The organism is Pseudoalteromonas sp. GCY, assembly GCF_016695175.1.
Lineage (GTDB): Bacteria > Pseudomonadota > Gammaproteobacteria > Enterobacterales > Alteromonadaceae > Pseudoalteromonas.
This window is the reverse complement of record NZ_CP068022.1, coordinates 1,112,060-1,227,402: the sequence shown is the minus strand read 5'-3', so window position 1 is coordinate 1,227,402 and position 115,343 is coordinate 1,112,060. Positions and strand designations below refer to the sequence as shown.

The following is a 115,343-nucleotide window of genomic DNA, read 5'->3' as shown; positions in this document are numbered from 1 at the left end:
ACACCAACACATACCCGATTAAAAACGTAAAGGACAAGTTGGTTGGGCCTTGGCGCTCAAGTTCACTGAGTAGCTGGCCGAATAATGCGATAAAACCGATACCGCCGAAGAATACACCGGCGAAATCCCAGTAGGTATCTTTCGTTTGATAAAAGCCTGTCAGCCATGTTTTCATTCGCTTACTTCCTCTGATAAGTAGATGTCCTGATAGTGATTGATACGGGCAACAATATGGTCGTGGTGAATGGTGCAAAAATGGTTAACTACGACTACGTCACAGCCTGCGCTAAGTGCGGATCTTACCCCTTGATCTGAGTCTTCAAATGCAAGACAGCGAGAGGTTGCCACTCCCAATCTTTTGGCCGCCAATAAAAATGGCTCAGGGTGAGGCTTACCTTGCCCAACATCATCTGCGGTAATTAATATTTCAGGAATAGGTAAACCTGCTGTGGTGAGTCGTGCAATTGCATTGTGACGATTTGCAGAAGTTGCAACGGCCCACTTGCGTTGCTGTGCTTTTATTTCGCTTAAAAACGATTTAGCTCCAGGAATGGCTGTTACGGTATGGGCAAGGTCGGCTTCTGCTTGTTCCAACAGCTCGACTTCATGCTGGCAATCTAAATGCGGAGTAAATTGTTCTATAAAGTCTTTGAAACGTGCACCTCGGCCCGTAGTTAATACCATTTCTAAATCGACATGATGTTTCTCACACCAAGGCGCGACGGCCTGTCGTACTGCAACTTCAGAATCAACAAGTGTGCCATCCATATCGAATATCAATCCCTGATAATGGTTCAGGTTGAGTGAATTAAGTGCCATTTTTACTCCTTATGATAATGTTTCATGCATAAACAGGCGTTTGTTGATATTAAACCGGCTTTATTATGCATGTATGTGCAAATAATACGCTTGTATCTCGAACTTTTTCAAGTAAAATTACGCAAAAACATGCAGGAACATGCAATGCTATTGGCAGAACGTCATCAATTCATTCTCGATCAGCTTAATTTACAAGGGCGGATCACCTCAGTGTCCTTGGCGCAAACGCTTGATGTGAGCGAAGACACAATCCGTCGGGATTTAAACAAGCTAGCTGAACTTAAGCTACTGCGGCGTGTTCATGGTGGCGCTTTAGCGCTGCAGGATAATACTCCTGACTATATCGAGCGTTTAGATAAACCCGATACCAGTAAAATTCGTTATATTGAACCTGCTTTGGCGATGCTCGTGCCTGGACAAACGATAGTGATTGATTCTGGCGAGACGTGCCGTTATTTGGCTCAGCACTTACCTAAAAATATGCCGCTGACGGTGGTTACGGGTTGTCCACTAATCGCCAAAGAGCTGGCCTACCATTCATTAGTGGATGTGATTGTGTTAGGTGGCCCTATGTTTAAACCTGCAATGCGGGTGGTAGGCATGACGGCGATCGAAATGGTGAAACGGATCCGTTTTGATATTGTTTTTATGGGGATTTGCTCGTTCCACATTCACCATGGTTTTAGTGCAAGTTATATAGAAGAAGCGGAGATCCTCTCTGCGACCATTCGTCAAAGCGATCACACTGTGATTATGGGCCCGAGCCATAAACTAGATAAAGTCGCTACTTATCAGATTGTTACAGCTAACGAAATTGACACAATTATTACTGATGGAGAAATCAATCCAAGCTTAAAAAAGCAGATTGAGTCGCTAGAGATAGCGCTTACTTTGGTCTAGGTTAATAATGAAGCCAACAAATTAATATGGAGCTACTTAGCAGCTAGGGTAGCCGATTTACGGTTGAGCTAAGCAGCTGCATACCTAAGGCTTTAGTAAGGCAAAAATGTGATTGTTATAGAAACGCTCGTTTTTGAATATAGCGCGTTTTAACACCGCTTCTTGCTCAAAACCTGACTTCTCTAGTAGCTTCATTGATGCATGATTGTCGTCAAATACTGCGGCAAAGATCCGTTCTATATTGGTCTCGTTAAATACCTCTGACACAATATGTAAAATGGCTTTATGAGTAATTCCTTTGCGCCAATGGCTTTTTGCGAGCCAATAGCCTATTTCACCAGAGCGCTCATATTCAAACTCGCCAGGGTTAACACCTATACAGCCGATAAGCTGCTGACCATCGCAAATCGCCCGAACATAGCCGTGTTTACTGCCTTCATTTACCCACCACATGGCATCTTGCTCGGTGTAAGGTTGCGGAATTTTTGTTGATAAATACCGAACTACATCGGGATCGTTCAAAATCGCGACCATGTTGTCAACATCATTGGCTTGGAACGGTCTTAGCTTGAACATTGAGCTCTCTTTCAATAAATTTAAACGTAAATTCATCAATAAGTTACCATTCCCTTTCGAGGTATACAATGCGTGCTTTGTGTAGAGAAAAGTAAGTTGGGGTTGATTATCGTCATCGGACTTTATTTTACGTATTTTAATTTCATTGTGTCTGGAAAAAACCTTGTTGTTGAAGGACAAGAAGGCGGCGTGATGCGTGATGGTACGCACTGGCCTGATAATCAAATTTCGTCTGGCCGTTTTTGTAGTGTGTTCGAATTCTCTGATAACTTGATCACAAGAATGTATATTTATGTTGATCCAGACTTCTCAAGCCAAGATAATGCTAGAATTTCAATATTATCGCGTTAATGTTGACCGTTTTGATAAAGAAAAGGATAGCTGAATTATGGTTTTCTCTGAAAGTGAAAAAAACACCTTACTGGCCCTCAAGGGAGTCGGCCCTACGGTGATAAAGCGTTTTGAAGAAATCGGTATTTGCAGTTTGAGCGAGCTTGCGACTTATGAAGTTGAAGAAATTGCTGAGCGGGTCGCTTCTATGTTGCGAACAACCTGTTGGAAAAACAGCCCACAGGCCAAAGCTGCGATCCAAGCTGCAATCACAAAAGCGCGTGAGACGAACTAGTGTGTAAAGCCCCTTTACAATAAGGGGTTTACACAGTGAAATTTACTTGCTTTAACCCAAGCCGGTAAACATATTATCTAGGCTTATTTGACGGTTTGCTAAGCAACAGCTTCTACAAAGTTGAGATCAAAACGTCCGTCCGGATCTTCTACTTTGATAAGCTCGTTAAGCGGTTTATTTTTCAGCGCTTTATTTTCAGCAAAGATGTCTAGTAATAGTGGTTTTACTTCGTTTCCGCATAGTGCTTCGGCGAGCGCTTCATGAGATAGCTTGAGCAACAGATCCATATTCTCGTCCTCATCTTTAACGAGCTCTATATTCTCCCAGCTCTCGAAAATGTCTCTCAGTTTACTGACTTCTGGACAATCATCTTCAAAGTCAGACAAGATGATAAACTCGTCTGAAGCAACGTTTTTATGTTGTTCGAAACGGCTTTCGGGCAGGCTGTAGATATTCCAATTTACATCGTAATGCCAAAACTCAACAGATAACGACATATGAGAATAAGTACTTTGATTTACATAAAATTTTAACTCGTTGATACGCTTTTTAATGAGCGTAATTAAAACGTTTTCGTAGGCTTCTATAAGCGTATTTTTATCAAACATAATGTATCCTAACTGCAGTCTTAAACATTAAGACTACGTGCTCCTAAATTTGTTCTCAGTATTAATTCCACTCTACTATGTAAATGTGAACTTTTGTTACTGGTGTTTGCTAAAACAGATCAATTTAACCATCAGTGTAGAAAAAATACCAGCCTATGCAGAGCCTATATGGCTTTAATTTGACAGTATAGGTTTACTCAGAATAAGTTAGCTGTTTCGTTATAAAGCCACTGCAATATAGGGCCTTTGCTTTGATCTCTGCGTTGTACTATGCCCATTTCGACGACTAGAGGGTTAGGGATATGCTCGGTTGATAGCTCGAACAGTTCGCCCATGTACCACGGTGTGTTGACAACATGTTCAGGTACTAATGCCCAACCAACGCCTCTAATGACTAAACCCATGATGTAATAGTAACTGTCAATGTACCAGTGGTTTGTGGATATAGCTTGTGACTGTGTATTACCAATACGGTCGCGTATTACGAGCTGCCGATGTTGGTTTAACTCTTCAATACTCGGGGCAGAATGTTGTGCAAGCGGGTGATGAGGGGAGCAGATCAAGATTTGTTTAAAGCTGTTTATCGAAGTGAAATCCAGCGATTCTGGCAATGGTTTTTGGTGAAATAAAATGCCTATTTCTGCCCTTTTTGCGCTCACCCATTGTGCAATGTCGTCTTGGGAGCCATTAATAATGGCTAATTTTAATAGCGGAAATTGCTGAGCTAATCGTTCAAACAATGATTCAAATGCGATGATAGGCACTGCTTCATCCATGGCAACAGTGAGAGACACCTCTTCGCCACTATTAAGAGAATTGGCTCTTGATTGCAGTCGCTGGCACTGCATGAGCACCGCTTCGGCTTCTTTAAACAGATCGAGACCAGCTTGATTTAACACAGGTAGTCTGGCAGAGCGGTCAAAAAGTGCAAAGCCTAGATCGGCTTCCAGATTGGCAATTGCGGTGCTGACCCGAGATTGTGCTTTTCCCAAGTGTCTCGCCGCAGCTGAAAATGACCCCAATCTGACGGCGGTGACAAAGGCTTCAAGTTGATCGAGTGTCCAATGCATAATGATTAACCTATCCGAAATTCGGATGGATACTAACTTTGACCAATCTTAATTACAAGGATAATAACGGCTTTTCATGCTTAAGGATTTCGTCATGCTGTTAGATTCAGCGAGCAAAACCCTCACGAAAGACGCTAGTGTTACCCGCACTTTTTGGCGTTATACCATCCCTGCCGTTGTCGCAATGATGGTCAATGGATTGTACCAAATCGTCGATGGTATTTTTATTGGTCACTACCTTGGTGCTCAGGGGTTGGCCGCTGTAAACCTTGCTTGGCCCATTATAGGGAGCATTATTGGTTTTGGCGTTTTAATCGGGATGGGATCTGGCAGTTTGCTGTCGATTTATCGTGGCGCTGGCGACAATACAGGTGTGCAGCAGCTGATGAGCACCAGCTTTTGGCTCATCGCTATCTTGACTGTGGTTGCAATGACTGTCTTTGTATTTATTGCCCTTCTGGTTTGGTGTTGATGGGGTGTGGTTTGCGGTACCTATCTCAAACATCACGTTAACCGTTATTATCATCCCTCTGCTTTGGCGTGATTTATATCAGTTAAAGCATGCAGATATGGAAGCTGCGTCAGGTGATAAGCAGTGCGCTTAGCCGCATACTGTAGGCGCTTATTTTAAGCGCCTCCTTAGGGTTATCTTTGGCGTACGTAGTAATTTTTTACCACGCAATCTAAATATCTTACTGCGTGCACATGTTTAAATTTAAGCGGTTCGTTTAATTTTCCGAATAAAGGTATTCCACCACCTAAAATAGTTGGAATGGTCGTGATAATTAGCTCATCAATGAGATCTTGTTGTAGAAAGCTTTGTATGGTTTTTCCGCCATCAATGTAAAGGTTTTTAAATCCCTGCTGAGCCAGTTGTTTGACGATATCTGTCAGTTCACCTCGCACAAGCGATACCTTATCCGCAAAGACTTTTGGTACATCTTTAAGCGTATTACTTAATACAAAAACAGGTTTATTGTATGGCCATTCGCAATCAAATCCTTGGATTGTCTCAAAGGTATTACGCCCCATGATGATGGCATCTACGCGGGCCATAAAATCGGCGAACCCCAAGTCTGAACCTTCAGGGTTAGGTAATTCGTGTAGCCAGTCTAAGCGGTTATTTTTATCCGCGATAAAGCCGTCTAGGCTTGCCCCAATATAAACGATGTTTGCCATTTTATACTCCGATTGAACCCTAATCCATTTCAAGATAAAATAAATTCTACAGTGTAGAATTTATTTTATCTTAGCGAGAGTAAACAATGAGTGTCAAGGATAAGAAGCGTGGCCGACCGTTAACGGAAGGTGAAGCACTAAGTCAGGAGCGGATCATACAAGCTGCAAAATTGCAGATGAAGGAAAATAGAAAAGTACCTAGTATTCGAGCGTTGGCGAGCAACTTAAATGTCGATGCGATGGCAATTTATCACTACTTTAAAAACAAACAGGCTTTGCTCGAAGCTTTGACTTGCTCTTTAGTCGATGAAATATATGAACCTAGCTGCGATGAAAAGTGGCAAACAGAACTACAAAAGCTCAGTGCAAGTTATTTACAGCTACTCGACGACTATCCAGGATTGTTAACTGTGTTGCTGTCAATGGACTCAGTAGGTCCAGCTGAGGTATTTCAAACTCGATTTGAAGAAGTGACTCAATCGCTTAAATTAAAAGGACAGGCACAACAAGATGCGATTTGCTTACTGGTTGATTATTTACATGGGGTAGCACTTGCTATGGAGTGTAACCCAGATAGAGAAGCGTTAAATGTCTCGATGACAAGTGGTGCAATTACACTAATCTGTAAAGCGATTGAGGCTTAAGTGTCATTGCGTTGTAAAGGGGCATTACAACACATATAGGCGAAGTACCTGTTAGGGACGCTTGAGATAACGGTTTGGAGTGGTACCGATTATTTCTTTAAAATCTCTTATAAGGTGGGACTGATCGGTATAGTTCAACTGAGCAACAATGTCTGCCATTGTAGTCGCATCAGATTCAAGCAGTGTAAGCGCTTGGTGCAGGCGATACTTTCGAATTAGCCATTTGGGACTAAAACCTATGTAGTGTTGGCAGAGCCTTTGTATTTTTCGTATTGGCATGTCGCAGTGTTCTGCCAGTTGCTCAACCGTAAAAATATTGCTGTGATCTTGCAAAGTGTTGAGGATAGCTTCGGCCATAGCTGCACCTGTGCTTAAGTGGAGTGTAAACGGCATTAAAAATTGTGATAGCACCTTTACTCGCTCTACGTCATCACTTGCCATGGTTAACGAAGAAATAAGCGGTCTCGACGGTGCACCGCAAAGATGCTCCAAAGAAAAGGTTTTATCGACACACGCCAAAGGGGTGATATCAAATTGCTCTACTAGGGCACCTACCCTAAATTTAGCCCCCAAGATCTGCCCTTTTCCATGCATTGTGTAATCGTATACTTTGCTTACAGGGCCAATAATTTTTATTTCATTGGTACTTAGCAGCAAATGAAAGTTGGGATCTGGTAAGTTTCGTTGTGTATGGGTTTTATTATCCGGCAAACTCCAGTCGACAAACCAAAATTGCTCGACAAGACCTTTTAACTCTGTGCATGGGAAATACCGTCTAAGCTGGTAGTTTGGCGCGCTTTGTTGTTGGTGAAGTACGCCGTTGATTGGGCTAAGGTTAGATTTCATCGCTGCCTTGTTATGGATAGGGCTCATTGTTTGTTGTCGTGTTTTTACAATACCAATTTTAAATTGCGTGCTAGATTTAAAACAAGCTGCATGAAACTGCAGAGCAAGGTCAAACTCTTCTACTATAAAATTAAGGGAAATGCGATGCAACTAACAGGTGTGTACGAAATTATCAATTGGCAAGAAACCACAGAAAAACAATTTGATGATGGTGCTAAACTCTCCAAAGCCGTGGTGAGCCTCAGTTATGACGGAGAAATTGAAGGCAGTAGCGAAGTTTATTATCAGCTTCACTATACCGAAGAAGGAGATGTTGAATTTAATGGCTTTGAGGCTGTAACAGGGGGCTTTTCTGGGCAACAAGGCAAGGTTGTATTGATGCACGATGGTCGTTTTAAGCACGGTAAAGCACATAGTAATTTTACGGTGGTACAGAGCGATGTTGACGCGATTGCGGTGGGTGATAAAGGGTCATTTGAGTCGACTGAGGGAAAAAAGGCAAACTACCAAATAACACATAACTGATAGCTTCAATGTTATTGCGCTAGGCTAAGTAGCGGTGTCTTCTTATGTCTAGCGTGCACAGCGCATCCACTAACTCCGCAAAGTGACTAATGACGACATCTGCTTGCTCGGCGTAGTAAGGTTTGTCATTGGGGGCAAACAAGCACGACGGCATGTTGGCGTTATGTGCCGCCTCTATATCGTAGAGGTAATCGCCAACATAAACACATTGATAAGGTGGCACTTGCCACGTCTGAGCAACTTGCAGCAGCGCTGCAGGGTCTGGTTTGGCTGGCGCGTCGTCCCTCGTTAAAATCAATGGAATTGGCAATCCCGCCGTTTTAAGCTTTAATCGCGCCGCTTTTGCAAAGTTTCTAGTCACGACGGCAAGCGGGACCCCCATTCTCGAAAGTTGCGCAATAGACTCCCTAACCCCTGGAATAACTTCACAGTGCTGTGCGTCACATAATTCATGTTGGTGGACGATGTTCATAGCCTCTTCACGCATATAAGGTGAAGGCAATGTGTTGATAAAACTGAGTAAGTCTTCCCCTACCGGACAGCCAATTTGCGCCCGAATAAGTGAGAAATCGAGTTCAGATGTCACTAGTGTGCCATCTAGGTCAAAAATGATGCCTTTAACAGGTATCCTATCCATTTTTAATATCCTTTGGTTTCGCATGTGTACTGCGTAGCCCTACTTAAAGGTAGGTACGTAATTGAAGTTTGTAAAGATCAAGACGATGGAGTTTTGCTTTTGCGAGATGAGCGGCTCACTGAGGATAACTGTGAGCCACTTTTTAAGCCTTACAAGAGTTTTATGCGAGTTTGCGTAGTAGCCCTTGCGTGTTTTGTTTCATGGTGTTCGCCACCATAAAGTAACCAATCAAAGCGACGAACGTTGCGCCAGTTGCAGGCCCTAATAGCCAAATATAGGGGTGCAAGCGGCCATCCACATCGAACGTTTGGACTTGGATCACCAAAAGTGCAATGTCACTGACTACGGCAGCTACCAGTCCTGCCAATCCGCCAAGTAATAAAAATTCATAAAGCGTGGCGAGTTTTATCAAACGACCTTTGGCACCGAGCGTGCGCAAGATAACGGTTTCCTGCATGCGTTCGGCAAGGCTCGCCTGAACCTGAGAAATGAGCACCAAAGAGCCGCTGATAAGTACGATACTAAGTACAAAGCTAATCGCCAGTGAGACTTGAGAAATCATCGACTGTGCCTGTTTGAGCTGGCTCTGAATGTCGATCATGCTAATTGTTGGATACGCTTTCAAAAACTGACTAATCACCTTAGTGTCTGCTGTTTCAAGCTTGGCGGCAGTAAAGTAAGTCACTGGGAATTGGCCGGCGATTTTATCGTTAAATATCATCACAAAGTTAGGTTTCAGCGAGCCCCAATTGACACTACGTAAACTCGTCACTTTAGCTTCAATTGTTTGACTATTGATTAAGAAGCTAAGCGTGTCGCCCACTTTGATCCCTACCCGTTCAGCAAGTCCTTGAGCGACGGAAACTTGAAGCGCATCGGAATTATCAAACCACTCGCCGTCAACCACTTCATTGCCCGGTGGCAATTCATCTAGCCAGGTAAGGTTGAGCTCTCGCCCTACTCCTTCTCGTGCATCTTGGTCTTTTTCTTCACCCTCTTGCAGTGAGACTCGGCGCGCAAACTCTTCACCATTTAAGGCATTTACACGGCCCAAAAAGACGGGATAAAAATGTTCATGTTTGATGCCACTTTCGTCGAGTTTGCTTTGCATTGGCTGAATTTCTTGTTCCGTGATATTGATAAAAAACGCATTGGGTGCGTCTTCTGGAACTTGCATCTGCCAATCCGAGATCATGTCATTTTTCAGCACCACTAAAAACAACATTAATTTGATAGCCAGAGCAAAGCTAATAAGCTGTACTGCGTTTGCATTTGCACGTTTTTGGAGTGTGGCAATGGCAAGAGACCAACTTGAGCCAGGGCTCAACCCCAGTTTTCTGCCTGCTGAAAATAATAGTCGTGAGATCACGTATAGCAAGGCCATGAGTAGCAAGGTTGCGCCGAATAAAATCGCGGTGATCTTAATGTCGCGACTAAATAGCCACATTAACCCAAAAATAGTTAATACAGAGAGCGCCATATGAATTCGACTAATCGCGATGGTGTCTCCAAGGTTACGTCTTAGGACGCGCAGCGGCGGTATATCAAATAAATCTAATAGTGGTTTTAATGAAAACATCATGGCGCACACCACACCCACGGAAATGCTCAACAGCCAAGGCCTAAATCCTGCTTCAGGCAGGGCTGTATCCATAAAGTTAATCAGGTAAGCGGCCCCAACACTTTGCAGCCCGTAACCGATAGCAAGACCGGCTACAACGGAAAAAAAGGTCACTAAAGAAAGGTGTAAAAGATAAATACGGCGGATGGTTTTGCGACTACCCCCGAGAGTTTTCATCATGGCGACAGGATCATATTGGCGCTCACAATAGCGCTTTGCAGAAACCGCCATCGCTACGGCAGCGAGCATGATGCCGAACAATCCAGCAAGGAGCAAAAAGCTCTCTGAGCGAGCTAAGTTTTCACCCAAAGGTGATTGCCTGTCTTTTATTCCCTGCCAAGATTGGTTGCTCTTGAGTTGCGGCTTGAGCCAAGTGTAGTACTCTCCCAGTTGCCGTTCTGAGCCCGAAAATAGTAGGCGGTAAAATACTCGGCTCCCGGGTTGAATGGCTTTAGTCACCGCAATATCATCATAATTAATAAGGACGCGTTTGTTCCCCGCCAGCGAGAAGAAAGGGGCATCAGGCTCGTTAATGAGCACCTTACTCACGGTGAACTGCCCTGCCCCTATTTCTACCTCGTCGCCAATTTTAAGGCCAAGGGAGTAAAACAAGCCTTCGCTGAGCCATACATTGCCCTTTTTCGGGGCGGATTGAACTTGGTAATTTTCGCCATTAAGGCTGTCTCTTAAAGTAAGTTTACCTCTAAGTGGATATGTGTCTGTCACTGCTTTTAGCGAGCCAAGTATTAACTCATCGTTGGCAAATAACATCGAGTCGAAATACACTTGTTTGGCGGTATTTAAACCAAAATCTCGTGCTGTGGTTAGTACTCGGTCGTCGAAATCATGGTTGCTCGAAAGCCGCCTGTCAGCAGCGATAAAATCTGCGGATTTTTGTTCTAGATTCAAACGTATCCGCTCGGTAATGGAAGACAAGCTAAACACAGTCAATACTGCAAGCGCAATTGCAGCTAGGATGATGGTGAGCTCGCCCCGTCTAAATTCCCTAGAGAATAAAGTAAGTGCTAACTTAAACCACATTGACAGCCGCTCCTTGTTTTATTACTTCTAGTTTTCCAGCTTCAATATGAATAATGCGGTCACACTGTTGAGCGAGTTGCTCATCATGGGTAACAAGCACCAAAGTGGTGCCATTCTCTTTGTTTAGGTCAAACAGCAAACGCTCGATAAGATGGCCGTTTTTACTGTCTAAATTGGCCGATGGCTCGTCGGCGAATAGGATTTTGGGTTTGCCAACAAAGGCCCTGGCTATGGCTACCCGTTGCTGTTCGCCACCCGAAAGTTGTGAGGGATAGTGAGTTAGGCGATGAGACAAGCCAACTTTTTCTAATAACTCTGTCGCTTGATTTTTTGCACCTTTGTCCCCAGCTAATTCAGCAGGAAGCATCACATTTTCAAGCGCCGTTAAGCTTTGCACTAACATAAATGACTGAAATACGAAGCCGACTTTTTCTGCTCGCAACTGAGCTCGAGCTTCTTCATCCATTTTTTGTAATGATTCGCCATCTAAGTGAACTTCTCCTTTGGAGGCAATATCTAAGCCGGCAAGCAAACTAAGTAAGGTTGACTTACCAGAACCAGAAGCGCCAACGATAGCCACGGACTCTCCTGACTTGACAGTGAAATCGATATCACTAAGGATAGTGAGATTACCTTCGACGGTAGAGACCTGTTTAGTAAGGCCTTTTACTTGGATCATATTTAACTGAGAAAGCACTGACATGAAGTACTATTTCCTAAAGTTGTTGTTCATACTTGTTATTGTAATTACGCCATTAAGCGCAAATGCCAAGCAAAAACTCATGATAGTTGGTGATAGCTTAAGCGCCGCTTATGGCCTGAAACAAGATGATGGTTGGGTTAAATTGTTACAAAATAAATACGAAACAGAACAAAATCCGATCGAAATTATCAATGTTAGCGTTAGCGGTCAAACAACCGGTAATGCTGTGGCAAAAATAAATCAGCAATTGAAAACGATTTCGCCTACTCATGTATTAATCGAATTGGGCGGTAATGATGGCCTGCGCGGCTTCCCTGTAAAAAGGTTAAAGGCAAATCTCACACAGCTGGTGCAATCTAGTCAACAAGCAGGCGCCAACGTTGCCGTAATGGAAATCCAAATACCTCCTAACTTAGGTCCGCGCTATACCAGTATGTTTACCGAGAGCTACCAACAAGTGACAGAGCAAACCGGTAGCTATCTAATGCCCTACTTTATGTTAGAAGTGGCGGACAAACCGGAGTTAATGCAAAACGATAACCTACACCCAAACAAAGAAGCACAACCTCTAATCCGCGACTTTATGTATAAAGAAATAAATCAATGGCTGGCAAAGTAAGCATACTAAGCACGAAAAAAACCCGCTAAAAGCGCGGGTTTGGGTGTGTTTTAGTTTGAAACTTGAACGTCAAGCGATTACTTGAAGTTTGCGATGCTCGTTTTAGTCGCATCTACCGTTTTCCAAGCATATGATTGACCAACTACACCGTAAGGCACACCGCCAAGAGACCAGTTCGGATTAGCGAAGTAGTCGTACTGTGTTGCATTACCAAATACATGTGGATAAGCCATGATACTGGCGAAGTTGTCTTGTACGCCGTGGCCCATGCCATCAACGTATACACCACCGCTAGTATCACCTTGCTTGCGTGAATGCGCTAGACCTTGGTTGTGACCAAGCTCATGAACAAATGTTGTTGCACCACAATCGATACCTGTAATGCTGAACATACGGTTGCTCATGCTTGAATATAGGTTGCCATTGCTACCTTGACCTACCCAAGCTAGACCACATGTGATGTAGTTACCATTGCGCTCACCTGTACCAAGTACCGCAACCATATCTGCACGCCAAGTATTACGAAGGTTAGCTACATAGCTGCTGTTAGTCACAGAATCTAACCAAGCACTCGTTGGTGTGATGTTGTAGTTACCTAAGTTTTGCGTACCTGCAAGGCGTAGTTGCAGATCGATACCATTTTGGCTGTAAACTTGGTTTGTAAACGCAATCAACTGATTGATTTTAGTATTAATGTTTGATGTAGCAGCCGCAGACTGATCAGTATAAAGAATGCCGATATCTACAGTGACTGCTGATGCGCTTGCAGATAGAGCGAGTGCTGTTGCCAGCGATGCTGCCTTTACTGTTGTTTTCATTGTTTTTCCTTTCTTTTAGTTAACGTTACTTTTGGGTTGAAAAATATCTTCCTTCACAGAAACTGAGTTATGTTCTGTTTCGTCATGACTATCATGCGGATGTAATTCTTCTTCTTTGTGGGAGCGGTATAAGTCTCGCTTTGCTGCAATCCAGCCAAATTGGTCTTTAGATTCGAATACATAGTTGCCGCTTGGTGCTGTGAGTTGGCCATATACTGCGTCTTTGCCTACCGTCAAAACGGTGGTATGGAAACGACCATCAGCACCAGTGACCTTACCAAAGACGCTTTTATCGCCGTTTTCTGCCAAGGATATGCCGGTCACTTCTGCTACAAATGACTCTTGTGTTTGCGGAATAAGCAATTCAAAGTTATCGCCGCTTTCTAATTTTCTGAGTGTAGGTAAGTCAAACTCAATATAAGCTTCATTGTTTAAATCTTGTGGCAAAACCTTTGCGGCTGACAGCACGGTTTTTGCTTTATTCGATACCTTATTCACCGCATAAAAGTCGCTGCTTTTTTGCGTTGGTGCTGCTGTGATGATAGCTTGCTCCGGACCTCGTTTAAGCGTTTCAAGCTTTGGGATCGCCTTAGACTCATCTTCCGTGTTGTTTGAAACTTGAATTATATTTGCAGGTGAAGGCTGAGCTTCTGGCATCATTTTCCAAAAAGCAATTCCAATAAAACCAACAAGTAATGCAACAATGAGTAATCGCATAATTCACCACGAAGACGTTAATAAGTGGTGAAATACTATTCATTTTGAGGGTTTGTGATCAACTTTTAATTTACCAGTTGTTTTCATTATGATTCATTAAAATTAAATATCTTCATGATATATATGTATAAATCTCATTAACAAATCTTTACAATGTGGTGTGGTTGAATGTGTTAAGCGGTGGTGTTGTCAAACTAATGTAACTAAAGTGTGTTTTTTGAAAGTAATTGATTAGATTGACTCTATTTGTTTTCGATTAGCGGTATTGTTTATCTGTTAGTTTCTATCTAGTTGATTTATATATTTAAAGTTTTCTGCTTTAGTTGACGCTTTTATTCATAGTCCAGATGCGTGTTCAGGGTATTTTGCCATTTGTTTTGAAAACTGTTGTTTGACTTGGTGAAGTAACTGATCTGGAGTGAGCTCCGTAGTATTGTTAATAGCTGGCATAACAACAAAAGTTTTACTACGGTAGTCTATTGCCATAGGTACAATGGGGACTTCGGCGGATTGTGCGATGTAGATAAAACCTTTTTTCCATTCTGAGGTGTATTTACGAGTTCCTTCTGGGGCTAGGCCCAAAATCAATTTGTCGTTGGCATTGAAGATATCGCGAACCTGCGTGACCATACCGTGAGGTGTATCTCGCCTAACCGGAATACCGCCCCATTTGCGTAATAACCAGCCAAATGGTGGGATAAAAATGGTGTGCTTGCCTAGAAAACGAATTTCAACATCAAGTGCAAGCTTGACAGCAATGCCAATAAAGAAGTCCCAGTTTGACGTATGCGGCGCGACGGCGGCTACAAATTTGTCTTCACTTGGGAAGGTACCAGCTATCCTCCATCCCATCATCTTAAGCATCAAGTTTCCAAATTTTCGACCAATAGGGCTGTTCGAGCGTGGGATATTGGGTGGAATATTGATCAAGGTAATGGCCTTCTTTGTTTTTGTTATTTATTGGTGGTGAATTTGTCCTGACTAACAGGTTTAGATACCTATACGGTAGCAAAACGCAGGTGTGCGGCACCATCGTTTAAAACGAGCTACTAGTTATCTACAAAGAGCAATTGAAGTAGAGGGTCCTTATTCCTTATCCCAGCCTCAGGTAAATTAACCAAAGTTGATAATTCAAGTTTCAATATTCAGCCACTCTGATTAGTTGGGCGATATGCATTGGTGGATGGGTTGCCAAGTATATTTGGGGTTAAACAGGATATCCCTTGTATGGCCGCTTAAGTTTGGATTTTGTAGTTTTAACGCTTCTCTATTCTCAAACTTAGCTTTTGCAATGGCTTCACGAGTAATTGGGTGATTGAAAAACAGTTTATCAAACGAGCCGTCTTCGATTGCTTTTTTGAGGCCATAGGTGAGGCGCTTCTTGAGTCGACTATTGTTTTTATTGACGAAAAAATACATGGCGGTGGGATAACAAAACGCAAATCTGGACTCTACTACTGTACTACTCATGCTTTGTAGCTCCGTCCATGGTTCGTGAAGTGCGCGAGGGAAGAGCTCAAAGCGCTTTTCTTCTAACATCTTTGGTAACAAGGAAGCCATGCTAGTAACCACAACAAAGCCATTTTTTTCGTAGATTGAGGTATCAGGCCAATCGATGCCACTGCCAAGCGTGAAGCTCATTAATTGGGCGGGTGAGCTAAGTAGGGAGAGTCTTTCCTCAGTATCTTTGTGGATAAGAAATAAACGCGCCCCCATCATCCCTTTTAGTAACGGCACATATACCGTCGCTAAACTTTTTTCCCTTTTGATTGACGTCATGCTCCAGTGAACATCCAAAAGCTTCCCTTGCTCCAAAATTTCTAAGGTGCGTCCTTGGGGGGTGTGATCGAAAGAGTTTTCACTGAGTTGGTAAGCACCGTACTTATCGCGGCTCTTATTTAGAGCCAGTCTTAATAACGCGATGTAGTAGTCTTGTTTCGGATCGGCAAATTCTTTAGAGATGTTATAGCGCACCAAATCGCTCGCACAGACGCTATATGACGTTAGTAATATGAAGGTTAAAACCAGCTTTATTGAGGCCATCATTCCTTTTCCTCATCGCGCATTAACAATGTATGCTTTAACTTTAGCGCAGAACGTAAGTTGATAAAGTAAAAAAGGCATCGAAGTGCCTTTTTTACTTTAGCGAGTTAGATAACCTAAAACGTGACGCTTAGCCAATCATCATTACCATCAAAGTGCAACGACCTGACTTTTCCTTTGCCTTCAAAGTTTACTAAATTGACTTGATCTGACCACACATCTCTGAGTGCATTATGGCGCATTTTAAGCTCAGTTATTGGTGAGAACAGTGGGGTTTCTTGGTATACCCAAAAGAATTGGCCATCAATTTCCGCACCAACCAAGTTTAAAGGCAGCACTTTCCCTGCGCCTGTTTTTATTTCAACACGCTTACTGACATAATCCGCAAAGCTTGCTCTATCAGCGGTATTGTTAAAGATGTCTGCATTGTGACTCAGTAGGCTCTCTATCGCATGCTCAGTATCATGGAGATAGAATCTGTGCATGATTTCGATATTGCCACTGCGTTCGTTAAATAAAACAGTGGTGATCGCTGCTTTTAATTGGTGCGCCTGACAAAGCGGCGAAATCAGCACAAATAAATAGGCTAAGCGCCAGGTTTTCATTAGTTATCCTTTTTCTCTTCAAATGGTTTTAGCTCGGCTTTCACGTCTTGCATGATATCGCGATACACTTTACCTTCACGCTCTTTCTTTTTATAGAGCTCTAGGCGAGATTCTATAATGCGCCTTGGGTAATGGTTATTCTCGATATCAACGTCAGCAGTTTCCCATCGCGGATCAACGGTCACGGATGCAAGCGGCTTATCTTTATCTGTAATAATTAGCTTGCTGACGTTACGGGCATTGCGACGCCAAATCTCGGCAGGGATAGTCAGCTCTTCTTTGCTACCATCTTGGTAAGTGAGCTCAAGTAAGATTGGCATCACGAGTCCACCGACATTACTAAACTTAAGTACGTAATAGTTTTTGTCTTCTTTTACCGCGCGCTCAAGGGTACGTTTTTCCCAAGGTTTAAGCTCAGATAAAAACTCACGATACTCATTTCGTTCTTCATTGGTTACCGTAAACTGGTCATTGCTATCGTAAAAGTCTGTTACGTCTTTGTTTTTATCAATCCAAAGTGTGCGCCCTTCTTCTTGATTGCGTTTGACGAATAGCGACATTGGCTTGTTCTTTTCAAACTCACGTAGACGACCAAAGTCGATGTCTGGATTTTTGGTGTCTAACCGCAATTGATAGATTTTATCTAATGAGATATCGACATGATCTGTGCTGTAAAACCAGCCACGCCAAAACCAATCTAAATCGACCCCAGAAGCTTCCTCCATCGTTCTAAAGAAATCGGCAGGCGTTGGGCGTTTATATTTCCAGCGTAGGGCATATTCTTTAAATGCAAAATCGAATAGCTCACGACCTAAAATCACCTCGCGCAGAATATTAAGAGCCGCAGCAGGTTTAGTGTAGGCATTTGGGCCCAAGTGCAATACGCTGTCTGATTGCGTCATGATTGGAGACTGATCTTCAGATTTCATGTAGGCCGCAACATCTCTTGGCTCAACGCCCCAAGGAATGGTGGGATCCCATTCGCGACCAGCAACGCCGTCTAAAAAGCTATTGAGGCCCTCGTCCATCCATGTCCACTGACGCTCGTCTGAGTTGACTATCATGGGGAAATAGATGTGCCCTACTTCGTGAATGACAACGCCGATTAAAAAACGTTTCTCGGCCAGTGAATAGGTGCGAGAACCATCATCTTGCAATTTCGTACGAGGACCATTGAAAGTGATCATTGGATATTCCATCCCACCGACAGGACCATTTACCGATTGCGCGGTGGGATAGGGGTAATCAAACGAGAAGCGTGAATAGACTTCCATGGTATGAATAACGGCTTCGGTGGAGTACTTTTTCCACAAGTCACCACCCTCTTTGGGGAAAAATGACATGGCCATCACGAGAGGCTGCTCGTCACCACTTTGCTGATAGCCTTTAGCATCCCACATAAATTTACGTGATGAAGCCCAAGCAAAATCGCGCACATTTTTGGCCTTAAAGCGCCACGTTTTGGTGTCATCTGTGCCAGCTTTTTCGTTTTCTAACGCTTCTTCTTCAGTAACGATGAATACCGGGCGTTTTGCTGTTTTTGCTTGCGCTAGTCTGTCACGCTGGGTTTTGCTCAGAACTTGCTTTGGGTTATCTAACTCACCGGTTGCAGAAACGATATGATCGGCCGGTACCGTGATTTCAACATCGTAGTCACCAAATTCGAGCGTGAACTCACCACTGCCAAGAAACGCCTTGTTGGTCCAAGCTTCATAATCTGTATACGCCGTTAGACGAGGGAACCATTGCGCGAGCAAAAAGATATCATTACCGTCTTTTTCAAAGTGTTCATAACCCGAACGTGCACCGACAGCATCTTCTTCAACAATATTAAAGGCAAAGTCCATACTAAATTGTAGATCTTTACCTGGTTTGAGCGGTTCGTTTAGGTCAACACGCATCATGGTATCAACAATCGTGACCTTGAGTGGTTTACCGCGACCGTCCTTAACATTATTGATGACAAAACCAAGTTCTGTGTCATCCATAAACTGCTGGCGTCTGAGTTGATTTAGTGAAATTTTTGCATGTTTTGTAACCGGATTACTCTGTAATTCGTTCCCAAAAGTTGCAGTGCGCTCAGCAATTGAATCATTTTTGAAGATATTTTGGTCTAATTGTAGCCACAAATATTTGAGAGTGTGAGGAGAGTTATTTTTGTAATGTATGGTCTGCGTAGCGGTTAATCTTTTGGCTTTCTCGTCCAAGTTTACATCAATATCATAATCCACCTTTTGTTGCCAATAGCGCTCTCCGGGCTCACCGGCTGCGCTGCGGTAGATATTTGGGGTCGGTAAGGTTTCGTCTAATTGGCGAAACTTATCTTCAAAATGCCCTTTGGTTTGTGAAATGGCGCTGGCGTGTGCGACACCTGATAGCGCGAGTGCAACCAATAAAGGCATGGCTGGTGTTGTTTTTTTCATTGTTATTTCCCGTTTTATCGTGCCAAGGCATTGGCCGATAAACATTTTTATTTCAGTTTTTTGCTCGGAGTGAGTAGAGGGGATTTGCATGGTGACAAAGGAAGACAAATTAAACCTTCTACGTGTCAATAAACTGACAAATAAAAACACATAAATCAAAGTTTTGAGATAAAGTAACAAGATTTGGACACGACTGAAATGAGACTGTTTTGAGTGTTTTTTAATCGGTTGTTTTTGATAGGAAAAATACAGTGGTCTAAAAAATTAATTTGTATGCCAAAAAGGTATTTTGCTGGGTTATTGTGTACATTTTATAAATAAATAAAGAAAACAAAATTAGTTGTTGATATTGACCCAAGTTTATCTTTAAAATCGCGCACTTTACAATCTCTGGGTAAAACTGGCGCTAGTTTTGCTCTGTACTAAATACCCGTTTAGCGAATCGAATGTGGTGGGCAGTATGGATTTCTACATACTAAAAAAACAAGAGAAGTTTGTTGCAATTCCTGCAGACGAACAAAACTGTAAAGATTATTTAGATGATGGCTATTTTTATGTTGATAAAGTAGCTGCCTGTAACGAGAAATCGGCGATTAAACGCGTGCAAGATAAGCATAGTCGTGTTTTCAAGTTACCTGCTAAATTCTTTTTACTGGCATTACCTATAATCATTTTTGCTTGGTGGCAGTTGACTCACTAAGCTGTTAAAGCGTCAATATTCACAAGACGAATATTGCTCGACGATGCTATATTAGCGTTTCTATAGGAAAAGGAACGCTAAATGAAGGTTTTACACACGTCTGACTGGCACTTAGGGCAATCGTTTTACGAACATGATCGCAGTGAAGAGCATCAGCTGTTTTTAGACTGGCTATGTGATGTGCTGGTTGAAAAGCAAATCGATGTACTGTTGATCAGCGGTGATATTTTTCATACCGCAACACCGCCCGCGAGTGCTGAAAAGCAACTGTATACCTTTATCCAAAAAGCATCTCAACTGTGCCCTCAGCTGCACATTATTCTGATTGCTGGCAACCACGATTCCGCTAATCGCATTGAAACCGCAAAACCACTCTTAACCTTATTCAACACCCATGTTATTGGACGCTTTAACAAGCAAGCGCCTGAACACGTTGTTATCGATTTACCCATCGCAGCGCAGCATATGCATGTTGTGGCAATGCCATTTTTGCGCAGTGCTGATTTACCAAAACCGCTAGATGACGAGTTTGACTATCAAACCGGGGTACAATTAGCTTATCAGCATGCGCTAAGCACGATAGAAGAAGTGAAAGGTCCTATTGTGCTAATGGGGCATCTGCACGCCAAGGGCGGATCGATTTCTGAAGATTCTGAGCGTAACCTCAACATTGGCGGTTTTGATGCGGTGTCTGCAGGCGTGTTTGGCGAGCAGTTTGACTATGTTGCGCTAGGTCATTTACATAAAGCGCAAACCGTCGCTAAGCAGAGTGCTATCAGATACTGCGGCACGCCTTTGCCAATGTCATTTTCCGAACGCAATTATAAGCATCAGGTATTGCTCGCTGAATTTAATGAGCAAGGTCTGGTCGATGTAAACCCCCTTTACGTTCCCCGTTTTAAAGATGTGTTATATATCCCTGAAGATGGTGCAAAGCGCTTGACTGAATTATGCGAAGCTATCGCGGCGCAGGATTTTAGCAAGTTCGATAGCGCTCCCTATATTCGCTTAAAACTATCTGCAGCGGAAACCAATAGCCGCTTTCGAGCCGAGATTGATGAAGCGCTAAAAGGAAAGGATATTAAATTTTGTGGTATTGAGCGGGTGTCTAAAGGCGCAGCTGTCAGTGAGTGGTTATTTGAAGATTTGGGCAAAGTTGAATCGTTATCGCCCAATACCTTGTTGGATATCGCCTATCGCGAAATTGAACCTGAGCAAGAAAAGGCACCCGCGACATTGCATGAAAAGTTAGCAGAAGTGATCGCGAGCATGGAGGAGTAGGGCGATGAAACTTGAAAAAATATTAATCACCAACCTTGCCTCTATAGAAAGTGCTGAAGTCGACTTTACTGTGGCACCACTCAAAGACACCGGTCTTTATGCCATTACTGGTGATACAGGGGCAGGAAAAAGCACTTTACTGGATGCGGTTTGCCTTGCGTTTTATGGCAAAACCGCACGGTTAAAATCGGACGACAAAGAGAAAGTTGCCTTTAATGGCGATAACATTAAGTTAAACGACCCGAGAAACTTATTGCGTCGGGGCTGTGTTGCGGCATCTGCTAGCGTGGTTTTTATTGCTCAAGATAGCAAACGTTATCAAGCTATTTGGTCGGTAGAGCGCGCTAGAAAAAGCCCTAAAGGTAATTTAAAAACCGCCACTATTGAGTTGTTTAGCCTACCAGATATGACCTTAGTCTGTGAGAAGAAAAAAGAAACAGAACAAAAAATCGAACAGCTAGTCGGGCTTAACTTTGAACAGTTTACACGAGCTGTGCTGCTTGCTCAGCATGAATTCTCCGCGTTTTTGAAGGCTGGGGGTGATGAGCGGGCTCAGTTACTAGAATGTCTTACGGGTACCGAAAAGTTCAGTAATATCGGTAAAGCGGTTTTTGAAGCGCACAAACAAAAGAAAATCGAGCTGCAATCCCTGCAAGATAGGCTAGGTCAAATTGTGCTCTTGTCACCAGAGCAGCTCGCCGAACTTGAAGCACAGAAGTTGAAGTTGATTGAAACAAGAAATCGACAACAAGAGACAAGTACAAAGCTGCAAGCTCAGCTGCAATGGCTCGCGGATGTTGAGCTAAGAAAGCAAAAAATAGCTGAGGTGGAACACACGCTACAAACGCTTGAGCAGCAAATAGAAGAGGGAAAGTCGCAGCAGGAATATGCGCAGCAAGTCTTAAAAGCCAATGAGATGCGTGATAACCGTGAGCAGCATGAGCTGGCAGATAAACGCGTTGCGCAGCTATCTCAAGAGCAGCTAGCACTGCAGCAACAAGATTTTGCATCCGCTATTGCAACGCTAAAAGCAAAACAGCAGCAACTGGAACAGCAGCTCATTACGCAGCAAGCCAATTTTGTAAAGTTAGAACCAAGTTTTAACACCATTCGTATATTGGATGAAAAGCTGAGCCTACACAAAGCGCAAGAACGAGAAACAAAGCCCTATCTCGATAAGCACGCCAATCTTATTGCGCAACATGAGGCTACGATACAGAAGTATCAAGTGCAACAAGGCGAAATCGATACTGAATTACAGCAGCTAGAGCATGAGCAAGCGGACTTGCACTCAGTTAGCAACATTGCCAGACAATGGAGCGTAGTTCAGCCTCAGTTCGATGATCTGCAAAAGTACCAACAACAACGCAATGATCATGAAGTCCAGTTGCAAAAATTACCGAACGAACAGCAAGCGCTAGATACACAATTGAGCAAACATGAGGCTGAGGTACAGCAACTACAAAAGGTTTACGACACCGAAGCCAGCGCGCTCTCAGCGTTAAAAGAAGCACTCGCACCTTTGACTCAACAAGACCTAAATTTAGCATTGCAGAACTGGTCTCTATGCGTGCAAGCCTATCGTAGTATTGAAGAAGGGGATGCCTTGCTGCATCAGTTACGAGCACAACAAACTCAACATCATATTGGCTTGGAAAGGCTTGAGATGCTGATCCGAGATACCAAGCAGCAAGACGAGTTGTCTAAGCAGCGCCTAGCCCTAACTCGTGATAACTTGGAGCAAGTGCAGTTACGCGCAAGTGAGCGGATCAGCAATTTACGCTCTCAACTGCGGGCAGGGCAAGAATGCATGGTATGTGGCTCAAAAGAACATCCTTATGGTGTAGAGCACATCGATGCCCACTGGGAACAGTTACTATCGGATTTTCGGTCTCAGTATCAGGCTGCTGAGCAAGCTCGTGAGCAAGTGTTGCAGCGTTATAATCAACAAGTCGGTGAAAAAGAGCGTGAAAATGCGCTATGGCAGTCAGTCACTCAGGAAATTGCTCACTGCACTAAGCAAATAAATGAGAATCGCGCTCGACTAGATGCGTTGAGTGATGAGTATAAAGTTGGCAATGCTGAACAAGCTGAATTGCAACTCGTGAGTATTCAGTCACGGCTAAGTGAACTATCAAAGTTACGCAATAATATCGATCGCCAATGGCAGTCGGTTCAGCAGGCACAACAACACCTCGAGCAGGCTAAACATAAAGGACAGGCACTTCAGCAACAGCACCATGATTTAGGCAATCATATTGCCTTTTTGCGAACCGAATATGAGCAGCTATCACAGACAGTGGATGCCTTACGCAATCGACTTGAAGCGTTAATTTTCGATAAGTCGTGGTGGCAAGACTTTGATTCATCTCCTCAAGCTGCCATTAGCCAACTTAAAACAAGAGTGCAAACTTGGCTAAAAACCACCGAGCGTACCGATGCGTTAACGGCGAATAAAGTCCAGCTTGATCATCAATTACATCTTGTCAGTCAACAAAAACAAGATGAGGCGCAGCGGCTTGAAGAATTAGAACATACGCTTTTACAACACCAGCAAAATATTGAACACCTCAATCGCGAACGTGCTGAATACTTACCACAGCAGCACACCAGATTGGATGATTGGATTGCAGAGCTTAAGCAGCAAAAACAGCAAAGTCGAGAGCAGATCACACAAACCCAGCTGGCGCTGAGTCAAACCGAAGCACAGCGTGAAAAAGCCCAGCACAGTCTGGCGCAGCTAGAAAAGCAAATTGTCGAGCAAACATCGCGGTTGCAGCAACTCAATGAACGCTTTGAACAATGGTTGCTCGGTCAACAAGGGCAGCTAGACAAAGTAAAAATATTAGCGTTACTTGAGGTTTCGTTAGATGAAGCTCAAGCGAATCTAGAAAAGTGTGCGCAAGTTCAGCAAGCCTTTCAAAACACTAAGCTGCAGCTTAGTCATCAGCGTGAAGAACTGAGCCAACTTGAAAATACGTACCCTGATGGGGTTGATAGTGAACAAGTTAAGCAAAGTCATGCCGAGACGACGCAAGCACTTGAACAAACTCAAAGTCAGTTGCTACAAGTGCAAACTGCATTAGAGGTCGATGCTCAGAATAAACAACAATTCTCTTTACAAGCGGCAAGTCTAGCTCAGCTACAACAAGACTACGAGCAATGGCATTTGCTAGATAAGCTTTTAGGCGACGCAACAGGCAAAAAGTTGCGTAATTGGGCGCAAACGCAAACGTTAAAAATCTTATTGCAGTATGCTAACCAGCAATTGCATACGCTTTCTAGACGCTATTTGCTTACTAATATTGAACAGTCTTTAGAAATTGCGGTCATAGATAAAGACATGGCTGACGAACAACGTAGCGTCAACACTTTATCTGGAGGGGAGTCCTTCTTGGTATCTTTATCTTTAGCACTTGGACTTGCTGCGCTTTCATCAAACAAAGTGCAAATACATTCATTATTCATTGATGAAGGGTTTGGTACGTTAGACCCCGAGACGCTGGGTGTCGCGATTGATGCACTAGACGCGTTGCAATCACAAGGCCGCAAGGTTGGAGTGATCTCGCATGTTGCTCAGATGAGCGAGCGGATCGCCACCCGTATCCATGTGAATAAACAGCCGGGAGGCTACTCATCTTTAAATTTAGTACCACGAACATAAGGAAATTTGGATGCCGACTTTCACGGGCGAAGAAGCCCAAAACTATGACTCAAGGATCACAAAACTTGTGCCAGGCTATGCGTTAATTCACCAACTTACCGGGGCACAACTTTTAGCACTTTACCCAGATAGCGCAACCATTTTGGTTGTGGGTGCAGGGACAGGCAAAGAAATTGTAGAGCTTGCTCAGCTAAACCCGAGTTGGTGGTTTATAGCGCAAGATGTATCTGCTGATATGCTGGCGATTGCAGATCAGCATTTTACTAAGTTAGGCCTACAGGAGCGCGTGCAGATCCATCATGGCGCGATTTCACCACAGGCCTATCAAGCAGATGCAATACTGTGCTTGCTGGTAATGCACTTTGTAAAAGATAACGGCGATAAAGCAAGCTTGTTTAAACAAATGAGTGAGCAGCTAAAGTCGGATGGGCGTCTTTTTATTGCCGACTTAGAAAAACCTGCGACAAGCTTTGAACGTGAAGCGCAGTTAATCGTTTGCAAACAACTTGGGCTGACTGATGTTGGTGAGCAGCGCATGAGGGTGAATTTAGAGCATGAGTTTTACCCCGTGGATAAAATGCGCCTTGCAGAGCTGCTAGACATCGCAGGTTTTGGCATTGCTAAACCTTTCTTTAAAGCCCTTGGATTTGCGGGCTTTGTGGTAGATAAACAGTAGCTTTTATCTAAATAACCTAAGCTTCGGTTAAATAAGCCAGACCATATTCGGGTTTGGCTTTTCCTTTCTTACTCTTTCAAAGTCGCTGGCATTAAGTTAGTAAAATAGTGATCTATACCTAGTCAATTGCTGCTCCGCCACTGGCGTCACCGCGCTTTATCTATCAATTCTTTCTAAAAAGTTAGTAAAACTCTGATCTCAATGACTATGATGCGGAAGGTAGATCAGTATTTTACTTAGTAAAAATTTGATCTATTCACGAATTGGCATGCAGTTCAGTTTCCGCCTAATATCTAACCTTGTCTTATTATATCCACTAACCTATTGATTTTTTTGTTACTAAGTTGGCGATAATCCAAAAATGGCGAAATAATAAGACGTAAGTTATAGTCAACAGCGAACTCATCATCCAGCCAAACTAGATTGTTAGTAAAAACCTGATCTCTAAGTAGTGATTTCGCGTAGGTGCGTCCTGCAATAATATGCCAATCGTATGTTTTTGTTGAAAAATCAGGTGTTGAGAAGAGCAGGGCTTCCTGACTTGAAGCTTGAAGTAACGCGCTATCACGATATGACTGCCAAGTTGGATAGTTAGTAATATCGTGATCTGGCAGCTTTGCTGCAAATAAAAACTTGGCAAAAACATTGAAGATTTTCCGCCAACCGTTGCCGCAATGAGCATTAATATGTTCGATCTCCCCACTGGCTAACGCACTGACTTGCATCAAATTATTATAAGGCTCTATGATTGGTGGATGTTCAATATAAAACGCAACTTTACCCGTTGCTACACCCAAACCATGAGTTAGTATTTTTTTGCTCTGTGCTGTATTCATCGTACTTTACTGCGATCTATTCATTTGTACGTAAGTTTAAAATAAATAAGGTGAAATTGGCATGGCAAGGGTTTGAATTAAATCTAGTTCTTACTAGGTAAAAAATCGAACCTATCGCTAATCTTAGCGCTTGGTTACTACGTATGACATTAAATTGGAATATGGAGAACTTATATGAAAGTACGACAGTTATTTTTCACGGTGATTTTAACGCTTGCAGTTTCTGCATGCACAGGGCTTCCAGATGGCATTAAACCAGTTAAAGACTTTAATGTTGAGCGCTATACAGGCACCTGGTATGAAATCGCGCGATTAGATCATTCATTTGAAAGGGGGATGCAGAACGTCACGGCGAATTATAGCCAAAACCCCGACGGTTCAATTAAAGTCGTAAATAAGGGGTATGTTACAGAGGAAGGTGAGTGGAAAGAAGCGATTGGCAAAGCTAAGTTTGTTGCAAATGATGAAATAGCACATCTGAAAGTATCATTTTTTGGTCCGTTTTATGGCAGTTATGTGGTATTCGAGTTAGATGAAGATTACCAGTATGCATTTGTTACCAGCTACAACCGTGATTACCTTTGGTTGCTTTCTAGAGCACCTAAAGTGCCCGATACCGTAATGAACAAGTTTAAAACCATGTCTGAACAATATGGTTTTAACACCAATGAACTTATCTATATGAAACACGAACCCGTTCAAAAAGAATAGTGTAAACCCCCTTTACACTAGAGTTCCTTTTATGGGTATTTTAACTTGCTAACAGAAGGGAGGCTGTATGTGAGTTGAGTATAAGTGTCTTATTCCTGTAGGAAATGGTTAATAAATCATTCAGTCAACTGTAACAAGAACACTTCACACTGTTGCACGCTTTACAAAAAATAATACTTAGGAACTGGAGTAACTCATGAAGCGTGTAGCATATTCTCTTATTGCAGCGGCAGTTGCAATGGCACTTACAGCCTGTGATGGTGACGACGGAGCACAAGGTCCTGCGGGTCCTCAAGGTGAGCAGGGCACTGCTGGCCAAGACGGTGCAAACGGTACTAATGGCTCAAATGGTACAAACGGCACAAATGGACAAAATGGTACTGACGGCCAGGATGGTCAAAATGGACAAGACGGCCAAAATGGTCGTGATGGTAGTTACAGCGTACCTGGCCTGGTTCGTATAGCAACCGTCCCTGCTGGTGCTGAAGTAACTGGTCTATTTCTTTCTGAAGGGGGTGACTTGTTCTTTAACGTTCAGCACCCAAATGACACCAACACAGCTACTGATAAGTTCAATAGCAAGCCATTCAATACGGGCACTGTCGGTGTACTAACCGGTGTGAACTTTAATAATCTACCCGCAAATATCCCAAGCGCGCCGGTTCCTGCTTCGACCATGGAACAACAAACCGTGATTTCTGCTATTGGTCAATATCAAATTCTAGGCCAAACAGGTGATACATTCGCAAACCTTGGCACTAAGGGATTAGCGGGTGGTTTGGGTGTACATTACAGCATCTCAACTGGTGAAGAAATCATTAAAAATGATAACCCTGATTTCAATGGTTATATTCCAGTCGATGCAAACACAGGTTACCTATTCACAAACTGGGAAGCGTACCCTGGTGGTGTCAGTCGTTTGAAAATGAGTAAAGCGACAACGGGTAAATGGTCAATTGAAGAAGCCATGATGGTAGACTTCGACGGTGTTAAAGGGACTGCTGCTAACTGCTTTGGTTCGGTATCGCCTTGGGGCACGCCGCTGACTTCAGAAGAATGGATTGTTTGGTCGGCTGTAGATACTACTCAAGATCCACAGTGGAATAACCCTGCTGAAACAGGTAATGACACAATGGAAGCGTTAATGGCACCTGATTTCCCTAACCCTTATCGCTACGGTTACATTGCTGAAATTAAAAACCCTACAACTGAGACACCTGATGTTGTGAAACACTTCACAATTGGTCGTTATGAGCATGAAAACTCAGTTGTGATGCCAGACCGTCGTACTGTTTATTCATCACAAGATGATACCGGTGGCGTACTATTTAAATTTGTTGCAGATCAACCAGAAGACTTAAGTGCAGGTACCCTGTACGCAGCAAAGCTAACGCAAGATGCTGGCCTTACCGATCCGGCTGTAACTGGCTTTGACATTAGCTGGGTTGAGCTTGGTCGCGGCAGTAATGCACAAATTGAAACTTGGGTGGCTGAATATGATGGCATCAATGAGACTGACTATGTTGAAGGTCAAACAAGCTATCTGTCTGTTGCTGATGTAAAAGCGTGGGCAGAAGGCGCTGCAACTTATCCAACTGTTGCAAACGGTGGCGGTAAAGTAACGGCAGGTAAAGCGATGGACAACCGCGCTATCTTCCTTGAGTCTCGTCAGGCTGCACGCCAAAAAGGCGCTACGGCTGAATGGCGTAAACTTGAAGGCTTAAGCATCAACCATAACCGCGTACTTGAGGCGGTAACTGGTCAAGATGTTGTTGCCGGTGAGGTGGTAGATAAAGCCTATATGTATATCGGTATCTCTGATATCGACAACACCATGATTGATGGCGAAGGTGACATGCAGCTTTCTGCGCGTGTTAAAGATTGTGGCGGTGTATACCGTGCACATATCGATAACAACTATAACCTAACTCGTATTGAGCCGGTTGTTATGGGTGCAACTTACCGCTCGTCACTAACTGGCGCTGAGCGTTGTGACGTCAATCAGCTTTCGCAGCCTGATAACGTAATCGTAATGGAAGATGGTCGCATCATCATTGGTGAAGATGGCTTCCAAGAAAACAATACGCTTTGGCTTTATGACCCTAAAGCAAAATAATTAAGCAAGTAGCAGCGCACTTCATGGTGCGCTGCTTTTTTTTAGCAAAATTTTGGAGTCATAAAAATGAAATACGTTAGCCTAATTCTAGTGGCATTGACGAGCGTAGCCTTGTTTGGTTGTAATGATGAACAGACTCAAGGGCTAACCAATACCACACTTATGTCGGCGCAAACTACAGCACCTTATAAACAGGGTGATGATATTCCTGCGACCGCATTTATGCAGCACAATGAAGTCTATAACCCTGAATCAGTGATCCCACCTCAATGTTACACCAAAACGGATGGCGTGAATAATCCTTGCTATGCCTGTCATCAATCATATGATGAAAAAAACCGACCAAACATGATGCGCGATGCCAATTTACAAGGCGCCTATGAGTTTTCCGATCTTGGATTTAAAAACCACTGGAAAAACCTGTTTAAAGATCGCTCTGAGCTTATCAAAGGTATCTCAGATCAAGATATTACTAACTGGGTCAATCAAGATAATTACACCCCTTTCATCAAAAAACTAAAAAATAACCCTGATTGGAAAGGTGAGATCACCCCGCTTAACAACTTGGCGTATCCAGAAAAAGCCTTCGATGAGCTGGGTATAGCAAAGGATGGCAGTGGCTGGGTGGCATTCAATTATAAACCTTTCCCTAGTACTTTCTGGCCGACCAATGGTTCTACGGGGGATGTCATGATCCGCCTTGCTGACTCCTTTAGAGAAAAAGGTGGAACGTATAATCAGGACGTCTACCTTGCCAACTTAAGTCTAGTTGAAATGGCTGTAAAGGGGCTTGACGAAATATCAACGCCAGTTATTTCTGAATCGCGAGTTGGCGTAGATTTGAATGGTGATGGCAAACTCACGCAGATCACTAACATGCTGCGTAGTGAACGTTACCTTGGTGATGCCAATACTATCGAGCTTGCTCATCAGTTATATCCACAAGACACCGAGTTTTTACACACCGTTCGTTATATTGGAGTGGATGATAATGGCCAAGTATTTAATGCGCCAAGAATGAAAGAAGTGCGCTATATGAAAAAGCACAATTTTAAATCTAAGCAGTCGCTCGGTGCTGCCTACTATAGAGAAGCGAAAGAAAAGTCATTCGAAAATTATCCTCAAACGCTTTATTTGGGCGACCAAGGGATCAATAACAACTTCGGTTGGACGATTAACGGTTATATTGAAGACAAAAATGGTGCACTTCGTCCGCAACATGAGCAAGAGCTTGCTTTTTGTAATGGTTGTCACAAAACCATTGGCTCAACCTATGACCAAACCTTCTCGTTTGCGCGTAAAGTTGAAGGCAAACTGGGTTGGGGTTATATCAATTTAAAAGAGATGCAAGATGTACCTAACAAAGGCGAAGTGCAGGGCGAATTCTTGACCTATATGATGCGTGTTGGCGGCGGGGATGAGTTTAGGCAAAACCAAGAGATGCTTATGCGCTGGTTTAACGAAGATGGCACGGTAAACAGCAAAAAAGTGCAGTCTGCGAAAAACCTTTATGAATTGATCACACCATCAAAACCACGTGCGCTGGCACTGAATAAAGCCTACTTGACCATTGTCAAAGAGCAAAGTTACCTATTTGGTCGTGACGCCACCATAGTAAAAGCGCGTAATGTGCTTGAACAAGTCGATGATTCTCAACAGCCTCTAGAGCCAGAGCACCGATATGTATGGGATATGCAGCTGGATTGGAATAAAGGTGAGTAAAATGGTAGGAGCTCAATGAGCTCCTACATTAGAGTTAACCTTTTTTAAAGGTTAACAGATGCTTTGGGGATCTCAGGATGAAGGTCCCTAGGAGTAAAATAAGTAAAAGCATATTCATGTTGCCAGAATCTTTCTCGGGTGGTGTTTTTGGCTGATTTTTCACACTGATTTCAACCATCTTAGTTTCTGAGTTCGCGAAACCATCAGATACAAAGTACTCAAAGTGGAAATTTTGTGGTGTACTCTCATTCGCTGTAAATTTTACAACCCCTGTTTGGCTATCAAAAGTGAAATTTGCAAGCTTATTCGGGTTACTCACAGTGTAAATAAGTAGGTCTGAGTCAGCATCGTTACCATCAAGTTTAATTGTTGTCAGCTCATTTCGTACAGCATCAAACGCCAAGTTCTCGGCGGTTGGTGTGCTGTTGGTGAGTTTAATCGATACAATGCCAGTTTCAGAGTCCACATAACCATCATTTACTTTGTATTGTATATGGACGTCACCGCAACAAGATGTGGGTGTAAATAGTAAAATCCCGGCTTCTCTATCAAGCCATGTGAGCCCTTCTATATTTTCTTTATCTAGCAAGGAATAGCTTAAAGATGTTGAATCTTCGTCTTCTGCAGGTAATGTAATCTTTAAGGGCTTATTCCAGTGAGTAGCCACTTCAATATTGTTTATTTGTGGTTGGGCATTGTAGACTTCAATGTTGACGTCCCCTTTTGCGACTTCCCACTCTCCTTGCGTTGCACTATATTCTAAGTATTCATGGCCAAGAGACTGTGGCTGATATAAAAAGCGCTGACTAGGTGCAGGATCTATTGAGCTTAGCTCCCCATGACGGGTGAAATTTGTGAAAGCGTAGGAGGTATTTTCATGTTTTTCTGGTAGCGTAATAGATAATTGCTCGCTAATATGAACTCTATAGTCGAGTGGCGGTATTACTTCCTGATTTGGCTGACCTTTTGCGATTTCAAACACTTGGGGAGCGGATCCAGATGTCACCAAAAACTTACTATCGTTCACTACCGAAGTATTAACATAGCCGTTATTGGCAACCCCATTAATTTCCCAATCTATTTGCTGAGAAAATGTATCAAGCTGGCCGAACTTTGTAGTGCAAGAATAGATCAGTGAATGTGGGCCACTTTGGTGTAACCCGACCGGCACATCACCTTCACACACTTTTGTGATTGGAAGTGGAGTTTCGCTTGTATTGATCACAAGAATGGCACCATCTTTCGTTAAGGCATAAGTGCCAATTTCTTCATGGTATGCTGCTGATGCTATGTCGACATATGACCCTTCACCAATTTGCTGAAATTCTGAATTAAATTGGTAATACCATGTAGAATCCTGCACTTGAACATATAACCCATGCAATAGATGGCTCTCTATCGTTCTTGCATAGACAAGCTTTTTAAGTGGTTCGAAATGAAACTCTAGAGGGAGAGTAGCACTATCTAGACTGTTTTCATTGGCTTCTTCTTGAGTGGTAACAATGAAGCGATGAGGATATTTGTCGAGTAGCAAATACGTATAGAAGAGTTTATCTAGCTTTCCATCGTTGTTGAAGTCATCATAAAATTCAAACTTTTTGCTTGTGAGGTACTCAGCAAATTCAGAATCATACGTATACGTTGAGAGTGTATCGCTGTTTTGTAAGCTGATTTTGGTTCTCATGTTCTTGGTGTGAATTCCCCCGCTCATTGCACTTTCAAAAAGCGCTTTGGAGTGGCAAGATAATTGCGCTTGATCGTTGTTGACATCCTCAACCATATTCTGCTGAGAATGCATACAGCGAACATCATATTCTGGTAGCATGGCTTGCTGTGAAGCGACATGAGTATCAAAAATAATGTTTTGACTGTTAAATTCAGTAGTATAAATCAAATCTACTTTACCATCGAAAGTGATGTCTCCATAGTAGGTTATAAAACGATGGAAATATGCAAGGTCATGATCGAAGCGATAGCATTTTGCTGCGGGAGCATTTCTTTTTAAGTCTCTAACACAGTATCGGTATCGCTCAAACTGCCGTTCGAAGCCTCTTGTGTGCGATGACCAAGTTATCAACTTATCAGTTTCTGTTTGATTTATTGGATGGACTATTCGGTGCTCATCTGGCAGTCCGAAAATAGCTTCAACTCGTTGAGAAATACTATCAAAGATCTCAACTTGAGAATCAGCGTCATTTTGCATTAAGATTTCGTGAATACCGTCCTTATTTTCATCTAAAGTCTTTAAGAAGTTTTTGCCAGATAATACATTTGCATTGGCATTACCCACCACCGTTAACTGTTCCGCGATGAGCTCATAGATAGCTCCTGTGGACAGCAATATCTGTTTACGATTCTCAGCAGTAAAGCTACCTGCGAGCATGCTACCACCAACATCAGATAGTTTTCGAACTTCGGTATTACTGTCGATGGATACTGCGTATATTGAACTTGCTGTTGTAATCAACACCTCGCTTTGTTTCCAAGGCGATTTTTGCAAAGAAACAATGGGAGATGTTGATATTTCAGTCGAATTAACAAGAGTTTTACTATTAGTATCAATAACTAATAGGCGATTTTCTGCTGCCAAGACTAAAAACTGAGACGTAGTGTTATTTACAGTAACAAGTACATGTTTACTTGTAGCTGCACCAAGTAACATTCTTTGATTAACGATAAAACGATCATCTTTTTTGACTAAGAAAGTCACATAATTAGAATTGTCGATTGTGTCGACTAATACTATTTCATGCTCTCCATTTAGTTTTTTCTCTGCGTGTAAAACTTTTTCAAATTGTCCAATTTCAGAGAGGTTGAAATAAGACTGTGGTAATTCATTTTGAGCTTGAGCAAATGAAGCGGTAAGAAGAAGTGCTAGAGCAAAGCTATTACTTACTTTTAAATGTACGCTCTGCATACATAATCCTTTTGTTTTATAAGAACTTTATATTTAAGGGGGTATCATGAGTTACTTACATTGTTTATTATCAGTAACTTAGTTTGGCTGTTTTTTTATGAAAAACTTTTTGTCGAAAGAATATAGCACGAGTTATTGTTGGATAGCAGTAAGTAGTTAATTCTGGTTCACCTAATTATATCTCTGTGTAAATCATGAAGAGTTGGGAGTGGTTGTTGATTGAAAAAGTTAGCTGTAATAGTCATTTTTATTAGCCTTTGCATTATATTTTCTCTGATCTTGTACGAAAATACTCATAAAATACCGGCAAGTAACGATATTAATGTCGTTGAAAAACCTTCCATAATAAAAGCTTATGCGAGCAAGAAAACTGTAAGTAATGAAGTCATAACCCAATCGGATCATTTAGATCGTGAGAGTCTATTTCAAAATGCAAACAACATAAGAATATGCAGAAGAGTGCCTAAAACGCAGAGCGAACTCGATACTTGGGCTGAACGAGCGCATGCTAATGATGAGTACTATGAAATCATAGATAGTATGCATAGAAAATTTAAAATGTGCTTAGGCATCGCAGATCGCGATGGCCCTTATGTTGACATGTTGATAGAAGCTGCTGAAAAGGGCTCAGATAAAGCGGTGTCTTTGTTTTGGCAACTGGGCGACGTTGAGCTGGTTGATGAGCTGAAGTTAAAAGATGTCCCAAGAGATGAACAAGTTTCGCGTCGACAAGCATTTATCACGACTAAGTATCGCTTAGCGCACAAGGTCGCACTTCAAGGTGGTGAGAGTTCGATGCTAAAGCTTATCTCTGGCTTTCAACACTTAGATCCACAAACTGGTGGGCAGGATTATGTTAAGTCTCTCGCTTTTGCTTACTTTTTTGTAGAAGTGGTGAGTAACAGTGACGTATTTGGCAGAGTTGAGTGGACAATCAGAGATCTCGAGGGAAAAATGTCACCAGAAGAAATTACTCAAGCCAACGAACTGACTCGTGACTTTTTAGCGCAGCATAGAGCGCTATAGACCTTGAAGGTAAGATAAAGCTTAAGCTCGGATCAGAGCAGAATTACTCTTCTCGCTTTCTGGATCAGAATTTAACTAACCAATAGTATTCTTTTGGCGCTTAGATCAGGATTTTACTAAGCTAGTCCGAGAACAAGACTACCAGATCATATTTTTACTAACTGATTAAGCTAATTGGGCTCATTGGATCACGATTTTACTAACCTACCTTAGTTTGAGTTAGTAAATTTGCGGTGTATATCACCATTATTGCTGATATTTTATGCTAAATGATGTGGTTTCAAAGAGTTAACAAAGGAATGTTAGTAAAATTGTGATCTAAAAAAGGCGCCGTTAGTGGCGCCTTAGTTAAAATATGATCCAATACAGCGTACTGAGCAGCATAGCGATAATGACTAGGTAAAATAGTGATCTGAAGTAACTAGGTTTGGTCGCAAAGATAGCGATAAGTAGTAATACTGCCAAGGTCATATAACCAATAAACTCTAAGCTACCGTAGGCCCCCTGAGTTTTAAGAGCAAGTGCCAAGCTGCCGCCGAGGCAGAGCCAGCCGGCAATGGTTAATTGACTTGTTACGTTACCTTTTGGACGTGTACCAAATACTTCTTTATAGTGATTGGGTTTTGCTACTGCAAAACCCATAAACGCTAGCAGGCAAAGTAAAAACGTTAGCCATTCCATTAGGCGTTTACCTCATGCTTTGCTTGGCGACGTGGTGTCGCTGGCGCTGCTTTGGTACTGCCGAGCTTTTTGGCTTGAACCAAGAAACCGAACGCGATACCAATAGCCATCACATCAAAACCAAATAATACCCACTGACCATTAATGAAATAGCTCACAATGCTGCCATCAGTGGTTAGCATGTTTACGACAGGCAGTAAGCCCCACACGATAGCATTTACTTTCGCAGAGAGCAGCCACGCTAGCCTATCCGACTTAAATAGAGCAGCCAGAGTGAATACTCCCCACGTAACAAAGAACACCAGAACTTCTTTGTCTGCACGTCCCGCTAATTCCATTGGAAGCAATCGGTTTGCATAAAAGAACATCGCCGTTGCGGCTGGCAGACCCATAATGGTGCCTAAATTGAGCGACTCCACAAGCCTAAGGCCTACACCCGGCTTGTCATCACCTTTGAGCTTTTGGCGTAGTCTTTTTGCCCACATAACAGCACCCGTTGCAATCATGGCACAGCCTGCCAATCCTGCGACAAAGTACAGCCAACGCAAAAGCGGCTCTGCTAAACGGCCCGTGTGCAGTGCTATCATTCCGCCGTAGAGATTTTCAGCGCCAGACAGTGTCACATTGTGCGTTTTTAACAGCTCACCAGATGCCGCGCTATACATCCAGCTTGGTGGGTCATCCTGAACAGCACGTTGAGCATTGGCATAAAGCTTAATCGTTGCGCTTGCATCCCCTGGCGATGAGATCACAATGCGGCGAAGCGGTGCGTCACCAGAGTTAGTAAAATAATGATCTAACGCTGTATTTAATGCGAGCTCCTTCAATGGTTGTCCTGTTTCAGGGATCGCAGCAAGAAAGGGGTAGCGTTCGGCTCGGAGCGTTTTTGTATCTTCAAAGCGCTGCTCAGCAGGTTGTGGCAGCAACATAAAAATAAGCGTCACTAAGCCAGTATAAGTGATCATAATATGAAATGGTAATGCCACCACGGAAGAAAGATTGTGGGCGTCTAGCCAACTTCTCAGCCCTTTCCCGTTTCTAAATTGGAATAGATCTTTGAAAATGCGCTTATGGATCACCACGCCAGAAATAAGCGCAATTAGCATAAACAGAGTTGCAAAACAGACAATCCAACGCGCGGTGATAGCGTTCATGTAATGCAAGTCAAAATGTAGGCGGTAGAAAAAGTTACCCCCTTTAGTTTCCCTAAACTCAGGAAGTGCCTCCAGCGTTACTGGGTCGAGATACTCCGAGTGACGTTTTCCACGTCTCTCCCCTTCGGCTGGTTTTTCGGAGTACATCAATAGCAGGCTTGGGCGACGCTCCGTTGGCATTTCAATACGCCAAGACTCTGCGTTTGGCGCTATATCTCGAAACCGTTCGATACTCTTTTTGACGGTTTCATTTTGTTGAGTGCTATCGTAATGAGGTAGATGGTGCGTTGCAGGTTGTGCCCACAGACTGATCTCATGTCTGAAAAAACTCGCTGTACCGGCAAAAAAGATTAAAAACAGCAACCAACAAACGAGTAAACCAACCCAAGTGTGTAGCCAAGTCATACTGCGAAAAAATGACTCTCTCACAGGGAGCCTCCAAAATGCGTCAGTGCGCCGTAGAGAATACAAAGTAGTCCGATCATGCCAAGAAAGACTTTTCTAAAAGAGCGGCATCCAAACACCCAAATAAAAACGATGGCGTAAAAGACGATGCCGGTTGTTAATGCATATAAAAGCGCATCTAGGCGCGGGGTAGGTAAAGTTAAAGCCAACAAAGATGAAGCCAAAACGGTCACGTAATAGCCGCCGAAAATAGCGATGAAAAAGCGTGCTAGCACTTCAGCTCTGTACAAAATAGCCTTATTGTTTGTGTTATCCCGACTAGGCATAGCACCTCTTAAAAAGACAGAAAACGTAATAGAATATTATCCAATAATTTGCATCTAAATGATAGTGATTCGTACTTGTTTTAAATTGAGTGGAGGCGTTTTAACGACTAAGTGCTTTTGGTTCAATGGGGTTTTGAATGTGGCTATGTCATAATGACCATCGATGGCATTGGGTAAAATAAGTAAGGGAAGATGGATATTTTTGAACGTGTTAGGCTGTGCAAGCTTTGCGATAAAACGCTTCCCATGGGGGCAAAACCTATTATCCAAGGCAGTAGTAAGGCCAAAGTCTTAATTATAGGCCAAGCGCCGGGATTAAAAGCACATCAAACCTGCCAGCCGTTTAATGACCCAAGTGGAGATAGATTGCGAGACTGGCTCGATGTAAGTAGAATACAGTTTTATAACCCTGAACTATTTGCCATTATGCCAATGGCATTTTGTTACCCGGGTAAAGGGAAGTCTGGAGATTTACCGCCGCCTAAAATCTGTGCACCCACGTGGCATTCTCAGGTGTTAGCTACACTCAGCCAGATATCGTTAACACTACTTATCGGGCAATATGCGCAAAAATGCTACTTAACGCAATATTCATCAGTAACTGAGATGGTAAAAAATGCTGACTTTTCCAGTCAAAGTCATTTGCCATTACCTCATCCCAGCCCCCGTAATCAGATCTGGTTAAAAAGGCACGACTGGTTTGAAAAAGACAGAGTACCGCAGTTAAAGGCAAGGATTTCAGCTGCGCTATCATCTTGATAACACGCTAATTAAGTTTGCAATTAATGCTTTAGGATTAGGTTTGAAATCAAAGGCAATCTGATAGGTTTAAAACTAAGGAATAAAGGTCATATCAGCCAATATTTATCATCATTTAGTTGCGTAATTACGAGTATTACCTCATACTCCAGCTTGTTTACATAACAAACACTTTTTAACATTTTCAAAGGACTTGATAATGATATACAAAACTACCGGTTGGGCTGCTGTACTTCTTTCCCTCGTCGCATTTTATCCTAGTATGCAACCTGGTGCGTTTTCCGTTATAGGCTTCTATTTATGCCTGTTTTCCCTCATTATCGCAGCATTTGCGAGCCATATGGATAAACCGATTTATTTTCGCAGTGTGATCACACTGTCTCTTGTTAACATCTTATTAGTGAATGATGGTACTCGTGCAAGCCTTTGGTTTGGCCAAAGCGACTGGGTTTATATCGGCTCTATGTACGGTATCTTTTTAGTCGTGGTGAGTATTTGTGGCTTTTTAGTGAGCCGAGACTTATTGATATCAACCTTAGAAGGTAAGGTTGAGTAAAAAATAAGTGCACAAGCAGAGCCTGTGCACTAGGTCAGCGGTAAAATACGCTTAATTTTTTGCAGTTCCTTAACACCTGCTAGTGCGGTGTCAAGTGTTTACGGTTTGTCGAAATCAGCTTGTCTTACGGTGACCCCTAAATTGGTGAGTGCCTGTCCTTTATCGAGATCTCTGGCCGACCAAATACAATTCTTAATGTTTTTTAAAAATATTGCAGTGGCTGGTGGCTTTCTCGCACTCGCCGCGTCAGGTGCTGGTAAATTCAGCATTGATAGTAAGCTAGTAGAGAGTAAGTAATTACGAAATAAAAGCGCACAAGGTTGGGACCGTGCGCTTTTGGTTGTCCTGTTAAGCCTTTTTAAATTTAATTTGTGCGACAAAAAATAATGCTAGCGTTTGTGTAATTAGGACGGCCGCATGGAGATAAACTGGAAAACCCAAGGCGGCATCAATGGTCGAAAGCGCCAACTGGGAAATATGGAAAGTTGGCAACAGCCAAGCAAACCATTGCATTGCTTCAGGAAATAGCGTGATAGGTAGCCACAGGCCAGAAAGCAATGAGAGTGGTAGGTAAACTAAATTAACCACTGCAGGTGCCGCTTTTGCTGACACTGACAGCCCAACTAGCAGCCCTAACATACACAAAGGCAAGGTGCCGAGCAGGGCAATTGCAATCACGAGTAACCATTGAACTAAACTTAAAGACACGCCGGAAAATAATGCCAGCGAGCTCATTAGGCAGGCTACGAGCAATGAAAAAGCCGTCGCACTCACACATTTTGCGAGCAGATACTGATAGGGAGAAACGGGAGAGAGCTGCTTGAGTATCAGCCAACCATTTTGCTTTTCAAGGGCGACGTTAACGCCAAAGGAAAATAGCGCAGGTCCTATCATGCCAAATATCAGATAATTGATATACATATAGTTATGGGAGTCATGATGACTGAACACCACGCCGAAGAAAAGATAAAACAAGCAAGGAAATAGTGTGGCTGGGATCACAAAACCCTTACTTCTAAATGTGCTCAAGAGTTCAGTTTTGCTTTCAAGTATAAAGGATGCTGTGTTTATCATGGTTAAGCGCTCCTAGCATTCATTAAGGATAAATAAGCTTCTTCGAGGCTCATTGGGGCTACATACAAATTGCGGATAGAAAATTTCTCTAATAACTGCTGCAAAATATGGTTTGGCTCGTCCGTCAATATAGTGAACTGATCGCCTTTAACATTCAGATCTATCATGGGAAGTGCGTTAACCAGTGCTGCTGCAGACAGGTCGCTGGTGAACTTGATTTGTGAGCGACGATAGGTGTTGGTAAGCTCAGGTATGCCGTTAAGCTTGGTACATTTTCCTTCTTTTAAAACTAATAATTCATCTGCTAATGCTTCTGCCTCGTGAAGATAGTGTGTGGTAAGGAGTACCGTTTTATTTTGTTGTTTTAACGTGCGTATAGCCTGCCACAGTTGCTGCCTCGACTCTACATCCATACCAACACTTGGTTCATCCAAAAAAACAATGTCGGGATTGCCTGCTAGTGCAATTGCCATAAACAGTCGTTGCTTTTGCCCTCCAGATAACGTATCGAAAGTTTGTTCTAAAAATGGTGCTAATTGGCAGAGTGACATTAACCTCTCCAATGGAATTGGGGCTTGATGGTAACTTGCAAATAACGCCAGAAACTCCCTCACCTTGGTTTGCAGAGGTAGTCCGCCTAACTGCATCATGGCACCCACGCGCTGGCGACAAAAATCAGACTCAGGCTGATGGCCAAGAACTGAAACTCGTCCTGAAGTGGGTCTTAGTCTGCCAAGCATTATATTGATCAGGGTGGTTTTTCCTGCGCCATTTGGACCAAGAATGGAATATACCTTACCCTGTTCAAGCGTAAGGTTTAGGTCTGCTAATATTGGCTTAGTATTGTTGTATGCAAAACTGATATTTGATAACTCAATGGCGTTGCTCACCGTCTTCGCTCCTACTGAACTTTACGATTTGCAGTATGCGCTGCTATAAGATGAAGCGTGAGTGAGGGTTGTCAGGAAATAAAATGACAAATGTCAGAACTTAAAAAGAGAACTCACAGGCATTGCAACACCTGTGAGTATTCAAGCATTACAGCCCTGTCATTTTTGATAAATGCGTAGAGAGGGCAAGTTGGATCTTAGTGTCAGGGGCCTTTACAGTAAACAAAGCCTCTTCAAAGTCGCCTTTTGAAAAGCTATCGTGAATGTTATTCGACAGTGCATAGGGCTCACTTGGCATGCCAGTAAATGGAAAGATCATCCGATCCATGCCGCCATCACCATCTTCGTCATGGATCACGTGAATCGCATACTGGCCCGCAGGCACGCCTTCAAAAGTGACCGTAGTGGTAGGAATTTGCGGTGTGACAATCAGCTTGCGAAAAAAGTGAGCGTCAGGATCATTCACATTTTTATCGCTGTGGTAGTCAGCGCTGTTGTCAAATAACAGTACCAGCATTTGACCATCGGTATTGGTCACATCTGTGATCTCAACCGTAAGATTCGTTGGGGGACCTGCAACCGTATTTACGCTTACCGGACTTGTTGAACTACACGCCGCAAGTAGTGCCAGCGCAAACAATAAACTTAGGGACCTCATCCTTTGCTCCTATTAAGGGTTAAATTGTAGCTACACTAGCTTGTCAGATAATTGTGTAAATACTGTTAAAAATTGTTAGATACGGACAATGTTAAAGACTGTTCTGACCAGTGTGACCAAGCGCTGTAATAGATCGGAATAATCATTCGATGTAATCGAACGGAATAGCCAAATTTGACTAATTTTATTCTCACGTAGGTTTGGTAGGCTATTGGTAGGCTAACCATTAAATAATTGAGCTGAACTTATTATCCCAAGTTCAGGTTAAATCGAGAGCTATTATGAAAATTATCCGAATTAACAAAGCACAGGCAGCACAAGATGGTGCTGGCGTAAATATTAACCGCATTGCTGGGTTTGACGGCAAGAGTCTAGATCCTTATCTCATGATTGATGAATTGAAATCAGATAATCGCAGTGACTTTATGGCTGGCTTCCCACCGCACCCACACCGAGGTATTGAGACCTTTACCTATATTCGCAAAGGTGGATTTGAGCATAAAGATCAAATGGGTAATGTCAAAGCCATTCGCAGCGGTGATGTGCAGTGGATGAGTACCGGGCGTGGTGTGGTGCATTCAGAAATGCCGCTAGGTGACGCAGAAGGCATGCATGGCTTTCAAATTTAGTTAAATATGCCAGCAAAAGACAAAATGCGAGCGCCTAGATATCAAGATACAACTGAGCACCCTGCACCACAAAAAGCGATAGCAAAAGCTGGTCATTTCAAAGCTCTGGCTGGCACATGGCAAGTGGCGGGCGAAGTGCTTACATCGCCATTACAGTCTCTTGCAGGCGAGGGAGCACTTGCCGATGTGGCCTTAACTGCGGGAAGTCAATTACACCTTGAACTGGCTCAGTTTGGCAAGGTGATGATCTACATTCACTCGGGCAGATTTGAAAACTATGGGGAGCAAACGTTGCTTGAGCTTGACCCAAGTCAAAACCTCGCTCTCTTAGCGACGGATGATGTTGGCTTTTTGATCCTTGCAGGGCAGCCAATTAATGAAAAGATAGCGCATATGGGACCATTTGTGATGAATACCCAAGAGGAGCTTCATCAAGCGGTTAGAGATTATCAACAAGGACGCTTCGGCAATATTGTATAGGGGGTTTACATGGGATTATTAATCGATGGTCAATGGCACGATAAGTGGTATGACACAAAAAGTAGCCAAGGCAAGTTTGAGCGTGAGTCCGCAAAACTAAGAAATTGGGTAACAGAAGACGGCAGTGCGGGGCCAACGGGTAAAGCGGGTTTTAAAGCTGAGTCCGGACGCTACCATTTGTATGTTTCCCTTGCGTGTCCTTGGGCTCATAGAACGCTTATTTTCCGACAGCTCAAACAATTAGAGGTGCATATCGACGTCTCGATTGTTGACCCAGATATGTTAAGTCAGGGTTGGAGCTTTACAAGTCAGCGTCCAGAAGTCGGTGATAACTTGCATCAGCTAAGTTTTATGCATCAGCTGTATACTAAAAACGACCCAAGTTATTCGGGCCGAGTCACGGTGCCTGTCCTTTGGGATAAACAAACGGAGCAAATCGTTAGCAACGAATCGAGTGAAATCATTCGTATGTTTAATCGTGCGTTTAACCAGATAACGGGAAACGACACTGATTATTATCCAGAGGTGCTACAGCATGAAATCGACGAAATAAACGAATTTGTTTATCACAATATCAACAATGGCGTATATAAGGCCGGATTTGCGACAACCCAAGATGCTTATCACAATGCGGTAAGCGGGTTATTTAACGCGCTAGATAAGCTCGAAGCTAGACTCGCTGCGCAACGTTATCTTGTGAAAGGGCAAGTAACGGAAGCCGATTGGCGATTATTTACGACTCTCATCCGTTTCGACAGCGTGTATCATGGCCACTTCAAATGCAATATTAAGCAAATCGAAGATTACCCCAATATTTCTGCGTATGTGCGTGACTTATACCAACACCAAGGTATTGCAGATACGGTTGATTTTTACCACATTAAAAGGCACTACTACTTTAGCCATACGATGATCAATCCAACCCAAGTGGTGCCAGAAGGACCAAGCATTGATTATCACCGTTTTCATAACCGTAAAGGGATCACGGTGTAAATAACCTAACTTCTTATCCCGAGTTCAGGTTAAGTAATCTTTGTCTTTGTTTCTATTTGGACTAGATTTAATAATGCGTTTGCTTGTAGATGCCCTTTGTGCTTAAGTGCAAACGCATTTTGGGTCTTTATGCCTCACTGTCCAAGGAGAAAATGTGTCTTCTTCCAATATTGCTAAGGGCGCTATTGCACTACTGCTCGCCGTGATGGTGAGTGCCATCTTATATTTTGAAAATAGTATCCATCGCGACCTTAACGAGAGCTTTTACCAGCGGTTAGAGCAGGTTCACTCGGCGCAAAACAGTATTTATTTGGGAGAAATTGACGACAATCGTCGGTTTCTTTATTTTCTGCTAGACACCCCTCCAATTCAGGGTATAGCCAGAGCTGAAAAAAACGATGGTATTGACCCACAAGAAAATACTCAACTTGACGTTTGGCGTGCGCGACTGAGCACGATTTTTAGGTCAATGCTGTATTCTTATGAAGGCATTAATCAGATCCGCCTAATTGACGCTCATTCTGGTATGGAAATGGTAAGAGTCGAGCGGCAACTCGGTCAAGTGATCACGGTCCCTGATAGCAAATTACAAGACAAAAGCCAGCACGATTATTATGTTCAAGCGTTGCAGCTATCGGAACGAACTATTTACTCCACAGTGATTAACTTGAATCGAGAGCATGGGAAAGTTGTCACGCCTTTTCAACCGACCAAACGCTTTACGCTACCAACATACGACATTGAGAATGACTTGTTTGGAGTATTGGTGATTAATACCAATGCTGAGAAGATAGTAAACAGAATCGTCTCTCAAGCTCCTGATATACAAAAAGTCATGATCTTAGGCACTGATGATTCGTTTATCTATCACCCAGAATTTTCGCTGCGATATAGCAAAGATTTAAATCCCGAAATTAGCTTTCAAACATTGTATAGCGTTACGCCATGGTTCGATAAAGTTCAACTGCTGGAAGAAAAGCAAACGGGTGAACAGTTTTTAGCGTTAATTAGCAAGGTTGAAGGGGGCAACTTTAACGACCTAAACGTCAAACTGGTTAATCTCATTTCTTTTTCTGAATATCAGCAAAGTCTAAACGAAAAACGTTTAACGACCTATGTTTTACTGGCCGTTGCCTGTAGTGTATTTGCCTTAATTTTTTTTGCGTTTTGGCAATACACCAGCAGTTTACGCGTGCTCGATTCCACCCGAGCAGAGTTTAAAGCGATTTTGGATGGTGCATCTGACGGAGTACTCGGTTTTGATACTAATCTCAAACTAACTAGCTTCAATGCATCGGCAAAGCACTTTTTTAAGCAGTTAAATAGCAGTCGTTTAGGTAGCAACTCGCAATTTCTGCCAGAAGCCGTGCATCAGTTTTTATTTCACTACGCCAACTTGGTATTGAAAGGTGAAATGGTGGAGTCGAAATCACTGCAACTTGACCTTAATGCAAATGAAACTATCTGGCTTTCACTTAGCTTATCACCAATCTATGCAGGAAATGAACGTATACAGGGGGTGGCGTTATTTGTCGAAGACACTACTGCGAAGAAAGAAGCGGAAGCGCAGTTAGTCGGTGCAAATGAACGACTCGAACAAGAAGTAAAAGAGCGTACCAAAGAGCTGGTGCACGCACGTGATAAAGCCGCTAAGGCGTCAGAAGTGAAAAGTGCATTTATTTCTACTATCAGTCATGAAATGAGAACGCCGCTTAATGGTATTTTAGGTTCATTAAACTTAGTGAGGAAAGAGCCTGTTACTAAACAGCAGCACAAATATTTAGAGATGATGGAAACTAGCTCAAGCACGCTTTTATCGCTAATAAACGATGTGTTGGACCTATCTAAGATAGAAGCGGGTAAGCTAGACATTGATAATGAACCATTCAACCCGCTCTCTGTAATTGAACATGTTGCGCTTTCTATGTCGGCAAAAGCTAAGGAGCAGAAGATCGCTTATATTGTAGACCAAACTGGCTTAGAACATATTGAGCTGTGTGGGGATGCCGCGCGCGTTAAGCAAATAATTTATAACCTCCTCAGCAACGCGATTAAATTCACTAAAAAAGGTCACGTTAAATTGTCCGTCACCACAGAGCAGCTAGACGACACCGTATGGCTTAAAGTCATTGTTGAAGACACTGGGGTTGGAATTGAAAAAGCAAATCATAGCAAGCTATTCCAATCGTTTAGCCAAGAATCTGCTAGTACTTCAAACGAGTTTGGTGGCACGGGGCTTGGACTCTCAATTTGCAAGCAGTTAGTCGAAAAAATGCTCGGCCATATTCATTTTGAAAGTGAGAAGTTTAAAGGCAGTAAGTTCTGGTTTGAATTGCCGTTTTCTAGTGCTCAAACTAAGCCTATCAACGTGCCTGAAGTATTAGCAGGCAAAACGGTCTCCGTGTTAAGTAAAACCAAATTGGAGTCAGACACAATCGCTAAACTTATTGCCAAATGTGGTGGTGAGTACGTTGAGAAGGGGGCGGATAGTGATATATGCATCATCACTAATGAGCAAGATTACATTCAAGTGAAATCAGTTAAAAATCAATTTGAGAAACTTATTTTGGTGGGGGACAAGCTTCAGCATATTAACGATTCCGACAACATTGTGCATATATCCGATCCTCTTCGGATTGGAGAGTTTGTCGCGCTATTTGATTTAAATAAAGCAATTAGATTGCAACCTAGCTTGAAGAAGTCAGGTGATACCGTGGCGTTAAGTGGTAACTTGGTGACGGGTTGCCACTTTTTGGTTGTAGACGATAATCAAATCAACCGGATCGTGGCAAAAGGTATTTTAGAAGGGCAGGGGGCCAAAGTTAGCTTTGCAGTTGATGGCCAAGATGCAGTGAACAAATTACTGCTATTTGAACATCAAGAGGTCGATTTTGATGCTATCTTTATGGACTGCAATATGCCCGGCATGGATGGTTATCAGGCCACAAGAGCAATTCGTCAGGGTCAAGGTGGTGATAAGTACAAAGATGCAATCGTTATTGCGATGACTGCCAGCGCCCTTGCTGGTGAAAAAGAGCGTTGTCTAAATGCGGGAATGGATGAGTTTGTTACTAAACCTGTAGTAGTCGAGCAGCTATTTAAGGTGCTAGATGCGCTAGGTGTGCATGCTAAAGGCGACGACTCCGTCTTGATTCACCCCTTCGAAAGCGAGGAAGAAGAACAGGCTACTCAGCCAATAAACGAAGCTGACGTGCTCGAACGACTGTCTGGAGACAAAGAATTACTTAAAAAGTTGTACACCTTGTTCTTGAGTGACTCTGAAAATCAAATGCAGCAACTTAGATTGAGTATTAAAAATAGTAATTGTGACGCATCAGTAAGCTACAGTCATGCACTTAAAGGCCAAGCCGGTGATTTAGCCGCAGAAACGTTATTCGATTTGCTCGATAAAATAGAAGCCCATGCGCGTGAACATCAAGCTGAACAGTGTAAATCACATTTAGAACAGGCGCAAAGTGAATACGATAAAGTCGTAGTATTTGCGAAAAAACGCCTGAGTGAGCTAGAGTTTGCAGGTATCAGCAGTGACTAGGCCTTTGTGTAGTAGAGTTAATAATGGTGAGACTCAACATTATTAATTTCTAGGCCAGTCATAATCCATTTGAGTTGCGGTTTTTCTTGCAACAGATTGCCCAAAGCGCTTTTTCACCAGCTCTAAACTCATATCAATACCTGCTGAAATACCCGCTGAGCTAGTAAAATTTTGATCCATAATAAACCTTACGTCCTCAACGACTTCAAGAGAGGGATATTGCTCTCTCAAATCGTCGATATCCTGCCAGTGGGTGGTGACTCGCTTACCATCAATGAGACCTGCTTCGGCATATAAAAATACACCTGTACAAACAGATGCGCACTGAGAGGTATGATTCGCTGTTTCTGCAAGCCAATTAAGTACGTTGTGATCACTGCAAATTTGGTGATGAAGTCCGCCGACAACGATGAGCAAATCAAACTTTGGATGCGAGTAGATACTGTAATGGGGGTTTACGCTCATGCCGCCACGCGAGGTTACAGGAACATGACTTGGCGCGACAAGGCTGACATTAATCGGGGTCTCGATAAATCGCTTTGCGGTGTTGAATACCTCAAACGGGCCACAAAAATCTAAACACTCCGCACCGTCATAGATGAAAATACCAACTTCCATTATTTCTTCCCACAGATCAGTTTTTTACTAACTTGGCTGATTTTAGTTAAATTTTCAAGGTAAATTGTAACAACCCATGAAAAAACACTTTTAATCTTTGTCTGACTGCCTTCAAGCTATTATGAACTCGGGCTTTTCTGCTCCATCGCAGAGAACCTTGCTTTTCCCGCAAAGCGATTGCACTTTTAGAGACGATCCGTAATATCTTATCCACGATAACAACAAGCGATGAAACAATATGTTCAAACCTTCCATCACATTATTAAGTGCAGCCGTATGTTTAGCCCTTGCGGGTTGTGCGGGCACGGCAGACCAAAGCCAAGAACCAGTAAAATCACTGCAAAGTAAGCAATATGATAACGTGCTTTTGCAGGAGTTTTCAGGTCCTTATCAAGGCGTTCCTCATTTTGACAAAATGAAGCTTGAAGATTTAGAAGCTGCGCTTGAAATTGGTATGGCTGATAATTTGAAAGAAATTGAAGTAATAGCCAACAATCCAGCTAAGCCAACTTTTGAGAACACCATTGTTGCACTAGAAAGAGCGGGTGCCGCTTTGGATCGCGTTTTTACCTACTATGGTCTTTGGAGTGCAAACATTTCAAGCCCAGAGTTTAGAGAAATCCAATCGCGAGTTGTGCCTAAGTTTTCAGAGTTCAGCTCTAAAATCACCCAAAACCAAGCGCTTTTTGAACGCGTAAAAGCAGTATATGAAGGCGCTGAATATAAAAAGCTAACGGCAGAAGAGCAGCGTATCACTTGGATGCGTTATAACGGCTTTGCCCGCAATGGTGCGACGCTAAAAGGTGAAGACGCTAAGCGTTACGCAGACATTAATCTTGAGCTATCAAAGCTACATACTAAGTTTGCAAATAACGTCCTTGCAGATGAAGAAAACTACGTGGTTTACCTCACTAAAGCGCAGTTGTCAGGTTTGCCTGAGTCGTTTGTTGCATCGGCAGCGGCTGCTGCAAAAGCGCGCGGCAAGGCGGATATGTACGCGATTACAAACTCTCGCTCTTCAATGGATCCATTTTTAACCTACTCAACAGAGCGTGAGTTACGCGAGAAAGTATGGAACAACTACTATAACCGCGGCAACAACGGTGGTGAGTACGACAACAAAGCGATTATCTCTGACATCTTAACGCTTAGACATGAGCGCGTTAACTTACTGGGTTACGATAATTACGCGCAGTGGCGTCTTGAAGATCGCATGGCGAAAAAGCCTGAAAACGCGATGGCGCTGATGAAAAAAGTGTGGCCAGCAGCAATTGCACGCGTGAAAGAAGAAGTTGCTGACATGCAAGCGATCGCCGACAAAGAAGGCGCTGATATCACCATCAAGCCATGGGATTACCGTTTCTACGCCGAGAAGGTTCGCCAAGCTAAATATCAATTGGATTCAAACGAAGTTAAAGCCTATTTACAGCTAGACAATCTGCGTGAAGCAATGTTCTATGTTGCAGGCCGTTTGTTTAACTTTGAGTTCACCGAAGTGCCTAAGGGCTCGGTGCCTGTATTCCACCCTGACGTTCGTGTTTGGGAAGTAACTGACAAAACCACAGGTGATAATATCGGCCTTTGGTATTTAGACCCGTTCGCACGTAAAGGTAAACGCTCAGGTGCGTGGGCCTTATCATATCGTAGCCATACAACATTTGATGGCAAAACAAATGTGCTTAGCTCAAACAACTCAAACTTTGTGAAAGCACCAGAAGGTGAAGCGACCTTGATTTCTTGGTCAGATGCAGAAACCTATTTCCACGAGTTTGGTCACGCGCTGCATGCGCTTTCATCAAACGTGAAGTACCCAAGTTCAAACTCTGGCGTGCGCGACTACACCGAGTTCCAATCTCAGTTATTGGAGCGTTGGTTGGCAACGGACGAGGTGATCAATCGTTACTTAGTTCACTATAAAACAGGCAAACCTATGCCTAAAGCGCTAATCGAGAAAATCAAGAAGTCAGCAACCTTTAACCAAGGCTTCGCGACGACTGAATACCTTGGCTCGGCTATCATGGATATGCTTTTCCATACCACAGATCCTGACAAGATTGGCGACCCTGTTGCATTCGAAAAGTCTCAGTTAGGTGCGCTCGGCATGCCGGACGAGGTAGTGATGCGTCACCGCACTACTCACTTTGGTCACGTATTCTCAGGTGAAGGTTATTCAGCGGGTTACTACGGTTACCTGTGGGCTGAGGTATTAACTTCTGATGCAGCAGAAGCGTTTGCAGAAGCGCCAGGTGGCTTCTACGACAAAGACGTTGCACAGCGTTTAGTGGATTACCTATTCTCAGTTCGCAACTCAATGGATCCAGCACAAGCGTATCGCAAGTTTAGAGGTCGTGACGCTGAAGTTGAGGCGCTGATGCGTGATAGAGGCTTTCCTGTAGAGAAGTAAAAAGTTTACTCTGCTATTCGGATAATAAAAAACCCCTGAACTTGATGCCAAGGGGTTTTTTTATTAAGCTTCAGCTTTTGGATTTCGTGCCGTCACTAAATAGGGATTTAAGGCCGTCGGCAAATTGCTTTATTTGTGCTTTAATCGAGCGCTTTACACTAACTTCAATGCTACCCAAAATCATTCTGCCGTGAATATAAATTCGTGGACGCTGTTTCACCTGCCCTGCAGATGCAAGCGTATTTCTTGTGTTTTCTACTGAACCCATAATATTACGAATATCGGTGACGACATCGACCGTGTCTGGTACAAAAATTTCGTCACTGCCTAAAATGCAATCTATATAAATATGTACTTCAGGGTGACTAAAAATTGCGTTGCTAAAATCTAGTTCCAAGCTGCCAAGGTAGTTTTTTAGGTGGATCTCTTTAGGTACGACCCACTCGCCACTGCGATGGTTGGAACTAAGTATAGAGGTAATGCTTATTGCCTCAGCACCATCTAGGCTTGAGGTAAATTTTGGACCCAAACGAGCTGCTTTTTCGCTGTGATATCTTGCATCCGACTTGAGCGGTAAATCAGCACTAAGTGCTGCAATTTGTTCTTGTTCGTTCAGGTCGTATGCTTGATCTAATCGTCTCTCGAATGCATCAGCCGAAAGCTCACCGTGGCTGTAATTTAGAATTAACTGGTCAATCACCTCTTCCCTGACGGATTCGAGAGGTCTATCTTTTAATGGTACAGACATATGGTTGGTTCCGTTCTCTTGATTTGTGGTTAGAGTAGCAACAACCAAGCCAATATTAAATCACATATAAAACAAATGGTTAGTATTTTATAATATCGATTTGGTCTATTTATTTACTAATATTTAGTTGCAAAAAATAGTATTTGGTCAAAATTACCACTCTTATATGGCGGGTAACGCAGGTGTAGTTTGATATTGTCAGTCACTTTGCTATGGTAGTAGGTGTTCGCAAAACAACCAAAGGAGATTAGTTATGGCGAAGAAAAGCGATGTTAAAGCGCTTAAAAAAGAGCTGAAAGCGCGTAAAGCAAAGATTGAAAAGCATGAAGCGAAAATCAAAAAGCTGAAAAAAGCGATTAAAAAGGCTTAAAAGCCATTAGCCCTAACGTAAAGGGTATTAAGTAAGTGAGCGGTAAATATACCGCTCTTTTTGCGATTAAATCGAAAGGTGGCTATATAGCAACCAAGTTCCCACACAGATTAAGATCACTCCACCAAAGGTTTCAGCTCGACTACCAAGAAACTTTCCAGCCGAATGCCCAATCATCACACCAATTGTTACCATCATGGTGGTGGCAAGGCCGATGAGCGCAGCGGCGAGCCATATATTCACATCAACAAATGCGAGACTGACACCGACAGCCATTGCATCAATACTGGTGCCAAACGCTGTGATAATGGTTTTTAACCAAGGTTGTTTTGCGTGTTGTGTTGGCGCATCGTCATCACCCTTGAGACTCTCATAAATCATATGGGCGCCAAGTCCTAACAGTAAGAAAAAGGCAATCCAGTGATCCCAAGCCTCGACATAACCAGCTGCAGATTGTCCTATTAACCAACCAATCAGTGGTGTACTAGCTTCAATAACCCCAAAAATGAGGCCGATTTTTATGGCTTCGGTAAGCCGAGGTGATTTTAGGCTAGCGCCTTTACCGATTGCAGCGGCAAACGCATCGGTAGACATGGCATATGCTAACAGTAGCAGGGTGACGAAATTCATTTACATTGCTCCGGTCGGGCGATTTGAGTCCACGATACATCCACACGCCCGACCACAGGCATGGATATATCGATGGTCTCGCCAACCGAGAGGTGTCCGCACCATGGCATGTGGCCAATTATGTTGATACGAACTCTTCCGAGCATTGGAAGCAGGCTACTCCCCAACGAGTTGCGATAATATCAAGAATTGCAGTGGATGCAAAACCAAAATTGAGCAGCTTCTGACGGTGATAATTCTCGTTACCTTTATGACGGGGTCAAGAAGTCTATTTCGGTTGTGATAAGCTGCTCCTTAGCATCGCCGAGTATAAGTACCTCGCCATTAGGGTTCACAAGAAGGCTTTGGCCGATAAATTGAATTCCCGTGTCATTGCAGTGGTCCATTCCTAGGCGATTGGCTGACATAATATGGACTTTATACTTCTTGGCTTGTTTTATGATTGTATCAAGGCTGTCTTCGCCACAATAATTTGAAGGGTTCACAATGAGCTGTACGCCCTGCTCGGTGAGTTGCGTCAGCCCCTCTTCAAACCAGATGTCGTAGCATAATAAAATACCCACTTTAATACCCATTACTTCGTGCACTTTGAATGCATTACCTGATTGAAAAAAGCGCTTATCGGGCGGCGCTAAAAAAATCTTGCGATGTACGCCAACAATCCCTTCTGGGCCCACTATAGCAGCACTATTAAAGTGCTCACAGCCTGCCTTTTCAATGATGCCAGCAATAATAGTACCGTGTTGCTGTTGTGCGATAGATTGAAGCAGGCTGATAGTTGTGCTGTTGGATAACTCCTCTGCCATTTCCTCCATATGAGTGTGGCAAAGAAAGAGGCTACCTGAAGTACATAATTCGGGTAAGACGATGAGATCAAAGTCAGCCTGTGATAAAGTTTTTTCTATGGTTGTCCGGTTGCACTGAGGGTCGCCATAGTTGACTGCAAATTGATAAAACCCCACTTTCATCGTTCACCTACGTAATATTGGGCCAAGTAAACTGCCTAAAGGTCAGATTGAATCTAGCACCAATCTCTTTAGGTGCAGGAGGTACGGCATGTTGGAACTGCGTTTGAAAGCCATTTCCCATGATGAATAACGAACCGTCTTCTAGCTGCTGTTCAAATTTCTCATCGGGATTTTCTTGATGACGAACTTGAAACAAGCGCTCGGCACCTAAGCTCAGAGAAGCGATAACATTAGTTGGCCCAAATGCGGACAGATCACTGTGAAAGTCCATATACTCTTCACCATCTGGATAAAAAATACAGACACAGACGCTAAATTCGATACCTATTTGAGTCTGTAATCGCTGCTGTATCAATGCAATCAAATCAGGCCAAGCTTGGCGTCTACCATGATAGCTAGGAAACACCGCTGGATCTTCGAGCCTTGGCTCTACAAACATCATTTTCCAGGGTCTAATCTCTGTATTTTCACCGTTAGGCAAGGTGATGATTTCAGGCTGAGATAAATCACAGTGCTTGATTAACCACTGATACAGTGAATGGCTTTCTGCCTTGGTAAGAAACGCTGGAATATACTCTGCCTCGGCGTTATCGATAAGTGGAAGTTTCATGACTAATTCCTTGTTGTTGCTATTTTTCTTTAACAAAAAGAAAAGCACTAAAGCAAGACACTAAAGCAGCTTCCTTTCCCTACTTCAGAGGTTGCGCTGATCCGCCCTTTGTGGCGATGGATAATTTGCTGGCTGAGTGCAAGTCCAATTCCAGAGCCATGAGATTTTGTGGTAAAAAATGGTACGAATATTTTATCAAGTGCGCTGGGCTCTATTCCTTCCCCGTTATCAGCAACTTTGATCTCACATTTGCCGTAGCGATTAATCGTTGCTGATACAGTCACTATTTTTTCTTGGTTGTTATTTTTCATGGCATCTTTGGCGTTATTTAGTAGATTGAGCAGCACTTGCTCTATCATCTTTCTATCAACATTAATGCTTAGCGCAGCGGGCGTCACGTCAAAGTGTAGGGTGATATTGGCGTCACTAAAGTCGCTTTTTATCAGCGGCGTAATGTCGTCAAATAAAGTCTGTACCGCAAGCGGTTGGAGGTCAAGTTCAGGAATATGTGTGAGCTTTCTGTAGTTATCTATAAAGCCAAGTAAAGACTGGCTTCTAATACCAATCGCTTGCAGGCTTTGCAGATAGTCTTCGACAAGTTCTTGGTCTGTCACCGCTTCGGCTAACTGATTATTGGTGATATTAACTAGCGTATTTGAGAGCGAATAAATCGGTGCGACGGAGTTTCCTATTTCATGGATAAGCACTCGGATCAGCTTTTGCCAAGATTCGATTTGGGTGCTCTCTAGCTGCTCTGAAATTGCGGTGAAAAGCCAAAGTTGGTACTGATTGCCTTGATTGGAAAACGTAAAATATTTAAATAGTAAGTCTTTGGCGATGTGACTACCTACTTTGGCTTGTTCAAGTTCTGGGTGTGCTGCAAGTAGTGAGTGTCCAGACTCTGCGCCGCGAATATCCAATAATTGCTTTGCACTGTTATTACAAATCAAAATGGTGTGGCCATTTTTGATAAGGATCAGACCTGCTTCTATGTGTTGTAGCATGGTTTCGTAAGTGGTGACGAGCTCTGCCTGCTTGGTTTTATCTTGCTGAGCTTTCTGAATAAGCTCGTTACAGGTTGTAAGTGCTTGCTTACTTATTGGGTGCTTATTATCAATTCTAAAGCTGCCATCTTGATACTTGAGCGCAGTAAACACCTCTTCGAATTGTTGTTTTTGTCTTTTCAGTGTGGCAATAGACAGCACTGTGAATAGGACTGCAATCGCAATGGATAAACCACTAAACAAAAAGACGTAGCTGTGGAGAAAGCCCAACACACCAAGTGTGGCGAATAAAATGGCTGCGAGTTGAAAAATGGTCATGCGAACGAGGCTATTATTCCACATCATACTTCTCCATTTTACGGTACAGTGACGCTCGGGTGATCCCAAGCGCTTTAGCCGCATGGCTGATATTTCCTTTAAAGTCTCGAACCGCCCGCTCTATGGTGTGCTGCTCTATTTCTGCGAGATTGTAAGTGCCAAGAAGTCCTGCGCTCTCCTTTGAGCTTGCAGCTGGACTGGCGAGCTGAAACTGCAATTGGGTTGAGTCAGATAAAATAACAGCGCGTTCAACCAAGTGTTGTAATTCTCGGATGTTACCAGGCCATTGATACTTGACTAAATCAGCCATCATTTTGTCGGTGATCGTTTTACACGCGAGCTTGTACTTTTTGCTGTATAGATCAGCATAAAACTCAATAAGTAGTGGAATATCTTGGGGTCTATCTCGTAGTGCAGGAAGTGTGATCTCTACGGTATTAATGCGGTATAACAAGTCCTGACGAAAACTGCCTTCGCGCACCATGTCATACAAATTCATATTGGTTGCGGTGATAAGGCGCAGATCAACCTCTATTTGTTTGCAGCCACCTACTGGTGTAACCACTCGATTTTGAATCGCAGTAAGTAACTTTCCCTGTAACTCAAGCGGAATATTGGCTATTTCATCCAAAAACAAAGTACCAGATTCCGCAAGCTCAAAGCGACCTGGTTTATTGCTTTTCGCATCTGTAAATGCGCCTTTCATATGGCCAAACAATTCACTTTCGAACAAAGAGCTGGCGATCGTGCCCATATCCACAGACATGAAAGTATTGTCTTTTCGTAAAGACTGTTTATGTAGCTCTCTGGCAACGACTTCTTTACCAGTGCCGCTTTCGCCTAAGATTAAGACGTTGGCATCGGTTTTGGCAGCCTTTTCTATGGTTTGAAAAACTTGCTCCATTGCTGGACTCGAGGCGATTAAATGCTCGAATGGTTTGTTTTGCGCTGCCATTGAAATTTGTGCGATTTGCGTGAGCTTCTTGGACTTTTGCCGTTGTTCGCTCAGCTCGATGCAATTGGCAACCGTTGCGAGTAGCTTTTCATTTTGCCAAGGCTTGAGGACAAAATCGTTGGCGCCAAGTTTGATGGCATCCACCGCCATCGTGAGGTCGCCATAGGCGGTGAAGAGCACAACCACGGCATCTTCATCCAAGGCTTTTATTTGTTTTAGCCAGTAGAATCCTTCGGCGCCGGAGGTTGATTCTCGAGTAAAATTCATGTCGAGCAATATCAGTGCAAAGTCCTGTTCCGACATTGTTTTAGCGATATCGTGGGGATTATCTAGCGTCACGACTTTTTTGTAATATTGTTTGAGCAACATTCTCGTGGCGACGAGAATTTCGCTGTTGTCGTCGACAACTAAAATTGCCTTATCGCTGATAGTCATTACATTTCCTTTCCTCATCAAACTGTACGATATCGTACACTAGGTGTTTAATTTTTTTACACTCTTTTGTTCCATTATTCTATAGAATTATTTTATGTTTTTGATTTTTATTTGTTTTTTAGTTTGGCACGCAACTTGAGTTATTAGGCTAACCTAAACTCAAGAGAGTGACAAAATGGACAGAAAAATAATACCTAACAAAAGATTTCAGCTGTGGTGGCTGGCGCTACCTGTAATCGTGGTAGCGTATTTTGCATTTGATAGTGCGGCGAGTAGCAGCGGGGATCGTGTTAATCTGGCGATGGATAAAGTCAAGATAAGTACAGTGACAAAGGGCGAGTTTCATGATCTCATTCCGCTTAGAGGAAGCATCATGCCGAGTAAGTCTGTGTATCTAGATGCCATCGAAGGTGGACGAGTCGAAGCGCGTTTCGTCGAAGAAGGTGCGATGGTTAAAAGGGGTGACAAACTGCTTGCACTGAGCAACACCAGTTTGCAGCTAGATGTGATTTCCCGTGAGGCGCAGATCTCAGAGCAGCTAAATAACCTACACAATACCCGCTTAGCGATAGATCAAAACCGTTTAAACTTAAAACGAAACTTATTAGAGCTAGATTTTCAGGTAAGTCAAAGTGAGCGAAAGCTTGCACAGTTCAAGCGCCTTGGTAGCGGTAATTTAGTTTCAAAAGATGAGCTACAAGCGGCCGAAGATGAAACTGAGTATCTAAAAAACCGCCGCAAGTTAATTATTGAGCAGCAGCAACAGGATGAAAAAATCCGTGCGGCACAAATTGCACAGCTAGAAGACAGCGTCGAGCAGCTCAATAAAAACTTGGGTTTTGCGCGTAAAAATCTTGAAAACCTAATTATCAAAGCGCCTATGGATGGTCAATTGACTGCGCTAGATGCGGAATTAGGTGCGTCAAAGGCGAGAGGATCACGTTTGGGGCAAGTTGATATTGTGTCTGAATATAAAGTGTCGGCCCAAATTGATGAGTTTTACCTAGGCCGTGTGTATGCAGGACAAACCGCAAGGTTAACGCTGCAAGGGAAGCCCTATGAGCTAACGCTTGCAAAGGTCTATGCCGAAGTGTCAAATGGTCGCTTTGAAGTGGATTTAACTTTTAATGGTGCGCTGCCCAGCGACATTCGTAGAGGTCAAAGTTTACAGTTGGAGTTGTTATTAGCAGAAGCGAAAGCTGCGACTTTAATACCAAATGGCGGATTTTATCAGGATACCGGTGGCAAGTGGGTATTTGTACTAGAGCAGGGCAGTCAAGTGGCGGTGAAGAAATCGGTGACGTTTGGCGAGCGTAACAACAAATATATTGAAGTACTTGATGGATTGGCGGTCGGCGACCGAGTGATCACCTCAAGTTACAGCAGCTTTAAAGACATGCAGTCGGTCAGTTTGACTCGTTAATAGAATTAAAAGGCAAAAGAATATGTTACATCTAACTAAAATAAATAAAGTTTTTCGTACTGAGCTGGTTGAGACTTACGCCCTTGAGGATGTCACTGTGACCGTAGAGCGTGGCGAGTTCGTTGCTATCATGGGACAATCTGGTTCAGGTAAGTCTACCTTACTCAATATCATCGGCATGCTAGACCATATTGATGGTGGCGAGTATGTTTTTGATGGCAAGGACATCAGCCATTTAAGTGAAGGTCAGCTTGCTGATATTCGTAAAGACAATATTGGTTTTATCTTCCAAAGTTTTAACCTTATCGATGAGCTCACTGTATATGAGAACGTTGAGCTTCCGCTTATTTATCAGGGGATCCCCAAAGCCGAGCGAGCACTGCGTGTGACAGCCGTGCTGGAAAAAGTGAATATTGCGCATCGCAAAGATCATTACCCACAGCAACTTTCAGGTGGTCAGCAGCAAAGGGTTGCAGTTGGGCGTGCCATTGTTGCAAAGCCAAAAATGATTCTAGCGGATGAGCCAACCGGTAATCTTGACTCAAAAAATGGTGAAGAAGTCATGGGGCTGTTAGCACAACTTAATCAAGAAGGGGTAACGATAGTCATGGTGACGCACTCAGATCATCATGCAAATTACGCGCATCGCACGATCCATGTTTTGGATGGCCATATTGTTTCGAGCCAAATGCAGGAGGTTCGCTGTGCTTAAAAATTACTTGTTAATCGCGTATCGCAGCTTACTGCAACAAAAGCTCTACTCAACAATCAATATTTTGGGTTTGGCGATTGGTTTAGCTATTTGTATCAGTATGGCCATCTTTGTTGAATCTGAGCTGGGTTACGACAAGTTTATTAAGGGTCATGAGCAAATCTATCGCTCGTCTGTTAAATGGATGCCGCCAAGTGCGCCTGAACAATACTATGCGCAAGGGCAAGTATTTAACGCTGAAAACTATCAAGCACATTTTGAAGAAGTGGTTGATGCTACGCGCTTTCGAGAAGTGAGCGTTGCGCTTGGGCAAGGCAAGGAAAGTTTTCTTCATGATGGTGTATTCCTCGCTGATCCCAACTTTGTCGATTTTTTCTCCTTAGATGTAATTGACGGAGAGCGTCAGTCGGCACTCAAGGCTCCCAACACCATTGTTTTAACCCAAGCAGCTGCAATGCTCTATTTTGGTCGCACGAATGTTGTTGGAGAGTCTTTACTTGGTGCAGGAAAACTACCGTTAAAGGTGAGCGCCGTGATAAAAGACTTGCCACTGCGCACCCATTTAAACGTCTTTGCGCTGATCAGTATGGCAACGGCCACCACTTATTATGGTGATAACAGCTGGCAGCGTGACCCAAGTTTTAACTATTTCACCTACGTTAAATTAGCGGATGGGGTAACCGGTGAAGATGTTGAAGCAAAAATCCCAAGTTATTTAGAAAATCATTATGGTCCGGGAACTAGCGACACCCTTGGCTTTGAATTAATGCCTGTCACTGATATTTACCTTCACTCACATCAGTATGGTGAAATGAAAGAAAATGGTGATATCAATACCGTTTATTCGTTTAGTGTTATTTCAGCGCTTATTCTCTTTATTGCGTGTGTTAACTTTATGAATTTGTCGACTGCCACAGCAACCAAGCGCGCAAAGGAAGTGGGAGTACGTAAGACATTAGGAGCTAAACAGCAGCATTTAGTTATGCAGTTTGTGGTTGAGGCGATGATGTTGAGTTATATCGCGTTGATCATTGCTATAGCTCTGGTTGAGGCAGGTTTGCCTTTGTTTGCGAGCTTTATTGGCAAGCCGCTCAGTTTTGACTTCTATTCAGAGCCGTTAGTGTTGACTACGCTGTTGCTGTTAGGGTTATTCGTTGGCTTAATCTCAGGCGCATACCCTGCCTTTTATCTAAGCCGCTTTAAACCTGCTAAAGTGCTAAAAGGAGAAGTAACACAGGGTAAATCTGGCGCGTTGCTGCGTAAAGGGCTGGTGGTATTTCAATTTAGTGTCGCCGTGGTGCTTATTATCGCCACCACGGTATCTAACCAGCAACTAAAGTACGCCAGAGCCATAGAACTCGGTTATGACAAAGACAATACTTTTGTGCTGAGCCGCCTTTATACAGACATCGCCAGTCAACAGCGTAGCGCATTAAAAACACAGTTGCTCTCTCACCCAAATATTGTCAGTGTGACAGCAAGTTCAGCAGTACCAACAGAGACCATTGTCGATGCTTTTGGGATGGTTAATCCCAAAACACAATTGTCGCAAACCATGCCGACATTGGCTGTAGATGAAGATTACTTTAGCAGCTACAACATTAAATTACTGAGTGGCCGAGGGTTTAGTCGCGATTTTCCTGCAGATAAGTTTGCGATGCCGAGTGCGACTGAGCCAAATCCGCGTTTTTCGGTTGTGATTAATGAAAAGGCGGCACAGAGTTTAGGATTTAGTGCTGATGAAGCAGTTGGTAAAACATTTGAAGTACGATTAACTCGGCATTCAAGCGCTATGGCGACTATCATCGGCGTGACGCAAAACTACTATTTTTCTTCACTTAAAACAGAGATAAGCCCAACGTATCACTTGCTAAGAGAGAATGAAGGCAATTCGATGGCGATTAAATTCCAAGGTGATACAGCACAAACTCGCGACTTTATAGAGGCCACTTGGCGCAAGCTAGTACCAGAACAAGAAATGGAACTGACTTATCTACAAACTAAATTTGAGCAGATGTATCGCCAGGAAGACAAAGAAATCATTGTGTTTAATTTGTTCTCTATGCTGGCGATTTTCATTGCTTGTTTAGGCTTATTTGGTCTTGCCTCTTTTACCACAAAAAGGCGCACCAAAGAGATTGGGGTGCGTAAAGTGCTTGGTGCTTCCGTGATGGATATCGTGATATTGATCAACAAGGAATTCTCAAAGCAAGTGCTGATCGCAAACCTGATCGCGTGGCCGCTTGCTTATTTTGTGATGCAGCAGTGGTTAAACAACTTTGTCTATCGTATTGACCTTTCATTCGTGCCATTTTTGATTGCAGCAAGTTTAGCGTTTGCAATTGCTTGGCTAACGGTTGGCTCGTTAACGTTAGTTGCCGCACAAGCGCGACCTGTAAAATCATTAAGATACGAGTAATTGCAACAAAACAGGCCTCACAATGAGGCCTGAACTGAGATAAGTTAAGCGCCAGGACCACATTCCAAACAATGCTTGATAATATCTGGGCCAAACTTCAAGTTTGCATTTAGATTTCGCAGTGCCGTTCTTAGGCCTTCTTCTATCACTGGGTGGTAGAAAGGCATTTCGAGCATTTGTGGCACGGTCATCTTGTTTTGTAGCGCCCAAGCAAGTAAATGCGCAATATGCTCAGCAGCAGGGCCGACAAATTCGGCACCTAAGAATAATCCGGTGCCTTGCTCAGCGTAGACTCGCATGTGGCCTTTGTTCTTTAACATCACGCGGCTGCGGCCTTGGTTTTCAAAGCTCACCTCACCGATGGCAAAACAGCTGCAATTGCCATATTGCTTTTCCAGTTCTTTATAACTTGCTCCAACCATAGCAATTTGTGGGTCGCTAAATACAGCGGCCAGCCTTGCGCGGCGCAGTCCCACTCTCACATCTGGGAAGCGACCGGCATTTTCACCTGCAATCGTGCCCTGATCTGCGGCTTCATGTAGAAGCGGAATTTGGTTACTGGCATCACCCGCAATAAAAATAGGTGCGTTACCTGAGCCATCAAGACATTGCATGGTATGTGGGTCGGCTAGTGGTACGCCTCGGTCATCAAGCTCAAGCGTGGTATTTTCTAGCCCAAGGTTATCAACATTGGGCACACGGCCTGTGGCTGCCAACACATAGTCAAACTGCTCGGTTTGTGGTTTCCCTTGTTTGTCAATGTAGGTAAGTTCGGCTTTGTCACCGACCTGTTTCATGTCTGATACTTTGGCATCTGTGTCGAGGTAAAACTCATCACTGAACAAGGTGGTGGCATAGTCTTTGACGATTGGATCGGTTAGTGGTCCAAGGCCACCGCCGACACCAAATACTTTGACCTTTACGCCAAGTCGGTGTAGCGCTTGACCTAGTTCTAAGCCAATCACACCGGGGCCAAATACGGCTACTGAGTCGGGTAAGTCGTCCCAATCAAAAACGTTATCGTTAATGACTAAGCGGTCGCCAAAATTATTAAAGGCACCGGGGTAGCTAGGTCTTGAACCTGTAGCGATAACAAAGCGTTTGGCTGTGATCTGAGTGTGGTCGTCCAACTGTACCGTATGGCTGTTGATAAATTTTGCACTGCCGCGTAGTTTATCCTGCTCAGGTAGCTCGTCGACAGCTTCGACTACAAAGCCAACGAAGCGATCTCGCTCACGTTTCACTCTCGCCATAACCGCTTTGCCGTCAATTTCAGCGGGTTTTACATTAATACCAAATTTGGGCGCGACTTCAATTTGGTGTGCGGCTTCAGCTGCGGCGATCAGTAACTTGCTCGGCATGCAACCAACCCGCGCGCACGTTGTGCCGTATACGCCAGACTCAATCATCAGTACTTCTGAAGTATATTTTTTGGCATTTCTATAGGCGCTGAGACCCGCTGTTCCCGCACCAATCACGACTACGTCGGTATTTATCTTTTTCATTTTTTGCTCCGAAATCAGAAAGTGTAAACCCCCATGACAGCCAGTTACTAGCCATCGTGTTTTGTTGTGTTGAGGGGGAACATTTTGACTTGGCGAGCGAGTTCACCAAGTCATGTTGTGGGGGGATTAATGATTAAGCGAAATATTCAGCTAAATCGTCTGAGCCACCGATGTGTTTACCACCGATAAATACTTGCGGCACGGTTTCGCGACCTGACAAGGCTTTAAGACTGGTTAGCGATGCTTGTTGACCAAGTAACAGCTCTTCATATGCCAGTCCTTTTTCTGTTAGCAAGGCTTTGGCTTTTTCACAGAATGGACAGCCAATTTTGCTAATAATGGTAACCGGCTCTGGTTTGATTTGGCGCGGGTTAATGTACTCCAGCATAGTATCTGCGTCTGATACTTCAAACGGGTCGCCTGGCTTTTCTGGTTCGATAAACATTTTGTCAATCACACCATCCTTTACCAGCATTGAATAACGCCAACTGCGTTTGCCAAAACCTAAATCGTTTTTATCAACTAACATGCCCATGCCGTCAGTGAATTCGCCGTTACCATCAGGTAGCAGTGTAATATTCTGCGCTTCTTGATACTGTGCCCATGCGTTCATTACAAACGTATCATTAACGGATAAACACACGATTTCGTCGACACCATTTTGTTTAAATACACAAGCAAGCTCGTTATAGCGCGGTAAGTGCGTTGACGAGCAGGTTGGTGTAAAGGCACCTGGTAAAGAAAATACAATCACAGTTTTGCCTTTAAAAATTTCATCAGTGGTGACGTGCTTCCACTCTTCATTTTCTCTAATTGGGAATGTAACCTGTGGTACGTGTTGACCTTCAATATTCTTTAACATTTGCTTTCCTTCTTAAGTTGATGTAGCCATTATGGCGCGCGTCTTTTTATTTGTATAATTGATAGTTAAGATTAAAATGTTCAATAAAATTGATTGTTTTCAACTTCAAATATTTGTATTTTTTTAACCTAGCCAATGCCGCTAAGTTGAGGTTAGTCAATTTCTATAGGAACAGGGAATATTTAGATGAAAGCAAACTTTGAATTAATGGCGGATTACAATCGTTGGATGAACGAAAGGTTATATGAAGCCGTTTCGGGATTGAGCGCCACGGAATTACACCAAGATCGAGGGGCTTTTTTTGGCTCCATCATGGGATCGTTAAACCATATTCTTGTTGCCGATATTATTTGGCTTAAGCGCTATACAGAGCATAGTCATGATGTTGAAGCACTGAACGCTGTAGCAACGGTGCCGCTGCCGACAAAGCTTGATGCGATGTTGTATGAAGATTTTGCAGCGTTGAGACAGGCAAGGGCGGAAATGGATAAGGTGATTATTGAGTTTGCGAATGAAGTCACTGAGGAGGCGCTTGCAGCCGATTTACACTACAAAAACACACAAGGTAAAACCTTTTCTCGCAAGTTTGGTTTTTTAGTTCATCATTTATTTAATCATCAGACGCACCATAGAGGGCAAATAACGACATTACTCAGCCAGATTGGCATTGATATGGGAGAAACCGATCTATTAGCTCGGATCCCCACATCATTTGGTTAGCGTTCTGGCTTTACGGCTCCAGTTATGTCTAGTGTTTTGTGCTAGCAGCAATGAGAAGGGTTGTAAAGCTAGACATTAGCTCTACAGGTCTTTAAAAACCGTGGTCGGTAAAGCCTGTTAAGAAGAATTTCACTCGCTAACTTTCACAATAACTCTGAATAGAGCTCCTCTAGCCATTCATGAAGGTCCTCTATGGAGTCAAAATCTTCGTCTGTTAATTCTTCATACTCTGTTAGTGAAATAAGATTTAAGTCTATAGCCTCCCGAAGTTGGGCTCTGACTTTAATCAAGTCATAAGGGTAGTTTTCTCCAATGCCGACAGCTCTTCTCAAAATACTGGGGTCATAGCTTTCAACATGACAATAAGTTTTTAAAATGGTTCTTAAAGGATCTTCAAGTTTATTCATCGTATATTTACTCCTTTAGTTCAGGGTATAATGTGTGCAATTTAATGTTACCATCTTCTATTAGATATATAGCTTTGGCGTATCCGTTTGAAAAATCTGTAACCTCGTATCCAGTGGGGTTTTTCTTGGAACCTAGTCTAGTTATTCCCCGTACCGCATTTCTGTAGTTAGAGCCAAAAATATCTTAAAGTGGTATTTATGCGCTCCTCGTTTATTCCGTTGAAACAACGCTATTGAGCGAATCAAGAAAACGTCGCCCCACATCACACCGACTCCTCAAACCACAAGCCGGATAGCGTAGTGGGAGGTGGTTTATCCGCTGAGAAGTTATGCTTTTCTGGTGTGGTGTTGACGTCGTCTAGGCGTTTTACCGTGGCTTGCATGCCTTTGACGATGTTTTTTACTTCCGTGGCGGATTGTTTTCCTAGGTCTTGCCAGTTGATGTCTCTTAGGTATTTAACTGGGTCGCCTTTACCAACTTTTCTTTGGGTAAAAAGCCGCAGCACGGCAAGTGCAGCACAGAGGGATTCTCCAGTATTTTTTAAGATAACCTTTCCTACGCCTTTGACTGCAGAGCCCACAACTGGCACTAAACCAATGCCGGTGATATCTCGTAAATCCATGACTTGGTCAATAATCGGTATCATGGAAATCGAGGGGCTGACTACTGTCAGTGAAGGTTAGCGGCTTAGCCCTGCAATACCCAAGTGGTTCAGCCTATCCTTTCTTAAAAATCATGCGCAGAAGTTTATCTGATTAAATCAACCGGAACATAAACACTATCTTCTAAGGACTCTCTTGGTATCTCTAGAACATTAGCGACTAAAGCTAATTCAAAGCACCAATAACCAATATAATAATCCGTGTACTCGAATTCGCATTCACAATTGTGATTATCATGCCAGTCCGCTATGCCCTCTAACTTACTGTACCAACTTTGTGCAAATTGGTTGAGTAAATCAGGCTTTTGTTCATTGGGTACTGTAAAAGCGAGTGAAAGGTTTTGATAAATTTCAGGGTAGTAGTGTGTGGGCGAAATAGGTCTATCGTTATCACCAAGTGCAATGGCTACATTATCAAGTAAGGTGTCTTTGCCGCGTTCGCCAATAACATCGAGCACTTCTTGAATATGAGCTGGAGCGACATCACAGGCTTGTAAAAGAGCCAGCCACCACAAAGTGTAGATATAACGATTGATATTAGGGGAGCCGACAGCATCGATTTGCCCGCCCAACTTTTCAATAGCATGGCGGTATATTTGATGATTTGCAGGTAACCTAGGCCTTATAACTGATTCTAATCATCTTCCTCATAAGCAAATGAACCGATAAAAACAGGGTCACTTTGAACAGAGCGTGTTATTTTTTTAGGGTCATAATCAAAATCAAACTGACAAACAAGCCACTTTGCTTTGGTAATACCGATTGACTTAGCAGAGTCTATGGCACTTTTTTCAAAGGAACTTGCATAAGATATTTCTGTAAAAAGTTCAGCAATATCGACAACTCCTGACTCTATATACTCAGATTCTTGATTTGCTAAGTCATAATAACCAACGCCACACAGATCTTGTAGAACATCAACTTCTACAGATTCATCCGCAGCTTCAACTCCAAGCCATATAGAAACAACACCTTCTTTTTCAAACCCCTGAGTATAATAGTCGTCTTCTTCTACATATTTCTCTTTGGTCATTTTAATACGCCTTATTTATGAAATCCTTTAGGTAATGAATTATAACCACCTTCAATCCACATTTCAGCCCATTCCCTGATATTGTTTTTAAAGTCGTCTAGACTTTCGGATCTTTTTATTATTTTTTGCAATTGATTGTGGACTTTTTTCGAATTTGGAGCTCTTGATCCCTTAATTCCTGTCACATGCTTCCAGCCCTTAGCCAGACTCTCATTGAGAGTCGATATAGGTATAGCAAAATCTTCTTGGACTTGCCTAGCACTAACTCCCCATTTACTCCACTGAGGAGCTTCGACAACCATAAGGAATTCGTGATTACCTCCTGAGCCCCTAAGCCCATCAGAGATTTTATTTTTGAACGACTGCTTTTTATACAGCTCGGAAAGCTCGTCAGGCGTTCTTGAGTCAAACCACTCATTGAACTTACCTGAAGAGAAAGAAGGAATATCTGAAACTTCTAATTTATCAATGTTGAAATCGGAAGTTGAATTTTGGTTTTTAGCCCCCGGCAACTCATTCCCTTTTGGCGGCTCCAACTCATCGGCTTTGGCTTTGGTGGGCTTATCAGTGACGCCTCGAATTGGTGATTGGCCTTGATATTCATCCAGTGCTTTATTAACTCGCTGTCCGATTTCTTGGGCGGCTTGTTGCATATGCTGGTCGATTTTTGGGGTGACGTCGTCTAGGCGTTTTACCGTGGCTTGCATGCCTTCGATAGCGGCGTCTGGAAGTAGTAGGTCGTAGTGCCAACTGGTGGACATTTCATCGAGTGAATCGCGTAGGCCTTTGACGATGTTTTTTACTTCCGTGGCGGATTGTTTTCCTAGGTCTTGCCAGTTGATGTCTCTTAGGTATTTAACTGGGTCGCCTTTGCCGAGCTTGCGTAAAACGGCAAGCGCAGCCGAGAGCGATTCTCCGGTATTTCTTAAGATAACCTTGCCCACGCCTTTGACAGCAGAGCCCACAACTGGCACTAAACCAATGCCGGTGAGGGTAAAGGCAAGCCAAGCGTCGGTGTCGTTGGCTTCATCATCGTCGGTTAGTAACATGACATTGGCGGTGATATCTCGTAAATCCATGACTTGGTCAATAATCGGTATCATGGAAATCAAGGTACCCACCACGATTTGTGACGTGGAGGGGTTTTGATTAAAGTCGCCTTGCAGTGTGCCCCATAACCAATCGCCTGCTTGGGTTGCAATGCCATTGGCTTCTATCAGTGGTGCGGTATTGCCGCTGCGTACCATTTCAGCCGCTTGCGCTGGGGTGATTTGTCCATACAGTGGGTTTTTAGGGCGATTATCTTCTGGCAGGTAATCGCGTTTATCCTCACCATATTGCACGGTGTATTGACCAGGCGGTGCATTCTCAATTTTTGCTTTACCGCTGTCATCTAAGTTACCGGTCAGCTCTGTGCCGTTTGCAAATCGAATGGTATAAGGCGCGCCCATGATTGGGCTGCCATCTTGATAGGTATAAGACAGCTCAATGGTACTGCTCGCCATGGTGGCAATGCCATCGGCAGCCAATGAGAGTCGAGCATTCTCAGAGAGCGCTTGAATTTGCGGTACACTTGGCATAGTGGCGCTTTGTTTGCTGCCAATATCTTGCTCCATGCTACCGTCAAACACGGTCATGGCTTTGCCTTTTAAGGTCAGTAATTTGTCTGCAAAGATGTTGACGTTACCACTTGAGTCAATACTGATTTCACTGCCGCCATTGGCAAGAGTGAGGTTGCCAGAGCCACTGCCTTTTACTGTGATATTGCCTTGGCTTTGAATGATTTGACTTCCCGCTGGGGCGGTGATGGTGAGGTTGTTGTCTGCCTTGAGCTTTATATCACTTTGGATAACACTGCGATGGCTGCGGCCCGCCTTAAGGGTCAAATCTTGTTTGGCGCTGACGTCAATTTGATTGGCGGTGACGTCTAGGTTGGTTGCGGCATCAATAATCACCGACTTTTTACTCTCCAGTGCCAGTTGTTGTTTGGCGCTGGCAATAAAGGTTTTATTGGTGAGTAGTCGGATTGCACTTTTAACACTGCCAAGTTGAATGTCTTTGGCCGCAAAAATATTCATCGCGCCAAGTTGCGCAAGCCAGTGAATATAAGGCTGCTTTTTATCCCCATGTAACACCAAGTGCTGGTTGCCCGCTAGGGTTTGCAACACAATATGCGGGGTATTTGGGGTGTCATCAAACATCAACAGGTTTTGGCCGCGAGAGCACAACACGTTTTGGGTGTTATTGGCGCTAGTAACAACCGACGGTTGCGTGTCGTTAAGGGCAAACCCTAATAAGTAACTTTGGTCTGGGTCGTTGTTCATACAACCGATGAGCACATTACTGTCTGGCAGGAGTGGAAAGTGTAACCCCGTCGGTTGCTTTTGACCGCGACAGGCATATTGTGTGAGGCGCTTTACCGACTCGGTCACCTGACTATCGAAATGTACTTGCGTGGCATATTGCCCTTGGGTATCTAAGTGAGGGTTGGCCTTTGACCCCGACAGCGAGCGCACTGTGGCGGTAAACACCATCGGCTTGGGGCTATGCTCTGGGGGAGTAATACGTATTGGCTCACCTCGTGGTACACACACCGACTCGCTATGATACGCAACTTGCTTAGGGTCATTGGCACTGCCTTGCTTATACACCTGTTTACTGCGAATACAGGTATAATCGCCACCTTTCGCTGTGCCTAATTTACCATTTAACGAAAACGAATAACCGGCATTGGCTTCGGCTACGTTTCCTACTAGCGTGACTTCATTTTTTCCTTGTTGATAGGCAAGCTCGAGATTGCCGGTGCGCTCAAATTGCTCAGCAGGATTTTGTGCAGCAGGCTCAAAATAACTGCGCTGCGCCGAGCTGACCGAAGTTGGCGGATGGGCATTCACATGCACTTGGGAGCCACCCATTCTAAAACGATGGCGGCTTTGGCACTGCGTAAACCCAACAAAGCCGGTTTCATGCTCGTGAACTAGACCATCTTTATCCGTCACCGACAGCAAGCCTCGCTCAATATACGGGCTTGCAAGATTCCCCTCGGCAATCACTATCGACTCAATAAAATCATGGCATTCAAACCAATAAATTAAGCCGTACTTTGCTAAGAGTCGGGTGAAAAAGGTGTAGTCGTTTTCTAGCGCTTGCACGCACTGCGGTAGCGTGGGTAAATCTTTAGTGACTCGCCATTTTATCCGGTCTTGTGAATAGCCGGCTTTTTGTATCAACTTATTGAGGACAGACTGGACATTGGCTTGTACAAAGATTTGGCTTTTTTCTGTTTGCTTAAGTAACTCAAGGCGAGGCTTTAAGACCACCTCTGCACCACAGGTGTGCTCAGACACAAAACCAGATTGGATATCAAACAAAGTACCAGTGAAATACGTCGATATTGCGTCCGGTGACTCAATTTCAAACGTGAGCATATTGCCGACAAGTAACTCATCAGCAAGGTCAAATTGGGATTCTAGGTTCGCTTTGAGTAAAAAGCCGCTATTGATACAGGTCGTGAGTTCAAAATCGACGACATGTACAGGATGGTTAGTACCATACACCACAATCCTTGTTTGCATTTTTTATGTCCACTGTTGTTGGTTAAAGCCATTCCACCAATACGCGGTACTACTTCCTAGTGTGCTGCGATTGGTTTTTATTTGCGCGCTATTGTTACATAAAAGGCAAGCATTTTTAACTCATTTTTTTATTCAGTATCCGAATGCTTATCTTTTGGTGTAACGGATAGTTTTTAAATCTCAAGTCAAATAAAAGGTGTCAGCTTGCCCTCCTTGGCAGATATCAAAGCGCATCCATGCGCTTCTCGTTCATTCTTTTTAAACGACGCGATCGAGCGAACCAAGAAAACGTCGCCCCAACATCACACTTAATCCTCAAATCCTAAGCCGATATAGTGCAACCGTCTTGTAAGGCACGTCCCTGTGCCAGACAAGACTTAGCCGACATCCTGTCGGCACATTGCATATCGACTTATGCCTTTCGGGTGTGATGAAGGGGGAATAAAGTTGCTTGTGAGATCGTCTACGATTTTTACGATTAAGCCGTTTGCAAGGGTTACAAAAACTATCAGCGTAGCCTCCAAACTCACAGTGTAAATAGTTTTGTGGGAGGCGGTTCACCCGCCGAGAAGTTAAGTTTGTTGGGGGATGAGAGAGTGCCTTGTCATTAGGCATCAAAGAAGCCCATGGATGGGTAGAAACCTGTCAGGAGGACGAGCTGACTTTACACATAGTCTCGAGTTAATGTTGAACTTTACCGACTGTGGAGCAATCGTATATTGCTCCACTTTAAAGTCATTCAGCAGGCCCTAGTCATCTAGCTTTACGGCTCCAGCTATCCTATCTATTTTCACCGAGCCTGAACCTGATTCGGTAATGGTCAAGGAGCCGGCATTTACCACACGAATATTTCCAACACCGTCTTCTATTTGAACGTGGCCCTTAACTGCTTCGATATCCGTATTGCCCGAACCATCACCGATAGTGACATCGCCTTGGGCGTGACGAACTCGAATATTACCGGACTCGTCGTCGATTTTAATATTGCGTCCACCTTCAACAACCAGTGCGCCAGAGCCATCGATGATATCAGCGTTGCCGCTAAAACCGCGAAGGGTTAGATCGCCAGACTCATCTTCTATTTTGATATCCGTGCCACCAGTCACATCAATATTACCCGAGCCATCCTCCAGCTCTAGTGTATCGACTAATCCCTTTATAGTTATGTCGCCAGAACCATCGTCGATAACAAGTTGCTGGACGTTAGTGATATGGATATTGCCACTGCCGTCATCAATTTCAGCACCTTGAATATCTTCTAATGTTATATTGCCAGAGCCATCATCTAGTTTGATAAAACCTTTGATATTTTTGATGGCTATATCGCCCGAACTGTCATCAAGTGTTAGTGCAAGTTGACTTGGCATGGTGATGGTTAAGTCAATTCTAGGGCTATTATTACGATACCACTGTATACCCGAGCTTGTATCTGAATCTGCCACCAACATGGCGGTATCACCGGATTTTTCAAGGGTAAGTTGATAGTTTTCTGCTTCAGTGGTTAACACTGAAGCTTCCACTTTAATCTCTTGTTGGTTGTCGTATCCAATGATCTGGATATTACCCGAGGTAGTATTTGCATCAAGTTTTCTAATGTCAGCGGCACTGAGCTGTAGAGATTTATGGAGTGTTTTGGTTGCGGCTGCGCTTGGAGAGATATGTACCACACAGCCAGATAAAAGGCTAAGTGCAGCTAAGCTGGTGAAGAGCTTTTTCATTGTTGTTATTTTCCATAGTGATGATGACATAATGTTATCATTCAGCAATAGTTATACCATAAATAGTGTCTTTATAAATCAATGAGTTAATAAATATTGATACTTTAGGGTGGTCAAAATAGCGAAATCAAATAGTGAGCTGAGCCAAAAGTTTGCAGATATGACTGTCATGTGGTTGTAAATTTGACAATGTAGTCTGGCGCTATTGTTTGTTTATTTTTCTGGCAGTGCAATGAAAGAAACAATGAAGACTACCGAGCTACACGCTGTCAATCCGAAGTCGTTTGTTGATAGTCACTGTAAACCAGACGCTGCAGTCTTTTTGGGAGTTGGAAGTGCCGCTAGCGCTGCGACTCTCGGGTGCTCTACCTGCGTATTGACCCATAAAGGCTTACCTTGGTTATTGATAGATTGTGGTTTTGATACGGTGTTGCGTTATAAAAAGCATTTTTCGTCATTACCCGATGCTGTGTTTATCACCCACCTTCATTATGACCATGTCGGTGGGTTGGAGCAGCTTTACTTTCAGGCTGCATTGAGTCAACACCAAATCACGTTATACGCCCCGGGAGAGCTAATTGTCGGGTTGTGTAATATGCTCGCTTACACCGGACTGAGCGAAGGTAATTGCGGCGTCTGGCAGGTTTTTCGTTTATATCCAATCTCAGAAAGCTTTCTTCATCGCGGTCAGCGTATACATAGTTATGCCGTTCGTCATCACGAGCCCAATAGCGCTTTTTCGTTACATCTCCCAGGTAGTCTGTTTTATAGTGGTGATACCAAAGCTATTCCTGAGCTGCTCCATCACCACATCAGTAACGACGAGGTTATTTTTCATGACTGCGGTCTTGCAAACAATCCCAGTCACTGCTCCCTTGATGAGTTGTTGATGAGCTATCGTGAAGACATCATTAAAAATATTTGGGTCTATCATTACCAGCATCAAGAAGATGTTGTGAAGTTCGAACGCGCAGGACTCAAAGCTGTGCTCGCTGAGCAGTCGATTGCGCTTTAAGTTTGCGACTGAGAGGTTAAATAGGCTTTTAATTCTCTAACAAACTCGCTGCCGATCTCGTGGTGTATTGCTTTTATTTTTTTGGCGCACTCAGTGGTGTTGTTATCAAGTGCTGAATATTCTAACGCCTGTAGGTGCTCAGCTAGTACCTCAGCACCCACTGCTTTGGCGGAGGTTTTGAGGTAATGGGCTTCGTCTTTTAAAGCTTGAAAAGCACGAGTTTGGTAAGCAGTTTTAATTTTTGCGCAGCTAGATTTCGATTGTACCAGAAAGTCGGTGTAAAACTTTTTCGCCGTGGCAAAATCATCACCGATTAAATCGATAAGCACCTGAGGGTTGAGGGTTTTGCTCATTGTGTAAAGTCCATATCTAACCATTTACCTAAGGTGTTTTTAAGCTCTTGTAGCCGCACAGGTTTGCTAACATAGTCATTCATGCCACTATCTAAACAAAGCTCTTTATCCCCTTTCATAGCTGCGCCTGTAACGGCAACAATAGGAATAGCACTGCGCTCTTCTCTGGACTCAAATGCGCGAATTAACTTAGTTAATTCATATCCATCTATCTCTGGCATATGGCAATCCGTTAGTAAGAGCTGGTATTGTTTACTTTTAAACATCGCCAAGGCTTCTTTGCCGTTATTGGCGATATCACAGGAAACTCCGAGTCTAGAAAGCTGTTTGACGATGAGTTTTTGGTTAAAGGGGTTGTCCTCGGCAAGGAGTATATGCTGCTTACCATTAGTGTCCGTTTTATCATCTGTTGGGCTGGATGCTTTGTCGTCCAGTGAAAGTAGCGCATCAAGTTCACTGAAATCGTTTAATTCACCTAAATCAGCTTCGCCATCTTGTTGACTTGCTTTAAGTTTGCTCAGCAGTTGACCGATAGCGTATTGAGTCTGCGGTGCAATTGGTTTGGGTTTTTGTGTCGTTAACGCTGTACTGTTTAAGTTAGCAAATGCCTTTTCATCAAGAAATACTAACTCTGGAATAGGTGAGAGTATTTGCTCTACACAGGCTTCGGCTTGCGTTGTGACAACACGAATAAGTGCAGTATCGTCAGTCTCTTTGATTTCACTGGGTGACTCGATGATTTTGATCTCGCTGCAAAAATGTGTGCAGGCATTGTACAGCTGAGTCAGCGCCAACGAACTTTGCCAAGGGGTATCACTTAACCAATAGAGCGTATTAAATAGAATGTCGGGTTGCTGTTGTGTTCTCGGACGCCAAATAGGAATGGTAATGGTAAAAATTGAGCCTTCACCGGGTTTACTTTTTAAGGCGACCTTGCCGCCCATTAAGTCAATAAGCTTGCCACATATTGCAAGCCCTAATCCTGTGCCGCCGTACTTTCTCGTGATAGAGCGTTCGGCTTGTGTAAAGGGGGTAAACAGTTTCTTTTGGACTTCCGGTGCAATGCCAATACCATTGTCTCCTATCTTAAATATCAAGTGAGATAAGGCAACGCCCTCGCATACCCAGTGCACATTGATGGTGACTTTCGCGCCGCCTTCGCGATCTGTAACGCTAAATTTGATGGCATTGCTGACAACGTTAAAGATAATTTGCCGCACTCTGTTTTCATCGCCAATCACTTCTAGTGGTAGCTTTATGTCCTCATGCACCGTTAATTTTACCGATTTGTCTCGCGCGTGGGCTTCGAAGGTTTTGATGATGTTATTGAGCATTTTAGAAGGGGAGAATGGGTAGCTCTCAAGTTCCATTTTCCCTTGTTCAACTTTGGCTAGGTCTAAAATATCATTCAATATTGAAACTAAATTATTGGCTGAAATAGACGCGGTTTCTAGGAGTTCTTGATTGTCTTCATCTAGCTCAGATAGCGCCATGAGATCTAAGGAGCCGATAATACCATTCATGGGGGTTCTGAGTTCATGGCTCATCATAGACAAAAAGTCTGATTTAGTGCGATTAGCCTGCTCAGCTTTGATAATAGCAGCCTCAAGATCGGCGGTGCGCTCTGCGACGCGTTGTTCTAATTCTTGATTAATATGCTGGAGCTTTTTCTGGGCAATATATACATCGGTTTGATCGATAACAACACCATCAATACGTGCTGGCCGACCCTGGTCATCAAGCCCCACAACACCTTTGGCATACACTACAACAATGTCTTTATCGTTGAGCAGGCCGCGATAACGCTGCTCAAAGGTTTCGCCTGAGTTCAGTGACGCTTCTAGCGCTTGAGTAACACGTACTTTATCGTCGGGGTGAAGGCTTGCTTCCCAGAGATGCAAATTGCCAATACCGTCTTCCGAAAGTTTAAAAATTTCATTAGCTTGATGATCCCAATTCCAGAGCCATTGATTCGCTACTCGTATTGCTCGCCAAGTGCCTATTTTCCCCGCTTGCATAGCAAGTTCTTTGCTTTCTTCTGCATCATGTAACGCGACTAACATGTCTTTTTCATGAGTACAGTCAGCTAAAATCCCATAAACACTGTGCGTGCGAATACAATACTTAACTTGCTCTCCCTTGAACTCAAACCAATGAATTGTTCCCCTTACCTCAAGCCGGAACTCAAAATGAAGCATAAGTCCTTGCTCAATATGATGAGCGAGTAGCTCGGCAAATAGTGGCTGATCTTCGTGGTAAATCATTCTTTTTAAGGTGTCCCAGTCAAGTTCCGCCGAGGCTGGGAGGCCTATCAGTGATTTGAATTTAGGAGAAAAATACGCTGTCTTATTAAGGAGATCGTAGCACCAAACCCCTAGGTTTGCGCTGTTGACGGCGTGGCGCAAAATTCGAGTTTGTTCGTCTTCCAAAGGATTTTGACAATAATAAGTAGAGAGCTCGGCAATATGTACAAATATTTCGTTGCTGCGAACATCATAAAATGACAGTAAAAATTGTACATTTGGCGACGTGCGCAACGACACCTGTACCAAAGAGCCGTCAGCAATTGTTTTTTGCTGCTCTTCTACGCATAAGGGAAAGATAAATAAGTCTTCAAGGTGCTTATTGATGACGTTATCTACAGGTGCGAACAGTTTTTCCGCAACGGCGGTTGTATGACTGACATACCACTCAGATGTAACGATCAAAATTGGCATACTGTCTTTAAGCGCTGTTAGCATCGCATCCCCCATAATATCCTCATAAAACAATATAGCAGTTCATGATTAACTTGCTGGATTTATGGTCAATCTAGTGATGTTTAAAAATATGTGTACGTCTTACAGGGATATGTATACGTTCGATTTGGTAAGCCCAGATATAGTGAAGCTAAGTCAACAATGTGGATAAGGTAAGATGAAGATTTATAATGCAAAGGTGATTTTGGTCACGGGAGCATCCTCTGGCATAGGTAAAGCCACTGCGCTTAAGTTACTTTCTCAAGGTCATATAGTATATGGAGCTGCACGTAGGATGGAAAACATGGCCGAGCTAGTGCAAGCTGGTGGTGTTGCCCTCAAAGTGGATATTACCAACGAAGATGAAGTTGATGCTGCACTACAGACAATTTATACACGCCATGGCTATGTGGATGTGTTGATAAACAACGCTGGGTTTTCTGTTTATGGTGCGGTGGAAGAAACCAGCCAAGAAGATGTCAGAAAACAATTTGAAGTGAATTTTTTTGCTACAACGTTTATGACTCAAAAAGTACTGCCAATCATGCGCGAGCGAGGCCAGGGGCACATTATTAATGTCTCCTCTGTAGCAGGCAAAGTGTATACACCCTTGGGTGCTTGGTATCACGCTACAAAGCACGCTCTTGAAGGGTGGAGTGACTGTTTAAGAGTAGAGACACAACACTTAGGGTTAAAAGTATCTATCATTGAACCTGGCGCGATTGAGACTGAATTTAGCAACGTCATGATGGCACCTATGCTACTTCGCTCCGGTAATGGTCCATATCAAGCAATGGCTAAAAACATGGTAGAAGCGACATCGCAGGTGTATAAAGACACTAAAAATACCCGACCAGAGATCATCGCAGATACCATAGCGGTTGCGGTGAATAGCGAGGCTCCAAAGACACGCTACGCGGCCGGAAAATATGCGTTGCTGTTACTTTTTTTACGAAGGTGGCTATCGGATAAATACTTCGATAAATTGATTCTGGAGATGGTTAAGTAAGCAACGTATTAAATTTACAAGATGATAGAGTCCCGTGGCACTGAATAAAGCTGCGGGATTTGCAGAGTACGATATGACAAAAGCGATTGTAATTAATGATATAGCAGCAGTGCACAAGATGTTTGATCTCGACCCGCCTCGCCATCCTTTGGTGTCGGTGATCCGAGTCGATGACGTATTACTTACCAAAAATATTCCTTATATAAATCAAAGCTATATTATTAACTTATTTCAGATAAGCCTTAAATCAGGGTTTTGCGATGAATTAACTTATGGCCGAAATAAATATGATTTTAAAGAAGGCACATTGGTATTTACCAAACCAGGTCAACGTATCACAGTTTCTACCGCTGAGAGAGAGGTGGAACCGGGAGGTTGGACACTTTTGTTTCATCCTGACTTGATAAGAAAGTCTGCACTTGGAAAGTGTATAGAGCAATTCAGCTTCTTCTCTTATGATAGTCATGAAGCATTGCATTTGTCAGATGAAGAAAGAAAAAACCTGACTGATTTGGCGGATAAAATTGAAGTAGAGTACAAGCAGGGCATTGATAGGCATACCCAAACTCTGCTTGTTGCAAACATCGAGCTTATTCTCAATTATTGTGTGCGTTACTACGATCGACAGTTTTATGTGAGGACAAATACAAACTCTGATATTGTCGCTCGGCTTGACACATTATTGGATGATTACTTTGGTAAACAAAGGACATTAGAGCTAGGGCTTCCCACCGTTGGCTATTGCTCTAGCGCACTTCATATGTCTTCATCCTACCTCAGCGACATGCTAAAACGTGAAATAGGTAAATCGGCACAACAAGTCATTCAAGAGCGCCTTATTGATAGAGCAAAAACCTGTTTGTTAAGTACGGACGAACAAATTAGCCAAGTGGCCTACTCATTGGGATTTGAGTACCCACAGCATTTTAGTAAATTGTTTAAGGCAAAAACAGGGCTTAGTCCACAGCAATACCGCCGCGAGCACTAGTATAAAAGTTGTCCTCAGTAATACGGTGCTTGAAAGAACCAAGTAGAGAAGCGATACTTTTTGTTTACACCGCCTCTACATTAAGTCTTTCTGCGAGTAGCTGGCGCTCAGTATTTAATCCTCTGTAGTCTCGAAGTCCTGCGAGAAGCGCCCTGATTAATACTGTATCAGGGGTTTCGCATTGTAGTTGAGCCGCCAACAGAGCGATTGTATGGTCTACTATCTCACGCTTTTGTGGTGCAAGCTTTAGCTTTTGAGATTTTTCTTGGAGCTGTAAAAAAGCTTGTTGGACTTTTTGTTCGTGGAGTTGTCGTTTTTTGGCTTCGATCTCTTTTTGGGACGGGAAATCCTGATCGGTTAACACCGGCAACAGTGCTTGATTTGGTAGCGCTGTACAAATTGAGTCCATGCATGACACTACCCAATTAACCAGCTTTTCAGTGTCGAAATCAATACCTTCAATCACGGGAAGCGAAAGGTAGTTAGCTATAATGCCATCAAGTGTCATCGCAAGATCGGTTTTCCATGGCCGGACTTGCTCGCCATAGTTTTCAAGTAAAAAACCTTCCTGTAGCGTAAGCCACGTCAAGCGAAACTCTTGATAGAACATGATCAAGTTATTTGAAAAGCTCAGTGACTCCTCCTGCAATAAGAGTTGAAACATCGCTTGGTACTGCTGTAAATCTTCGTGCTGGAAGCGGATTTGTTGTTTTAGCTTGGCAATTGGAGTCAATTTATCACTTTCTAATATTGCTCTTATTTTATCCAGCAGATCCTCTGTTTGACGCTCAAAAACGGCTAATAGTAGTTCGTCTTTTGACTTAAAGTGTAGGTAGATAGCACCTTTCGAAATGCCGACTTTATTGGCGATGGTTTGCATGCTAAAGGCACTATCGCCCTCTGCTAAAAGTAACTGCTCCGCGCATGCTAGTATTAATTTCCGCTTATCAGACATAGCTCCTCCTGTTCACATTGCAGTATACAGTCAATTTAAAAATGACCAATAGGTCAGCTTTTAATTGACTAAATTTTTAATTTGGTCAATTATTATGTTGTCTATTCAACGGGGACATAATAATTATGAACAATACATCATCTTTAATACAACTAGTCAGGCGCACGCGGCCAAGTCGCCTATTACTATCAACTCTAGTTTTGTTTACGCTCATCTCTAGTATTTTAGGTTTATTGGTGCCTTTGCAAACGAAAAGATTGCTGGAAGAACTCGGAGAAAAAGGTCATTTTTCAAATGAACAGGTAGTCATATTAATTATGGTATTAGTATTTTCCGCTGTGCTAACAGGGTTGATGACTTATATCATGGGTAAAATTGGCAATGAGCAAAAGCTTAAATTACGCGGAGACCTTTTTCAGCACCTCATTCGTTTGCCTGTTTCCTTCTTTGATAATACTAGGGCTGGGGAGCCCGCGAATCGTATCGTAAAAGACACTGAAATTATTGAAAATCTCGTGAGCGAGCAGTCTGTGTCTTTTATATCTGGTGTGGTTTCATTATTTGGCTCTTTTATTATTCTATGGTTTTTAGACTGGCAAATGACACTTGTAATGCTTGGTGCAGTAACGGCTAGTTTTCTGATTATCTTACCGTTTTCCGTGAGGCTAACGGATCTTTCTAAGTCATTACAAGATACTGAAGCCTCTATGCTTGGAAGGTTAACCGAACTGTTTGCCAATATCCGCTTACTAAGAGCGCAAGGTGCAGAGAAAATAGAAGCTAAAAAGAATAATAATGAATTGAAGTCACTCTATAAAACCGCAATGTCAGAACATACGCTTTTAGCGACCATGGGCGCATTGGTGAATTTAGTGATCATGGCTTCGATAGTGTTAGTACTAGGATTTGGCGCATCAAGGGTTGCCAATAGTGCAATGACTCTGGGCGCTTTTGTTGCGTTTATTATGTTTTTACTGAACATTGTGTTGCCGATGGGGCAGTTAAGCATGGTGGTAGCCGCGTTTAATAAAGCAAAAGGAGCGGCCGTTCGTATTAATGAGATCTTAGCAACGACACCACCAAATGAAAGTGGTCATACGATTAGCCTGACCGATAAGTCAATTTATGTTCGCAATTTATCTTTTAGTTATGCTGATGATAAACCGGTATTTAAAAGCTTGAGCTGTGAATTCTTAAGTGGAAAGACGACCGCGATTGTTGGGCCATCAGGAGTTGGTAAGTCTACACTCTTCGCTTTGTTGCAGGGCTTTTATCAAGCGCAGCGTGGTTACATTGAAATTGCTGGGCTTAATGTTGAAGAGCTAGACCGAGCCAATTTAAGAGCGCAAATTGGTTACGTTGCGCAAGAGAGCCCGCTGTTGTGCGGCACCTTATATGAAAACTTGGTCTACGGTGCTTATGAGACAATAGATGATGAACAATTACAGCATGCCATTGCCACGGCCGATTTAGCAGAGTTCATCGCGACACTACCTGATGGGTTGAATACTCAAATTGGTGAGCGTGGCATTACTCTGTCTGGCGGACAAAGGCAACGAGTTGCATTGGCGCGAGCACTATTAAAAGACCCAGCATTGCTGCTGTTGGATGAAGCAACGGCAAGCCTTGATTCACAAAGTGAAGCCGCTATTCAAATTGCCCTGAAAAATGCAAAAAAAGGTCGTACTACAATTATCGCTGCGCATCGACTCAGTACGGTTATGGATGCTGATAATATTATCGTCATTAACAAAGGTGAGATTGAATCACAGGGAGATCATCAGTATTTGATGCAACACTCTTCGCTTTACCAAAGCCTAGTGAACAAACAGTTCAGCCTTCAAGCTGCAAGCTAATAACTTTGGTTGAGGTCCGTCAGTTGGATTGGTGGAAAGTGGATGAACAGTATTGTCATTGGGTAAATGATTTTATTAATACTTTTTGATGTTTTTTTAAAATGATATAGCACTAAAAGTTTAGGTGTGATAAAAAGTAATCATATTTAACTAAGTGCTATTTTAGTGATTGGTTAAAAAGGATTGGTTTTTAGGGAAGACAAATTAATTTTCGTAGGTTTGTTTATGCCCCATAGAGCATCACACACAAGTTCGCATACCTCTATCCCGCTGATTGTAGCGCTAACAAGCGTGTTGTTATTACTGACTTTGCTGAGCTTTCCAAGCAAGAGCAAACAGCCTGTAGAAACCAAAGTAGCAATACATAAGAGCGGCGCGATAAAGCATGACGCTCGCCAGATAGAATAAGAATGAAAAATTCGTATTTACCTAAAAGTATCTAATTCACACCATCACCTTACACTTTGTAACAGTTCAGAGTTCTTATATTTTATTTATTTAAAACAGATTGTTACTCTATTTTTATAACGATATTATCAAATTTCCGCAGGCATTCAGCCTATCATCTGACCTCGATAATTTGCTTATTATTTCTAACTCGGTATAGTTTGACGTCGGTCAGAATAGTAATAATATTGCTCAGTTTATGGGCGCAGGACAAATTGGCCTTACTTCTCAGAGGCAGGTATGCAATTAATTCAGTTAAAGTCAGATGACCCACAAGTAGTCGCGGTGTTTTCTGAAATCGATAAGCTTATGAACAGCTTATATCCAATCGCAAGTGCACAGTCTTTATCAATAGAAGAAATTAACCAACCTAACGTGTATGCCGTTGGCTTACAAAATGAAGAGGGCATTGTAGCGTGCGGTGCGATAGTAAAGCAGTTTGATAAAACCTTATACGGTGAAATTAAACGCCTATACGTGAAACCTAGCTATCGAGGTAAAGGGCTTTCTAAACGTATTATGCAAATTTTGCTTCACTACGCGGGTGAAGCGCAGATCCCACTTATTCGGCTGGAAACCGGCTCTAAGCAAGCCAATGCGATAAGTCTTTATGAGAGTTTGGGATTTGAGCGATGTGAACGCTTTGGTATGTATCGTGACAACCCGTTAAGTGTCTTTATGGCGTTATCACTGAAATCTTAACCTAGTAAAATAGGGATTGTCAGTATCGGCAGAGATACTGGCAATCTCTGCAAGCACCACAGTGACAGTTTGATTTTCTCGCTCTAAAACTAAACACTCCTGTTTGTCGACTATGGCCGTGTTTTCGCACCTGCCAAGCACAACTTCACCACCTTTCATCTCAATAGTAACCGCTAGGCGTTTTACGCACGCCAGTTCGATATAATCATACTGTTGGCAACTGATCATAGATACGTCCTTATTGAATAAAGCCACCTGCTTGTACAGATGGCTTTTGAAGCTTGGCTTATGCCTAAAGAGACTTAATTCCCATATTGTAAAGCGTAAAGCCATAAATATCGGCATACTGTTCAATCGTCTTGCTTATCGGTGTGCCTGCGCCATGTCCAGCATTGGTTTCGATACGAATAAGCGTCGGATTAGGACCTGTGTGTTTGCTTTGTAGCTCAGCTGCAAACTTATAAGAGTGTGCAGGTACTACGCGGTCATCGTGGTCACCTGTAGTGATCATGGTTGCTGGATAATTTACACCAGCCTTTACGTTATGCACAGGTGAATAACCTTTCAGGTATTCAAACATCTCTTTGTTGTCTTCCGCCGTACCGTAATCGTAAGCCCAGCCAGCACCAGCAGTAAACGTGTGGTAACGCAGCATATCAAGTACCCCTACCGCAGGTACAGCCACTTTGAATAGGTCTGGACGTTGCAACATCGTTGCACCTACTAACAAACCACCGTTCGAACCGCCGTTAATTGCAAGCTTTTCACTTGAAGTATAATTTTCAGATACTAAGTATTCGCCTGCAGCAATAAAGTCATCAAAGACGTTTTGTTTTTGCATTTGAGTACCAGCTTTGTGCCATTTTTTACCGTACTCACCGCCGCCACGTAAGTTTGCTACCGCATAAACACCACCCAGCTCTAACCAAGCTGCACGTGTCGGGCTAAAGTAAGGCTTAAGACTGACATTAAATCCACCATAACCGTACAACAGAGTCGGGTTGTTACCATCCAGTTTCAGCCCTTTTTTATGGGTGATGATCATCGGTACGCGGGTGCCATCTTTTGAGGTGTAAAAAACTTGCTTAGACACGTAAGCATCTGAATCAAAATCTACTTTATCTGAACTATATAACTCGCTACGGCCTGATTCTGCATCGAAAGCAAAGATAGATCGCGGGGTGTTGTAGTTAGTGAATGAGTAATAAAGTACTTTGTCTTCTTCCTCACCGCTAAAGCCACTCACAGTGCCTACACCTGGAAGCGCAATGTCACGGATCAGCTTACCTTTGAAGTCATATTGTTTTACCAATGAAATTGCATCTTTGATGTAAGTCGCAAATAGGTAACCAGAACCTGTTGAAACCGATAGTACATTATCGGTTTCTGGGATCACATCTTGCCAGTTTTCTGGTTGTGGCTGCTTCGCATTGACTTTAACGATACGACGGTTCGGCGCATCTAAGTTAGTGCTTAAGAACAATGTGTCGCCTTCACTATGGATCACGCTGGTATCAGAGTTGGTATGATCTAAAATTGTTACCCAGTCACTATTTGGCTTGCTTAAGTCACGAATAAATAGCTTGTTACCTGATGTTGATACCGCAGCAGAGATCACCAAGTATTTTTTATCGTCTGTTACACCACCATAAACATAACGGTGTTTTTGCGCATCAGTGGCACCAAAAATGACCTTATCTTGATCTTGAGGTGTGCCAATCTTGTGGTAATACACTTTATGTTGGTCAGTTTTTGCAGAAAGTTCACTGCCCTTAGGTTTATCATAGCTTGAGTAGTAAAAACCTTCATTACCAAACCAAGAGATACCACTAAACTTCACGTCGACTAGCGTTTCACCAACCTGCTCTTTCGTTTCGGCGTTTAGGACAATCACTTTACGCCAGTCACTCCCACCTTCGGAAATTTGATAAGCCACCAATGAGGCGTCTTTACTAAAACTTAATCCTGCAAGCGATGTTGTGCCATCTTCACTCATGGTATTTGGGTCTAAAAATACTTCTGCCTCTCCACCTTCTTTTTGGCGGTATAAAACACTTTGGTTTTGCAATCCATCATTTTTGTAGAAATAGGTATAGTTGCCGTGTTTAAAAGGTTGAGAAACACGCTCGTAATCAAGTAGTTCGGTGAGGCGTTTTTCGATGTCTTTACGATATGGAATCTGCGATAAATATGCTTGAGTAGTCTCGTTTTGCGCTTTTACCCACGCAGCGGTTTCTGCGCTTTTATCGTCTTCTAACCAGCGATATGGATCTGCCACTTGCGTACCAAAGTAGTTGTCTACCACGGTGCCTGTTTTAGTGATTGGATATTTCACAGATTGCGTCAATGCTGCATTATTAGATTGTTCATTTTCGGTATTAACACATCCGACAAGCGCAAGAGCAATGGCTCCAGCTAGTATCTTCTTTATCATTGTGGGGATTCCTATTGGTTCTTATTAGCTACTATCTCGCCGCAGTTTCTTGCGCCTTACTCAGCAATAAGACTTTTCGATACGGCATTTTTCGTTAAGCATTTATCAGTGTTGGACATGATTACGCTACTAGAATAGCTGTGGATTGTAGTGAAGCCGGTGTATTTGTCTACAAATTGTAGACAAATACACGAGTAAGAAGGTTAAATTGAAGTTGATTTGGCGTAATTATTATTGCCTTTGCATAAATATTGTGACTTCAGCCATCACAATACCGAACTTTTCAATATAAGAGCGGTTCATGAGAGTGGTTTGGTCAAAAGACCACATCCAATCATCAAAGTGTACTTCGTAGCTGGTGTCGTCAACGGGTAAGTCCATTCTATACTGCCAATTCATCGCATTGCCGTAGGTTTCACCCGATGCCGAGTTGAGGATATCGTCGGCGCGGCCTGAATACTGGTTGCCAGATGCTTTTGTAATAGTCCAAACTCGTGTTTTCACGCCATCACCGAGTAGATAGTTGAAGGACTCATCTAAAACAAGCTCTGACTGGTTATTGATTGAGCCTTTGATATCGACGGTAAACTGTTGAACTAAGTTACCATCTCTGTCTTGGACTATCCCCCATGCTTTTATGTCACCAACAAAAAACTCATAGGGGTCAAATTGCGGTTTAAGTGTCGAGTATTTTTTACCGTCAATGCCCGAACTGCATGCCGACAATAAAAATAAGGTGAGTACTGCAAGAGTGATGCGCATTGTTTTCTCCTTAGGCTTGAGGCCACTTTGAGTGCTATTGCTTTTGATATGTGAGCCAAATAGCGAAGATGAAATTAACGGAAAAAACCCATATGCTATTTCCGCTTTAGACCTAGAAGCTCGGCTCGTATGGTTGGTTCGGATGTTTTTTCACCGAGCCAAATATTGAAAAAACGGGTAGTAAATTCCGAATCTTTCACTTCGCCAATAAGCTTGTCATCTTGATAAAATTGAGTATAACCGTCAGCAGTTCTGACACCTAATAGCACGGTATCTTTTGAGACATCAGGAAATATTTGCGCCATTTTTGTTAGCCATCGCTCACCTCGACTTGAATCACTAAACCCTTGCTTTTGCATCTCTTCTAATGAGCGTTTTGCTATCTCTTTGCCGTCAAGTGCGCGTAAATAATGTAGCACCAATACAAAAGGCTGGTCTTGAGAGTACGCTCCTTGTGGCGCATAAAGGCTGGCATCATAAACATCCCAAAAAAGATAGGTCATTCGACTTGTTTTACCGACCTGTTGAGGGTTTTCTATAAATTGATTTACAAGATCACTAGTGCTTGCGAAACCCTGAGTGCTGAATAGCAACATCAAAAAGGCAAAGATGGTCCTTTGCATACTAACCTCTTCCTACATAAAAACGGTTAGCTCCTTATACGAACGAGCTGGAGAGTTTGTTCACTTTGCTGATGTCTGAAAGGTGCTGTCATCCCCCTTTACAATTTGCTAAGCTAGCTAAAATCTATATACAGGAGCTATTATGAGCCTTTCAATTCGCCCAGCAGAAGTAGCTGATGCCGCGACGATACTGCACTTTATCAACGAACTTGCAATTTATGAGAAAGAGCCAGATGCCGTGCTCAATACTGTGGAAGAAATAGAACAGAAACTGTTTGGTAAAGAAGCCAGAGCGCACAGCGTTATTTGTGAACTAGATGGTGAAGCAATCGGGTTCGCAGTGTATTTCTTTAATTATTCTACTTGGCTTGGCAAGCACGGGCTGTATCTTGAAGACTTATATGTGTCACAAGACAAACGCGGTGTTGGTGCAGGTAAAGGGATCATGAAATACCTAGCAAGACTTGCACTACAAAAGGACTGCGGTCGCTTTGAGTGGGTGGTACTGGACTGGAACAAGCCATCAATCGATTTTTATGAAAGTATCGGTGCTAAAGCACAAAACGAATGGATTATTTATCGCCTATCAGGGCAAGAACTCATCGATTTTGCTGAGCAAGTATAGTGGATTGAGTGGGCTATTTAGCCCGCTCAATCTCATGTTTTTTAAGTTATGGTTACTTATCTACATGGCCTAAATCACGCTCAGGATCTAATAAATCTCTCACTCTTCTTTTGAGCACCTTGGCTTCTGGAAAACCATCATCTGCTTTTCGGCACCAAATTAACGTATCGTTGTAGTAGATTTCGAATACGCCTTTACTTGCTGGTGCAAGTGCAACTTGTTTTAAATCGTCAGAGAAAGTTGAAAGCAATTCTTGTGCAAGCCAAGAAGCTCGCAGCATCCATTGGCAAAGCACGCAATAATGAATTGTAATGATCGGTTTTTGCATGAATTTACATTAACTTGAAGATTGTGATTGGATTTTAGCACTGTGATTTATGATGTGGCTAGTATGAAAAAAACGGGGGTTACCCCCCGAAATTATCCAGGGAGACCTTAATCATAAGGTCAGACTTTAAGTTACGGGTTATTCACATAGTAACAACCCCTTTTGTGGTAAGTTGGGGGGGAGACGTGACGAAAATTAGGATTCTAGTGATCGTTTCTATATTGATCCAAAGTTACGTTCAAATTATCAATCCAGTGCTGTCTATTTTTAAATTCTGATTGGATTGCTTGGCGTTGAGTCGATGTTAGATCAGGATGCCAAATTGAGAATATAAGTACAATTCGGTCACGGTCGCTGCCATTATGTGCCATATGCAAATAGGAGTCATCGAAGATGGTGAGTTGATGTTCTTGCCAAGAAACACGCTCGCCATTGACGTCTAGGTAACAGTTATGGGGAATATCTATGGCTAAATGCACTGTTAAGCTGTGGTTCGAAAGGCCGTAATGTGGAGTGATGGTTTGGCCTTTGGCTAATTTAGAGTAAAACACTTCGTATGGAGATGCGGTTAAGCCGTAACAAGGTACTTTCTCTAAGGCTTTTTTAAGTATAGGAAAGTGCTTTGACACTGAAACGTCTTCCACACCCTCTTTAAAAAGGGATAACGCTTGCCAGTTGTTACTATTTGCGAGCATTGGAAATGCGCTTTCATACTCTTTACCCGACAAATAAGGCGTAAGGTGTGAAGATGCGGTATCAAAAGCAGTGTGAAACTCTTTGATAATGTCGGGGATCGTAGCGTTAAAGCTTTCATACCATGCAAATTGCTCCGCGGGCCAGATAGGACGAGCACTTAAATTCGCGACGTAAAAAAGGTGTGGTGCTTGAGCTGTTTCGAAGGGTTTACTGCAGTATTGCACCCAGCGACCGGACTCAATGCTTGATGCTGTACCAAGGTTTTTTTCCATACACTGCCAAGCTTTTTGGAAGCGCTCAAGTGTTTGGGGGGCGGTGCTATTGGCGAGTTGAAGCCGCTTAAAGCTACCTGTGAGTGCTTCACATAGTGTGTAACATACGAGTGCTGTACTGTCTTCTCCCTTCTTCTCTAATAAATGTCCAAGGTACAGATACACTAAGTAGTTTTTGGGTGCCAGAGTAAGGCAGTGAAAGTAGGCCTTTTCACTTTCAGGTAACGCTCCAATTTGCTCTAAAATTACAGCAACCCGATAGCTTAGTTCAGCACTTTGAGGATAGCTATCGATTAGCTTCGATAATAATAATGGCCAACTATTTTGTGGCTCACATTCGAGAATTGGCTGTAAAAGTGAGTCTATATTGAGAGGTTGTGTCTCTTCGTTTGTCATTAAAGTGGTTTCTCTTTCTATTTATTAATAACGCCAATATCGAGTGGCAAAGTCATTCGATAGTTATTACCCGTAGGGTTAAATGGCTGTGTTCCATGCCAAAAATAAGAGGGGAAGATCACGATTTGCCCTCGTTGAGGCTTTACGGTTTTGAATGGTGGAAAATCGTAGGGTGGTGCCAGTGGTGGCCGTCCAAATTCAATTACACCATTGTTGCTGCCGTCATTTGGCGTGTTGATATATAAAACTACACTAATCCAACCTGCGGGATGAATATGGCTCACGTGGAAGCCTTGCTCCGTCAGTTTGACAGACCATGAGCCTGTAATGCATTTCTCTTTGTGTAAATGAGCCAAAAAAGGATGCTCTGGATCTACTTCCAACTTATTAAGGCATTTATCTATATCTTGCAGTAGTTGATCTCGAGCTTTAGAGATGATTTCGATATCTCTATTAAGCAAGCCTCCTGAAATTTGTGAGCCATTTACTAAGGTCTGTTCACTTGGAGCTTGTTTGCCTTGATGAAGTGTTAGTAAGCATGACTCCAACTCTTTAAGAAAGTCTTCAGTGTCTTGATAGCCGCTCGGAGCACCTAAGGTTGTGGTCAGAATAAAATCAGGGTTGCATAGAGCGTGGTGCTTTTGTTTATCGGTAGCTTGATACACTACGCTTAGCCAAGCTAATGCAAGTTGTGAGTTGGGCTGCGCTTGCAACACTTTTTCGAGCAGGGATTGTGCGGTACTGAACTTTCCAAGCTGGATTGCAAATTTTGCTTGCTCACATATCCTGTCGTAATTAACGACTATCTTATTGGCATTATCGAAATGCTCAAAGGCTGCATTTAGCTCATTGTTTGTGGCCGCCAGACGCCCTCTTAAAGCGAGTAATGTAGCTGAAGTATCGGCGTAACCTGACGCCTGAATACACTCCTCACATAATCTGTATTGATTAGTATTCCAGTACAGTTCAGCTAGGCACTCTATGAGTTCTAGGCGGTTATTTGCTGACTCCAGCGCGGTTAGCAAACTGGTAGCAAAAAGCGGATGCTGACCACTTTGCCAGTAAAGCTCGTTAATTGCTTTATGTATGATTGGATTATATGGGGCTTGCTTCAATGCCAGGTTGTAGGCTTGTTGTGCTTGTTCAAATTGACCATTTGCAAAAAAGCAGTCCCCGAGATTGTAAAGCGGTTCATAGTGTTCAGGTGCTTTTTGATACACAAATTTAAAGCATTGAATTGCTTGGTCAAATTTAGCCTGTAATTTATAGCAAAGGCCTAAGTTGTGTATTGCCCGAAAGACAACCGGAGAGTGTTGGGGAACTTGTTGATAGTAACTGATCGCCTCACTGAGGTTTCCTCTTGTTTTTTCAACGTCCCCGAGTATTTTGGTAAGTTGTCCAGAATCATCTAGAGATTGTCCTTTGAGTGCCCACTCACTTGCCAAGTCGAGCCGGTTTTGTTCAAGATACAGAAGCGACAAGTTTTTAAGTAAATCTAGATTTTTGGGCTCAGCTTCATACAGCGCAAGGTAATGGGCTTCTGCTTGGTGTAAATCACCCGATAGCCAGTAACATTTGGCTAGATGAGTTAAGATTTCAGTTTTAAGTGGGGCGAGTTTAGCTGCATCACTTAATGAGGTTATTGCGCTTTGCCATTCAGCAAGTGATTTATAGCAAATTCCCAAAAGGTAATGCAAATCGGGGTGAGGCGAGTCAGTAAAAGGCTGTAACTTAGTTAGCGCTTGTTGATATTGTTTTTGTTGGATCAATTTGAAAGCATCTTGAACTGCATTAGTAATTTCGGGCGCTTGCTTCATATTATTTTTTCTTAAACGGTCAATTAGACTGAGCTGCATACTTTTTATTTTAGCCAAACTCGACTTAGTTGCGAGCAAAGTGACGCTGCTTGAAGTTTTGTTAGTATTAACCAATCTTTCAGCGAGCTTGATTTAAAACTTAGTAACCTGCTGTGAATAAAAAACTATTACACTAATAACTGAAAAGGGAGCCGAAGCTCCCTTGTTTTCTGTATTAGTGGATTAGAACGTGTACACAGCACTCACGAAGTAGCGAGGACCTATTACGTCATACAACTCTGGGAATGTATTTGCTTGTTGTTGAGCATCACCTAATGGAGTTGGCTCAGTGTCTAACACATTTTTAATACCAAATGTTGCTTGTAGGTGATCCGTGAAGTGGTAGCTCGCACTAAGGTCAAGGTACCATTCTGCTTTAGATATAGGCACAATTTCGTTTTCGCCAGTATCTTCATCAACTTCGCTCATATATCGAACTAGCGCCGCTACGCTCAAATCACCTGAAGTCCATGTAAAGCGGTTATTACTCTGGAATTCTGGACGTGGTATACCACAAGTATTACCAAATTTACCAGCACAGTAATTAGTTTCTGTGAAGCCAACGCTTGGCGTTCTAAAGAACTTATCCAAGATTGTGTTCTTAGAGTTAATGTTCAGTGTTGAACCATTCTCACCAATTCCAAAATCAAGTTCTGTGGTCCAGTTGAAGTTAACGTCATAACCTTTTGTGCCTAGCGACGCGATGTTCGCGTTTAGCGCTGTAACAAGGTCTACGTTACCGTCAGGACGACGAGTAATTGCTTGACAGTATTCAGAGTTAGGATCTTTAAGTTGATTGTAACAAACATCCAGAATATTGTTTACGCCACCACCTAGTACATCGATTGCATCATCAATCGTGATATCAAAGTAATCGATTGTAATGTCAAAGTTTTCGGTTGGTGTAATAACAAGACCAAGAGTAACGGTTTCTGATGTTTCTTCTTTCAGGTCAGGATTACCACCGAAGCTACCTTCGATTTGCGCGTTTGCTTGTTCAAATACACCTACTTGAGAAGACGCAACACCGTGAGCCTCACAAAGCGCTCTGTCAGTTGTACCTTCTACAAAACCATCAACGCTACATGGATCGGTTGCGCTTGGGAAACCATTCGCAGCGCCCTGGAATAGCTCGGCGATATTAGGCGCACGTACAGATTCTTGATAACCAGCTCGGAAAGATACGTATTCATTCACTTTCCAGTTTATAGTTGTTGCAAATGAAGATGCATTACCAATGTTTGAATAGTCAGAAAGACGTCCCGCAAACCACAGTGTAATGTCTTCAGCAAATGCTGCATCAGTTACTAATGGAATATCAATCTCGGTGAATATTTCATCAACGCTATAACTACCAACTGTTGGTTCGCCAGCGTTAAAGCCCAAAACATCACCGGATGCTAAGAACTCATCAGGGCGGAAGCGTGAATCATCAAAACGGCTTTCGTAGCCAATTACAAAACCAATTGGCATATCAGCAGAAGGCACAGTAAATGGTAGCTCACCAGCAAAATCGATATGGAAAATTTCTTGTTTGATGTTCGTTACGTTAGATGCACCAACATTGATAAAATCAATCGCAGCTTGTGAAATATTACCTTCACCGAAGATGTTCAATGGTGCACAGCCACCTGACGTGTCTTGACATGCACTACCATCGTCAGTTACTAAAATAGCTTGTCTGAAGCGCGTTTCAGAAACGTCGTTATTAAGTAGGTTAGAGCGGTCTAGCTCAGAGCGGCTGTAGTAAGCGTTGTATGCCCAGTCACCGATAAAGCCATCAACACCTATCAACACTCGCATCGCATTACGTGTATCAATCGATTGACGTGGACCGTTTTCAACCATACGACGACCGATTGTAGCGAATGTAAAGTTACCATCGGCGTCAAGTTGACTAACCATATTGCCAGTTGGTTCACCTTCAGCATCAAGTTCAGGTACTAACGCTTTCATTGCAGCTTGAACGTCTGCACCGAAGTATGGACTGTCAGGGTTAACCACCAAGCCATTTACGAACGCTGGAGTCGGAGCTAGTTGTGATGGTACTTCGTTGCGAATGAAAGATAATTCACTATATAAGCGAGTTTCATCATTGATGTAATAGTGTGCAAAAGAGTTAAGTGTTAAACGCTCTTGCGGTAGTTGCAGGTAGTTATCAGGGGCATAGTTAAATGCATCGGCTGATGTATATGGTAGGCCTTCACCATTTGGACCAAAACGACCTAGAGTTGTACCGTTAGGAAGTGTAGGGCCTGCAAATATTCTTGTCCCAGGAATACCAGATGATCCACCAGGCACTAAACCTGTATCGCCTTCAGTGAGAGTTACATTAGTAAAGTCTCTGTCGCCTTGGAAGATTGATTCACGTTTAGCGTAACCAAAATAAATAGTGGCGTTGCCTTTACCGTCTGCAAAGTTGCCACCAAGCGTAAGATCTGTGTTGAACTTTTCACCATCGCCCTCTTCGGTGATGTCGTATAACGCAGAAATTTCAGCGCCTTCGAAGTCGTCTTTTAAACGAAAGTTTACAACACCTGCTAGTGCATCAGAGCCATATACCGCACCTGCACCACCTGTAATAATGTCTACACCTTCAATAAGAGAAGCAGGAATAGTGTTTAAGTCGACAACACCTGTTTGTGTTGCTGGTACCCAGCGGCGACCATTAACAAGAACAAGGGTACGCTCATCACCTAGGCCACGTAAATTTACTCGCGCGGTACCGTCACCAGGGTTATTTGAACTTGGTCCGAAAGAAGGAACGGTTAGCGGTAGTTCGGCAAGCTTTTGCTCGACGTTTAAGTTACCAGATATTGCAAACTCAGAACCGTCTAGTTCGATAACCGGCGTTTTCGCAGTTAACGCGACACGTTGAATACGAGAACCTGTAATAGAAATTCTTTCGACTTCTTCATTAGCACCATCAGCTGCTTCCTCGGCTGATGCTTGGATACTTAAACTTCCACCGATTAGGCATGCGGAAGTGATAAGCATACTTAACTTAGAACGCTTGAATTGTTTCATGATATCCCCTGATAGGTTTGTTTTAGATACCCTCGGCAAGTTTAATAACTCATCACAAAGGCTTATTAGTATCACGACGAAGTTATGACGGAAGCTTGGAATATGCCAGTTGAGATACGTAAGGCGATGGGAATCAGTGACGACAGGCGAGAAAAAAAAGATCAAATTTAATTTGCAGATTACATAGTGACAATCTATAACAATAATATGTTAACTATTGTGAAATAGGATACAAAGTACTAGTATCCTTGTTAACCTGTTGATGTGTTTAAGGTGATGAATGAAAAGAGTGACGATCTCTATTCCTAGCTATTTATCTGAGCTTGGCGTCGAAATAAGTACAAAATTAAAAGAAGTCGCAGTTTGTTCCCAGTTTGTTTACTATCAAAATATTGTTGATGTTTTAGAAACTATTGAGGTGGGTGAAATCGACTGTTTGTTAATTGATATTTCACATGATATTGACCTGAGACAGCAAGAATTAATCACAAGAAATTTCGACTCTGTGCCAACTATTAAAATAACGACAGATGTTAAATTAAATGCTTCTACAACAATGAGTGTTGATGGTAAAGATACAGAAGGTGCTCTGATCACCAATATTCTTCAGCTGGCATTTTTGCATTCTACAGAGGCGTCATCAGAGTATGTCCCGAATCAAAGACTGATTGTAAAAGACTCGGGGCATATTCATGTGATAAAAGTGGAAGACTTAGCTTGGGTTGGTGGTGCGGGAAACTATGTCGAACTTCATATGATCAATCGGCAGCGCTCAATCTTGCATAGGGACACGATGTCAGCAATGGAAAAAAGCCTTAAAACCTTTGGCTTTTCTAGGATCCATAAGTCTTCACTCGTTAATTTGAATGCTATCAGTGAACTTAAGACAAGAGATAATGGAGATTACGACGTTATTCTAGAAAACGGAGATTCACTCCACCTATCAAGACGTTATAAACAAAACTTGTCTTCTCTTTTACAGCCAACATAAGCTGACTGTAGTGTCAGCTTACTCCTTTGGCAAAATTGACGAACTCGCTGAAGATAGAGTCTTTAATTAATCTATCGGGTGTGAAGGCGTAATAGTTTTGATACGTACTTTCGATAGTGCCAATTAGGCAGACGTCATAGTGCCGTTGTAATTCTGATTTTATCGAAAGTGGGGCAGGAAAAATGCCAAACCCCTGTTGGCCTAATGCCTTCATCAAGGCACTGTCATCCACGTGACCTGCGACTTTTATTTCTATATTTTGCTCTTGCAGCCAAAATTGAATCGAATTCGTTACTGGGCTGTGTTTCGCGGGAAGAATGATTGGTTGCGCTTGTAATGACTTTGGGTAGTTTGCCCTAAGTTCTTCACAATTAGAAATTGAACCATAAAAGCCGATCTGGCTCTTTCCTATTTCGTGACAAAATACTTTAAATGGCAGGTTACTATCAAGTGGTTTGTCCGCTAGTACGATATCGAGTTTATGCATCGCCATCTGAGCCAATAATTCAGACTGCTGACCATCAATACAGTGCAAATTGGCAACTTGCTCATTTTCTATCAAAGGCGCAAGCCATTTTGATACTAACGATTTTGGAATGGCATCTGAGATACCTACTTTTAATGTGCGATGCATGGCTGTTGCACCATCTTGTGTTGTTTCTAACCATTCTTTGGCAATTGAAAACATATCGTCCGCATACTGCTTGGTCAAAATGCCGAAGTCAGTCAACCTGAGTCCTCTTCCTTCTCTTATAAATAAAGGTTTCCCCAGCCGATCTTCTAAGCTTGATAGCTGCGCGCTGATGGTTTGAGGCGTCAAATGAAGGACTTTACTTGCACCTGCGATGCTGCCTTCATTGCTTACTTGCCAAAAATAGTAAAGGTGATTGAAGTTTATGTTCATATTGTTCGTAAAAACCTTTCTTTTAGTTAGATATAATCAGCTTTTATCTTTTCTTGAACATTAGTAGATTTGATCTCATGGCGCAAGTAGAAGTTGAGAGAATGTACCGGATAGCGTAAGCGTTTTTAATTCGAGTCATTCTAAGTTTTCAACAAAGTTATATTTGATGCGATTGTCTGAGGTAATGATGAAATTGAACCTTGTTGGTGTAAATGAGCCGATAGCGGTGTCAAGTAAAGTGGCTTTTGCAAAAACGATAAATGAAGCGTTGTGCGGCTATGCAAACAATATTCGAAAAATAAATGTACGAATTGAAAAGCAGGTGGACAAGCAGATTGGCAAGTTTACCTTATGCCAAATTGAGCTTTTATTACCCGGATTACCAACATTAAAGGTCAAGGCAAAAGGTAAAACTTTGCTGCAGGCATTAAATCGGGCATTACGCAATTGCAAGCAAATCTTAAAACAGAATTATTTTAAACTCGGTTAGTTTTCAGTACCGAGTGATTCCATTCCCAAGCACTTGCAGCGGCAAGGAAGCCGCGCAATTTTTCTTAATGTATCATTTTATATAGCTGTAACAGCCAAGCTAATTTTCACGGCGGGATCGTTCCTTGATGAAATAGCATACAGACCACAAAGATTCCATGCGCTGGAAGCATGTTCGCGCTTATTTTGAAGTGAATTCAGGGCTGAGCATATCTTTGTAATGGTATTAACGAAATACGTCTCACCCTGAGCTAGTGCCGTAGTAAACTTCAGATTAGTGAACCCGACAACTTTGAGGATATCTGGATGGATCGCTACAAGCATCTGTTGCTGTTCCACCAGCTATATCTTTGGTTCTCTCCAGAGGAAGGTTGTTGCTGCGATTTAATTGCTTCATTTTTTTAGTTGTTAATTTCAATTTCATAGTATTTTCTCCTTGTTTAACCGTACATTAATCTACTGTTTTTTTTTGTTCGATCAATGTTTTTTATGTCTTGTTCGTTGACGTTACCCTTATGAAGCAGCGGCAAGGAAGCCGCGCAATTTTTCTTAAAGATCCTCTATAAATTACCGATATGTAGGTCAAAGGAAATCATATTAGCCAAAGACAATGAACGTGAACTTTTTAATTCACTCACCAGCTCAATCAAACACAAGTCAGATGGAGCAGAAAACCAAGGTTGAAGAAACGACAGAATCTAAACCACTCAGACTATCAGAAAAAGATATGTCTAAGTTATCTGGAGAAGAGGTAAGAGAGGAGCAGGAGGAAGCTGCACTACCACCTCATATTCAAAAAATGGTTGAAAAGCTAGAAGAGCTTAGAGAGAAAATAAAGGAAGAGCAAAAATTACTCGAAGAGCTAAAAGCAAATGACGCTTATCCAGATGAAATGAAAGCGGAGCTAGTTACACAAAAGCTTGAACATATTTTACGTATGCAGAATCAAGTTATTGAACTAACCAAAAATATCCAAAAAGCTTTAAAAGAGGCTGGGATAACTGATCCTGGCATCTTGCTTAAAGCGTTAGCTTAAAAATCCAACCAACAATATTTTACCTTGCGCCATATTTGGACGTTGGCAACATAAATCTATGCGCATGTTTGCGGCGGACTTATACAAGCGTTTTAACTTAGGAAAAGGCTTAGTGACCAACTGTAGGGTTTTTACTCTAAGGCTCCTTCTTGTTATACCGTCTAGAAATGCATAAGACGTAGAGTTTAGTGCTGAGTGGCAGGCGGTTAACATGTCGTCTGTTATCTGATGTTGATGAATCGCTTCAAACCCTGCTTGATCAGTTAAATTTCCTGTGGATGCGGCAAGCACACAGACCGAATACACATCAAATATTCCGATTGCGCGGACTTTCTGGCTGCTCGGATCTTCGTATGCGACCATAACGCACGGAAGGTTATCGGGATCATATTCCATTTGATGCACCTGATAGAGTCTCAGCTCTGTATCAATATGTTTGTTCATTAGTTTTTCAAGTTGCCCAACTTGAGGTAAGGGCACGCCTTTATGTAGCGTATGAATTTCTCTTGTTTTGCTGCTTTCTTCCGCGGCTTTGACCAGCGGCATGATTTTGTTATGAAGGTCGTCGTCAGCAAACGGCTTTGACAGTACAAACGCCGCACCATAGTCAAGGGCGAGCTTAATTTGCTCACGATCGTCGACAGTCGTTACCATCGCCATGGTGACATCAAGCTGTTTTTGTTTGATTGCTTTGACGAGAGCAAGCCCTGAAATATCGGGCATATGCCAGTCGGTCAATACAATATCTGGATGCCAAGAACCAATAATCTTTAGTGCTTCTTTTGCACTTTGTGCTTTCTTTATCAACAGCTTACGATATCTAAAACGCACTAAACCGCGACGAATAATCTCAAGTGTTGCCGCACTGTCATCCACGAGCAATATCTTCACACATTACCACTTTATTGAAAAATATAGATTTATTATAGGCACGATTTTTAACCAATACTAAAATGAAAGTAAGAAAATAATGAGTGCATAATATGTTTCTAGGCAAACTACCAGTCGATGTATTTATCTATATGGCGGTGAATATCGGGCTACTGATATTAGTTTTTTGGTTTTATATTTTGCTGTTAATCCTGCGAGAATTTAGATTGTTTGCAAAGACTGCTGGTGGAGCTGGGACATCCAACGCAGAGCAACAGTATCTACTTCAGCATTGTCGCGATGCAATTAACAAGTCAATGAAGTTTGTCGAAGATAACCAACACACCATTCAAGAATTGGCTAGCTTACAAGTCCACTTAGAACAACAATTAGCTGAGGTTAAACGTTCAACACAGGATCATATCTCGCCAGAAGAGCAAACCCACATGGATGATTTAAACAGTAAGTTACTTAAATCGCATCGGCTAATAAAAAAACTTCGAGGAGATTTGTCGAAAAGTTTAGAGCGACTTAAGCAAATGAGGAGAAAGTTATATGACCAATATGAGTCTACAGAGGAACTACAAAAAGAAAATGACACGTTAAAGCAGCAGCTAGAAGCTTCTAGGTCTGTGGGAGGCACGTCCGAGCAAGAGCTAGAGCAATTAGTCGCAACTTTTGAAAAAGAGCGCCAAGATATGTCTCAAACTATCAATGAATACAAAAGACAAATTGCCGAACAAAGTCAGGCTCTGCAACAGCTAATGGTTCAAGAGCAAGAGGTTGAAGATGGTCCAAAGTTGCAAGCTATTCAAAAAGAGTTGGAGCAAACCCGAGAAGCGTTGGAGCATTTGTCCAAAGAGAAAAAGTTTATAGAAAGCCGATATTTGGAAGTCGTCAAAAATCAAACCAAATAGTTAACAATGTGTTTTATTTCTCGTGACATTAGTCTTGAGTTTGTGTAAGGTTTAGGCACTCACATTACCTGCTTTGCCTTTAGCTTTTGGGATTTACTTCACTTGAAAAGTGAAACTTATTCGGCTCCAAACTCTATCAAGTGACGTTAACGCTAGTTGAGAAAATAGCGGTGAAAAGTACTAGTAAAGTGCATATTTCTCAATAGCTAAGGCAGTGGTAAAAGGATTATTTCATGGCCTATATTCCAGATACGAGTGCTCAAGACTCTGAGGTTGAAAGACCTAAAAAAAATAAAATATTGATAGCGGTAGCAAGTATTCTCATATTAATTACTGTTTTCTTTTTTGCATCAATTATTGGGCAATGGGCAAGCGGTCAAACAGCAGTTTCAAGCGATAAAATTCATATCTCAGCAGTTAAACAAGGTGACTTTGTTCGCGATATTTCTGTTCAGGGAAAAGTCGTCGCAGCACGGCGTCCGACAATATATAGCCCTGCTCAAGGGACTGTGACCTATTTGGTCGAGTCGGGAGATAGCGTGATTGAAGGTCAAACCCTTGCCGTAATAGATAGTCCGGAATTAAAAAGTGAGTTTGCACAGCATCAAGCTAAGCTAAATCAGTTAGATACTGAGCTTCAGCGACAAATCATTCAAGCTAAAAAACAAGACTTAGCACAGGAAAATTATTTAGGTAAGGCTACCGTTGTATTGAATGCTGCTAAGCGTGAAATGCGTCGCTCTGAAGATGGTTTAAAAACTCAAGTTGTCAGCGATATTGATTATCAAAAAGCCAAAGATGATCTCGAAAATGCACTTCGAGAATACCGCCTGGCAATTAAAGAAGTTGAATTGCAAAAAGAAAGTCAGAAGTTTGAGATTCGGACCAAAGAGCTTGAACTTGAGGCACAAAAAGTCAAAGTAGTAGAGCTTGAAAGGCAAGTCGATGCACTTAAAGTTGTCTCACCAGTAGGGGGACTCGTTGGTAATTTAGTAGTCGAGCAAAAAAATTCAGTGGCTAAAAATCAGCCATTATTAAGCGTGGTCGACCTCTCCAAATACGAGATAGAGGTACAAATACCTGAGAGCTATTCAGATGATTTAGCCTTAGGAATGTTAGCCGAGGTGAACCTCAATGGTGACGTTTATAGTGGCGAAATCGTTGCCATTTCGCCTGAAATTGAAAATGGCCGCGTTGCCGGAAAAATCCGATTTAGAGACGATACAATTCAGGGATTAAGGCAAAACCAAAGGTTAACAAGTCGAATTGTACTCGAACAAAAAGAAAATATTGCCTACCTACCACATGGTCAATATTTGGAAGCATACAATGGACAGTTTGCTTATGTGGTAAAAGAAGGCACGGCTGTCAAAACGCCAATAAAGATTGGATTGAGAAGTATTGGACAAGTAGAAGTACTATCGGGGCTTAATATCGGCGATCAGGTTATCACCTCTGACGCACGAATCTTTAAAGATGCCCCCAGTGTGAAAATAATTCAATAAAGGAGCTGCAACATGCTATCCATGCGTCACCTATCAAAAGCTTACTATACAGACACAATAAAAACTCAAGCTTTGCAGCCATTTGACTTGAGTATAGAGCAAGGAGAATTTGTCGCCGTTATTGGCCCGTCAGGCTCAGGCAAAACGACCTTTTTAAATATCACCGGCTTATTAGAGGACTTCTGCGATGGCAGTTATGAGCTGGATGGTGTCAATGTTGAAAAGTTAAGTGATAAAGCCAAGTCAAAGCTGCGTAATGAAAAGGTCGGCTTTATTTTCCAAAGCTTTAATTTAATTCCTGAGTTAAACCTTTACGATAATGTTGATATGCCCTTACGCTATCGCAAATTATCATCAAAAGAGCGCCACGAGCGGATCATGGATGCGTTGAATAAAGTGGGTCTTGCATCACGCAAAGCGCATTACCCATCGCAACTGTCTGGAGGTCAACAGCAACGGGTAGCAATTGCTCGAGCGATAGCTGGTAAACCGTCCTTTCTACTCGCCGATGAGCCAACGGGCAACTTAGATAGTAAAATGGCCGATGGTATTATGGAACTGCTCAAAGATATCAATGCGCAGGGAACGAGCATTGTGATGGTGACTCATGATGCTCAACAAGCGGCGAAAGCTCAGCGTATTATTGAAATCCGTGATGGTATGTTGAGCGAGAGAAAGAACTACGATAAGGCCATTGCTTAAGGATAAGTTATGTTTAGTTACTATCTTAAATTAGCGCTTATCTCATTGCGGAAAACGCCTTTTTTATCATTGTTAATGATTATGACAATCGCGATTGGAATTGGCGCAGCAATGACAACTTATACAGTGAGTTATCTGCTACAAAAAGATCCGATCCCTACAAAAAGTGACCGCTTGTTTAATGTTCGATTGAATAGCTATGGCCCAGATAAGCCGTTCAATATTTCCCAAGGGAAAGAAGTTCCACCTTTTATTCTTACCTATCAAGATGCAATAAATCTACAAAATGCGAAACAGGGCGTTAATCAAACGCCTCTTGGTAGTTTCAAAATAATGACTCGCACCACAGAGCAGTCAATCACTGAAGCAAAAATGACCCCAATCCGAAGTGCATACCGTGACATGTTCAACATGTTTGAGGTGCCGTTTAAGTTTGGTGGTGCATGGGATGAAATTGCCGATCAGGATGGGCAGCAAGTTGCGGTGATCAGTAGCGAACTGAATGATAAGTTATTTGGTGGAGAAAACTCCGTCGGTAAGTCATTGCTCTTAGGGGACTTACAGTACCGAGTGGTTGGTGTTACCGATGATTGGTATCCCATCCCTAAGTTTTTTGATTACAGGACTCGTGCATTCAACAAACCTAGAGACGTGATTGTCCCATTCCAAGCGCAAATCAATAACGAGTTGTGGACTGGCTCCGATGTGTCTTATCAGTGCTGGAAAGAACCCGAGGATGACTCATTTTCGGCAATTTTAGCGTCTGAATGCGTATGGGTTTCGTATTGGGTTGAACTAAACTCTGCGGCAGAGCGCAATAATTACATGGACTTTTTGATTAATTACTCGATGGAACAAAGAGAGTATGGTCGCTTTTTACGAGAGCCTTTACATCAATTATTTAATGTAAAGGAGCAATTAATTGAAAGAAAAATTATTAAAGATGATGGCAATGTAGCAGTGTGGCTTGCATTCGCATTTCTTGTGGTTTGTCTGCTTAACTGTATGGCTATGATGGTCGCAAAATTTCATGGCAAAGCTGGTGAAGTTGGGCTTCGTAGAGCGGTTGGAGCTTCTAAACAAGATATTATCACTCAGTTTACTGTTGAGACCTGTATTATTGGGCTATTGGGCGGAATACTTGGGCTATTACTTGCGCAAATTGGCTTGAGTGTCACAGCGCAATTATACAGTCATCTTTACGCTGAGATGCTTGAGATGACTGCAGGTATAGTCATCATGACGATTGTATTGGCTGTGGTGAGTGCTGTGACTTTTGGTTTGCTACCGACTTTACATGCGGCAAAAGTACAACCATCTAGTCAGCTAAAAAACCTGTAGGAGCATGACCATGAGAGATCTATTGCCAATTTTAAAAACCTTAAACAAAAATAAGGCTTCTCCGCTACTACTGATATTGCAAATTGCGCTGACATTTACAATTTTGGTTAATGCCATTTATATGATGGTACTTAAAGAGCAAGAATTGGTGCAACCGACAGGGTTAGCCGAGAGCCAGTTGTTCAGTTTTAGAACTCATTTTGAAGGCAGCGATGAAGAAAAAAATGCAGCCCTTGATACCGACCTTGCCGATATTCGTGCACTAGCCAGTGTTGAGAGTGTAAGTACGATTACTAGTATGCCGCTTACTAACTGGGGTCGCTCACTAGATGTTGGTTTAACCCCTGAGGAAGATGAAAGGATAACTCATGCAGGCTACTATGGTTCGGATGACACCATTGTAGATACGCTTGGGCTACGAGTGGTTGCGGGTAGAAACTTACAACATAATGATGTGGTACACACGTATTTTGATGGCCATACGGAATCAGCTAGCGTGTTAGTTTCGCAGGACTTGGCACATAAAATTCGTCCTAACGATTGGCGCAGTGTGATTGGAGAAACTATTTATGTTGAATCGGTACCGCAGAAGGTTGTGGGTATCGTTGAAACTATGAAGTCACCTTGGCGGTTTTGGTACGCTTACGATATGACCGTAATAAGTTCGGTTAGAGAACATTATGAAGAAAGCATCATAGTAGTAAAAGCAAAGCCTGGCCAAAGAGAAGTTGCAATGGATGAAGTTCAAGCCTTAATGCTTAAAAAGCCTGGCCGTCAACTTGATGCCTTTAAATCCTTCGAGCAAATAAAAACGGAAAATTTACAAGCGGATTATGCGGTGAGCCAAACGCTAAAAGCGGTGATCGCAGCCTTGGCGTGTGTAACTATGCTGGGGATCTTTGGTCAAGCAAGATATACAGTCTATAAACGTCGTAAGCAAATCGGTACTCGTCGTGCTCTTGGGGCGACTCAGGCCGACATTCTACGTTACTTTATGATTGAAAATGCGGTGGTGTCTTTATTTGGCATTACACTGGGCATAATCATCGCAATCACTGCGAATATTTATTTGGTTAATTACTTTGGGCTTACTAGTGTACCCGGTGATTATTTGATTGCAGGTGCGATAGTAATGCTGCTCGCAGGTCAGTTGGCAGTGACTTATCCTGCTATGATTGCTGCAAGAGTACCTCCAGCTATCGCAACTCGTACGGCATAGCTACACGCTCCGCGCTTACCGCTGCTATTTCAAGCCTTCCGTTACTTTGCTAAAATGGCAAACGGAGGCTTGAAATTACTATGCTTAAAATCTCAAATAATGTCACACTAGCAGAGTGGGAAATCGATATTTCCGCTATTCGCGCACAAGGTGCGGGTGGGCAAAACGTCAATAAAGTCTCCAGCGCCATTCATCTTAGGTTCGATATCAATCGCTCAACACTGCCTGACTTTTACAAAGCGCGTCTACTTGCACTTAAAGACTCTAGAGTGACCAAAGAGGGTGTCATTGTGCTTAAAGCGCAGAGTTTTCGTACTCAAGAGCAAAATAAGGAAGATGCCTTGGAGCGGCTAAAAACACTGATCCTAGAAGCCACTAAAGTTGAAAAAGCACGCAGAGCAACCAAGCCAACAAAAAGCTCGCAAAAGAAACGTCTGAATCAAAAGACCAAACGCGGCCAAACCAAATCACTGAGGGGCTCGGTGAATTGGTAAAGTGCTTAGTTGTTGATAATTTGGCTTCTTAATTTTTCCCGCTGGTGTACGGCAAACTGAATACAAAACTCATTCGATTTAAAGCTACTTGAACAAGTCATTAACCGGATATGTAAACGCAACTGTCAATATTCCCTCTTAAACACCAGATTAGATGTAACTAATTTTAATTCCTTACATTTCAAAACCATAGTCCACATATCCAAATTTTTCGCAAAAAAGTGTTTGCTTTTTAGTCTGTAATGTTAAAAAGTAACAGTGCAATCTTGCTTTTTTGTTAGTAAGTAACATGTGGTGTGTTGGGGGGCGTTTAGAGCACATCACAGTGTGGTAGGTTTTTGGGCTGTGGTGCTAGTGATGGCATTGCTGGCTTTTTCACTGGTTTTTAAAAAGAAGAAAGGAACAACAAAATGTCAAAACTAGTCACCGATATTGGTAAATATAACCCTAAACGAAGCAAACTGGGCCTTGCGGTCTCATCTGTACTTCTTGGGCTTTCTCCACTTTGGGTTGCCGCTGAAACTGTGGGTCAAAATGACAGCGATGTCAAATCTGCGACTGAGAACGAAGCGGTTGAAGTAATTGAAGTTCGAGGGATCCGAGGCAGTATCAATAGCGCCCAAAACATTAAGCGCTTCGCAGATACGGTCAAAGACGTGATCACGGCGTCAGATATCGGGGCGTTACCAGACAAATCGGTGACTGAAGCGCTGCAGCGTGTGCCGGGTGTTACGATTGAGCGATTTGCATCATCCGATGACCCTAAACACTATGCCGATGAAGGTACAGGTGTGCTGGTTCGCGGCTTAGACAGGGTTCGCTCAGAGGTGAATGGCAGAGACGCTTTTAGTGCAAATCCGTCAGGCGGTTTGAGCTATGAAGACTTTCCTGCTGAATTGCTAGGTGCGGTGGAAGTGGTTAAAAACCAAACTGCGGATCTTATTTCTGGCGGTATATCCGGCACGGTAAACCTCATCACCCGCAAACCATTCGACTCTGATGAGCGGCTTATCTCGTTCAATGCAAAGGCCAATTATGGCGACTTTAGAGAAGAAGTGACGCCTTCGTTTTCTGCGTTGTTTTCCGACAGTTGGGAAACCAGTGCAGGTAAGTTCGGATTTTTAATTGCGGCGTCTTCATCAGAATATCAGACTCGAGGAGATGGTGTTGGTCTTGGCAACTTCCACTCTCGAGGCGATTCCTTTATTCCTACCTTGGATCAATGGGGTGGCATAACAGGTGTTGATCCATCATCGCCTGTGGATGGCCCCGCTTTACCAGGGCAACCAGCTGGCAGTGTATGGCATGTGCCTGTCGCTATCCATATGAGCACAGCAACCAATGACCGTGAACGTACTGGCTTAACCTCTTCACTGCAGTGGGCAAATGCCGATGAGACCATAGTTGCGACATTAGAGCACATTCGCTCAGAAGCATCTCTTGAGTGGAACGAGCGCCAAATAGGACAAGCAGCTCAAGGGTTTAAAGGTTTTATGGGATCTTCACAAAATTGGACTGAAAATACGGAAAGTGGCCATCCACTAACTACAGATGATGGTTTTGTGACTTCCGGCATCGCTCTTGGCGTGAGCCCAGAAACACCGTTCTTTTATCGTAGCCGCTGGAATTACAACGAAAATACCGTGAAGGACACTTCATTTAAGCTAACGTTAAAACCAATAGATAGGTTGACGGTCGATTTTGATTACCAGCGGATCGATTCCGACAAAGAGGTGCAAAACTACAGTATGTCGGGTCAAACACGGGGAAACCATGTCCACGTTGTCTCGCCTTATTTCCTCGATATGCGTGGCTCAAGGCCGACAGTTGAGTTTCTCAGTGACAATATTCTAACGGCAGGTTGGTCACCCAATGAAGATTGGAATGGACCTGTGCCTAACCTGTTTTTGGGCAGCGGTATGGAGCAGGTTGAGCGCAATACGGCAGAATCAGACAGCGTTAAACTGGATTTTAAGTATGAGCTAGACGGTCATTTCACGAGTGTCAGTTCCGGTTTTTATATGTCAGATAAAGACTTAACGGTACGAGATACCGCTTACGAGGGCTGGTCTGCAATTGGCACCCCTTGGATCCAAGATGACCGAAATGCCGCCGCGGCGGTAAATCGTCCAGAATTATTTGAGCGCGTTGATTTTTCAGATTATTACAATGGTCAGGTATTACAGGGGCCAGTCAATAACTTCTTGTTCCCAAGTATGGATTTGGTGAAAAACTACGCCGACTCTTTGCGCCAAGGTTGTCGTGATGGTTGGCACAATGCCACCAACAGTGCGGCAAACAACGGCACATGCTCTGGCACTTATGTACCTTATGCAGACAAACCCAATCGCGTTGAAGGTCCATTCGCCGCACACAATATAAGTTCGACTAACGAGAAGCGTACTGAATTTTACATTCGCGGTGATTTTGACTTCGAGTTTCAAGACATTCCTGTGGTGGGCAATGTTGGCCTGCGCTACGTAAACTATCAACTTGAGTCTACGGGCGCTTTGGTGCAACCGGCCCTTATCAAGCGTGGTGAAGAGGGGACATCACTTAATAATGTGATGCAACAAGCAGAATATAAGCGATATTACGATATTGCTGGGGGAGAGTCTAAACTCAGTACCGTTGATGGCACAGATTACAGCACTTTGCTTCCGAGCTTAAATTTGAGTTTTGGTGTATCAGAAGACGTAGTGGTGCGATTTGGTGCATCAAAAGCGCTGTATTACCCAAGTTTAGTTGATGCCAGAAATATCAGTATTCTTAACTTGGATTACACTCGCGTGCTACAAACTCCCGGCGCTGATTACGACGAGGCAACTAACCCCGTTGTTGGGCTAGACGATATCAGTCTAACCGCGCTTTCTGGGAACCCATATTTAGAGCCTGAAGAAGCAATCAATACCGATTTAACTACCGAATGGTATTTCGCGTCCGCAGGTTATGTGACGGTAGGGCTATTCCACAAAAAGCTAGATAATATAATCCGTAGCCGCGCCTTTGATCTTGATGTGTCTTATGGCGGCGAAGATTATGATGTCTCTGCTTACGGCCCCGCTAACACGGGCTCTGGCACCATTCGTGGGATGGAGTTTTCCTACTCACAATTCTACGACATGTTACCGGGTGCATGGAGCGGTTTAGGTTTGCAACTTAACTTTACCTATATCGATCAAGATGGACTTGAAGATCCAAATGAAGTCTCGAAAGGCACGCTTGGTTTCGATGAAAATGGTAACCCGCTGACCGATAATCGTAATACCTTCCGAGTGTTTGGAGGTTTGCCGCTACAAGGTTACTCAGATCAAAACTTTAATATCATCGGTATGTATGAGTACGAGGATATTTCTTTTCGCCTTGCATACACTTGGCGCTCTGAGTATTTGCTCACACTGAGGGAATCTGAAGAGTATGTCCCTGCCTATGCAGAGGCGTCAGGTATGATGGACGCAAGTCTGTATTACACCATCAACGACCATTGGAAAGTGGGTTTTGAAGCCAGCAATTTATTGGATACGGAAACCAAAACCAAGTATCAGATGGACCAAGCTGGGACAAAAACGCAGGCACTCAACTTTACCACGGATAGGCGTTTTGCATTGAGCGTCCGTGCGACTTTCTAATGTCAGCAAAGGCCAAATGCAGCTTGGCCTTATACCAATCGCAGTAAGTCAATGTGCTATTTTGACGTGGGGAATTAATGTTTAAACTCAAGGATTTGAATAAACAATGACAATATTAGCGAAAGGCACTGGCGACCCACTGCAACTAGATAATAGCGGCTGGGATATTCTCGCAGAGCAAGTAAGTTTGCCAGTTGCAGTGATAAAGCAAGACGCTATCAGTCACAACGCAAATTGGATGGCGAATTTTGCAAAGGAAAGCCAAGTATTATTGGCGCCTCACGGCAAGACAACGATGTCACCAGCGCTATTTAAACTACAGCTTGAACATGGCGCATGGGCCATCACGGTAGCGACCGTACCACAAGTTTCCGTAGCCATAGTCGCGGGCGCAAAACGAGTGATCTTAGCGAATCAACTTGTTGGCGAATATCATATGAAGCAAGTTGCTAACATGCTTACTGATACTGATGTTGAGCTCTATTGTTTTGTTGACTCTATTGCAAATGCCCATGCTTTAGGCACATTTTTTACTCAGCATTCGCTGCGTATTTCCATTTTACTCGAAGTGGGGGTTGAAGGTGGTCGCGCTGGTTGGCGCGATCTTGCAACGTTAGAGCAGCTAGTCAATGTATGCCAACAGTATGCTAGCTTAGAGATTGCAGGTATTGGATTTTATGAAGGCGTGATCCACGGTGATAATGCCGAGCAAAGGATCGCCAAATTTGTTGGCTCGGTAATGAAAGCGGCGGAAGGTTTACTGCAAAAAAGCGTATTTTCAAAGGCATTGCCTATTATCACAGGCGCGGGTTCTGCTTGGTATGATGTCGTGGCAAATACACTAAACAAAAGTGAACTGGCTCAGCAATTTCGTTTTGTGATCCGTCCCGGCTGCTACCTTATTCACGATACCGGGATCTATCAGGATGCGCAGCAAGCTGTGTTATCACGGAGCAACCTCGCTTGCGATTTGGGGGAAAGTTTGGTGTCGAGCTTAAGCATATGGGCTTACGTGCTTTCGACTCCAGAGCCGGGGGTCGCGATAGTTGGCATGGGTAAAAGGGATGTCGCATTTGATGCTGGCATGCCCACACCTGAGCTGATTTACTCTCCGCCGTCAAAGCAGCTGTGCTCATTAGGCGGCGCGGTAAAGGTCGAAACAATCATGGATCAACATGCTATGGTAAGTATTGCATCTGGGTGCGAGGTACAGGTTGGCGATATGCTCTGCTTTTCGACTTCTCATCCTTGCTTGACCTTTGATAAGTGGCGACAAATTGGTGTTGTCGAGCGAGATTGGGTGATCACCCAAACCATTTCTACCTATTTTTAATTGAGGCGAAGCTGTGGACATTATTAGCAAAATTAAGGAAGGTTTGGGGCACTTTAGCCCAGCGGAAGAAAAAGTCGCTAGGCTTATTTTGGCTGAGCTTAACTTTGCCGCAAGCGCATCTATTAGCGAGTTAGCTGAAAAAGCACAGGTCAGTCACGCCAGCATTACGCGCTTAGCGCGTAGCCTAGGCTGTACCAATGTACGTGACCTTAAATTTCAACTGACACAATCAGCCGCAATTGGTGAGCGTTTTACAAATCCTGAGCCAATTGAAAAAGAAAAGATTTCTCATGTTTATACCTCTATTCAGGAGATCCTCACGCTCAATGCGGGACTCATCGATGAAGCGGTTGTGGAGCAGGCGAGTGAAATGATTTGCGCCACGCGTCATTGCTTAATTTTTGGGGTTGGTGGTGGCAGCAGCCTGATGGCTCAAGAATGTCAAAATCGCTTATTTCGCTTGGACGTACTTAGTAATGCTCACTCCGATCCTATGATGATGCGCATGGTTGCCGCGACGGTGAATAAAGGGGATGTGGTGATTTGTCTCTCGCTTAGTGGTGTTTCTCCTGATGTGAAAGCGGCGGCGCTTATCGCCAAAGAGTATGGCGCTGAGGTTATTGCTATTTGCCCAGTGAGTGATTTGGCGGACATTGCTGATCACCACTTACCCATCAAAACTCAAGAAAGTGATTACATCTTTAAGCCCAGCGCTGCACGCTATGCCATGATGGCTGCGGTGGACATTTTGTCGAGCGAAGTTGCCATGCGTAATCAAAAGCGCTCAAGAGAAAAACTCCGACGGCTTAAAACCCAGTTAGATCAGCATCGAGATAAAAGCAGCAATATGCCACCTGCCGATAAACGCTTTCCTTTGGGGGATTAATGCTGAGCTCATCTCTTTATGTTGATACCCTCATTCAAGGCGCGACGGTGTATTTTGAACCAGGCTCTGAATCACAAGTAGTGGATGTCGCGATTAGCAAAGACAAGATTGTTGCGCTTGGCAACTGTAGCCATTTGCAAGCACAGCAATGCATCGATGCCACAGGCTTAGTGCTCGCGCCCGGTTTTATTGACGTACATACTCATGATGACCTTGAAGTACTGCGAGGCCCACATATGCTGAGCAAAGTGAGCCAAGGTGTCACCACCGTCATTGCCGGTAATTGTGGTATTAGCGCAGTGCCTTACTGTGCAGATCAAGCGCCGCTTGACCCCATTAACTTGCTCGGGGAGCAATCAGAATTCGCCTATCGTGAACTACAGGATTATCAACACGCCTTTAGTAACGCCGCTCCGAGCGTCAATTTAGCCATGTTAGTTGGTCATACAACGCTCAGAGCGCAGGTTATGACGGATTTATCTCAAGCCGCCAATGCGCAAGAACTTGAACAGATGAAAACCTTGCTGCACCAAGCGATGGCGCAGGGGGCGATAGGGTTTAGTACTGGCCTTGCTTATTACAATGCTGAGGGGGCAAGTCAAGCTGAAGTGAATGCGTTGGCCGAGGTTGTTACACCATTTGATGGTATCTATACCACGCATTTACGTACGGAATTTCAAGGAGTCATTCGAGCCATGGACGAAGCCTTTGCGACGGCAGAGCATGCCAAACTGTCGCTGGTTATTTCACATATAAAATGCGCAGGTAGAGAGAATTGGGGCAGAGCGCCCGAGGTATTAGCGCATTTTGAACAGCATAGAAAAACGCATCCAGTGAGTTGCGATTGCTACCCTTACGCCGCGAGCTCAAGCACCTTAGATCTTAATCAGGTGACGGAGGAGACGGATATTTTTATTACTTGGTCGGAGTCTCATCCAGAACTTGCACAGCAAAGCTTGGCAGACATTGCTACGCAATGGCAAGTGTCTCAGCTTGAAGCAGCAAAGCGCTTGCAGCCAGCGGGCGCTGTGTATCACTGTATGCTGGAAGATGATGTGCAGCGGTTTTTAAGTTATGAACACAGCATGGTGGGGTCTGATGGCTTGCCGTGCGATCCGCATCCGCATCCGAGACTGTGGGGGACATTTCCGCGGGTGCTTGGACATTACTGTAGAGAACAACAATCGCTGCCGTTGGCATTGGCTATTTATAAAATGACAGCGCTGCCAGCGGCGCGCTTTAAGCTGCGGCAACGTGGCAATATTCAAATTGGTTATTTCGCCGATCTGGTGTTATTTGACCCCAATCGGGTGTTAGACCAAGCAAGTTACAGTAATCCAAAACAACTTGCCTCAGGCATTGTGAAGGTTTGGGTGAATGGCAAGCTCAGCTACGTTGAGGGCGCGAATGCAGACTCCATTGTCGATTTCGGCCGAGCAGGACGATTTTTAACGCGTCAAAATTAATAAAAATCAAAATCATCAAGAGGTTAACATGACAATAAGAAGAATAGGTGCTGAGGGCGGCACGGGCACTGGTGGACAACACTTACCCTTTGCGCGAGCAGTTGAAGCAGGCGGTTGGCTAAAAGTCTCGGGGCAAACGCCAATGCGAGATGGTGAAGTGGTTGAGGGCGGCATTGTTGAGCAGTCGCGTCTGGCCATCGAAAACTGCATCGCGATTATGACCGAGGCGGGTTATGGCCTTGAGCATGTTACGCATGTCTCTGTGGTATTAACTGACGCAAGATATTTTCAGTCCTTTAATAAGGTTTTTGCAGAGTATTTTTCAGCGCATCCTCCTGCGCGAATTTGCATGGTGGCCGACTTAGTCGTGGATTGTAAAGTTGAGGTTGATGTCACCTGTTACAAAGGCGAATAAACGTTATACGAACAACAATGTTCACAGGAGGAGAAGCATGACGGATAGTCAGCAAGTGTATTTGCTTATTTTTCTGTTGTATTTGTCTGCCATGATAATAGTGAGTTGGCTGGCATCTCGGTGGCAACGGTCAAATTGCGACTATTTATTAGCTGGGCGAAAAGTACCGTTGATTCTGACGCTAGGCACCACCGTTGCCACTATGGTTGGCACTGGCTCGTCGATGGGAGCGGTCGGCTTTGCCTATCAACACGGTTGGGCGGGCACGCTTTATGGCATTGGCGGCGCGCTAGGTATTTTATTGCTAGCTTGGTTGTTTGCACCAGTTAGGGCTGAGCGCTTTGCGACAATGAGCGAAGAGTTAGCAAGCTATGTAGGCAATCATCAAGTCGTTAAAAAGCTCTTAGCAATATTGATTTACGCGGCAAGTGTCGGCTGGCTTGGCGCACATTTGATTGGCGGGGGCATGTATTTAGCTTGGCTCACTGGACTAAATGAGATCAGCGCTAAACTGATTATTGGACTGGGACTTGCGGTATACGTGACCTTAGGTGGATATTCGGCGGTAGTCTGGACGGATGCAATTCAGGCCGTTATTTTGTTCTCAGGCTTTTTGTTGATGACCTACTTTGTGGTCGAGGTGGTCGGTGGTTGGCAAACGCTAACCAGTGCTTCGGTTGCAGCGGGAGCTGGGCTCTTTTCATATCAAAATATTGGTTTGTTGCCTGCTATTTCAATGGCGCTGGCGGTGCTGGTGGGCGTATTGGCAACACCATCGTTTAGGCAGCGGATCTACTCCGCCAAAAGCATAAGCAGTATTCGTACGTCGTTTATTATCTCGGGATTACTTTATTTGGGGTTTTCATGTATTCCTGCTCTGATTGGTATTGGTGCTTATGCAGTTAACTCGAGTTTAGACAACCCTTCATTTGCTTTTCCCTATTTGGCGTTAACGGCGATGCCGGTGTTGATTGGCGGCTTTATTTTATTGGCGGGTATTTCCGCAACGCTTTCTAGTGCCAGCTCCGACGCCATTGCTGGAGTGAGTGTGTTGGTTTCTGATATTTACCTGACTTGGTGTAAGGGAAATATTGCGCCACACAATCCGCTTTTGGTCTCTCGTATTGCCATGTTGATCACCGTGTTGTTGGCATTATTTATGGCGGTGTTGTCGAGCGACATTATTAGCTATATCACCAAAATGATTTCCGTTGTATTAGCTGGGCTTTGTGTGATGGGGTTATTGGGGCGCTTTTGGCAAGGTTATACTTGGCAAGGCAGTTTAGTCACCCTGATGGCAGGTTCAGTGGCTGCCCTACTCGTTGGTATGAACGACGGTTGGCTGGCTTATTTTGGTAACCCGATTATTCCTGCGCTGCTCTGTGCTTTGGTGTTTGGTGTATTGACGAGTGTCGTAACAAAACCCAATGAAACCGCATCGCCCGAAAAAACGGAAGTGGCATCATGAAAGGCGCAATAAAACAGTTGGTGTGCTTTGGTGAATGCATGGTGGAGCATAGAGCAGATGGCACAAGCTCGTTTGGCGGTGATACCTTTAACACGGCTTGGTACATGGCTCAGTTACTCAAGCAAAGCAACGATAACCACATAGCAGTCGGTTTTGCCAGCGCCATTGGTACGGACAAGGCCAGTACAAACTTGCTTGATATGTTGTCAAACACCAACGTGAGACAAGACTATATTTCGCTTGAACCACATAGCGCGCTTGGCGAGTACTGGATTACGCTCGATGAGAAAGGAGAGCGACGCTTTACCTTTGCCCGTGAGCACAGCCCTGTAAGGCAGTATTTTAAGCGTGATGAGACCTTAACTCAGGCACTTCACAACAAGGATATTGATGCAATTTATCTCTCTGGAATAAGCCTTGCCATTATATGTGAGTCGCAGAGAAAGCATTTGTTTGAGGCGTTAGCCGCGTTTAAAAACCGAGGTGGGTTCATATTTTTTGATAACAACTATCGCCAAGCCCTTTGGCGTAGTGATAACCCCGAATTGAGTTATCAGGCTGTAATGGCGCTGGCAGACATCGCATTTTTAACCGACGAGGACGAATATACAGTGTATGGCACCGCGAATGTGGACGAAATAATTGCAGAGCATCAAAAGCAAAGCTCACAACTCTTAGTTATTCGCCAAGGTGCTCAGCCATGCGTGCTCGTTCCACCTGATAATTCTTCACCCATTTATATCGCGGCGCAAAACATAGCGCCGCAGCTTATCTTAGATACCTGTGGTGCAGGAGATGCGTTTGCGGCGGGGTTTTTAGCGCATTGGCTGAAAGGTTGCGATTTGCAAACGGCTGCTTGCTTTGCACACCAAGTTGCCGCCGAGGTTATCCAGCATCATGGCGCGCTTATATCCGCCGACTTTCTGCCAAAGCTTGTTACTCAGGAATAGTGTCATTATGAGAATGTACTTTAGTCTTTTTTTATTCACCGTGTTGTTGCCGATTTTAACTGCAAAGGCAACGCCACTGTCGCTTATGCCCATACCGCAACAAGTGAGTATGACCGAAGGCACGCTGGTGTTTGATAACGAAATCAAGGTTGCGATACACGGCTTTAATGCGCAGAGGCAGGCTTTTCTGCTCGCCAGAACGCAGCAATACATTGAGCGCATCACTGGAAAACCTATCCCTTTACGGGTAGTAAAGCGTGGCAAAGCGGACTTAACCATTCGCGTGGAAAATATCGAAACCGAGCTACAGCTCCCTCAGTTGAATATGCCAGAAGACTACCAGCTTCAAATTGAAAAGGGTGGGGTAGTGCTTAGCGCAACATCCGTTTTCGGCGCGCAGCATGGCCTTGCTAGCCTGTTACAACTAGCCCAGAGTAATATATTGGGTCAGCTAACGCTCCCTTACACGGCTATCAGCGATAGTCCCCGCTTCCCTTGGCGTGGGCTACTTATTGATAGTGTGCGCCACTTTATGCCAATTGCGACAATAAAGCGCCAACTCGATGGTATGGCCGCGGCAAAGCTAAACGTTTTGCACTGGCACTTAACTGATGACCAAGGCTGGCGAATGGAAAGTAAGGTGTTTCCTAAGCTTACTCAACTGGCCTCAGACGGACTGTATTATCGTCAATCAGAAGTGAAAGAAGTGATTGAGTATGCAAGCTTTTTAGGGATCCGCGTGGTGCCTGAATTTGGTATGCCGGGGCATGCAAGCGCTATTGCCGTCGCTTACCCAGAGCTAATGACTAAAGCACAATCTTATGAAATGGAGCGCCATTGGGGGGTATTTAAGCCACTGCTCAATATCGCAAGTCCTGATGTATACGCCTTTATCGACGATTTACTGGCTGAGATGACGAGTCTATTTCCAGACGGCTACCTGCATATTGGAGGTGACGAGGTAGAGCCTGAGCATTGGTTGGAAAGCCCTGAAATACAGGAGCTAATGGCAAAACATGAGTTGAAAGATGGTCACGACCTGCAAAATTACTTTAATACTCGCGTACAAAAGCTTATTGCTAAGCACCAGCGTGTGATGATGGGGTGGGATGAGATCTTTCATCCGGCGTTGCCTAAAGATATTGTAGTGCAGTCTTGGCGTGGTCATGATTCGTTAAATGCAATTGCAGAAGCTGGCTATCAAGGTATTTTATCAACTGGGTTTTATATTGATCAGCCGCAGTATTCATCATTTCATTACCGTAACGACCCACATCCGGTGCTACCGACAGTGGATCTCACTCAACCGCGAGTATTGAGCTTAGCCTTTACGATCCCACGCCTAAAAGGCAGCGCAGTCAAAGGCGAACTTGTGGTGTTGGGTGGACAAGTACTTATAAAGCTTAATAACAACCGCCATCAGCTAGCACAAACAGATAAGCCAATTACTAGCAAGACTCAGCAGTTTACCGCTACCATTGATAGTTGGATGGGGCCTTTACAGTTTGAGTTTAATACAGCGCAGCAACAAGGCGCGGTAATGGTTGGTAATAGCCGTTATCCGCTCATACTTGAGGCGCTTGAAACACCACAACCAGTCGAGGTTTCAACATCGTTAAGCCAAGCAGACGACGCACGTATTTTAGGTGGTGAGGCGACAATTTGGAGCGAAATGGTCACCGAAAATAATCTTGATGTCAGAATATGGCCGCGACTTTTTGTTATTGCCGAACGTTTATGGTCCGCTAAAACACTTACGGATAGCAAGCAGATGTACGCGCGGTTGGATCATATCAGTGGTTTTGCACATAACGTCATTGGCTTAGGTCATAACACGCAGCAACAAGCGGGTTTTAATGGGCTTATCAGCACAACCTTGGATGAACCAAAGCGCAAGGCAACACTCGAGGTACTCACTCATCTTGCTGACCTTGTAGAACCAAGTCACTATTACACGCGTCACCATATTAAGTTCTTAAATGACGAGTACCACCAGTTTGCACCGCTTGATAAATTTGTCGACTATGTTGCGGTTGAAAGCCGTCAGGTCAGGCTACTTGAGGAGCGAGTCGCAAGCTATATCGCTGGTGATAACACTGCCTTAGCGCACATTGGCGCGATATTGCAACGTTGGCAAGCGGGACTTGAGGCGTTAACACTATTACAGCAAAGTCCAAAACTTACAGAAGCACACTCAACGGCGTTAAAGGTGATGCAGTTTATTGAATTGAGTCAGCAAGTGCTCGAAGTTTGTAAAGGGGCTTTACAGGCTACGCACCTAGATAGCAAGCTGCTAGCGCTGCAAAATTTAACGGATGAAGTGGTCATAACTGGAATATATCCAGTTCGAGCGCTTTACCTTCATTGTAAATAGGAAAGTCATGAGAAAAGTCATATTCAGTTTATTCTTGCTACAAAGTAGTGGTTATGCTGCTGCCAACACGATTGTAGATACACAAGATTGGATAACGGATGGTGTTTTCACGCAAGGTATTGAGGGACCCGCAGTGGACGATGCTGGCGTGTTGTATGCGGTTAACCATCAACAGCAGAGCACCATTGGTAAAGTGACAGCGCAAGGCCAAGCCAAAACCCTGCTGACGTTAAAAAATGGCTCTATTGGTAACGGTATTCGCTTTGATAAACAAGGGAATATGTATATAGCTGATTACGTCAATCATAATGTGCTTAAAGTCACCAAAGCGGCACTGATGCAAGGTGGTG

General features: G+C 43.3%; 100 protein-coding genes, 5 pseudogenes and 1 riboswitch (2 of these 106 running past the window's edge). Of the genes and pseudogenes, 50 read left to right on the top strand and 55 right to left on the bottom strand.

Features of this window, described 5'->3' with window-relative positions:
- Both JJQ94_RS05025 and JJQ94_RS05020 read right to left on the bottom strand, forming a co-directional pair.
- Window positions 1–175, bottom strand: the 5' portion of a protein-coding gene (locus tag JJQ94_RS05025) for a hypothetical protein (RefSeq protein WP_019647463.1). It extends 113 nt beyond the left edge of the window; only the first 175 of its 288 coding nucleotides appear in the window; the start codon lies at window positions 173–175; the stop codon falls past the left edge of the window.
- Window positions 172–819, bottom strand: a complete 648-nt coding sequence (locus JJQ94_RS05020) for an HAD-IA family hydrolase (RefSeq protein ID WP_099029476.1) — start codon at window positions 817–819, stop codon at window positions 172–174. Before JJQ94_RS05020 ends, JJQ94_RS05025 begins: the two co-directional genes overlap by 4 nt.
- A 144-nt stretch (window positions 820–963) precedes the next feature.
- On the opposite strand from JJQ94_RS05020, the gene JJQ94_RS05015 reads away from it, so the two are divergent.
- Window positions 964–1,719, top strand: coding sequence for a DeoR/GlpR family DNA-binding transcription regulator (locus JJQ94_RS05015; protein WP_099029597.1), 756 nt, complete (start codon window positions 964–966; stop codon window positions 1,717–1,719).
- 84 nt (window positions 1,720–1,803) lie between these two features.
- Here the strand turns inward: JJQ94_RS05015 and JJQ94_RS05010 are convergent, their stop codons facing one another.
- The gene (locus JJQ94_RS05010; protein ID WP_099029475.1) at window positions 1,804–2,295 is read right to left on the bottom strand and encodes a GNAT family N-acetyltransferase; all 492 of its coding nucleotides are present in this window, start codon (window positions 2,293–2,295) and stop codon (window positions 1,804–1,806) included.
- A 135-nt stretch (window positions 2,296–2,430) separates the two neighbouring features.
- Here JJQ94_RS05010 and JJQ94_RS05005 point away from each other — a divergent pair.
- Both JJQ94_RS05005 and JJQ94_RS05000 read left to right on the top strand, forming a co-directional pair.
- Window positions 2,431–2,646, top strand: a pseudogene (locus JJQ94_RS05005) (nuclear transport factor 2 family protein); the annotation flags it as partial.
- Window positions 2,647–2,683: 37 nt separating this feature from the next.
- Window positions 2,684–2,920 carry a helix-hairpin-helix domain-containing protein gene (locus tag JJQ94_RS05000; RefSeq protein WP_099029474.1) on the top strand — a complete coding sequence of 79 codons (237 nt, stop codon included), beginning with the start codon at window positions 2,684–2,686 and terminating at the stop codon, window positions 2,918–2,920.
- Window positions 2,921–3,018: 98 nt separating this feature from the next.
- On the opposite strand, the gene JJQ94_RS04995 is transcribed toward JJQ94_RS05000, so the two are convergent.
- Together JJQ94_RS04995 and JJQ94_RS04990 are read right to left on the bottom strand one after the other, a co-directional pair.
- On the bottom strand, window positions 3,019–3,528 hold the full coding sequence (locus tag JJQ94_RS04995) for a hypothetical protein (RefSeq protein WP_099029473.1): 510 nt from the start codon (window positions 3,526–3,528) through the stop codon (window positions 3,019–3,021).
- 197 nt (window positions 3,529–3,725) lie between these two features.
- Entirely contained in the window at window positions 3,726–4,598 is an 873-nt protein-coding gene (locus tag JJQ94_RS04990; protein WP_099029472.1) for a LysR family transcriptional regulator, read from the bottom strand.
- 94 nt (window positions 4,599–4,692) lie between these two features.
- Here JJQ94_RS04990 and JJQ94_RS04985 point away from each other — a divergent pair.
- Together JJQ94_RS04985 and JJQ94_RS24295 are read left to right on the top strand one after the other, a co-directional pair.
- Window positions 4,693–5,043 (top strand): annotated as a pseudogene (locus JJQ94_RS04985) (MATE family efflux transporter); the annotation flags it as partial.
- A 31-nt stretch (window positions 5,044–5,074) separates the two neighbouring features.
- Window positions 5,075–5,203, top strand: coding sequence for a hypothetical protein (locus tag JJQ94_RS24295; RefSeq protein ID WP_269092898.1), 129 nt, complete (start codon window positions 5,075–5,077; stop codon window positions 5,201–5,203).
- Between the two features lie 40 nt (window positions 5,204–5,243).
- On the opposite strand, the gene JJQ94_RS04980 is transcribed toward JJQ94_RS24295, so the two are convergent.
- Window positions 5,244–5,777, bottom strand: a complete 534-nt coding sequence (locus JJQ94_RS04980; RefSeq protein WP_099029471.1) for a dihydrofolate reductase family protein — start codon at window positions 5,775–5,777, stop codon at window positions 5,244–5,246.
- A gap of 86 nt (window positions 5,778–5,863) precedes the next feature.
- Between JJQ94_RS04980 and JJQ94_RS04975 the strand changes: the two genes are divergently transcribed.
- Entirely contained in the window at window positions 5,864–6,421 is a 558-nt protein-coding gene (locus JJQ94_RS04975; RefSeq protein ID WP_099029470.1) for a TetR/AcrR family transcriptional regulator, read from the top strand.
- 51 nt (window positions 6,422–6,472) lie between these two features.
- Here JJQ94_RS04975 and JJQ94_RS04970 read toward each other — a convergent pair whose 3' ends face one another.
- A complete protein-coding gene (locus JJQ94_RS04970; protein ID WP_236596451.1) occupies window positions 6,473–7,267 on the bottom strand; it encodes a helix-turn-helix domain-containing protein in 795 nt (264 codons plus the stop codon).
- Between the two features lie 144 nt (window positions 7,268–7,411).
- On the opposite strand from JJQ94_RS04970, the gene JJQ94_RS04965 reads away from it, so the two are divergent.
- Entirely contained in the window at window positions 7,412–7,792 is a 381-nt protein-coding gene (locus JJQ94_RS04965) for a DUF3224 domain-containing protein (RefSeq protein ID WP_099029468.1), read from the top strand.
- Between the two features lie 19 nt (window positions 7,793–7,811).
- Here the strand turns inward: JJQ94_RS04965 and JJQ94_RS04960 are convergent, their stop codons facing one another.
- The 3 genes from JJQ94_RS04960 to JJQ94_RS04950 all read right to left on the bottom strand — a co-directional run bounded on the left by JJQ94_RS04960 (window position 7,812) and on the right by JJQ94_RS04950 (window position 11,794).
- The gene (locus tag JJQ94_RS04960) at window positions 7,812–8,429 is read right to left on the bottom strand and encodes an HAD family hydrolase (protein ID WP_099029467.1); all 618 of its coding nucleotides are present in this window, start codon (window positions 8,427–8,429) and stop codon (window positions 7,812–7,814) included.
- Window positions 8,430–8,589: 160 nt separating this feature from the next.
- The gene (locus tag JJQ94_RS04955) at window positions 8,590–11,091 is read right to left on the bottom strand and encodes an ABC transporter permease (RefSeq protein ID WP_099029466.1); all 2,502 of its coding nucleotides are present in this window, start codon (window positions 11,089–11,091) and stop codon (window positions 8,590–8,592) included.
- Entirely contained in the window at window positions 11,081–11,794 is a 714-nt protein-coding gene (locus JJQ94_RS04950; RefSeq protein WP_010376092.1) for an ABC transporter ATP-binding protein, read from the bottom strand. The genes JJQ94_RS04955 and JJQ94_RS04950 overlap by 11 nt, the downstream gene beginning before the upstream one ends.
- On the opposite strand from JJQ94_RS04950, the gene JJQ94_RS04945 reads away from it, so the two are divergent.
- On the top strand, window positions 11,793–12,413 hold the full coding sequence (locus JJQ94_RS04945) for an arylesterase (protein WP_099029465.1): 621 nt from the start codon (window positions 11,793–11,795) through the stop codon (window positions 12,411–12,413). The two genes, JJQ94_RS04950 and JJQ94_RS04945, sit on opposite strands and share 2 nt — an antisense overlap.
- Window positions 12,414–12,490: 77 nt before the next feature.
- Here the strand turns inward: JJQ94_RS04945 and JJQ94_RS04940 are convergent, their stop codons facing one another.
- The 6 genes from JJQ94_RS04940 to JJQ94_RS04915 form a co-directional block, all read right to left on the bottom strand.
- Window positions 12,491–13,231, bottom strand: coding sequence for a reprolysin-like metallopeptidase (locus JJQ94_RS04940; protein ID WP_010605588.1), 741 nt, complete (start codon window positions 13,229–13,231; stop codon window positions 12,491–12,493).
- A 15-nt stretch (window positions 13,232–13,246) separates the two neighbouring features.
- On the bottom strand, window positions 13,247–13,948 hold the full coding sequence (locus JJQ94_RS04935) for a hypothetical protein (protein ID WP_099029464.1): 702 nt from the start codon (window positions 13,946–13,948) through the stop codon (window positions 13,247–13,249).
- A 336-nt stretch (window positions 13,949–14,284) separates the two neighbouring features.
- Window positions 14,285–14,878: a 1-acyl-sn-glycerol-3-phosphate acyltransferase gene (locus JJQ94_RS04930; protein WP_099029463.1), complete on the bottom strand. Its 594-nt coding sequence runs from the start codon at window positions 14,876–14,878 to the stop codon at window positions 14,285–14,287.
- Between the two features lie 228 nt (window positions 14,879–15,106).
- Entirely contained in the window at window positions 15,107–15,994 is an 888-nt protein-coding gene (locus tag JJQ94_RS04925; protein WP_099029462.1) for a hypothetical protein, read from the bottom strand.
- A 113-nt stretch (window positions 15,995–16,107) separates the two neighbouring features.
- Entirely contained in the window at window positions 16,108–16,596 is a 489-nt protein-coding gene (locus JJQ94_RS04920; protein ID WP_099029461.1) for a DUF6702 family protein, read from the bottom strand.
- Window positions 16,596–19,019 (bottom strand): M1 family metallopeptidase, encoded by a 2,424-nt coding sequence (locus tag JJQ94_RS04915; protein ID WP_099029460.1) that lies wholly within the window; start codon window positions 19,017–19,019, stop codon window positions 16,596–16,598. Before JJQ94_RS04915 ends, JJQ94_RS04920 begins: the two co-directional genes overlap by 1 nt.
- A gap of 460 nt (window positions 19,020–19,479) precedes the next feature.
- Between JJQ94_RS04915 and JJQ94_RS04910 the strand changes: the two genes are divergently transcribed.
- The 4 genes from JJQ94_RS04910 to JJQ94_RS04895 all read left to right on the top strand — a co-directional run bounded on the left by JJQ94_RS04910 (window position 19,480) and on the right by JJQ94_RS04895 (window position 25,340).
- On the top strand, window positions 19,480–19,719 hold the full coding sequence (locus JJQ94_RS04910) for a hypothetical protein (RefSeq protein WP_010376069.1): 240 nt from the start codon (window positions 19,480–19,482) through the stop codon (window positions 19,717–19,719).
- A gap of 81 nt (window positions 19,720–19,800) precedes the next feature.
- Entirely contained in the window at window positions 19,801–21,000 is a 1,200-nt protein-coding gene (locus tag JJQ94_RS04905; protein WP_099029459.1) for an exonuclease SbcCD subunit D, read from the top strand.
- 4 nt (window positions 21,001–21,004) lie between these two features.
- On the top strand, window positions 21,005–24,664 hold the full coding sequence (locus JJQ94_RS04900; RefSeq protein ID WP_099029458.1) for an AAA family ATPase: 3,660 nt from the start codon (window positions 21,005–21,007) through the stop codon (window positions 24,662–24,664).
- 10 nt (window positions 24,665–24,674) lie between these two features.
- The gene (locus tag JJQ94_RS04895; RefSeq protein WP_099029457.1) at window positions 24,675–25,340 is read left to right on the top strand and encodes a class I SAM-dependent methyltransferase; all 666 of its coding nucleotides are present in this window, start codon (window positions 24,675–24,677) and stop codon (window positions 25,338–25,340) included.
- 293 nt (window positions 25,341–25,633) lie between these two features.
- Here the strand turns inward: JJQ94_RS04895 and JJQ94_RS04890 are convergent, their stop codons facing one another.
- On the bottom strand, window positions 25,634–26,176 hold the full coding sequence (locus JJQ94_RS04890; RefSeq protein WP_099029456.1) for a DUF6942 family protein: 543 nt from the start codon (window positions 26,174–26,176) through the stop codon (window positions 25,634–25,636).
- A gap of 174 nt (window positions 26,177–26,350) precedes the next feature.
- Here JJQ94_RS04890 and JJQ94_RS04885 point away from each other — a divergent pair, with 174 nt between their 5' ends.
- From JJQ94_RS04885 to JJQ94_RS04875, 3 genes are all read left to right on the top strand, one after another.
- Window positions 26,351–26,887 (top strand): lipocalin family protein, encoded by a 537-nt coding sequence (locus JJQ94_RS04885; protein ID WP_099029455.1) that lies wholly within the window; start codon window positions 26,351–26,353, stop codon window positions 26,885–26,887.
- A gap of 196 nt (window positions 26,888–27,083) precedes the next feature.
- Complete coding sequence (locus JJQ94_RS04880; RefSeq protein WP_099029454.1) at window positions 27,084–29,003, top strand: alkaline phosphatase PhoX; 1,920 nt, start codon at window positions 27,084–27,086, stop codon at window positions 29,001–29,003.
- A 66-nt stretch (window positions 29,004–29,069) separates the two neighbouring features.
- Complete coding sequence (locus JJQ94_RS04875; protein WP_099029453.1) at window positions 29,070–30,725, top strand: hypothetical protein; 1,656 nt, start codon at window positions 29,070–29,072, stop codon at window positions 30,723–30,725.
- Window positions 30,726–30,759: 34 nt separating this feature from the next.
- Here the strand turns inward: JJQ94_RS04875 and JJQ94_RS04870 are convergent, their stop codons facing one another.
- Window positions 30,760–33,642, bottom strand: coding sequence for an Ig-like domain-containing protein (locus JJQ94_RS04870; protein WP_099029452.1), 2,883 nt, complete (start codon window positions 33,640–33,642; stop codon window positions 30,760–30,762).
- Between the two features lie 459 nt (window positions 33,643–34,101).
- Here JJQ94_RS04870 and JJQ94_RS04865 point away from each other — a divergent pair, with 459 nt between their 5' ends.
- The gene (locus tag JJQ94_RS04865) at window positions 34,102–34,668 is read left to right on the top strand and encodes a hypothetical protein (protein ID WP_099029451.1); all 567 of its coding nucleotides are present in this window, start codon (window positions 34,102–34,104) and stop codon (window positions 34,666–34,668) included.
- A 348-nt stretch (window positions 34,669–35,016) separates the two neighbouring features.
- Here JJQ94_RS04865 and JJQ94_RS04860 read toward each other — a convergent pair whose 3' ends face one another.
- From JJQ94_RS04860 to JJQ94_RS04850, 3 genes are read right to left on the bottom strand one after another with little or no spacing between them, the layout of a single operon-like run.
- A complete protein-coding gene (locus tag JJQ94_RS04860) occupies window positions 35,017–35,349 on the bottom strand; it encodes a DUF3325 domain-containing protein (protein ID WP_045990636.1) in 333 nt (110 codons plus the stop codon).
- Window positions 35,349–36,932 carry a PepSY-associated TM helix domain-containing protein gene (locus JJQ94_RS04855; RefSeq protein WP_099029450.1) on the bottom strand — a complete coding sequence of 528 codons (1,584 nt, stop codon included), beginning with the start codon at window positions 36,930–36,932 and terminating at the stop codon, window positions 35,349–35,351. Before JJQ94_RS04855 ends, JJQ94_RS04860 begins: the two co-directional genes overlap by 1 nt.
- Window positions 36,929–37,234, bottom strand: a complete 306-nt coding sequence (locus JJQ94_RS04850) for a hypothetical protein (RefSeq protein WP_010376045.1) — start codon at window positions 37,232–37,234, stop codon at window positions 36,929–36,931. Before JJQ94_RS04850 ends, JJQ94_RS04855 begins: the two co-directional genes overlap by 4 nt.
- A gap of 192 nt (window positions 37,235–37,426) precedes the next feature.
- Here JJQ94_RS04850 and JJQ94_RS04845 point away from each other — a divergent pair, with 192 nt between their 5' ends.
- Both JJQ94_RS04845 and JJQ94_RS04840 read left to right on the top strand, forming a co-directional pair.
- Window positions 37,427–37,993 carry a uracil-DNA glycosylase family protein gene (locus JJQ94_RS04845; RefSeq protein WP_099029449.1) on the top strand — a complete coding sequence of 189 codons (567 nt, stop codon included), beginning with the start codon at window positions 37,427–37,429 and terminating at the stop codon, window positions 37,991–37,993.
- Between the two features lie 199 nt (window positions 37,994–38,192).
- On the top strand, window positions 38,193–38,549 hold the full coding sequence (locus tag JJQ94_RS04840; RefSeq protein ID WP_010605604.1) for a hypothetical protein: 357 nt from the start codon (window positions 38,193–38,195) through the stop codon (window positions 38,547–38,549).
- A gap of 98 nt (window positions 38,550–38,647) precedes the next feature.
- Here JJQ94_RS04840 and JJQ94_RS04835 read toward each other — a convergent pair whose 3' ends face one another.
- The 4 genes from JJQ94_RS04835 to JJQ94_RS04820 all read right to left on the bottom strand — a co-directional run bounded on the left by JJQ94_RS04835 (window position 38,648) and on the right by JJQ94_RS04820 (window position 41,171).
- Entirely contained in the window at window positions 38,648–38,818 is a 171-nt protein-coding gene (locus tag JJQ94_RS04835) for a hypothetical protein (RefSeq protein ID WP_172439903.1), read from the bottom strand.
- Between the two features lie 79 nt (window positions 38,819–38,897).
- Window positions 38,898–39,623, bottom strand: a complete 726-nt coding sequence (locus tag JJQ94_RS04830; protein ID WP_099029448.1) for an ABC transporter permease — start codon at window positions 39,621–39,623, stop codon at window positions 38,898–38,900.
- 2 nt (window positions 39,624–39,625) lie between these two features.
- Window positions 39,626–40,513, bottom strand: coding sequence for an ABC transporter ATP-binding protein (locus JJQ94_RS04825; protein ID WP_099029447.1), 888 nt, complete (start codon window positions 40,511–40,513; stop codon window positions 39,626–39,628).
- A 148-nt stretch (window positions 40,514–40,661) separates the two neighbouring features.
- Window positions 40,662–41,171, bottom strand: coding sequence for a DUF2141 domain-containing protein (locus JJQ94_RS04820; protein WP_099029446.1), 510 nt, complete (start codon window positions 41,169–41,171; stop codon window positions 40,662–40,664).
- 281 nt (window positions 41,172–41,452) lie between these two features.
- Here JJQ94_RS04820 and JJQ94_RS04815 point away from each other — a divergent pair.
- From JJQ94_RS04815 to JJQ94_RS04805, 3 genes and pseudogenes are all read left to right on the top strand, one after another.
- Window positions 41,453–42,280, top strand: a pseudogene (locus tag JJQ94_RS04815) (pirin family protein).
- 9 nt (window positions 42,281–42,289) lie between these two features.
- Window positions 42,290–43,273: a glutathione S-transferase family protein gene (locus JJQ94_RS04810; protein ID WP_099029445.1), complete on the top strand. Its 984-nt coding sequence runs from the start codon at window positions 42,290–42,292 to the stop codon at window positions 43,271–43,273.
- Between the two features lie 154 nt (window positions 43,274–43,427).
- Window positions 43,428–46,826: an ATP-binding protein gene (locus tag JJQ94_RS04805; RefSeq protein ID WP_099029444.1), complete on the top strand. Its 3,399-nt coding sequence runs from the start codon at window positions 43,428–43,430 to the stop codon at window positions 46,824–46,826.
- Window positions 46,827–46,868: 42 nt separating this feature from the next.
- Here JJQ94_RS04805 and JJQ94_RS04800 read toward each other — a convergent pair whose 3' ends face one another.
- Window positions 46,869–47,444 (bottom strand): DJ-1/PfpI family protein, encoded by a 576-nt coding sequence (locus tag JJQ94_RS04800; protein WP_099029443.1) that lies wholly within the window; start codon window positions 47,442–47,444, stop codon window positions 46,869–46,871.
- 238 nt (window positions 47,445–47,682) lie between these two features.
- Between JJQ94_RS04800 and JJQ94_RS04795 the strand changes: the two genes are divergently transcribed.
- On the top strand, window positions 47,683–49,848 hold the full coding sequence (locus JJQ94_RS04795) for a M3 family metallopeptidase (RefSeq protein WP_099029442.1): 2,166 nt from the start codon (window positions 47,683–47,685) through the stop codon (window positions 49,846–49,848).
- 70 nt (window positions 49,849–49,918) lie between these two features.
- Here JJQ94_RS04795 and JJQ94_RS04790 read toward each other — a convergent pair whose 3' ends face one another.
- The 6 genes from JJQ94_RS04790 to JJQ94_RS04765 all read right to left on the bottom strand — a co-directional run bounded on the left by JJQ94_RS04790 (window position 49,919) and on the right by JJQ94_RS04765 (window position 55,886).
- Window positions 49,919–50,596 (bottom strand): LiaF domain-containing protein, encoded by a 678-nt coding sequence (locus tag JJQ94_RS04790; protein WP_099029441.1) that lies wholly within the window; start codon window positions 50,594–50,596, stop codon window positions 49,919–49,921.
- Between the two features lie 436 nt (window positions 50,597–51,032).
- A complete protein-coding gene (locus JJQ94_RS04785) occupies window positions 51,033–51,596 on the bottom strand; it encodes a manganese efflux pump MntP (protein ID WP_099029440.1) in 564 nt (187 codons plus the stop codon).
- A gap of 7 nt (window positions 51,597–51,603) precedes the next feature.
- Window positions 51,604–51,773: riboswitch (yybP-ykoY riboswitch) on the bottom strand.
- Between the two features lie 71 nt (window positions 51,774–51,844).
- Window positions 51,845–52,564, bottom strand: a complete 720-nt coding sequence (locus JJQ94_RS04780) for a nitrilase-related carbon-nitrogen hydrolase (protein WP_099029439.1) — start codon at window positions 52,562–52,564, stop codon at window positions 51,845–51,847.
- Between the two features lie 7 nt (window positions 52,565–52,571).
- Window positions 52,572–53,174, bottom strand: a complete 603-nt coding sequence (locus JJQ94_RS04775) for an alpha-ketoglutarate-dependent dioxygenase AlkB (protein ID WP_099029438.1) — start codon at window positions 53,172–53,174, stop codon at window positions 52,572–52,574.
- 47 nt (window positions 53,175–53,221) lie between these two features.
- Entirely contained in the window at window positions 53,222–54,523 is a 1,302-nt protein-coding gene (locus JJQ94_RS04770; RefSeq protein WP_236596449.1) for a sensor histidine kinase, read from the bottom strand.
- Window positions 54,510–55,886: a sigma-54-dependent transcriptional regulator gene (locus JJQ94_RS04765; protein ID WP_099029436.1), complete on the bottom strand. Its 1,377-nt coding sequence runs from the start codon at window positions 55,884–55,886 to the stop codon at window positions 54,510–54,512. The genes JJQ94_RS04770 and JJQ94_RS04765 overlap by 14 nt, the downstream gene beginning before the upstream one ends.
- A 175-nt stretch (window positions 55,887–56,061) precedes the next feature.
- On the opposite strand from JJQ94_RS04765, the gene JJQ94_RS04760 reads away from it, so the two are divergent.
- Genes JJQ94_RS04760 through JJQ94_RS04750 form a run of 3 tightly spaced genes read left to right on the top strand, consistent with a single transcriptional unit; the run spans window position 56,062 to window position 60,440 of the window.
- Window positions 56,062–57,309 carry an efflux RND transporter periplasmic adaptor subunit gene (locus JJQ94_RS04760; RefSeq protein ID WP_099029435.1) on the top strand — a complete coding sequence of 416 codons (1,248 nt, stop codon included), beginning with the start codon at window positions 56,062–56,064 and terminating at the stop codon, window positions 57,307–57,309.
- A 22-nt stretch (window positions 57,310–57,331) separates the two neighbouring features.
- The gene (locus JJQ94_RS04755) at window positions 57,332–58,021 is read left to right on the top strand and encodes an ABC transporter ATP-binding protein (RefSeq protein WP_099029434.1); all 690 of its coding nucleotides are present in this window, start codon (window positions 57,332–57,334) and stop codon (window positions 58,019–58,021) included.
- On the top strand, window positions 58,014–60,440 hold the full coding sequence (locus JJQ94_RS04750; RefSeq protein ID WP_099029433.1) for an ABC transporter permease: 2,427 nt from the start codon (window positions 58,014–58,016) through the stop codon (window positions 60,438–60,440). The genes JJQ94_RS04755 and JJQ94_RS04750 overlap by 8 nt, the downstream gene beginning before the upstream one ends.
- Before the next feature lie 44 nt (window positions 60,441–60,484).
- Here the strand turns inward: JJQ94_RS04750 and JJQ94_RS04745 are convergent, their stop codons facing one another.
- Window positions 60,485–61,945, bottom strand: coding sequence for a dihydrolipoyl dehydrogenase (locus tag JJQ94_RS04745; protein WP_099029432.1), 1,461 nt, complete (start codon window positions 61,943–61,945; stop codon window positions 60,485–60,487).
- Between the two features lie 133 nt (window positions 61,946–62,078).
- The gene (locus JJQ94_RS04740) at window positions 62,079–62,807 is read right to left on the bottom strand and encodes a glutathione peroxidase (RefSeq protein WP_099029431.1); all 729 of its coding nucleotides are present in this window, start codon (window positions 62,805–62,807) and stop codon (window positions 62,079–62,081) included.
- A 186-nt stretch (window positions 62,808–62,993) separates the two neighbouring features.
- Between JJQ94_RS04740 and JJQ94_RS04735 the strand changes: the two genes are divergently transcribed.
- A complete protein-coding gene (locus JJQ94_RS04735) occupies window positions 62,994–63,527 on the top strand; it encodes a DinB family protein (RefSeq protein WP_099029430.1) in 534 nt (177 codons plus the stop codon).
- A gap of 143 nt (window positions 63,528–63,670) precedes the next feature.
- Here JJQ94_RS04735 and JJQ94_RS04730 read toward each other — a convergent pair whose 3' ends face one another.
- The 7 genes and pseudogenes from JJQ94_RS04730 to JJQ94_RS04695 all read right to left on the bottom strand — a co-directional run bounded on the left by JJQ94_RS04730 (window position 63,671) and on the right by JJQ94_RS04695 (window position 70,922).
- Window positions 63,671–63,934, bottom strand: a complete 264-nt coding sequence (locus tag JJQ94_RS04730; protein WP_088532750.1) for a hypothetical protein — start codon at window positions 63,932–63,934, stop codon at window positions 63,671–63,673.
- A 263-nt stretch (window positions 63,935–64,197) separates the two neighbouring features.
- Window positions 64,198–64,581, bottom strand: a complete 384-nt coding sequence (locus JJQ94_RS04725) for a hypothetical protein (RefSeq protein WP_172439902.1) — start codon at window positions 64,579–64,581, stop codon at window positions 64,198–64,200.
- A gap of 101 nt (window positions 64,582–64,682) precedes the next feature.
- Complete coding sequence (locus JJQ94_RS04720; protein ID WP_236596448.1) at window positions 64,683–65,168, bottom strand: PoNe immunity protein domain-containing protein; 486 nt, start codon at window positions 65,166–65,168, stop codon at window positions 64,683–64,685.
- 62 nt (window positions 65,169–65,230) lie between these two features.
- Window positions 65,231–65,629, bottom strand: coding sequence for an immunity 22 family protein (locus JJQ94_RS04715; protein ID WP_099029429.1), 399 nt, complete (start codon window positions 65,627–65,629; stop codon window positions 65,231–65,233).
- Window positions 65,630–66,126: 497 nt separating this feature from the next.
- A pseudogene (locus JJQ94_RS24330) lies at window positions 66,127–66,390 on the bottom strand (hypothetical protein); the annotation flags it as partial.
- A 1,911-nt stretch (window positions 66,391–68,301) separates the two neighbouring features.
- Window positions 68,302–69,204 (bottom strand): annotated as a pseudogene (locus JJQ94_RS24325) (contractile injection system protein, VgrG/Pvc8 family); the annotation flags it as partial.
- A 749-nt stretch (window positions 69,205–69,953) separates the two neighbouring features.
- Window positions 69,954–70,922, bottom strand: a complete 969-nt coding sequence (locus tag JJQ94_RS04695; protein WP_099029767.1) for a hypothetical protein — start codon at window positions 70,920–70,922, stop codon at window positions 69,954–69,956.
- Between the two features lie 232 nt (window positions 70,923–71,154).
- Between JJQ94_RS04695 and JJQ94_RS04690 the strand changes: the two genes are divergently transcribed.
- Window positions 71,155–71,937, top strand: a complete 783-nt coding sequence (locus tag JJQ94_RS04690; protein WP_099029768.1) for an MBL fold metallo-hydrolase — start codon at window positions 71,155–71,157, stop codon at window positions 71,935–71,937.
- Here JJQ94_RS04690 and JJQ94_RS04685 read toward each other — a convergent pair.
- Window positions 71,934–72,290, bottom strand: coding sequence for an Hpt domain-containing protein (locus tag JJQ94_RS04685; protein WP_099029769.1), 357 nt, complete (start codon window positions 72,288–72,290; stop codon window positions 71,934–71,936). The genes JJQ94_RS04690 and JJQ94_RS04685 overlap by 4 nt on opposite strands.
- Entirely contained in the window at window positions 72,287–75,031 is a 2,745-nt protein-coding gene (locus JJQ94_RS04680; RefSeq protein WP_099029770.1) for an ATP-binding protein, read from the bottom strand. Before JJQ94_RS04680 ends, JJQ94_RS04685 begins: the two co-directional genes overlap by 4 nt.
- Window positions 75,032–75,206: 175 nt before the next feature.
- On the opposite strand from JJQ94_RS04680, the gene JJQ94_RS04675 reads away from it, so the two are divergent.
- A complete protein-coding gene (locus JJQ94_RS04675; RefSeq protein WP_099029771.1) occupies window positions 75,207–76,037 on the top strand; it encodes an oxidoreductase in 831 nt (276 codons plus the stop codon).
- Between the two features lie 34 nt (window positions 76,038–76,071).
- Window positions 76,072–77,025 (top strand): helix-turn-helix domain-containing protein, encoded by a 954-nt coding sequence (locus JJQ94_RS04670; RefSeq protein WP_201435419.1) that lies wholly within the window; start codon window positions 76,072–76,074, stop codon window positions 77,023–77,025.
- 64 nt (window positions 77,026–77,089) lie between these two features.
- Here the strand turns inward: JJQ94_RS04670 and JJQ94_RS04665 are convergent, their stop codons facing one another.
- Window positions 77,090–77,980, bottom strand: coding sequence for a TetR/AcrR family transcriptional regulator (locus JJQ94_RS04665; protein WP_099029772.1), 891 nt, complete (start codon window positions 77,978–77,980; stop codon window positions 77,090–77,092).
- Between the two features lie 236 nt (window positions 77,981–78,216).
- On the opposite strand from JJQ94_RS04665, the gene JJQ94_RS04660 reads away from it, so the two are divergent.
- Together JJQ94_RS04660 and JJQ94_RS04655 are read left to right on the top strand one after the other, a co-directional pair.
- On the top strand, window positions 78,217–79,836 hold the full coding sequence (locus JJQ94_RS04660) for an ABC transporter ATP-binding protein (RefSeq protein ID WP_236596446.1): 1,620 nt from the start codon (window positions 78,217–78,219) through the stop codon (window positions 79,834–79,836).
- Between the two features lie 687 nt (window positions 79,837–80,523).
- Window positions 80,524–80,985, top strand: a complete 462-nt coding sequence (locus tag JJQ94_RS04655; RefSeq protein WP_088532757.1) for a GNAT family N-acetyltransferase — start codon at window positions 80,524–80,526, stop codon at window positions 80,983–80,985.
- On the opposite strand, the gene JJQ94_RS04650 is transcribed toward JJQ94_RS04655, so the two are convergent.
- The 4 genes from JJQ94_RS04650 to JJQ94_RS04635 form a co-directional block, all read right to left on the bottom strand.
- Entirely contained in the window at window positions 80,971–81,213 is a 243-nt protein-coding gene (locus tag JJQ94_RS04650) for a Rho-binding antiterminator (RefSeq protein ID WP_099029775.1), read from the bottom strand. The genes JJQ94_RS04655 and JJQ94_RS04650 overlap by 15 nt on opposite strands.
- Before the next feature lie 64 nt (window positions 81,214–81,277).
- Complete coding sequence (locus JJQ94_RS04645; protein ID WP_099029776.1) at window positions 81,278–83,419, bottom strand: prolyl oligopeptidase family serine peptidase; 2,142 nt, start codon at window positions 83,417–83,419, stop codon at window positions 81,278–81,280.
- Window positions 83,420–83,650: 231 nt separating this feature from the next.
- A complete protein-coding gene (locus JJQ94_RS04640; protein ID WP_099029777.1) occupies window positions 83,651–84,181 on the bottom strand; it encodes a DUF3833 domain-containing protein in 531 nt (176 codons plus the stop codon).
- Between the two features lie 95 nt (window positions 84,182–84,276).
- A complete protein-coding gene (locus JJQ94_RS04635) occupies window positions 84,277–84,804 on the bottom strand; it encodes a chalcone isomerase family protein (RefSeq protein WP_099029778.1) in 528 nt (175 codons plus the stop codon).
- A 142-nt stretch (window positions 84,805–84,946) separates the two neighbouring features.
- Here JJQ94_RS04635 and JJQ94_RS04630 point away from each other — a divergent pair, with 142 nt between their 5' ends.
- Window positions 84,947–85,429 (top strand): GNAT family N-acetyltransferase, encoded by a 483-nt coding sequence (locus JJQ94_RS04630; protein ID WP_039496196.1) that lies wholly within the window; start codon window positions 84,947–84,949, stop codon window positions 85,427–85,429.
- A 52-nt stretch (window positions 85,430–85,481) separates the two neighbouring features.
- Here the strand turns inward: JJQ94_RS04630 and JJQ94_RS04625 are convergent, their stop codons facing one another.
- From JJQ94_RS04625 to JJQ94_RS04610, 4 genes are all read right to left on the bottom strand, one after another.
- Window positions 85,482–85,757 (bottom strand): SelT/SelW/SelH family protein, encoded by a 276-nt coding sequence (locus tag JJQ94_RS04625; RefSeq protein WP_099029779.1) that lies wholly within the window; start codon window positions 85,755–85,757, stop codon window positions 85,482–85,484.
- Window positions 85,758–85,960: 203 nt separating this feature from the next.
- Entirely contained in the window at window positions 85,961–87,121 is a 1,161-nt protein-coding gene (locus tag JJQ94_RS04620; protein WP_099029780.1) for an aspartyl/asparaginyl beta-hydroxylase domain-containing protein, read from the bottom strand.
- 17 nt (window positions 87,122–87,138) lie between these two features.
- The gene (locus JJQ94_RS04615) at window positions 87,139–88,938 is read right to left on the bottom strand and encodes a 2OG-Fe(II) oxygenase family protein (RefSeq protein WP_099029781.1); all 1,800 of its coding nucleotides are present in this window, start codon (window positions 88,936–88,938) and stop codon (window positions 87,139–87,141) included.
- A gap of 222 nt (window positions 88,939–89,160) precedes the next feature.
- Window positions 89,161–92,004, bottom strand: a complete 2,844-nt coding sequence (locus JJQ94_RS04610) for a TonB-dependent receptor domain-containing protein (protein ID WP_099029782.1) — start codon at window positions 92,002–92,004, stop codon at window positions 89,161–89,163.
- A gap of 280 nt (window positions 92,005–92,284) precedes the next feature.
- Between JJQ94_RS04610 and JJQ94_RS04605 the strand changes: the two genes are divergently transcribed.
- Window positions 92,285–92,995 (top strand): LytR/AlgR family response regulator transcription factor, encoded by a 711-nt coding sequence (locus JJQ94_RS04605; RefSeq protein WP_099029783.1) that lies wholly within the window; start codon window positions 92,285–92,287, stop codon window positions 92,993–92,995.
- A 13-nt stretch (window positions 92,996–93,008) separates the two neighbouring features.
- Here JJQ94_RS04605 and nhaR read toward each other — a convergent pair whose 3' ends face one another.
- Entirely contained in the window at window positions 93,009–93,899 is an 891-nt protein-coding gene (nhaR, locus tag JJQ94_RS04600; protein WP_099029784.1) for a transcriptional activator NhaR, read from the bottom strand.
- Between the two features lie 184 nt (window positions 93,900–94,083).
- Here nhaR and JJQ94_RS04595 point away from each other — a divergent pair, with 184 nt between their 5' ends.
- Window positions 94,084–94,389, top strand: a complete 306-nt coding sequence (locus JJQ94_RS04595) for a hypothetical protein (protein ID WP_236596445.1) — start codon at window positions 94,084–94,086, stop codon at window positions 94,387–94,389.
- A 273-nt stretch (window positions 94,390–94,662) separates the two neighbouring features.
- Here JJQ94_RS04595 and JJQ94_RS04590 read toward each other — a convergent pair whose 3' ends face one another.
- Window positions 94,663–94,812, bottom strand: coding sequence for a hypothetical protein (locus JJQ94_RS04590; protein WP_172439912.1), 150 nt, complete (start codon window positions 94,810–94,812; stop codon window positions 94,663–94,665).
- A gap of 186 nt (window positions 94,813–94,998) precedes the next feature.
- Here JJQ94_RS04590 and JJQ94_RS04585 point away from each other — a divergent pair, with 186 nt between their 5' ends.
- A complete protein-coding gene (locus JJQ94_RS04585; RefSeq protein WP_099029787.1) occupies window positions 94,999–95,424 on the top strand; it encodes a hypothetical protein in 426 nt (141 codons plus the stop codon).
- On the opposite strand, the gene JJQ94_RS04580 is transcribed toward JJQ94_RS04585, so the two are convergent.
- Window positions 95,416–96,315, bottom strand: a complete 900-nt coding sequence (locus JJQ94_RS04580) for a response regulator (RefSeq protein WP_099029788.1) — start codon at window positions 96,313–96,315, stop codon at window positions 95,416–95,418. The two genes, JJQ94_RS04585 and JJQ94_RS04580, sit on opposite strands and share 9 nt — an antisense overlap.
- Before the next feature lie 92 nt (window positions 96,316–96,407).
- Here JJQ94_RS04580 and JJQ94_RS04575 point away from each other — a divergent pair, with 92 nt between their 5' ends.
- The 15 genes from JJQ94_RS04575 to JJQ94_RS04505 all read left to right on the top strand — a co-directional run.
- A complete protein-coding gene (locus JJQ94_RS04575; RefSeq protein WP_099029789.1) occupies window positions 96,408–97,211 on the top strand; it encodes a chromosome partitioning protein ParA in 804 nt (267 codons plus the stop codon).
- 233 nt (window positions 97,212–97,444) lie between these two features.
- On the top strand, window positions 97,445–98,716 hold the full coding sequence (locus JJQ94_RS04570) for an efflux RND transporter periplasmic adaptor subunit (protein WP_099029790.1): 1,272 nt from the start codon (window positions 97,445–97,447) through the stop codon (window positions 98,714–98,716).
- A 12-nt stretch (window positions 98,717–98,728) separates the two neighbouring features.
- Window positions 98,729–99,418 (top strand): ABC transporter ATP-binding protein, encoded by a 690-nt coding sequence (locus tag JJQ94_RS04565; protein ID WP_099029791.1) that lies wholly within the window; start codon window positions 98,729–98,731, stop codon window positions 99,416–99,418.
- A 9-nt stretch (window positions 99,419–99,427) separates the two neighbouring features.
- Window positions 99,428–100,759 carry an ABC transporter permease gene (locus tag JJQ94_RS04560; RefSeq protein WP_099029792.1) on the top strand — a complete coding sequence of 444 codons (1,332 nt, stop codon included), beginning with the start codon at window positions 99,428–99,430 and terminating at the stop codon, window positions 100,757–100,759.
- Between the two features lie 10 nt (window positions 100,760–100,769).
- Entirely contained in the window at window positions 100,770–101,978 is a 1,209-nt protein-coding gene (locus JJQ94_RS04555; RefSeq protein ID WP_099029793.1) for an ABC transporter permease, read from the top strand.
- Window positions 101,979–102,058: 80 nt separating this feature from the next.
- On the top strand, window positions 102,059–102,472 hold the full coding sequence (gene arfB, locus JJQ94_RS04550) for an alternative ribosome rescue aminoacyl-tRNA hydrolase ArfB (RefSeq protein ID WP_010375624.1): 414 nt from the start codon (window positions 102,059–102,061) through the stop codon (window positions 102,470–102,472).
- Window positions 102,473–102,882: 410 nt separating this feature from the next.
- On the top strand, window positions 102,883–106,101 hold the full coding sequence (locus tag JJQ94_RS04545) for a TonB-dependent receptor (RefSeq protein ID WP_099029794.1): 3,219 nt from the start codon (window positions 102,883–102,885) through the stop codon (window positions 106,099–106,101).
- A gap of 106 nt (window positions 106,102–106,207) precedes the next feature.
- Window positions 106,208–107,434 carry an amino acid deaminase gene (locus tag JJQ94_RS04540; protein WP_099029795.1) on the top strand — a complete coding sequence of 409 codons (1,227 nt, stop codon included), beginning with the start codon at window positions 106,208–106,210 and terminating at the stop codon, window positions 107,432–107,434.
- Window positions 107,435–107,447: 13 nt separating this feature from the next.
- Entirely contained in the window at window positions 107,448–108,320 is an 873-nt protein-coding gene (locus JJQ94_RS04535; RefSeq protein ID WP_099029796.1) for a MurR/RpiR family transcriptional regulator, read from the top strand.
- Entirely contained in the window at window positions 108,320–109,786 is a 1,467-nt protein-coding gene (locus JJQ94_RS04530; RefSeq protein ID WP_099029797.1) for an N-acyl-D-amino-acid deacylase family protein, read from the top strand. The genes JJQ94_RS04535 and JJQ94_RS04530 overlap by 1 nt, the downstream gene beginning before the upstream one ends.
- Window positions 109,787–109,814: 28 nt before the next feature.
- Complete coding sequence (locus JJQ94_RS04525; RefSeq protein ID WP_010603922.1) at window positions 109,815–110,201, top strand: RidA family protein; 387 nt, start codon at window positions 109,815–109,817, stop codon at window positions 110,199–110,201.
- 37 nt (window positions 110,202–110,238) lie between these two features.
- Window positions 110,239–111,669 (top strand): sodium:solute symporter family protein, encoded by a 1,431-nt coding sequence (locus JJQ94_RS04520; protein ID WP_099029798.1) that lies wholly within the window; start codon window positions 110,239–110,241, stop codon window positions 111,667–111,669.
- Window positions 111,666–112,619, top strand: coding sequence for a sugar kinase (locus tag JJQ94_RS04515; protein WP_099029799.1), 954 nt, complete (start codon window positions 111,666–111,668; stop codon window positions 112,617–112,619). Before JJQ94_RS04520 ends, JJQ94_RS04515 begins: the two co-directional genes overlap by 4 nt.
- A gap of 7 nt (window positions 112,620–112,626) precedes the next feature.
- The gene (locus JJQ94_RS04510; protein ID WP_236596444.1) at window positions 112,627–114,993 is read left to right on the top strand and encodes a family 20 glycosylhydrolase; all 2,367 of its coding nucleotides are present in this window, start codon (window positions 112,627–112,629) and stop codon (window positions 114,991–114,993) included.
- 7 nt (window positions 114,994–115,000) lie between these two features.
- Window positions 115,001–115,343: the 5' portion of an SMP-30/gluconolactonase/LRE family protein gene (locus JJQ94_RS04505; RefSeq protein WP_099029801.1), read on the top strand. It continues 557 nt past the right edge of the window; the window shows 343 of its 900 coding nt (coding positions 1–343); its start codon is at window positions 115,001–115,003; its stop codon lies off the right edge, out of view.

Coding starts and splice junctions, on each gene's coding strand:
- JJQ94_RS04530 (WP_099029797.1), top strand. CDS start 108,320: ATGCTGAGCTCATCTCTTTATGTTGATACCCTCATTCAAGGCGCGACG.
- JJQ94_RS04585 (WP_099029787.1), top strand. CDS start 94,999: ATGAACGTGAACTTTTTAATTCACTCACCAGCTCAATCAAACACAAGT.
- JJQ94_RS04820 (WP_099029446.1), bottom strand. CDS start 41,171: ATGAGGTCCCTAAGTTTATTGTTTGCGCTGGCACTACTTGCGGCGTGT.
- JJQ94_RS04590 (WP_172439912.1), bottom strand. CDS start 94,812: ATGAAATTGAAATTAACAACTAAAAAAATGAAGCAATTAAATCGCAGC.
- JJQ94_RS04765 (WP_099029436.1), bottom strand. CDS start 55,886: ATGACTATCAGCGATAAGGCAATTTTAGTTGTCGACGACAACAGCGAA.
- JJQ94_RS04645 (WP_099029776.1), bottom strand. CDS start 83,419: ATGATAAAGAAGATACTAGCTGGAGCCATTGCTCTTGCGCTTGTCGGA.
- JJQ94_RS04990 (WP_099029472.1), bottom strand. CDS start 4,598: ATGCATTGGACACTCGATCAACTTGAAGCCTTTGTCACCGCCGTCAGA.
- JJQ94_RS04635 (WP_099029778.1), bottom strand. CDS start 84,804: ATGCAAAGGACCATCTTTGCCTTTTTGATGTTGCTATTCAGCACTCAG.
- JJQ94_RS04745 (WP_099029432.1), bottom strand. CDS start 61,945: ATGAAAAAGATAAATACCGACGTAGTCGTGATTGGTGCGGGAACAGCG.
- JJQ94_RS04785 (WP_099029440.1), bottom strand. CDS start 51,596: ATGAATTTCGTCACCCTGCTACTGTTAGCATATGCCATGTCTACCGAT.
- JJQ94_RS04845 (WP_099029449.1), top strand. CDS start 37,427: ATGGATATTTTTGAACGTGTTAGGCTGTGCAAGCTTTGCGATAAAACG.
- JJQ94_RS04725 (WP_172439902.1), bottom strand. CDS start 64,581: ATGATACCGATTATTGACCAAGTCATGGATTTACGAGATATCACCGGC.
- JJQ94_RS04755 (WP_099029434.1), top strand. CDS start 57,332: ATGTTACATCTAACTAAAATAAATAAAGTTTTTCGTACTGAGCTGGTT.
- JJQ94_RS04665 (WP_099029772.1), bottom strand. CDS start 77,980: ATGTCTGATAAGCGGAAATTAATACTAGCATGCGCGGAGCAGTTACTT.
- JJQ94_RS04910 (WP_010376069.1), top strand. CDS start 19,480: ATGGATTTCTACATACTAAAAAAACAAGAGAAGTTTGTTGCAATTCCT.
- JJQ94_RS05020 (WP_099029476.1), bottom strand. CDS start 819: ATGGCACTTAATTCACTCAACCTGAACCATTATCAGGGATTGATATTC.
- JJQ94_RS04605 (WP_099029783.1), top strand. CDS start 92,285: ATGAAAAGAGTGACGATCTCTATTCCTAGCTATTTATCTGAGCTTGGC.
- nhaR (WP_099029784.1), bottom strand. CDS start 93,899: ATGAACATAAACTTCAATCACCTTTACTATTTTTGGCAAGTAAGCAAT.
- JJQ94_RS04775 (WP_099029438.1), bottom strand. CDS start 53,174: ATGAAACTTCCACTTATCGATAACGCCGAGGCAGAGTATATTCCAGCG.
- JJQ94_RS04940 (WP_010605588.1), bottom strand. CDS start 13,231: ATGAAAACAACAGTAAAGGCAGCATCGCTGGCAACAGCACTCGCTCTA.
- JJQ94_RS04655 (WP_088532757.1), top strand. CDS start 80,524: ATGCAATTAATTCAGTTAAAGTCAGATGACCCACAAGTAGTCGCGGTG.
- JJQ94_RS04615 (WP_099029781.1), bottom strand. CDS start 88,938: ATGAAGCAAGCGCCCGAAATTACTAATGCAGTTCAAGATGCTTTCAAA.
- JJQ94_RS04895 (WP_099029457.1), top strand. CDS start 24,675: ATGCCGACTTTCACGGGCGAAGAAGCCCAAAACTATGACTCAAGGATC.
- JJQ94_RS05000 (WP_099029474.1), top strand. CDS start 2,684: ATGGTTTTCTCTGAAAGTGAAAAAAACACCTTACTGGCCCTCAAGGGA.
- JJQ94_RS04570 (WP_099029790.1), top strand. CDS start 97,445: ATGGCCTATATTCCAGATACGAGTGCTCAAGACTCTGAGGTTGAAAGA.
- JJQ94_RS04675 (WP_099029771.1), top strand. CDS start 75,207: ATGAAGATTTATAATGCAAAGGTGATTTTGGTCACGGGAGCATCCTCT.
- JJQ94_RS04575 (WP_099029789.1), top strand. CDS start 96,408: ATGTTTCTAGGCAAACTACCAGTCGATGTATTTATCTATATGGCGGTG.
- JJQ94_RS04935 (WP_099029464.1), bottom strand. CDS start 13,948: ATGCGATTACTCATTGTTGCATTACTTGTTGGTTTTATTGGAATTGCT.
- JJQ94_RS04965 (WP_099029468.1), top strand. CDS start 7,412: ATGCAACTAACAGGTGTGTACGAAATTATCAATTGGCAAGAAACCACA.
- JJQ94_RS04840 (WP_010605604.1), top strand. CDS start 38,193: ATGATATACAAAACTACCGGTTGGGCTGCTGTACTTCTTTCCCTCGTC.
- JJQ94_RS04795 (WP_099029442.1), top strand. CDS start 47,683: ATGTTCAAACCTTCCATCACATTATTAAGTGCAGCCGTATGTTTAGCC.
- JJQ94_RS04565 (WP_099029791.1), top strand. CDS start 98,729: ATGCTATCCATGCGTCACCTATCAAAAGCTTACTATACAGACACAATA.
- JJQ94_RS04800 (WP_099029443.1), bottom strand. CDS start 47,444: ATGGAAGTTGGTATTTTCATCTATGACGGTGCGGAGTGTTTAGATTTT.
- JJQ94_RS04830 (WP_099029448.1), bottom strand. CDS start 39,623: ATGATAAACACAGCATCCTTTATACTTGAAAGCAAAACTGAACTCTTG.
- JJQ94_RS04770 (WP_236596449.1), bottom strand. CDS start 54,523: ATGATGTGGAATAATAGCCTCGTTCGCATGACCATTTTTCAACTCGCA.
- JJQ94_RS04740 (WP_099029431.1), bottom strand. CDS start 62,807: ATGTTAAAGAATATTGAAGGTCAACACGTACCACAGGTTACATTCCCA.
- JJQ94_RS04905 (WP_099029459.1), top strand. CDS start 19,801: ATGAAGGTTTTACACACGTCTGACTGGCACTTAGGGCAATCGTTTTAC.
- JJQ94_RS04640 (WP_099029777.1), bottom strand. CDS start 84,181: ATGCGCATCACTCTTGCAGTACTCACCTTATTTTTATTGTCGGCATGC.
- JJQ94_RS04920 (WP_099029461.1), bottom strand. CDS start 16,596: ATGAAAACCTGGCGCTTAGCCTATTTATTTGTGCTGATTTCGCCGCTT.
- JJQ94_RS04980 (WP_099029471.1), bottom strand. CDS start 5,777: ATGGCAAACATCGTTTATATTGGGGCAAGCCTAGACGGCTTTATCGCG.
- JJQ94_RS04960 (WP_099029467.1), bottom strand. CDS start 8,429: ATGGATAGGATACCTGTTAAAGGCATCATTTTTGACCTAGATGGCACA.
- JJQ94_RS04975 (WP_099029470.1), top strand. CDS start 5,864: ATGAGTGTCAAGGATAAGAAGCGTGGCCGACCGTTAACGGAAGGTGAA.
- JJQ94_RS04955 (WP_099029466.1), bottom strand. CDS start 11,091: ATGTGGTTTAAGTTAGCACTTACTTTATTCTCTAGGGAATTTAGACGG.
- JJQ94_RS04680 (WP_099029770.1), bottom strand. CDS start 75,031: ATGCTAACAGCGCTTAAAGACAGTATGCCAATTTTGATCGTTACATCT.
- JJQ94_RS04810 (WP_099029445.1), top strand. CDS start 42,290: ATGGGATTATTAATCGATGGTCAATGGCACGATAAGTGGTATGACACA.
- JJQ94_RS04890 (WP_099029456.1), bottom strand. CDS start 26,176: ATGAATACAGCACAGAGCAAAAAAATACTAACTCATGGTTTGGGTGTA.
- JJQ94_RS04900 (WP_099029458.1), top strand. CDS start 21,005: ATGAAACTTGAAAAAATATTAATCACCAACCTTGCCTCTATAGAAAGT.
- JJQ94_RS04520 (WP_099029798.1), top strand. CDS start 110,239: ATGACGGATAGTCAGCAAGTGTATTTGCTTATTTTTCTGTTGTATTTG.
- JJQ94_RS04915 (WP_099029460.1), bottom strand. CDS start 19,019: ATGAAAAAAACAACACCAGCCATGCCTTTATTGGTTGCACTCGCGCTA.
- JJQ94_RS05010 (WP_099029475.1), bottom strand. CDS start 2,295: ATGTTCAAGCTAAGACCGTTCCAAGCCAATGATGTTGACAACATGGTC.
- JJQ94_RS04515 (WP_099029799.1), top strand. CDS start 111,666: ATGAAAGGCGCAATAAAACAGTTGGTGTGCTTTGGTGAATGCATGGTG.
- JJQ94_RS04610 (WP_099029782.1), bottom strand. CDS start 92,004: ATGAAACAATTCAAGCGTTCTAAGTTAAGTATGCTTATCACTTCCGCA.
- JJQ94_RS04860 (WP_045990636.1), bottom strand. CDS start 35,349: ATGGAATGGCTAACGTTTTTACTTTGCCTGCTAGCGTTTATGGGTTTT.
- JJQ94_RS04970 (WP_236596451.1), bottom strand. CDS start 7,267: ATGAAATCTAACCTTAGCCCAATCAACGGCGTACTTCACCAACAACAA.
- JJQ94_RS05015 (WP_099029597.1), top strand. CDS start 964: ATGCTATTGGCAGAACGTCATCAATTCATTCTCGATCAGCTTAATTTA.
- JJQ94_RS04545 (WP_099029794.1), top strand. CDS start 102,883: ATGTCAAAACTAGTCACCGATATTGGTAAATATAACCCTAAACGAAGC.
- JJQ94_RS04885 (WP_099029455.1), top strand. CDS start 26,351: ATGAAAGTACGACAGTTATTTTTCACGGTGATTTTAACGCTTGCAGTT.
- JJQ94_RS04995 (WP_099029473.1), bottom strand. CDS start 3,528: ATGTTTGATAAAAATACGCTTATAGAAGCCTACGAAAACGTTTTAATT.
- JJQ94_RS04510 (WP_236596444.1), top strand. CDS start 112,627: ATGAGAATGTACTTTAGTCTTTTTTTATTCACCGTGTTGTTGCCGATT.
- JJQ94_RS04625 (WP_099029779.1), bottom strand. CDS start 85,757: ATGCAAAAACCGATCATTACAATTCATTATTGCGTGCTTTGCCAATGG.
- JJQ94_RS04650 (WP_099029775.1), bottom strand. CDS start 81,213: ATGATCAGTTGCCAACAGTATGATTATATCGAACTGGCGTGCGTAAAA.
- JJQ94_RS04780 (WP_099029439.1), bottom strand. CDS start 52,564: ATGAAAGTGGGGTTTTATCAATTTGCAGTCAACTATGGCGACCCTCAG.
- JJQ94_RS04685 (WP_099029769.1), bottom strand. CDS start 72,290: ATGAGCAAAACCCTCAACCCTCAGGTGCTTATCGATTTAATCGGTGAT.
- JJQ94_RS04620 (WP_099029780.1), bottom strand. CDS start 87,121: ATGACAAACGAAGAGACACAACCTCTCAATATAGACTCACTTTTACAG.
- JJQ94_RS04950 (WP_010376092.1), bottom strand. CDS start 11,794: ATGTCAGTGCTTTCTCAGTTAAATATGATCCAAGTAAAAGGCCTTACT.
- JJQ94_RS04595 (WP_236596445.1), top strand. CDS start 94,084: ATGATGAAATTGAACCTTGTTGGTGTAAATGAGCCGATAGCGGTGTCA.
- JJQ94_RS04880 (WP_099029454.1), top strand. CDS start 27,084: ATGAAGCGTGTAGCATATTCTCTTATTGCAGCGGCAGTTGCAATGGCA.
- JJQ94_RS04715 (WP_099029429.1), bottom strand. CDS start 65,629: ATGACCAAAGAGAAATATGTAGAAGAAGACGACTATTATACTCAGGGG.
- JJQ94_RS04835 (WP_172439903.1), bottom strand. CDS start 38,818: ATGCTGAATTTACCAGCACCTGACGCGGCGAGTGCGAGAAAGCCACCA.
- JJQ94_RS04760 (WP_099029435.1), top strand. CDS start 56,062: ATGGACAGAAAAATAATACCTAACAAAAGATTTCAGCTGTGGTGGCTG.
- JJQ94_RS04695 (WP_099029767.1), bottom strand. CDS start 70,922: ATGAAAAAGCTCTTCACCAGCTTAGCTGCACTTAGCCTTTTATCTGGC.
- JJQ94_RS04790 (WP_099029441.1), bottom strand. CDS start 50,596: ATGTCTGTACCATTAAAAGATAGACCTCTCGAATCCGTCAGGGAAGAG.
- JJQ94_RS04850 (WP_010376045.1), bottom strand. CDS start 37,234: ATGCCTAGTCGGGATAACACAAACAATAAGGCTATTTTGTACAGAGCT.
- JJQ94_RS04560 (WP_099029792.1), top strand. CDS start 99,428: ATGTTTAGTTACTATCTTAAATTAGCGCTTATCTCATTGCGGAAAACG.
- JJQ94_RS04925 (WP_099029462.1), bottom strand. CDS start 15,994: ATGATGGCCTCAATAAAGCTGGTTTTAACCTTCATATTACTAACGTCA.
- JJQ94_RS04525 (WP_010603922.1), top strand. CDS start 109,815: ATGACAATAAGAAGAATAGGTGCTGAGGGCGGCACGGGCACTGGTGGA.
- JJQ94_RS04870 (WP_099029452.1), bottom strand. CDS start 33,642: ATGCAGAGCGTACATTTAAAAGTAAGTAATAGCTTTGCTCTAGCACTT.
- JJQ94_RS04630 (WP_039496196.1), top strand. CDS start 84,947: ATGAGCCTTTCAATTCGCCCAGCAGAAGTAGCTGATGCCGCGACGATA.
- JJQ94_RS04555 (WP_099029793.1), top strand. CDS start 100,770: ATGAGAGATCTATTGCCAATTTTAAAAACCTTAAACAAAAATAAGGCT.
- JJQ94_RS04730 (WP_088532750.1), bottom strand. CDS start 63,934: ATGAATAAACTTGAAGATCCTTTAAGAACCATTTTAAAAACTTATTGT.
- JJQ94_RS04875 (WP_099029453.1), top strand. CDS start 29,070: ATGAAATACGTTAGCCTAATTCTAGTGGCATTGACGAGCGTAGCCTTG.
- JJQ94_RS04540 (WP_099029795.1), top strand. CDS start 106,208: ATGACAATATTAGCGAAAGGCACTGGCGACCCACTGCAACTAGATAAT.
- JJQ94_RS04690 (WP_099029768.1), top strand. CDS start 71,155: ATGAAAGAAACAATGAAGACTACCGAGCTACACGCTGTCAATCCGAAG.
- JJQ94_RS04945 (WP_099029465.1), top strand. CDS start 11,793: ATGAAGTACTATTTCCTAAAGTTGTTGTTCATACTTGTTATTGTAATT.
- arfB (WP_010375624.1), top strand. CDS start 102,059: ATGCTTAAAATCTCAAATAATGTCACACTAGCAGAGTGGGAAATCGAT.
- JJQ94_RS04735 (WP_099029430.1), top strand. CDS start 62,994: ATGAAAGCAAACTTTGAATTAATGGCGGATTACAATCGTTGGATGAAC.